The organism is Bradyrhizobium sp. SZCCHNRI3043, assembly GCF_032377735.1.
In the GTDB taxonomy this organism is placed as follows: domain Bacteria; phylum Pseudomonadota; class Alphaproteobacteria; order Rhizobiales; family Xanthobacteraceae; genus Bradyrhizobium.
The window spans coordinates 55,655-169,762 of the sequence record NZ_JAUHID010000003.1 but is presented as its reverse complement, the minus strand read 5'-3'; the positions used below and the strand labels follow the sequence as shown (position 1 = coordinate 169,762).

Genomic DNA, 114,108 nt, shown 5'->3' with positions numbered 1-114,108 from the left:
GCCGCAGCTTGCGCAGCCGCTCCATCTTCTCGCGCTCCGGATCGACGGGCGGCGGTGGCAGCTCGCGCTGGCGGGCTTCCTCGGCGGAGATCAGCAGACCCATGATGGCGCTTTCGCCGAGGGCCTTGCAGGCTTCGAGGCGGTGCAGACCTTCGATCAGGACAAAATGGTCCTTGTCGCGGCGGACGAGGATCGGCTCGCGCTGGCCGACCTCCAAAATGCTTTCGGCCAGCGCGTCGACCGCGTCCTGCTTCAGCGCCTTGCGCTTCCTGTCGGGGACGTGGATCTTGTCGATGGGGAAGCTTTCCGGTGCGGACACAGTCGAAACTCCGTCGTGGGCGCGCGCCGTCCAGCGCCAGGGTCGGAGGGGGCACGATCCCCCGATCCGCACGGCAGCGCGGAGCGGAGGCAGACCGGGCACGCGCGGCTACAATAGAGACATTCGCCATCTCGCCGCAAGGAGCGGGTGACGGGGCGGAATGTCTCCTGTCAGACGGCAAGGTGAATCATGCGACTGTGATGGGCGCCCCATCGGTCGCGCACGAAAGTCGCTTGCGCGTCAATTCATGCTGCTATGCTGCACCGCTCATACAGGAGGACGCCGCTCATGACGACACGCACGCTCGTTGCCGCGCTGGCCGGGATTGCCCTCGCGTTGCCCGCCGCTGCCCTCGCGCAGGAACCGCCGGTCGAGGAGCAGCTCGTCAATGCAATGAACAAGGTGTTCGGCGTGCACGCCGGCTTTCGCGCCAATCACGCCAAGGGCGTCGTGGTCGAGGGCAAGTTCAAGCCGTCGACCGAGGCGGCGACCTTGAGCAAGGCTTCGCTGTTCAGCGGTGGCGAGATTCCGGTGACGGTGCGGTTCTCGGACTCCACCGGCGTGCCGAACCTGCCGGACGGCTCCGGCGACGCCAATCCGCACGGCATGGCGGTGAAGTTTCATCTCGCCGACGGCAGCGACATGGACCTCGTGATCAACTCGCTGAAATTCTTCCCCGTCTCGACCGCTGCGGAGCTGCGCGATTTGTTCCTGGCGATCGCGGACTCCGGACCGAACGCGGCCAAGCCGACCAGGCTCGAGCAGTTCATCGCCAGCCATCCCTCGGTGCCGGCGGCGCTCGGTACCATCGCGACGCCGGACAGTCTTGCCGACGAGGCCTATTTCGGCGTCAACGCCTTCGTGCTCGTCAACAAGGCCGGCGAAAAGCAGGCGGTGCGCTGGCAGATGCTGCCGGAGAAGGTCGTGCATATCGACAAGGAGGACGCGGCGAAACGCGCGCCGGACTTCCTGATGGCCGAGCTGCCGGCGCGGCTGAAGCAGGGGCCGGTGACGTTCCGCTTCAAGGCGCAGCTCGCTGCGGCCGGCGACGACACCAAGGATCCGGCCAAGCCGTGGCCTGACGATCGCAAGCTGGTCGAGCTCGGCGTGCTGACGATCGACAAGGCGGTCGAAGACAGCGACGGGGCGCAGAAGAAGCTGCTGTTCCTGCCCGGCCAGCTCACCGACGGCGTCGAGGCGTCGGATGATCCGATGATCGACATCCGCAACGGCGCCTACGCCATCTCGTTCTCCCGGCGCAATCCGTGATGATGACGTGACGCGCGACGCGCGGTGCGGCGGATCAGGCTGCGCTGATCCGCCCGACGGGCCTCAGTCTGTCGTCGTGGCCGAGGCGAGCCCAGCCATGATGCTGCGCGCCGCGGGCGGCGCTTGTGCCGATGACCGGACGATTTGGCGGCGAGCTCAAATCCGTATTTCCGGTCGCGATCGGCCGTGACCTAGCTTCGTTCCATCCTGATCGCGATCCAGAACGAACGGGAATGGGGTGCATCTGCGCGGAGTGCAGGATCGGATCGATGGATACGGTCGGGCCTTCGAGCCCGGCGAGCGAGCAGGACACAACCGGCCGCAATTATGGATGCTTCGCGGCGCGCGATCCCGATGAGTTGCCGCAACGTTGACGAAGCCCGGCCTCATTCAGCGCGATTGCGACGGCATTCGCCGCTTTCTCTCCCGATCGATGACGTCGCACAAGCCGCGCGATAACGGCGAAACCAAGAGCAGGGGTTGTCGACACGCGTGGACAGCCGAGCGTCGGCGCGTCGAAGGCGGTGGCGGCCGTGTAGCCGATGTGCCGCCATGTTCGACGCGATGCAATCAGGGCGTGTTGTCGATGCGAAGGCCGACGATCGCGAGGTGCGAGCGATCAGGAAGCATGCCGTCGAGCGCGACGCCGACGCGCTGCGCATCCAGTGAGTTCGGTGCGCACATTCATCTACTAATGAACTCATGAGCCGCGGCGGCATCGCGCATTGCGCTGTTTGTCGCAATCGTGTCGCGCGCTGCTTCTTTTCGCCGGAATCCTGCATCTTGCGTGCAACAGTCAAAGCTGAACTTCGATCGCGTCGGCGTCGCGATCTGCATTCCTTCCGAATGACATTTTTCAATTCAGTTCGCGACACAATCTCACCCTCCTGATGCGGCCGCCGTTTGTTGCGGCACGTGTTCAGGAGTTGTGAGTTCGATGCGTCGCGTATTTGGCGTATGCCTTTGCCTATCTACTTTCGCAGGAAGTACGACATCGGTCTGGGCGACTGATCTCGCCCTGCCTCCCCCGCTCCCGCCGCCTGACGTCTTCGCCTACAGGTGGAGTGGCTGCCATGCCGGCGCGAACGCCGGGATGGCCTGGTCACGCCAGCAGCAGACGTGGACCCAGGTCGCCAATGCCGCCGCCGCGCCCGTTCAGCCTGTGCAGCAGCCGGTCGGCAATGCAAACAACCCGCCTGTGGTCAAGCCGCCTGTGGTCGCAAATCCAGCGCCAAACCCGCCGCCGCCGAACAACCCCGGCGGGAACAACGGCGGATGGAAGCCGCCGCCGCATAAGCCGCCGGGCAAGCCCCCGATCTGTGAGCGCAACGACAAGGGCTGGTGGCAGCCCGGCAAGCAGTATCATGGCGACAAGGATCACGACTGGCCGCACGACAAGCCGTCCTACAAGCCCGATCACGACGGTGGCCATCATTGGCCGCAGGTTGGATCGAAAGGCGGCGACAACAAGTCTTCCTGGCCGTCGGCGCCATCCAAGACCAAGGACGACAACTACAACGACGTCAAATATGGCAGCGGCTGGTTCGACAAGCCTCACGACGACGACCATGGCAAGTCGAGCGGCTGGTCGCAGCTCCATTCGAACGGTTACTCCGACAAATATACTTGGCTGCGACATGACCAGCAGAACGATCATGACAAGCCGGCCACCGGCTGGGGCGCGAAGAAGGACGACGGCTACGACAAGCCGCTTGGCTTCGGCTGGTCGAAGCAGCCGCTGAAGAGCGAACGTGACAGCTACGCCTGGCTGAAGCCGAATGACCGGAACGACGACAAGCATGGCGGCTACGGCTGGGGCGGCAAGCCGCACGACAATGATGACGGCAAGGGCGGCTATGGCGACAAGCAGCCCGACAAGGACCATTGGCAGCAGCAGCACGGCGGCAACTACAATCATGGCGGATGGCCGCATCATCCGGACAAGCCCTGGCCGCCGAAGAATCCCCCGCCGAACAATGGCGGCGGCCAGCCGAACCCGCCGCCGCAGGGCAACAATGGCAATCCGCCGGCGCAGAACCCGCCGGTGACCGGCGGCGGCAACGTGGCGCCGCTGCCCGTCGCGGCCGTGCAGATTCCGACCGCCGTCTCCAGCAATGGCAGCGACGTCGTCGGCGGCCTGCAGCTCGGTTGCGATTACCAGATGGACCGCTTCGTCGTCGGCATCCAGGCGATGGCCGATTTCGGCATCATCAACGCGTCGAGCCCGCTGGGGCCGGCGCTGACGATGAACACGCGGACCAGCAACCTCTACACCGCCACGGTGCGCGCAGGCTATCTGGTGACGCCTGAGATCCTGGCCTATGTGCGCGGTGGCGCGGCGTGGACGCGGACCAACGTTTCGGTCGTCAACACCGCCACCGGACAATCCGCCAGCGTGGCGTTCAACCGCAGCGGCTGGACGGTCGGCGCCGGCGTCGAGTGGATGTTCGCCCGCAACTGGTCGGCCTTCGCCGAATATGACTACGCCGATTTCGGCACCGCGACCGGCACGCTGCCGGGCGCCGCCGCGATCACAGGAGGACCGAACGTCGTCAGCCAGAAGACCCAGCTCCACACGGCGATGATCGGTGTCAACTACCGCTTCGAGATGCTGTCGCGCGGCGCCCGCTGAGGCCCGCGGCGGACGCCACGCCGCCGGTCACGCAACACGGCAAGGCCGCCTGGTTCGTCCAGGCGGCCTTTTCGGTTTTGTGGGCTGGTGCTCAGCTCGCGCGCACCGAGCTGAGGAACTTGCCGACGTCCTCCCTCAGGCGGCTACTGTCACGCGACAGGTGGGTGACCGATGACAGCTTGGTCAGCGTTCCTTGACGCCGGTCAAACCGCGGTGCTGTAGTTGCGCTAGTCTAGCAATAAGCCGTGCCAACGCGGGGAAAGCCGGGAGGAGGGACATGGGGCGTTCGCCCGGGAATGCCCATTCGGATCGCGTCCTGGAGGCCTTGGCCAAGGGGGATGCCAAGGCTGACGGCAGAGCCGATAGCCGAGCCGACCGAGGTGCGCCGGCGGTCTCGGCGCTGGCGGCATCATGGCGCCGCTCCGGCTATCTCCATGCGCTCGATCCCGCCACGCCGAAGCTGCCAGCCCGCCTGACGGCAGCCGAGATCGCGGACGCGCGCGCCCGGCTCGGGCGGCTGCTCGCGATCGCACAGGCGAGCCTCGACCGGCTGTTCCTGGCGGTTGGGGGCGTCGGCTGCTCGGTGCTGCTCGCCGATGCCGAGGGCACGGTGCTCGAGCGCCGCGGCGCCCGCGGGGACGACGCCACCTTCGAATCCTGGGGCCTGTGGACCGGCGCGGTGTGGAGCGAGCGGCACGAGGGCACCAATGCCATCGGCACCTGCCTGGTCGAGAAGCGGCCGCTGACCATCGACCGCGATCAGCACTACCTGTCACGCAACGCGCGGCTGTTCTGCACCACGGCGCCGATCTTCGACGAGCACGGCCAGCTCAAGGCCGCGCTCGACGTCTCGTCCTGTCGCGCCGATCTGACCGAGGGTTTCAGTCGGCTGATCGCGACCACCGTCGCGGATGCCGCGCGCCTGATCGAGGCGGAGAATTTCCGCCAGGCCTTTCCGCACGCCCGCATCGTGCTCACGCCGGACAGCGAGCGCGAGATCAACTCATTGCTGGCGGTCGATCGCAACGACCTCGTCGTCGGTGCCACACGGGCGGCGCGCCGTGCGCTCAACCTCTCTCCGTCCGCGCTGGCGCGTCCGGTGCCGGCCGGCGACCTGATCAAGGATGCAACCACCGGGGGCGACGACATTGACGCCGCCGAGCGTGCCGTTCTGAAGCGCGCGCTGGCGCGCGCCGGCGGCAACGTCTCGAAGGCGGCGAAGGAGCTCGACATGTCGCGCGCCACCCTGCACCGGAAGATGAAGCGGCTCGGGCTCGAGCGGTGAACGCGCCGCGGCTGTCGAATCGCAGCCAACATGTCGCAGAACTGCGACACTTCCTCGGACGCGCTCGTTGCGGCCTCTGGTCTGTCGCGCCTGTTTGATCGAGCCTCTCTCCAACGCCGTGTGCATCGGCGTGAATGGGAGAGAGAGATGACCAAGGTTGACGTCAATGCGGCGTTCAAGCCGCCTTTCGCTGCGCGTTACGACAACTTCATCGGCGGTGCCTGGAAGGCCCCCAACGCCGGCAAATATTTCGACAACATCTCGCCGATCACCGGCCAGCCGGTGTGCGAGATCGCGCGCTCCGATGCCTCCGACATCGAGGCAGCGCTCGACGCCGCACATGCCGCCAAGGACGGCTGGGCGCGCACCAGCGTCACCGAGCGCGCGATGGTCCTCAACCGGATCGCCGACCGCATGGAGGCCAATCTCGACAAGCTGGCGCTCGCCGAGACCTGGGACAACGGCAAGCCGATCCGCGAGACCACCGCCGCCGACATCCCGCTCGCCATCGATCACTTCCGCTATTTCGCCGGCGTGATCCGGGCCCAGGAAGGCTCGATCGCCGAGATCGACCACGACACCATCGCCTATCACTTCCATGAGCCGCTCGGCGTCGTCGGCCAGATCATTCCGTGGAATTTCCCGATCCTGATGGCGGCGTGGAAGCTCGCGCCCGCGCTCGCCGCGGGCAACTGCGTCGTGCTCAAGCCGGCCGAGCAGACCCCGGCCTCGATCCTCGTGCTGATGGAGATCGTCGGCGACCTGCTGCCGCCGGGCGTGCTCAACGTCGTCAACGGGTTCGGCTTAGAGGCGGGCAAGCCGCTGGCCTCCTCCAACCGCATCGCCAAGATCGCCTTCACCGGTGAGACCTCGACAGGGCGGCTGATCATGCAATACGCCTCGCAGAACCTGATCCCGGTCACGCTCGAGCTCGGCGGCAAGTCGCCCAACATCTTCTTCAAGGACGTCTGCGCCGAGGACGACGACTTTCTCGACAAGGCGATCGAGGGCTTCGTGATGTTCGCGCTCAACCAGGGCGAGGTCTGCACCTGCCCGAGCCGCGCGCTGATCCACGAATCGATCTATGAGCGCTTCATGGAGCGCGCGCTGCAGCGTGTCGGCGCGATCGTGCAGGGCAGCCCGCTCGATCCGGCGACCATGATCGGCGCGCAGGCCTCCGCCGAGCAGATGTCCAAGATCCTGTCCTACATCGACATCGGCAAGAACGAGGGCGCGCAGCTCCTGATCGGTGGCGAGCGCAACGTGCTCGGCGGCGATCTCGCCGGCGGCTACTACGTCAAGCCGACGGTGTTCAAGGGGCACAACAAGATGCGCGTGTTCCAGGAGGAGATCTTCGGCCCCGTGGTCTCGGTCACGACCTTCAAGACCGAGGACGAGGCGCTGGCGATCGCCAACGACACGCTCTACGGCCTCGGCGCCGGCGTGTGGAGCCGCGACGCCAACACCTGCTACCGCTTCGGCCGCAATATCCAGGCGGGGCGTGTCTGGACCAATTGCTATCACGCCTATCCGGCGCATGCGGCGTTCGGCGGCTACAAGCAGTCCGGCGTCGGTCGCGAGACCCACAAGGTGATGCTCGACCACTACCAGCAGACCAAGAACATGCTGGTCAGCTACAGCCCGAAGAAGCTCGGCTTCTTCTAGAGCTGGGGGCAGAGCCGGTCGGGCATGAGCGCCCCGACCGGCTTGCTCTTTTGACGGCATGTCAGCCGGTCGCCCGAAAGCGTCCGGCTGGCTCGCGATCTTCAGTCCAACTGCGCCAGCAGCGCATCGCGTGCCTCGGAAATGCGTCGATAAAGTTCATTGCTGCCGCCGGCGTCGGGATGCGCGGACTTGGCCAGCCGGCGGAACGCAGCTTTGATGTGTGTAGCCGTCAGCATACCCTGCAGGGGTAGCTCGAGGATTGCGCGAAAGGCGTCGTCGTTCTGGTCGCGCGCGAGCCGATCCCACAGGGCGCGACGCGCGGCCCGCGCCTCGATCCGCAACGCATCCTGATCCTCGCGCCAGCGTCGTTGCGACATCACGAGGCAGGAGCCGAAGACGATGCGGCCGTGGGTCTCCAATTCGTCGAGGCTGAACGGCCCGACGACGTCGTAGGGTGGCGCGAGCCGTGCGAGCCGTCCCGTTGCGCCGTCGGTGATGGAGCCGAGCCGGACCGTGTCGACGATCCCTATCGACCCATTCCAGATCACCCATTCGGCGGCGCTCGTCATGCTGCTGAACTCGTCGATACGGCCTCCCTCCGCAGCGCAGGGGAGTGCCCGGCGTTTGTTCCCATCTTCGATGGGCCGATCAAGCCGGCGACCGGGCCTGCTTGACAGGACCGACGTCGACCTGAATCTCGCCGCCTTCGACCTGCAGCGGGTAGCCGTGCAGCGCGTTGCGGACGAGATGCGTGACGCACTTGCCGTTCACGCCGTCGAAGCCCCATTGATGGTGCGGGCAGGTGATGGTCTTGCCGTCGAACGTCGCCTCGGTCAGCGGCACGTCGGCATGCGGGCAGCGGCCGCGATAGGCCTTCAGCTCGCCGCCGTGAGGCCAGAGCAGCAGCACGCTCTTCTTGCCGACCTGGTACAGGCCCATGCCGCCTTCGGTCATGGCGCTTGTCGGACAGACTGCGGTGAAAGCCATGGGATCGCCTGCTGATTGGTGCCGTCAGGCAGGCTCACGCAAATTCCGGACCAGCGAAAAGCAGCAACAAACAGCGGGTCGTTGTCGCAAACGCGACACGCCGGTGGACGGCGCGGACCTATTTGCGGCCGAGCGCGGCGAGGAATTCCGCTTGGGGAATGAACAGGCCCAGGGCGCGCACCAGGCCGCGGCCGAGATCGCACAGCAGGTCGCCCTTGCCGAGCAGGCGCTCGGCGCCGGGCTCGTCGAGCATTCACCGCATTGGCGACCTTGAGACGGACTTTCAAGGGCAGGTTCGTCGTTCCGGCCTTGATGCCGTCGCCGAGTTTGACGACGCCTGCGCCGTTCAGAACCTGATAGAGCGCGTCCAGCGGTTCGTTCCAAGAAGAACGCCGCCCGTGAGGGCGGCGTTGCCGGGAGGCTTGGTAGAAGCGAAGCGGCCGATTTCTACTCCTTGCGCTCGGAGGTCCAGCCCTTGTACTCGCCGACATTGTCGCGCGTGATCAGCTTGGACGGCAGCAGTTCGACGGTCGAGGCCGGCTTCTGGCCGTTGAGGATGTTGACGCCGATCTGCACGGCCCGGCGCGCCATGAAGAACGGGTCCTGCGAGGCCGAGGCCTGGATCTGCTGCGAGGCCGGATCCTTCAGCGCGGCTTCGATGTCCGGGGCGCCGTCGACCGCGGTGATGATGATGCCGGCGCGCTGCTGCTGACGCGCGGCGAGATCAGTGCCGATCGCCTGGGGATCGTTGATGGCGAAGATGGCGTCGATCTTCGGGAAGCGGGTGAGATAGCCCTGCGTCACCGTGAGGCCGCCCTCGCGCGAGCCCTTGCCGTCCTGGTCGCTGGAGAGAACCTTGATGCCGGGAGCCTTGGCGAACACGCTCTTGCAGCCGTTGACGCGGTCGATCACCGCCGACACCTGCGGCCCGTTCTCGATGATGACGTCGCCTTTGCCGCCGAGCTTGTCGACGATGTACTGGCACGAGATCTCGCCGGCCTGCACGTTGTTGGTCGTCACGGTGGCGTCGGCGCCCTCGGCCGCGGTGTCGACCGCGACGACGAGGATGCCGGCCGCCTGCGCCTTCTTGATGGCGGGGCCGATCGCCTTGGGATCTCCCGGGTTGAGCAGGATCATGTCGACGCCGGCGGCGATGAAATTGTCGATCTGGGTGACCTGCTTGCCGAGATCATATTCGAAGCCGACCGCGGTGATCTTGACGTTGGGATTGGTCTTCTTGGCCTCGAACTCGGCGCCCTTCGACAACGCGACGAAGAACGGGTTGCCGAGCGAGCCCAGCGACACGCCGATCGATTTCAGCTCCTTGGCCGATGACGGCGCGGAGCTCATCACGAGCGCCAGCGCGGCACCGGCTGATAACATCGACTTGACCATGTGTTTCCTCCCTGGTCCTTCCTGTTCGTCTACGCACGGCGGACCAGTGGCCGTGGAAGAATCCGTTGCGGCGGGCTCTGGTGATGCCCGCCATATTGTCTCAGGTGCGGGCCGAGCCCTGCAGCCGGTAGCGGTCGAGCGCGACGGCGCCGATGATCACGAGGCCCTTGATGACGTATTGCCAGATGTCGGACACGCCGACCAGGATGAGCCCGTTCGACAACACGGCGATGATGAGAGCGCCGACCAAGGTGCCCCAGATCGAACCGATGCCGCCGACGAAGGACGTGCCGCCGAGAATGACCGCGGTGATGGCGTCGAGCTCATAGGACTGGCCGAGTTGCAGGCCGTTCGCCGCATAGAGCCGCGCCGCCTGCATGCCGCCGCCGAGGCCCGCGAGCAGGCCGGACATGCCGTAGACGAAGATCAGCACGGCCCAGACCTTGATGCCGGCGAGCCGCGCCGCGCTTTCATTGCCGCCGACGGCATAGATGTGCACGCCGAGCACGGTCCGGCGCAGGATCAGCCAGGAGCCCAGGATCACCAGCAGCGCGATCACCGACAGCCAGGGGATCGAGACGGCGCCGGGGATGATCGTCAGCGAGGCGTTGCCGATGAAGGCGTAGGGAATCGACGGGTTGAACACGGTGGTGTCGCCACCCATCAGGCGGGCGAGACCGCGCACCGCCGTGAGCGAGCCGAGTGTCACGATGAAGGGCGGCAGCCGCAACAGCGCGATCAACGCGCCATTGATGACGCCGAAGGCGAGGCCCGTCAGCACCGCGGCCGGCAGCCACAGCGCGCCGAGATCGGGCATCTTCGACAGTGTCAGGCCGGCCATTGCAGCCGCGGCGAGGATCGAGCCGACCGACAAATCGATGCCGCCGGTCAGGATGACGAAGGTCATGCCGGCGGCGAGCACGGTATTCACCGCGGCCTGCTGCAGCACGATTCCGAGATTCTGTCCGGTGAAGAAGCGTCCTTCGGACAGCATATGGAAGCCGACGCAGAGGATGAGCAGCACCGGCAGCATGCCGGCGGCGCGGATCATCAGCCGCAGCCGCTGCTGCTTGTTGTCCGATGCCGCGAGGCTCGGTGCCGGCGCGGCCTTGATCTGCGCTGGCGCGGGCTTGACTTGAGCTTGGCTGTTGTCAGGCATCGACGTGCTCCGTCCCGGTGGCCAGCGCCATGATGTCTTCCTGGGTGATGGGTGATGTCGCGCTCTGCTGCAGGTCGCCGACCAGATGTCCCTCGCGCATCACCAGCACGCGGTCGCAGATGCCGAGAATCTCCGGCAGGTCGGACGAGATCACCAGGATTGCGGTGCCGGACTTGGCGAGATTGTCGATGATCGAGTAGATCTCGGACTTGGCGCCGACATCGACGCCGCGGGTCGGCTCGTCGAGGATCAGGACCTTCGGCGCGGTCGCGAGCAGGCGTGACAGCAGCACCTTCTGCTGATTGCCGCCCGACAGGCCGCCGACGGTGACGCCCGGATTGGGGGCGCGAATGCCCAGCGCGCTGAACGCCTCGTCGGCGCGTGCGCGCGCCTTGTCGCGGTCGAGAAGGCCGCCGAGCTTCGCGTCACGCCCGATCACGGCAAGGTTGATGTTGTCGGCGCAGGACATGTCGAGGAACAGCCCGAGCGCCTTCCTGTCCTCGGTCAGATAGGCGATGCCCGCATCGAGCGCATCGCGCGGCGTGTCGATGCTGACCTCCTCGCCGTCGAGCTCGATGTGTCCCGTCGTCTTCGGCGCAGCCCCGATGATGAGATGCGCGAGCTCGGTGCGCCCGGCGCCGATCAGCCCGGCGAGGCCGACGACCTCGCCGGCGTGAACGGTCAGCGAGCAGTTCTTGACGCGATGGCTGTCGCCGAGATCGACCGCTGTCAGAACGGGACGATCGCGCTTGGCGTGCGGGTCGTGGTCTTTCTTGTAGAATGACGACACGTCGCGACCGACCATCATGCGGACGATGCTGTCGGCGCGGATCTCCGGCTTGTCCAGCGACCCGACCAGCCGGCCATCGCGCAGCACGGTGACGCGGTCGCCGAGCGCATAGACCTCGTCCATGCGATGCGAGATGTAGATGATGGCGAGCCCTTCGGCGCGGAGCTGGCGGATCAGCGCGAACAGCTTCTCGCTTTCGCCGGCCGACAGCGAGGTGGTCGGCTCGTCCATGATCAGGATCTTGGATCGTGCATGCAGCGCGCGGGCGATCTCCACTAGCTGGCGCTGGCCCATCGACAACTCGGCCACCAAGGTGGAGGCTGTGAAATCGGCGCCGAGCCGGTCCAGGATCGGTCCAGCGCCCTCGCGCATGGTGCCGCGCGCGAGCAGGCCGCTCTGCGACAGCTCGCGGCCGAGATAGATGTTTTCGGCGACCGTCAGGTTCGGTGCCAGCGACAACTCCTGGTAGATGATCGAAATGCCGGCGTTGCGGCCGCCCATCGGCCCTTCGATGCGCACCGGCCGGCCCTCGATGCGGATCTCACCGCCGGGATCCGGGCGATAGGCGCCGGAGAGAATCTTCATCAGCGTGGATTTGCCGGCACCGTTTTCGCCCATCAGCGCATGGACTTCGCCAGCGTAGACGGTGAGGTCGACCTTGTGCAGGGCCTTGATGGTGAAGAATGACTTCGACACCCCGCGCATCTCGAGGATCGGACCGCTCATCGTGCCTCCCAATGCACGTCGTCTTGTCGTCCGCGGCTCGTTGATCGCTGGCGCGGGAAGCCATTAAACTAGAGGCTGTTGCCGAATACAATATGAAAGAGACGCCGCTGCAACACGTCGCGGCGACGGCAGCTCGGAGATGCGTTCAGCTCGGCCGACGATAGAGCTGTCGCCAGCGCGGCCGCCGCTCGGCATAGGCTGCCGACAGCGCGACGTCCGGAGCGAAGGTCCGCACGCGCGCCGGCGGCGTGCAGACCGCGCCGATGTCCTCGCCGGTGACGGCAAGACGTGCCAGCCGCGCCGCGCCGAAGGCGGCGCCGGTCTCGCCCTCGGCCAGCCGATGAACGGGAATGTCGAGGACATTCGCCAGGATCGCGAGCCAAAGGTCGGAGCGCGATCCGCCGCCGATCGCATCCGCCTCGGCAATCACAAGGCCGGTTTCCGTCAACGCGTCGCGGCAGTCGGCCAGGGCGAAGGCAACGCCCTCGAGCACCGCCTGAACGATGGCGTTGCGGTCGGTGGCATGGCTCAGGCCGTCGAGCAGGCCGCGGACATGGGGATCGTCATGCGGCGTCCGCTCGCCCGCAAGATAGGGCAGGAAGCTGACCGGCGATGGCATGGCGGGCCGGGTGCCCAGCGGCGCAAGCAGCTCGGTCTCGCTCGCGCCGAGCAGCCGCGCGACCCAGGCGAGGCATGAGGCCGCCGACAGCATCGCGCCGGCCTGCAGCCACATCGCTGGGATCGCATGACAGAAGGTGTGAACGACCCGCTCGGGATTGGCCGTGACGGTGTCGACCGGCGTGATCACGGCGCCGGACGTGCCGAGCGTGATGAACGTGGCGCCGGGCCGGATCGCGCCGATGCCGACGGCGCCGGCCGGGTTGTCGCCGGCGCCTCCCGCGATGGTTGGGCGCTTCGTCATGCCCCAGCGTTCCGCGAGGTCGCTGCGCAACCGACCTGCCGGCGCGCAGCCTTCGACCAGGCGCGGCATCTGCGCACGCGAAAGGTGCGTGGCGGAAAGGCCCTCGTCCGACCAGTCGCGCCTGGTGACATCGAGCCAGAGCGAGCCGGACGCATCGGACATGTCCTCGATCGCCTCGCCCGACAGCACCAGCCGGACATAGGCCTTCGGCTGCAGAACCAGCCGCGTGGCCGCGAAAATCTCCGGCTCGTGCGCCTCGATCCACATGAGCTTCGGCGCGGCGAAGCCGGGCATCGCCTTGTTGCCGGTGATCTTGCGCAAAGCGGGCCAGCGCTGTTCCAGCGCGACGCATTCGCGCTCCGACCGGCCATCGTTCCAGAGAATGCACGGCCGCAACGGATTCATGGCGGTATCGAGCAACACCGGGCCATGCATCTGGCCCGACAGGCCGATGGCTTCCACCGCCGCCACCGCGCCGGGATGATCGACCTTGAGCGCATCGAGCGTGGCGAACACCGCGGCGATCCATGCGGCGGGGTCCTGCTCGGCCCAGCCCGGTCGCGGCACGTCCATCGTCAAGGCGCGGCTGCGGCTCGTAACGACGCGCTGCGCAGCATCGACGATGATCGTCTTGACCGCGGATGTTCCAAGATCGATGCCGAGATACATGACGCCTCACGCCTGCGTGCGCAATGACGGATATGGAGTGGAGCGATACCAGACTCCTGATAGCCTTGTCATCCGAACGCGAGTCATCGCAGCGCGCCGAGGCGAGATCATTTTCAAGGAGTCGAGACATGGAGCCATCTGACCAACCAGCCGAACGGGCGTCGCGTCTCGTCGGACACTACGCGCTGGTGACGGGCGCAACGCAAGGCATCGGCCGCGCGATCGCGGTGCGGTTCGCCGAGGAGGGCGCGCATGTCGCGATCAATTTCGGCGGTCCGTCGCCGTCCGGCGACGAAACCCTGGCGCTGGTGCAGGCGGCCTCCGCCGCTCACGGTCACGGCGCACGTGATCATTTCGCCGTGAAGGCCGACATCGGCGTCGAGGCCGAGATCGCCGAGATGTTCGAGACGGTGCTGAGGCGGTGGCCCAGGCTCGACTGCCTGGTCAACAATGCCGGCTTCCAGCGGGAATCGCCCAGCGAGGCGCTCGACGTCGACACGTATCGCAAGATTCTCGAGGTCAATCTCAACGGCGCGGTGCTGTGCGCGCGCCATGCGCTGGCGCATTTCGTCGCGCGCGGCGGCGGCAACATCATCAATACGTCGAGCGTGCACCAGATCATTCCGAAGCCCGGCTATCTCGCTTATTCGATCAGCAAGAGCGCGATGGCGGGCCTCACGCGGACCCTGGCGCTCGAATTCGCCGGGCGCGGCATCCGCGTCAATTCGGTCGGGCCGGGCGCCGTCGACACGCCGATCAACGCGGCTTGGACCGGGGACCCGGCCAAGCGCGCGGCGGTCGAGTCCCACATTCCGATGGGGCGGGTGGCGAGCCCGGAAGAGATCGCCGGCGTGTTCGCCTTTCTCGCCTCGGCCGAGGCGAGCTACATCACCGGGCAGACGATCTATGCGTGCGGCGGCATTACGCTGTTCGGCGAATTCCGAGACAATTGGGCGAGCTGATCCGGCGCCAGCATCGGTCTTGCGCGCCGTGCGCTTGCCATCATTCGCATTGTCGTCGTCGTGGTGAGGTTCTCTTAAGCATCCGCCGCGCATGGCAGCCCTTCGCGGGTGCAGCGAGATTTCGTTAAGGCGTGGGTACGAGAGTGCGCGCGCCTGGCGAACTGGAATTGCGATGCATCGATTGGACCCGGACATTCGTCGCGATCTCGCGCATCTGCTGTACAGCTCGATGCCGCTGGTCGGGACGATCTCGGCCGCCGCCGTCGTGATCGGCAGCGTGATGGCCTGGGTTGCGCGCGATCCGGGCTACGCCGCGATCACGGTGATGCTGCTGGTGATCGGTGCCCTTCGTGTGATCAAGCTGCGGATGTTCGCCGCGCGCTTCGATCGGCTCGATCACGATGGCATCATTCGCTGGGAACGCCTCTACGGCCTCGGCGCCGCCGCCTTCGGTCTGGCCGTCGGTGCGTTGTCGGCACGCGCGTTTCAGATCGGCGACGGGCCCGGCATCTGGATGTGCTTCGGCCTGTCGATGGCCTTCTGCGTCGGCATCGTGTCGCGCGTCAGCCCATGGATCGTCATGACCTCCTCGGCGGTGCTGCTGATTCCGACCGTGGTGGCCTGCCTGATGCAGCCCGAGCCGGTGTACCGGATGGGCGCCGGCATGGTGGTGCTGTTCTGGATCACGCTGCGCGGCACGTCCTATCGACTCACGGCCGCCTTCACCGAGCGGATCACGGCGCAGCAGGCCTTGGCGCGGCAGGCGCTACGCGATTTCCTCACCGGCCTGCCGAACCGCGCCGCGTTCATCGCCGCACTCGGCCGTTGCGATCGCCCCGTCGCCATCATCGCGGTCGATCTCGACGGTTTCAAGCTCGTCAACGACCAGTTCGGCCATCAGGCCGGTGACGAGCTGCTGCGTCAGGTCGGCGCACGCCTGCAGGACTGTCTCGGGGACGCCGGCCTTGCGGCGCGGTTCGGCGGTGACGAATTCATGCTGCTGCTGCCTGCGGTGGGACGTGACGCCGCGCTCGTGCTGGCGCAAGCCGCGGTGACGGCACTGTCGCAACCGTTTGTCTTGACCGGAATGCGCGTTCAGATCAGTGCCAGCGCCGGCATTCTGGTTACCGATGATCGGCAGGCCGACACGGAGTCTCTGCTCGACCAGGCCGATCGCGCGCTCTATGCGGCCAAGCGCGCCGGCGGCCAGCGATGGTGCTGGGCTGACGAGCACATCGCCGTTGCCGTCACATGCACGGCAAGCAGCGAGGCGCCGACGCTGGCGCTCGCGGACTAGCAGCATGCCTGACCGTTCCATGCGGACGCTGGCAAGCTCGGACCGCGGCCGCTAGTGTGATCGGCAGAAGCCGACGAACGGCATGATGTCAGGAGGAGCGGCCGATGCGGAGCATCAGGATCGGCGCCGGAGCGGGCTATTCCGGCGACCGGATCGAGCCTGCGGTGGAGCTCGCGGCGAAGGGCGGCCTCGACTATCTCGTGTTCGAGTGCCTGGCGGAGCGCACGATCGCGCTGGCGCAGCAGGCGCGCATGAAGGATCCGGCCGCCGGCTATGATCCGCTGCTGGCGGCGCGCATGCAGGCCGTGCTGCCGATCTGCCGCGCCAACAACGTCCGTATCGTCACCAACATGGGTGCGGCCAATCCGGTCGCCGCGGCCGAAGCCACCCGCACCATCGCGCGCCGGCTTGGACTGGCGGGGCTGAAGATCGCGGCCGTGACCGGCGACGATGTTCTTGAGCCGTTGAAGACAGCGGATGTCGTGCTCGACACCGGCGACACGATCCGGGCCCTCGGCAATCGGGTCGTCTCGGCCAACGCCTATGTCGGGGCGGGCGCGATCGCGGAGGCGCTCGCGGCCGGCGCGGATGTCGTGATCACCGGGCGCGCCGCCGACCCGGCGCTGTTTCTCGGACCTCTGATCCACGAGTTCGGCTGGGCCCTGGATGATTGGGACCGGCTCGGGCAGGGCACCGTCGTCGGTCATCTGCTCGAATGCGCCGGGCAGATCACCGGCGGTTATTTCGCGGACCCCGGAGTGAAGGATGTTCCCGATCTCGCCCGGCTCGGCTTTCCGATCGGCGAGGTGCGCGAGGATGGCGAACTGATCGTGACCAAGGTCGCGGGCTCCGGCGGCTGCGTCACGCCGGCGACCGTGAAGGAGCAACTGCTCTATGAGATCCACGATCCCGAGCAATATTTCCAACCCGACGTCGTGGCGGATTTCTCGCAGGTGACCGTCGAGGAGCTTGGTCCGGACCGGGTCAGGGTGGTCGGCGGCCGCGGCCGGCCGAAGACGGGACTGTTGAAGACCTCGGTGGGCTATCTCGATAGCTATGTCGGCGAGGGGCAGATCTCCTATGCCGGCCCTGGCGCAGTCGCGCGTGGCCGCCTCGCGCTCGATATCGTCCGTGAGCGCCTCGCACTCATCGGCGTGGCGGTGAACGAGCTGCGCTGCGACCTGATTGGGATGAATGCGCTGCATGGCGACGATCGCGGACAAGTCGCCGAGCCCTACGAGGTGCGCGTTCGTGTCGCCGGGCGGACCGAGACGATGGCGGAGGCGGTCCGCATCGGCAACGAGGTCGAGACGCTCTACACCAATGGCCCGGCCGGCGGCGGCGGCGCCTGGAAATCGGCGCGCGAGGTGATCGCCGTCGTTTCCTGTCTCGTTCCCGAGGACGTGCCGCAGCTCTGCGTCGGCATGCTGGTGGCTTGAGCTTTCGAGGGCTTCACGGATCGCTCCCGGCAGCGCAAGCTGGTGGTCATGGTTGCGATGCCTGAGAACAGCGAGAATTCAGTCCATGTATGACGTCATTGTCGTCGGCGGCGGCTCGGCGGGAGCGGCCGTCGCTGCGCGCCTGTCGGAAGACTCCCAGACGCGGGTCCTGCTGCTGGAAGCCGGCGCCGACTGGCGCGCGGACGACGCGCCGTGGGAGATCGTGACGCCCAATCCGATTCCGATCATCCATGATCGCGCCTTCCAGGAGAAATGGCAGTGGCCGCAGCTGATGTCCCGCCGCGTCGCCGGGCAGGACATGCGCTTCTACTGGCGTGGCAAAGGGCTGGGCGGCAGCTCGATGATGAACGGCCAGATCGCGATCCGCGGTGTGGCCGATGCGTTCGACGAATGGGCGGCCAATGGCTGTACGGGATGGTCAGCCAAGGAGGTCATGCCGCTGTTCTCGGTGATCGAGGACGATCTCGCGCTTGGCGATCGCGAGGGGCACGGTCGCGGCGGCCCGCTTCCGGTCTACCGCGCACCGCCTGACAAGTGGGGCCCGATCGACCGCGGCTTGCGCGATGCTGCGCTGGCGAGCGGCTATCCCTGGTGCGACGATCTCAACGGGCCCGACGGCGAAGGCGTCGCCTGCTATCCGATCAACAGCCGCAACGGCCGTCGCATCTCCACCAACGAGGCCTATCTGGAGCCGGCGCGCGGCCGTTCGAACCTGGAGATCCGCGGCCGGGCCCTGGTCGAGCGGCTGCTGATCAGCGACTTCAAGGTCACCGGCGTGCGCGTCCATATCGACGGCGAGGGCGTCAAGGAGATCGCGGCGCGCGAGGTCGTCCTGTGCGCCGGCGCCATCCACAGCCCCGCGATCCTGCTGCGCTCGGGGATCGGCCCCGCGGCGGATCTGCAGGCGATGGGGCTTGCCGTCGTGCGCGATCTTCCCGTCGGCCGGCACTTCTTCGATCACCCGCTGTTCCGCACCACCATTCAGTTGCGTGAGGAGCTGCGTCCGACCGATCGCGATACGCGCCATACCAATTGCTGCGTCACTTACTCATCGGGCCTTGCCGGCGGCGGCAAGCGCGACATGATCCTGATCGCGTTCAATCACCGCGGCATCGGGATCCCCGGCGCGATCGGCGCCGGCCTGTTCAACGCCTTCTCACGGGGCACGCTCAAGCTCGCCTCGACTGATCCGAGCGTGGATCCGATCGTCGAGGAGAACATGCTGGCCGATCCGCGCGATATCGCGCGGATGCGTGACGCGGTGAAGCGGCTGGCGCTGATCACGGTGCAGCCGGCGCTGCGCGACATCGCCGACTGGATTCGCCTCGGCGATACGGAGCTCACGCTGCCGCAGGCGGCGGCGCTGCCCGATGCCGAGCTCGATGCGCTGCTGCGCCAGGTCACCGGCGACATCCAGCACGCCGCGGGGAGCTGCCGCATGAGCGGCTTCAACGATGACGATGGCGTGGTCAATCCGGATGGCACCGCGAAGGGGATCGCGGGGCTTCGCGTCGCCGACGCCTCGATCATGCCGTCCGACTGTCGCGCCAACACCCACTTGACGACGGTGGTGATCGGCGAGGCGATCGCGCGGATGATGCGAACGAGCCGATAGGCGCTACGCGATCGCGAAGCGAAGCCCGGCGCGGGCGCGCCCGCCGGAGATCGCGATCGGGGTGCCGTCGGCGCGCCAGCACGCGGCTCCCGTCAGCGTGCCGTCGTCGCCGAACGCGATCGCGTTCATGCCGCCGGCCACGACCGGCTCGCGCCGGATCTCGTGCCCGCGTGCGGCAAGCTCCGCCGCGACGGCTTCGGGAAACGCCGGCTCCAGCTCGAGCACGCCGCCCTGCGTCCACAGCCGCGGCGCCTCGACCGCCTCCTGCAGCGACATGCCATGGTCGATCAGGTTGACCAGCGCCTGGAAGGCCGAGGGAAAGATGCGCAAGCCGCCGGGCAGGCCGAGCGCATAGCGCAAGCGGCCGTCGCGCAGCGCCATCATCGGCGCCATCGAGGTGAAGACACGCTTGCCCGGCTGGATCGACAGCGCGCGGCCCGGATGCGGATCGAAATTGTACATGTAGTTGTTGGCGGTCATGCCGGTGCCCGGGATCTGCACGCAGGCGCCGAACAGGCCGTTGATGGTCTGGGTCGCCGCGACGACGTTGCCCTCGGCATCGGCGACCGTGACATGGGTGGTGTTGGCGGACTCCGTCGGCGCAAGGCCCGGGCCGAAACTTCGGGCCCGGCTCATGTCGATCTGCGCCCGCCGCTCCGCGGCATAGACCTTCGACGTCAGCCGCTCGACCGGCACGTCGACGAAAGCGGGATCGGCGGTGGCGACCGCGCGGTCGGCGAAGGCGATCTTCAGCGCTTCGGCGAGCAGATGCACGCCATCGGCCGAACCGAAGCCGAGCCCGCCGACGTCGAAGCCTTCGAGGATGTTCAGCATCTGCACGATATGCACGCCGCTGGAAGACGGCGGCGGCGGGCCGATGATCTCATGGCCGCGATAGAAGCCGCGGATCGGCGCGCGCTCGATCACGCGGTACGCGGCGAGATCCGCTGCATCGATCAAGCCGCCGTTCTCCGCCATGTAGCTGGCCAGCGCGGCACCGAGCGCTCCGCCGTAGAGTGCGGCAGGTCCTTCCTTTGCGATCAGCCGCAGCGAGGCGGCGTAGTCGGTCTGGATCACGCGCGTGCCGGGCCTGACCGGCGCGCCGCCGGGCAGGAACAGCGCGGCGAGATGCGGATCGCCCGCGAGGTCGTCCGCGACCAGCCGCACGCAGTCGTTGAGATAGGGGCTGGCGATGAAACCATGCTCGGCGAGCCGGATCGCCGGAGCCATCACCTCGGCCAGCGGCAGCCGGCCGTAGCGTGACAGCGCCTCGCACCATCCCTTCAGCGCGCCGGGCACGGCGACCGCCAGCGCGCCGATGACATTGCGGCGGCCGCGGGTCTCGCGCGCCAGCGCGATCTCGTCGGAGACCGGATCGTACATGCCGGGGTCAGCGCGCGACGGCGCGGTGCTCAGGCCGTCGAGCACGACGTGGCGGCCGTCGGCGAGGCGGATGTGCGACAGGCCGCCACCGAGAATTCCGACCATCATCGGCTCGACCACGGTGAGCGCAAACAGGGAAGCGACCGCGGCATCGATCGCATTGCCGTCGCGTATCAGCATCTCGGCGCCGGCGCTGGAGGCGAGCGGATGGTTGGTGACGACCATCCCGCGCGAGCCCGTCGCCGGCTGCTTCTCGCAGGTGAAGTCGGCGATGCGCCGTGTGGGCGAAGCCATTCGGGTCTCCTCTGTCGAACGGCGGATGCCGAGAGGTCGTTTTTCGCAATCCTGACCGATCCCTTGCGCAAGGGGAAGAGCGGCGCCCCAGTTCGACGAACTGATAAGTGCGTCACGCATGGCTCGGAGAGCATCGATCTCTCCCGCCGCGTTCTCATCGCCGCGCATCTGTGTTAGGCCTGCGCGCAGTTCCACTTTGCGAGCCCAGCTGATTCATGCCTCACTACGATCTGATCATTCGCGGCGGCCGCGTGCTCGACCCCGAAACGCAACTCGACGTCACCGCCGACGTCGCGATCAAGGATGGCGCGATTGCCGCCGTCGGCGACGTCACCGGAGCGGCGGATCAGGTCATCGATGCGGCCGGCCTTGCCGTCGTGCCCGGCTTCATCGATCTGCACGCGCACGGCCAGTCGCTCCCGGCGGACCGCATGCAGGCGTTCGACGGCGTCACCACGACGCTCGAGCTCGAGATCGGCGTCATGCCGGTGGCACGATGGTATGACGAGCAGGCGGCGATCGGCCGCCTTCTCAACTATGGCGCCGCTTCTGGCTGGGTGTTCGCGCGCATCGCGACGATGACGACGCAGCAGACCGCATCCAGCATCGCCGGCATGGGCGAGGCGATGCGCGACAAGCGCTGGGTCGAGGAGGTCGCGACTGCGGCCGAGACCGCGGAGATCGTCGAGCGCACCCGGCAGGGGCTGGAGCAGGGCGGCCTTGGCATCGCCTTCCCGAATGCGTATGCGCCCGGCACCGGCATGAAGGAGCTGTCGGAGCTGTGCAGCCTGGCTGCCAAGCAGAACGTGCCGACCTATACGCACATTGCCTACATGTCGAATGTCGATCCGCGCAGCTCGGTCGACGCCTATACGCGGCTGATCGGGCTTGCCGGCTCGACCGGTGCCCACATGCACATCTGCCATTTCAACAGCACCAGCCTGCAGGATGTCGAGCGCTGCGCCGAGCTGGTGCAGACCGCGCAGGCGCAGGGCCTCAAAGTCACGACTGAAGCCTATCCCTACGGGACCGGCTCGACGGTGGTCGGCGCCGGCTTCTTCGCCGATCCGGCGTTCTGCCAGCGCATGGGCACCGGCTATGACGCGATCGAGATGGTCGCCGAGCGTCATCGTCTCGGCAGCCGCGACGAATTGCTCGCGCGGCAGCAGGAAGATCCCGGCGCATTGGTGCTGATCCATTTCCTCGATGTCGCCGTCAACCAGCGCCACCGCGACCTGCTCGACGTCTCTGTGCTGTTTCCAGGGGGCGCCATCGCGTCGGACGCGATGCCGTGGATCCTGTCCAACGGCACGGACTACACCGGCGACGCCTGGCCGTTGCCGGACGACGCAGTGTCGCATCCGCGCTCATCGGCGACGTTTACCAAATTCCTGCGCGAATGGGTGCTGGACCGCAAGGCGGTGCCGCTGATGGAGGGCCTCGCCAAGTGCACGCTGATCCCGGCCCGGATTCTGGAACCATCGACGCCCGCGATGCGAAAGAAGGGACGGCTGCAGGCCGGCTGCGACGCCGACATCGCGGTGCTCGATCTCGCCAGCCTGCGCGACCGCGCCGACTTCCTCAACATGAACCGGCCGTCCGAGGGCGTGCGGCATCTGCTCGTCAATGGCCGCGCCGTCATCGCAAATGGTGATCTTGTTCGCGATGTCAGGCCGGGACAGGCGGTGCGCCGTCCGGTCCTGTCATGATCGTCCCGGTCCTGCTGGTTGCCGGATCGCTCGGCGCCGGCAAGACGACCCTGCTCAATCATCTGCTCGCCAACCCGGACGGGCGGCGCATCGCCGCCATCGTCAACGACTTCGGCACGGTCGACATCGACGCCCAACTGCTCGGCACTGTGACGGAGGAGGTGATCAGCCTGAAGAACGGCTGCATCTGCTGCTCGCTGCAGGGCGACCTGCTGCGCACGCTGTCGTCGGTCATCAAGCGCGATCCGGCCCCGGATGCGATTGCGATCGAGACCTCGGGCATTTCCGATCCGGCCGAGATCATTCGCAACCTGATGGATCCCGTGATCTTCAAGGTCGCGCCGCTCGAGACCGTGGTCACGCTGGTCGATCCGCAGCGGCTGCGCGACGATCCTGAGATCGAGCACGACGCGCTGTGGCGCTCGCAGCTGCGCGCCGCCGATTTCGTGCTGCTGACCAAGGCCGATCTGCTCGACCGCGCCGCCCTCGACGAGGTTGGCGCCGTCGTGGGCCGCACCAAGCCGCAATCGGCGATCTTCGAGATCGCCCATGGCATCGTCGCGCCGGACCTGCTGTTCAGCCGCGACATTCGAGCGCCGCGAGAGCTGCCCAAGCAGGTGCCGACGATGTCGCAACCTTTCGTAACCCTCACCTGGACCTCCCGTGCTCCGCTGTCGCTGGCCCGCTTTCAGCAGGTGATCGGAAAGCTCGCGCCGCGCACGCTGCGCATCAAGGGCATCCTGCTGTTCACCGACCATCCGGGACAGCCGATCCTGTTTCAGTCGGTGGCGACGCGCGGCACGTTGGCGCCATCGCCAGTGCCGCCCGCGGACGGCCTCACGGCCCAGCTCGTGCTGATCGGACGCGAAGGTGAGCTCGACGCCGCCGAGATCGACGCACTGCTGCGCGAGATGGTCGTCGTTTGAGATCGAAGGGCGCGGGTCAGCTCGCCTGCCGCAATGCGCCGTCGGCGGCTTCGGCCCAGGTGCAGCAGCCGCCCCCGGCGCGCTTGGCGGCGTAGAGCGCGCTGTCGACCTCGCGCAGCACCTCGTCCATGGCCTCGTCCGTGAGCGGCCGGTCGTTCACCAGCAGGCCGGCGCTGGCGCCGATCACCACGGGTATGTCGGACAGCAGGAACGGCATCGATAGCGAGCGGACCGCCTCGCGCGCGAGCCCCAGCGCCTCGTCGCGTCCGTTCGCGCCGCGCGCGACCGGCCTCAGCAGCATGAACTCGTCACCGCCGAAGCGCGCGGCGAGGCCGCCCGGGCCGACACAGCTCGACAGCCGGGTCGCGACTTGCCGCAACAGCTCGTCGCCCGCGTGGTGCCCGTGGCGGTCGTTGACAGGTTTGAAACCGTCGAGGTCGATGGCAATGATCGCGATGGTCCCGACCGCGCGTTCAAGCGCGGCCAGGAAGGCGGCGCGGTTCGGCAGGCCGGTCAGGAAATCATGGTTGGCCTGGCGGGCCAGTGCGTGCTTGGCCTCGAGCCGTTCGATGAAAGCGGTGCTGAGATGACGCGATGCCTCGCGGATCGAAAACCAGAACAGCACCAGCAGAACGGCGCCGAGCTGATAGGGCAGCTCGGGGCGCATCAATCCGGCGATCAGCGTCGGGGCGAGCAGCACGGCGGTGGTCGTCAGCACGACCCACGGGCGGATCGCCGCGCGGGACACCATGCCGACGCAATAGGACATCGACAGGCCGAAGGCGATCCATGCGCCCGGAGCATCGTTGAGCTGGAACGCGCGGAAGGTGAGAGCGCCAAGTGCAAGGCCGAAGGCGGCGGCGCCCGCGGCGTAGACCTTCTCCCAGAGGATCACGTCGCGATCGGACAGGCGCCCCGCATATTGCTTGTAGCGCAGCAGGCTGACGACGCGACCGATGGCGTTGACGATGATCGCGAACGAGATCGCAATGTAGCCGGGATCGTCGTGCAGGACCGCAAGCGTGACAGAGCCGGTGATGGCGGCCGCATTGATCGACATGACCTGCGGCAGAGAGGTGTACAGGAGATCGACGAGCTCGCGCCGGATCGCCGGGTTCGGATGGATGAATCTGGAAAGCAGCCCGTGTCCCATGGGGACACCATGCGACACCTTTCCTAACAGTTGATGGGCTTGAACGATTCGCGCGACGAAGGTTCGAAGTTACCTTAAATCTTCGTCAATCCGTCAATCGCTCAAGGCGCGCGGCTGGGATCGGTGGTCGGATAGATCGGCGTCGCCGTCGACATTCGCGAGGGCATCGGCGCCGCCGCCGCCACTTTCGGCGCCTCGGCCTTCGGCGTTTCCGCCTTGATGTCGGATTTGGGCGGCTCGAGCTTCAGCGGCCGCAGCGGCTGACGCTTCGCCATCGCGTCGAGCACGGCGCGGTTGGTCTTCTCGATGCGCTTTGCGGCCGCGACGTCGGCAAAGGCGCGGTCGAACTTGCGCATGCGATAGAACACGATGCCGCGGTCGATATAGGCCTCGTGGTAACGGGGGTCGAGCTGGATCGCGGCGTCGAGATCGGCCAGCGCCGCCGCGAAATCGCCCTTCTGGAACGCGGCCATGCCGCGATCGTGACGGGCCTGGGCCTCGCTCGACGCCGTGCCGCCGGCGAGCATTGCATCTGCCGTGCATGGGGCGGTCGCGCCCGCCGCGCAGGGCGCACGCTCCTGCTCGGCCGAATAGACCACGTCCACCTTGCTGACCCGCAACGGCAGCGGCTCGGCGGGAGCGGAGGCATTGCTGCTCGACGCATTGCCGTTGCCGACCGTCGTGCCGGCAGCCGGGTCGCTGCCGGGATTCGCGGCCGCGTCGCTGGCCGTCGCCGCGTCAGTGAGGCTATCGATCGGCCTGGCGGGAACCTGGTTCGGCTTTACCTTGTTGGTCGCAACCACGATCGGCTCGAGCGGCGCGACGGATGCCGAGGACATGTGGGTGAATAGGAGGTAGCCCGTCAGCGCCAAGGCGGACGCGCCGGCCAGCGCCATCACGCCGGACGCGACTTTGTGCACCTTGGCGACGACGGCGAGCTTGGAATCCTGCCGATGCTCGTCCTGCGCGGCGCCGAGCAGCCGGTCATAGGCCGTGCGCTGCTCCTTGTCGCCAAGAATGTCGTTGGCGCGGATGATCTGTCGAAACCGCAGCGCGGCGTCCGGATCGCCGGGATTGACGTCGGGGTGGCTCTCTTTGACCGCTTTGCGGAAGGCCACCCGGATATCGTCAGCGTCATCGTCCGGAAGAGCTCCGAGTAAATCGTAAAGCGTCTTCATCGTCGTTCTCGCTGCAGGCTTCCCTCGTCTCCGATCGAAATTCCTACGGCGAATTTACGCTGGAGCACTCGTACTAACTGTTTCCGCTTGGCATGATGGTTGGTCAATCCGGCGGAAAAATGACTGAAAATGGCGAAGTTCGTAGCCATTTTTGCCGTGTTTGAGCCATCGCGCTCGTCCTTCCTCGTCATGGTGCGCGCAATCTCAGATTGAATCGCTGCTCTCTAGTCGCCTCCGCCGCCGGACCTTCCTCTATGGTGAAGAGAAAGTTTGAAGCCGGATTTAACGGGAGCTGATTGGCAGGTCAGTTATTTGCGACAACATGCGATTGCCGCAGCAGTGTGGCACCGCCGCTCACCCGCCCGCGCGAGCCAGGTTCCGTCAGGGCGGACGCCGTTTTTGGAAACGCTCCGTGCAGCGGAAGCCGCCCGCGATCAGGCGCCTGCTTGCGGAACCAGCGGCGCGGCCGCTATACCGGCCGCATGACTGAACTTCATGGTGTCTTTCCCTACCTGGCCTCGCCGATCGGCGCGGATGGCACGATCCGTACGGAGGTGCTGGGGCGTCTGTGCGACGACCTGATCCATGCCGGTGTGCACGGCCTGACGCCGCTCGGCTCCACCGGTGAGTTCGCCTATCTCGATCGCGCCCAGCGCATGGCCGTCGTGGAGACGACCATCGATGCGGCCCAGGGCCGCGTTCCCGTGATCGCAGGCGTGGCCTCGACGGCGATCGCTGACGCGGTGGCGCAGGCCAAGGCTTACCAGAAGCGCGGCGCAACCGGAATCCTGGCGGTGCTCGAAGCCTACTTCCCGGTCAACGACGCCGGCATCGAGGCGTATTTCCGGGCGATTGCCGATGCCGTCGACGTTCCCATCGTCATCTACACCAATCCCCAGTTCCAGCGCTCGGACCTGTCGCTCGATGTCATCGCGCGCCTCGCCGAGCATCCGCGCATCAACTACATCAAGGACGCGTCCACCAACACCGGCCGACTGTTGTCGATCATCACTCGCTGCGGCGACGCCATCAAGGTGTTCGCTGCGTCCTCGCACATTCCGGCGGCGGTGATGCTGATCGGCGGCAAGGGCTGGATGGCCGGGCCGGCCTGCATCATCCCGCGCCAGAGCGTCGAACTCTACAATCTCTGCAAGGCGTCCCGCTGGGACGATGCGATGCTGCTGCAGAAGAAGCTGTGGCGCGTCAATGAGGCCTTCGCCCGCTTCAACCTCGCGGCCTGCATCAAGGCCGGCCTGTCGATCCAGGGTTACGACGTCGGCGATCCCGTGCCGCCCCAGGCCCCGCTCACGCTCGAGCAGCGCAAGGTCGTCGAAGAGGTCCTCAGCAGCCTGGGGTAATGCCAGGATCCTTACTGCCGTCATGGCCGTGCCGACCCGGCCATCCATGCCAAGCGGAAACGAAGTCGTGGATGCCCGGGTCTAGCCCGGGCATGACAGTGTGGTATGCCGCACCAGCACAATCACGGCTTGGCCAGCGGAACTGCGATCCGCTAAAACGCATGCAATTGCATTTGAACTGACCAAGGACTGACGAATGAACATTCTTCCCAACAATATGCGGTTTGGTGCGGGGCAGCCCGTCAAGCGTCTGGAGGATCAGCGGCTGCTGACCGGGAAGGGACAGTTCATCGACGACAAGGCGGAGGACGGCGCGCTCTGGCTCTACGTGCTGCGCTCGCCGCATGCCTATGCGAAGATCGTGTCGATCGATGCCGCCGCCGCGCGGGAGATCGCCGGCGTGCAGGCGATCTACACCGGCGCGGACCTCGTCGCCGACGATGTCGGCACCATTCCGACATTGGCGATCTTCAAGCGTCCCGACGGCAAGCCGATGACGGTGCCGCCACGCCGGCTGCTGGCGCACGAGGTCGTCCGTTTCACGGGCGAAGCAGTCGCGGCCGTGGTCGCGACCTCGCGCACGATCGCGCAGGAGGCGGCGGAAGCGATCGCCGTCGACTACGAGGTGCTGCAGGCGGTCACCGATCCGGTCAAGGCGCTCGAGCCGGGTGCGCCCGTCGTCTGGGCCGAGGCGCCGGACAATATCGTTGCCGCGATGAGCTATGGCGATGCCGCCAAGGTGGAGGAGGCCTTCTCCAGCGCTGCGCACAAAGTGTCGCTCGACATCACGAGCCAGCGCCTGGTGCCCTCGGCGATGGAGCCGCGCTCGACCATTGCCGAGATCGAGAAGAAGACCGGTCGGCTGTTGCTCCATGTGCAGTCGCAGACGCCGGCCTCGACCCGTGACGTCCTTGCGGAAGCCGTGCTGAAGCGGCCGAAGGAGAGCGTGCGCGTGCTGGTCGGCGACATCGGCGGCGGCTTCGGCCAGAAGACCAACCTCTATCCGGAGGACGGCATCGTCGCCTATGCCGCGACCAAGCTGGCCAAGAAGATCCGCTGGCGCGCCGAGCGCACCGACGAGTTCGTCGGCGGCACCCATGGCCGCGACCTCACCTCGACGGCCGAGTTCGCTTTGGACGCCAAGGGCAGGGTGCTGGCCTATCGGGTGCGTTCGATCGGCGCCACCGGCGCCTATTCGTCGGGCGCAGCCAACATCATCCCGCTGGTGCTCGGGCCGTTCGTGCAGACCGGAGTCTATGACCTGCCGCTGGTGCATTTCGAGGTCAAGACCGTGATGACGCATACGGCGCCGGTCGGCGCCTATCGCGGTGCCGGACGCCCCGAGGCGGTGTTCATCGTCGAGCGCCTGTTCGACACGGCCGCGCGCCAGATCGGGATCGATCCGCGTGCGATCCGCAAGGCGAACTATATCAAGCCGGCGCAGCTGCCCTACACCAACGCGGTCGGACAGGTCTATGATTCCGGCGCCTTCGCCCACATGCTGGAGCGCGCGTCCAAGCTTGCCGATTGGGACGGCTTCAACGCGCGCAAGCGCGAGGCGAAGAAGCGTGGCATGCTCTACGGCCGCGGCCTGACCAGCTATATCGAATGGACCGGCGGCCGCGCCCACACCGAGAAGGTGTCGCTGCACGCGACCTCCGAGGGCCGCGTCATCCTGCATTCCGGCACCATGGCGATGGGGCAGGGGCTGCAGACCACCTACACCCAGATGATCTCCGATACGCTCGGCATTCCCCTGGACAAGATCGACGTCGTGCAGGGCGACACCGATCTCGCCACCGGCTTCGGCAGCGTCGGCTCGCGCTCGCTGTTCGTCGGCGGCACCGCCGTGGCGGTGTCGTCAAACGATCTCATTACCAAGGCGCGCGAGAAGGCGTCGAACCTGCTGGAGACCGCGGTCGAGGACATCGAATATCGCGATGGCGTCCTGACGGTCGTTGGCACCGATCGCCGCATCAGCCTGTTCGAGATCGCCGGCAAGGAGAGGCAGGCCAAGCTCTCGGTCGACAGCGAGGGCGAGGTCGACGGTCCGAGCTGGCCGAACGGCACGCACGTCTGCGAGGTCGAGATCGATCCGGAGACCGGCATCAGCCGCGTGGTACGCTACACCACGGTCGACGACGTCGGCGTCGCGGTCAATCCGATGCTGGTCGCCGGCCAGATCCATGGCGGCGTCGCCCAAGGCATCGGCCAGGCGCTGTACGAGAACGTCGCCTATGATGCCGACGGCCAGCTCCTGACCGCGACCTATCAGGACTACTGCATCCCGCGCGCCGACGACGTGCCGCCGATCGTGGTCACCCTCGACGATTCTGCGCCGTGCCGCACCAACCCGCTGGGCGCCAAGGGCTGCGGCGAGTCCGGTGCGATCGGCGGTCCGCCCTGCGTCACCAACGGCGTGATGGACGCGCTGTTCGAGTTGGGCATCACCAACCTGCAGACGCCGCTGACGCCGGAGAAGGTGTGGCAGGCGATCTCCGAGGCGAAGGCGGCAAAGGCCAAAGCGTCGGCCTGAGCGAGCGCGCGGGACGCTCCCGCGTCGGACGTGCTCCTGTTGCGTCGCTCAACGCGCCGATCTGCGCCGAGCTGTTCGGTGACGAGGGCGGCGAGGGTTACGCCCGCATCTGGTCGCGCCCCTGCATGCGCAGCGCAGCGGCGACTGATCTCGCTGCGTCATAGCCCGCCATTCCGGGGCAGCCCGTCAGGGCTGAATCCGGAATCTCGAGATTTTCGGTGCAATTGCGCCCTGAGGGGACGATGCTGTCGGATCGCCCCGCCGAGCCCGGCAAGACAACGATCTCATGCGAATCGTCGGGGCGCCGCGACCGCGAGCGACGATGATTGACCCAGATCAAGGTCGCCGACTTGCACTCGCCTCTAGATTGTATCCAACACAACGAGGAGCGCGACCATGCGGCGGTGTGCGGACGTGATGCGCGGGGCGATGGCTTTGGCAATGGTCGCGTTTGGATCATCTCTGGCGGACGCGTGTTCGCGCGTCCTCTGGGCCGATAATGGTCAGGCCGTTGTCACCGGGCGCAACATGGATTGGCCCGAAGACATGCGCACCGATCTCTGGGCCTTCCCGCGCGGCCTTGCGCGCAAAGGCGAGAGCGGCGACGACAACGAACTGAGCTGGACGTCGAAATACGGCAGCGTCGGCGGGGCGGTTTATAATCTGGCGATCGCCGACGGCATGAATGAAAAAGGTCTTGTCGCCAACCTGCTGTGGCTCTCCGAGAGCGATTACGGAAAGCGCGATCTCAAGCGCCCCGGCCTCGCGCTGTCGCTATGGGCGCAATACAACCTCGACAACTTTGCCACCGTTGCCGAGGCCGTGGCCGACATCGAAACCGGTCGCTATCAACTCATCACCGCCGGCATGCCCGGATACGCGACGGCGACCGTGCATCTGTCGCTTTCGGACGCGACGGGCGATTCGGCGATCATCGAAATCGTCGATAGCGGCAAGGTGCGCGTTCATCACGACCGCCGCTATCTGGTCATGACGAACTCGCCGCCCTTCCCCGAGCAGCTCGCCAATCTGAAGAAATACCACGTCTTTGGCGGCACCGAAGCGCTGCCGGGGACGAGCGAAGCGGCCGACCGCTTCGTCCGCGCCGCCTATTACATCCAGAACCAGACCAAGCCGTCGGACACCCGCCAGACCGTGGCCCGCATGTTGTCGGTCATGCGCAACGTGGCGCAGCCTTTCGTGCGGCCAGACCCGAAGCGACCGGAGGCGTCGCATACGATCTGGCGGGCCGTCGCCGACTCGACCGACCGGCTCTATTTCTTCGAATCGACGCTCAGCCCGAACATCGTCTGGGTCAACTTGCCGCTCATCGACCTTTCCGTCGGCGCTCCGATCCGCAAGCTCGACCTGTCCGGGGCGGACAGAGATCTGGTCGGCGAGGTGAGCAGCCAGTTCAAGCCGGCCGCGCCGCTGGAATTCAAGAAAGGCGGCTCCTGACGGGGCGGAACCCTGAGGACAGATACAACGTCATCCTTATATCTGCGTTGTGGCGCTCGCACGCCGCGCGACATGATGCCGGGCGCTCGCCGTGCAGCCCTGCCACCGCACCGGGCCGGAAGCGCCGCGCCGTTTGTTAAGGACGGATTGTGGTGCATTGCAGCACTGAGGCTATGCGCCGGCGATGCTGTCGCACCAGAGTATTCCTGCCACATCAGCAACCTCCTGCTTTGGTCATGCCATGATCACGCACGAAATCGGCCCGGATGCCGACCGCAAGGTAAGGATCTCTCCGGTCAACTCGCACAATGAGTGGGATCCACTCGAGGAAGTGATTGTCGGAAGGCTCGAAGGCGCGACGATCCCATCCGCCCATCCGGTCGTCGCCTGTAACATTCCGGGAATGGCTGCACGGGCGCAAGCGCTGCTCGGGGGCTTCCGCTATCCAAGGATGTTGATTGAACCGGCTCAGCGCGAGCTCGATGGCTTTATTGCGCTGTTGCAATCGCTTGGCGTGGTGGTCACCCGACCGGAACCGGTTGATTTCAAGAAGCGCTTCAGCACGCCCGAATGGTCTTCGCGCGGCTTCTGCAACTCCTGCCCGCGCGATAGCATGCTCGTGATCGGAGACGAAATTATTGAAACGCCCATGGCGTGGCCCAGCCGCTATTTCGAGACCCATTCCTTTCGTCCGGTCCTGAAGGACTATTTCCGTCGCGGCGCCCGCTGGACTGCCGCGCCACGGCCGCAACTCACGGACGAACTGTATAACGCCGATTTCAGACGGCCCGAAGAAGGTGAGCCGATGTCATATATTCTGACTGAATTCGAACCGGTGTTCGACGCTGCCGATTTCGTTCGCTGCGGGCGCGATCTGTTTGTAACCCTCAGCAATGTCACCAATGCATCCGGCATCGAATGGCTGCGCCGCCATCTCGGCGACGGCTATCGCATCCACGAGATCGAGAGCCGCTGTCGTAGCCCGATGCACATCGACACGACCATTTTGCCGCTGGGGCCGGGCAGGCTTCTGATCAATCCCGAATACATCGACGTCAGCCGCCTCCCGGACATACTGAAGAAATGGGACATTCTCGTCGCTCCCGAGCCTGATCCGATCACCGATCGCATGCTCAATATCACGTCGCTATGCGGAAAATGGCTCAACATGAATGTACTGATGGTGGACGAAAAGCGCATCATCGTTGATCCGCATCATGTGCGAACGATGCGTGCGATCGAGCAATGGGGTTTCGAGCCGATCCCCTGCGAATTCCTGCATTACGCCGCATTTGGCGGCGCATTCCATTGCGCGACACTCGACATCAGGCGGCGCGGGGCGCTCGAGAGCTATTTTTGAGGATTGGCACGCCTATCCGGACTCGAGGCGCAGTCCGACGATGCCAAGTACAATGAGACCAATCGAGGCGAGCCGGGTCGCGGTCGTCGGCTCGTCGAACAGATAGATTCCGAAGAGAGTGGCGACGGCGATGCTCGCGCCGGTCCACGCGGCGTAGGCCGTGCCCATCGGGATCGTCTTCATGGCGAGGCCAAGACAACCGACGCTGGCGCCCATAAAACCCACGGTGACCAGGATCGACGGCAGGCGCGAGAGACCTTCGGAATATTTGAGAGCGATCAGCCAACCCACCTCGCAAAGGCTGCCAATGAATAAGATCACCCAGGCCATGAGAGGTTCTCCCAAAAGATGGGCTTAACGATCCTCGACGGAGTTCGTGTCAGAATTCCACGGTCTCGCTATTCTGCCAACTCGTTTCGTCAAGCCCTTACACTTTGCAAGTGCACGCTGGAAGGCTACGGAAAAGCCGGCTTGTCGGATCACCCTGGGTAAGCGGTTCAAGAGCCAACAAATATGAGTCGATCATCAATTGAGAGCTGCCTGGGCACCTGATGGAGATTTCGTCTACGGCCGCCGTGGTGATCGAACAGCACGGCATGTCGGCTCATGGCCCGAAGCGAAAGTGCTGGAGCGCGCCCGACATTTCCGGAACTGGGGTCAGATCGGCTGTGCCACCCGCCTGCCGGCCACAGCCGCCCTTGGTCCGAAGTTGACATCCAAAATAGTAGGCTCCGGTAGAATCTACTTCGCTCTTACGACCCCGCCGCAAATCCCCCAGCCTCGAAAAAGACTGGTTGCTCGCGGTCGGCCAATCGGGATGGTGAGCCTTCGCAGGACCGCGCAGAAGTGCGGCTCGATCCCTCTTGCGGTGGTGGCCTGACGGTGGACAAGGGTGGGGAGTCGGGCGATTCAGCGATGAGCAGACGACGTAATGTCACCCCCCGGGCGTCCAGTCAGCGCGAGAGGCCGTATCGTTTGGGCATCATCACTGGAAAGCAATGAGTTGAGAAGAGAACTAGGGTTTAGTTTCCCATTTCAAACAAAACTCAATGTCGTCCCATCCGATACACGCCTTATGTTCATCCCAATTGACACAGATCTTCTTTTTTCCAAAACTTACACAGTATTTTCCCGATGCCTTTGCCAAGGATGGCTCGACATATATTGTCTTTCCATCGATCTCGGTTCGCACCAAAATGGTTTTGCCTTTTTTGTCCGTTACTGTTGTTTTGTCTTGACTGAGAAACAGATCTTCATCGGTCATGGTTCTTTCTCCTAAATTGCGCGCTGCCACTTGCGTCCCGGTTCGATGTCAAGCGGTCAACTCAATATAAAACCGACCAGCACCCGTTAGCTTGGCGCGAACTTGAATTCAGTAATTCTTACACCTAGAAGTAGAAATTATCTCAGAATACTACGTATTGATTTCGATCAAAGTCGGTCGGTCCGTCTACGACGAAAACACCCAAGCTAAAGCTGCCGGGAATGCTGGCAAGCCAGGATGTCCGCCCCAACGGTCGCGACCGGGGGCGGCTGAGTCGGGCAAAACGCGCGAAGATTTGTGCCGGTCCGATCGTACGGGAGTGCCGTAGGGGACGAAAAATCATGGGCGCGCAAAAACTCATTTCGCCAGCCGTTTCAACGCGCAAGGGCTGGTGAGGCCGTAGTCCCGAAATTTTCCTCTTTCTTTTTCTCAGAAATCATGGATGATGCGCCCATCCCGCCTCGACGAGAGGGGCGTTGCGCGCGATCGTCACGACACGCGAGGCGGGGATGCGATGGACGTTTTTGCGGCGTGAGACGAACGCGGCGAGGGCGGACGTGAAGTCGTGTGGTTCTGGCATCCCGACGCTGATGCTAAGTTGCTTGGGTGATGATCCGAGCGACGACGGTGGCCAAAAAGCCCGGTGCACCGAGAAGAGCACGATATAAGCGTTAAAACCGTCGCGCAGGGAAGGCCGGGATGTCTCGGCCGAACCTGTGGTTCCTGCCCCGTGCATTTTGTTCGCACGGGGGCCATGGGGGCGGCGAGCTCCCGGCCTTCCCTGCGCCCTCTCGATCTTCGAAAGGGCATGTCGATCGCAAGCCTCGGGCGTGATCCGCCGCGGGACGACGACGTCATGTCCGCTGCTGTTTGAGATGTGAATCTGGACGTGGATCGACTGCCGTCGACCGATCGACCGGCAGCTCCAGTCGCACACTGAAGTCGCCTGCCACTCCGCTGAACCGCAGCCGGCCGCCATGGGCCTGCGCGACCTCGCTCGCAATGGCGAGGCCGAGGCCTGAGCCGTGGGAGCCGTCGCCCTTCTGGAAGGGAGATAGCAATCGCTGCTGCGCCTCGGCGGCGATGCCGGGGCCGTCATCCCAGACGATGATCGCGACATGGCTCGCCTTGCTTTCCACCGTCACCATCAACCGCATCTTTGCACCATGCGCCAGCGCGTTGTGAATGAGATTGGCGAGTGCCTCGCGCAGGCTGATGGCATCGACGGCGATGACGGCATCGTCTTCTGCTGGCACGAAGCTGACGGAGACCTCGCGGTCGAGCGACAGCGGCACGCTCTGCGATAGCACCGACTTGGCCAGCGCGTTGATGTCGGTCGCGGCGAAGCGCGGCGCCTGGGCGCGGTGCTGGATCATGGCGTGATCGAGCAGTTGGCTGGTGAGGCGGGCGAGATCCGCGATGCGACTGCGCAGCCTGTCGAGCGCCTTCGGGTCCTTGGTCTGATCGCTCAGCAGCTCGACCTCGGCATCGATCGCAGCCAGCGGCGTGCGCAGCTGGTGGGTGGCGTCGGCGATGAAGCGCTGCATCAGCGCGATGCGTTCGGCGAGGCGCTGCATGAAGCCGTCGATCGCGCCGACCAGCGCGCGCACCTCGCGCGGCGGCGTGATCGCGATCGGGCTGAGATCGTCCGGCCGGCGCTTGACGATCTCGGCCTCGATCCGCGTCAGCGGCGCGAACACCAGCCGCAGGCATAGCGCAGTCGCCACCAGCGCCAGCACGCTCATCGCGGCGATGAGGCCGATCGCCTTCGAGGCAAGATCCCAGGTCAGCGCGTCGCGGGCGCGCAGGGTCTGCGCCAGCACGATCTGGCTCCAGCCGTCTCCGGGCGCGCCGTCGAGCTTGCGCGCTACCGCGGCGATGCGCACGGCCTGGTCGCGATAGATGCCGTCGCGCAGCACGACGCCCTCGCGCAGCGCCCTGGCGGGCGCGGTGACGGCGAGATCGTCATAGCCGGCGACGACGACGCCGCGCGGATCGGTGACGCGATAGAACACGAGGTCATAGGCCGACAACGTCGCAAACGCTGCCGCCGGCGGATCCAGCGTCACGACGCCACCCTGCATGTAGATGTTCTCGGCGATCTGCACGGCGCCGCCGGCGAGCAGCTTGTCATAGGCGTCGCGCGCGGCGGTGGCGGCATATTGCCAGGCGGCGAGGCTCAGCACGACGGCACCGACGGCCAGGATCGCGCCGATCGCGATCAGCAGCCGCGCGCGCAGCGAGGTCCTGAGGTCACGAAGCGTGGAGCTGATAGCCAAGGCCGCGCTCGGTCTTGATTTCGACTGTTGTCGCCGCCAGCTTGCGCCGCAGCCGGGCGACGAACTGCTCGATCGCGTTCGGGCTCGGGTCCTGGTCGAAGCTGAACAACTGCTCGACCAGCTCCTCTTTGGCGACGTAACGCCCAGGGCGTGCGGCGAGGATTTCCAGCACGGTCAGCTCGCGCCGCGTCAGGTCCAGCGGCTGGCCGGCGACGCTGGCGGTGCGCCCGGCGCGGTCGATCACCAGCGGCCCCAGGGTCAGCAGATTGTCGGACTGGCCGGCGGCCCGGCGCAGCAGCGCCCGCGCCCGCGCCTCCAGCTCGCGATAGTCGAACGGCTTGATCAGGTAGTCGTCGGCGCCGAGGTCGAGCGCGCCGATGCGGTCGTCCACCGCCGAGCGCGCGGTCAGCACCAGCACCGGCGTGCGCAGGCCGCGCTTGCGCAGGTGCTTGAGCACGGCAAAGCCGTCCATGTTCGGCAGCATCACGTCGAGCACGATCAGGTCATAGGTCTGCACCTCGATCAGCTCGCTCGCGGTGCGGCCGTCCTTTTCCCAGTCGACGGCGTAGCCGATCCGCTCGAACCGGCTGGTCACGGCGGCGCCGATCTCGGGCGTGTCTTCCACCAGCAGGATGCGCACGGTCTCGTTGTCCGCCTCGGAGTCAGGTTCGCGTCAGTCTCCTCCTCTATCACCTCGGATAAGGGCGCCGAAGTGCACCAAGCGAAATTTCGCACTGCAATATAACGGAGGGGAGGACGCATGACCGTCCATCAATCGCCATCTCAGTTCGAGCCGCTGCTCTCCGTCGAGGGCGTGACGCTCCAGTACAAGACGCCGGACACCTTGGTCACGGCGACCTACCGCGTCGATTTCAAGGTCTTCGATTCCGACCGCTTCGTGCTGCTGGGGCCCTCCGGCTGCGGCAAATCCACCCTTCTGAAGGCGATCGGCGGCTACCTGAAGCCGACCGAGGGACGTATCCGCCTCAAGGGACACGACGTCAGCGAGCCCGGCCCGGACCGCATGATGGTATTCCAGGAGTTCGACCAGCTGCTCCCGTGGAAGACGGTGCGCGAGAACGTCGTGTTCGCGCTGACCGCCAGCGGCCGGCTCGGCACGGCGGAAGCCAACGAGCGCGCCAAGTCCTATATCGACAAGGTCGGCCTCACCAAGTTCATCGACTCCTATCCGCATATGCTCTCCGGCGGCATGAAGCAGCGTGTCGCGATCGCCAGGGGCATGGCGATGGAGCCGGACGTGCTCTTGATGGACGAGCCGTTCGCCGCCTTGGACGCGCTGACCCGGCGCAAGATGCAGGACGAGCTGCTGCAGCTCTGGCAGGACACCCGCTTCACCGTGCTGTTCGTCACGCATTCGATCGAGGAGGCGATCAAGATCGGCTCGCGCATCCTGCTGCTGTCGCCGCATCCCGGCCGTGTCCGCGCCGAGCTCAACAGCGTGCCGCCGGGCACGATGGGCTCGCCCGAACAGGTCGCGCTCGAAGGGCGCATCAACGACATGCTGTTCGGCCATCACTGAGACACGAGGAGAGCATCATGAGCGAGACGATGGCGCTGCGCCCCGAAATCGTCAATGCAGACACGCCCCTCGGCGACGTCAAGGTCGAGGCCAGCCTGTCCTGGCTGGAACGCATCTACCACGTCGGTGCGGTCCGCAAGGCCATCATCCTGGTGGCACTCGCCGCGCTGTGGCAGGCCTATGGCCTGTGGCTCGGCAATCCCCTGTTGTTTCCGACCTTCACCGACACGCTCTCAGCCTTCTTCGAGAACATCGGCAACGGCATCATCCCTGCGCGCACCCTCGTGTCGCTGGAGACGCTGCTGATCGGCTACGGCATCGGCATCGCGCTGGCGGCCGTGCTGACCACGATCGCGATCGGCTCGCGGATCGGCGCCGACATGCTGGAGGCGCTGACCTCGATGTTCAATCCGCTGCCGGCGATCGCATTGCTGCCGCTGGCGCTGATCTGGTTCGGCCTCGGCAAGGGCAGCATCATCTTCGTGCTGGTGCATTCGGTGTTGTGGGCGATCGCGCTCAACACCCATTCCGGCTTCCGCTCGGTGTCGAACACCTTGCGCATGGTCGGCCTGAACTACGGCCTGCGCGGGTTGAAGCTGGTGCGCTTCATCCTGATCCCGGCTGCATTTCCGGCCATCCTCACCGGCCTGAAGGTGGGCTGGGCCTTCGCCTGGCGCACCCTGATCGCGGCCGAGCTGGTGTTCGGCGTGTCCTCGGGTTCCGGCGGCCTCGGCTGGTTCATCTTCGAGAACCGCAACCAGTTGGAGACGGCCAACGTCTTCGCCGGCCTGTTCACCGTGATCTTCATCGGCCTCGTCGTCGAGAACCTCGTGTTCGCGACCATCGAGCGCAAGACGGTGCGGCGCTGGGGCATGCAGCACTGATTTTCGAGTTATAAGCACAACAACAAGGAAGGGAGACGACCATGTCCTGGAGCAAATCACTCACGGCCGCCGCGCTCGGCCTCACCGCGCTGCTCGGCGCCACCGGCGCTTCGCAGGCCGAGGTCAAGGAGATCAGGCTCTCCAAGGGCTACGGCATCCTCTATCTGCCGCTGATCGTGATGGAGGATCAGAAGCTGATGGAGAAGCAGGCGGAGAAGGCCGGGCTCGGTCCGTTCAAGGTGAACTGGCAGATGCTCGACGGCGGCAACATCATCAACGACGCGATGATGGCCGGCTCGCTCGACATCGCCGGCACCGGCGCGCCCGGCTTCATCACGCTGTGGGCCAAGGCCAAGGGCATTCCGGCGGTCGAGGTGGTCGGCGTCAGCGGCCTCTCTTCGACCTCGCTGTGGATGAACACCAACAATCCTGAGATCAAGTCGCTGAAGGATTTCAAGCCGAGCGACAAGATTGCCCTGCCGGGCATCAAGACCTCGCTGTCGGCGGTCATGCTGCAGATGATGGCGGCGCAGGAGTTCGGCAAGGAGAACTACGCCAAGCTCGATCCGATGACCGTCGGCCTGCCGCATCCGGAGGCGCTGGCGGCGCTCACCTCGGGCAAGACCGAGATCACGGCGCATTTCACCTCGCCGCCGTTCTCCTACATCGAGCTGAAGGATTCGAAGATTCGCCGCGTTGCCAATTCCGCCGACGTGCTCGGACGGATGACGATGGACGTGGTGTTCGCGCCCAAGCGCTTCGTCGACGCTAATCCCAAGGTCGTGCAGGCGTTCCTCGACGCGCTCGACGAGGCCTGCACGCTGATCGCCAACGACAAGGCTGCCGCGGCCGAGATCTATGCCCGCACCGCCAAGGTGAAGACCACCAAGGAGGACGTGCTGGAGATGCTGCAGGACAAGGACACCTGGTTCTCGTCGACGCCAGAGGGCGTGCTGAAGATCGCCGAGTTCATGCACGGCGTCGGCTCGATCAAGGTCAAGCCGGCGAGCTGGCAGGACATGTTCGTGACCCAGCTACGCGACCGCAAGGGCAGTTGAGCGAGACCCGTCACGGCCTGCGCGGCCAATGACTGGCATCCGCGAGGTCGCCCGGGAACTCTCCCGAACCCACGCTCCGGCCGCCGAGACTTATGTCCGGCGGCCGCCGGCCGTCATTGCGCCGCTGCCCAAGCTGTGCTCTGACGAGGCGGCACAACCGGGAGAAGGGGGACGCGCGATGCGGAAATTGCTGACCGTGCTGGCGGCGCTGATGACGCTGAGCCTGACCAATTGCGGCTACAATGCCATCCAGACCAATGACGAGCAGGTCAAGGCGGCTTGGTCCGAGGTCGTCAACCAGTATCAACGCCGCGCCGACCTCGTGCCCAACCTGGTCAACAGCGTGAAGGGCTTTGCCCAGCAGGAGAAGGACGTGCTGCTCGGCGTCACCAACGCCCGCGCCAAGGTCGGCAGCGTCCAGGCCACGCCCGACGTCGTCAACGATCCCGCTGCGCTGCAGAAGTTCCAGGCCGCGCAGAGCGAACTGACCGGCGCGCTGTCGCGGCTCCTGGTTGTCACTGAGAATTATCCGCAGCTGAAATCGGACGCGCTGTTCCGCGACCTGATGTCACAGCTCGAAGGCACCGAGAACCGCATCACGGTGGCGCGCAACCGCTTCATCAAGGCGGTCCAGGAATACAACGTCGGCATCCGCACGTTCCCGAATAACCTGACCGCAATGATGTTCGGCTACAAGGAGAAGGCCAACTTCACGGTCGAGAACGAACGCGAGATCTCGGTGGCGCCGAAGGTCGATTTCAACGCGCCGTCGCCTGCGCCCTCGAAATAGCCGGAGCAGGGAATCGTGCGCGCGCTGCCGGTCCTCAAGGCGCTGCTTGCGACGCTGCTCGTCTGCTTCGCCACGATGGTGCTGGCCGACGTCGCGGTGCCGCAGCTCACCGGCCGCGTCGTCGACCAGACCGGCACGCTGTCCTCCTCGGACATCGCAGGCCTCGCGCAGAAGCTGAAGGACCTGGAAACCCGCAAGGGCAGCCAGGTCGCGGTGCTGATCGTGCCGACGACGCAGCCCGAGACCATCGAGCAGTTTTCGCTCCGCGTCGCCGAGACCTGGAAGATCGGGCGCAAGAAGGTCGACGACGGCGCGCTGCTGGTGATCGCCAAGAACGACCGCAAGCTGCGCATCGAGGTCGGCTACGGCCTCGAAGGCAGCCTCACCGACGTCACCGCGCGGCGCATCATCGACGAGGTCATCACGCCGAAATTTCGCAGCGGTGATTTCGCCGGCGGCATCGACGCCGGCGTCGACCGCATCATCGGCGTGATCAATGGCGAGACCCTGCCGGTGCCGCAGCCCCAGGCCTCGCACGGCACGGATCTCGACATCGACTCGATCTCCTCCTTCGCGCCGGTGGCGCTGTTTGGTGCGCTGGTGATCGGCGGCATCCTGCGGACCTTGCTCGGACGACTGATCGGATCGCTCGCGACTGGCGGCGCCATGGGCGTGATCGCCTGGCTGCTGGTGGGATCGGCGGGGCTGGCGGCACTGTCGGCCATCGCCGGCTTCGTCATCGCTTTCATTGCCGACAGTTTCGCCGGGATGAATACGCCGGGCAGCGGCCGCCGCGGCGGCTGGTCGAGCGGATCGTCGTCGGGCGGTTGGAGCAGCGGCAGCTCGAGCGATAGCGGCAGCTTTTCCGGCGGTGGCGGCAGCTTCGGCGGCGGCGGCGCCTCGGGCAGCTGGTAAGGACGGGACGCGCGACCATGGGCATCAAGCGGATCGGCAGGCATCTCCTGCATCGTCCCTGGCAGATGAAGCGTATCTTCACGCCGGACGTGCTCGCGCGCATCGAGCAGGCGATCAAGGATGGCGAGCGCACCCATGCCGGCCAGCTTCGCTTCGTCGTCGAGGGCGCGCTCGACGGTCGGCCGCTATGGCGCGACCAACCGCCGCGCGAGCGCGCGCTGGACCTGTTCTCGCACCTGCGGATCTGGGACACCGCGCACAACAACGGCGTCCTGATCTATCTCCTGCTCGCCGATCGCGACGTCGAGATCATCGCCGACCGCGGCATCCACGACCGTGTCGGCGCGGCGGGTTGGGAGGCGATCTGCCGGGCGATGGAGGCGGAGTTTCGCCAGGGCCACTTCGAGCAGGGCGTCATGCAAGGCATCTCCGCCGTCTCACGCGAGCTCGCCAGGCACTATCCGCCGCACGCCGGCGATCCAAATGAGCTGCCCGACGCGCCAGTGGTGCTGTAGCGATCCATTCCGCGGCACACGTCTCGCTCAACCCGACTTGAAATTGGCGGGGCACGATTCCAACCCCGTCATTGCGAGCGCAGCGAAGCAATCCAGACCGTCTCTGCGGAGGGATTCTGGATTGCTTCGCTGCGCCGCTGCGCTCGCAATGGCGCGGACGGAGCCGTGTTTGCCATTCACGTCGTCGTCGCAGAAGCGCCGTACCGCTTCGCCATCGCCCCCGCCATCTCCGTCATCTTCGCCCGCAACTCGGGCGGATCGAGCACTTCGACCTCCGGCCCGAAGCGCAGCAGCTCGCCAACCGCATGCCATAGTGTTGTTCCGGTCGGGATCGTCGCGATGCGCCAGCCATCGGCATCGGCTTCGTCGGCCAGGCGCGTGCGGGCGCGCACATAGGGCTGACTCAGCGCCTCTAGCAGCCGCACGCCGAGCGGTGACAGCCGCACCGTTGCGAGCTTCGGATGCAGCTCCGCTTCCAGCCGCTCGGTCGCAGCCCGCCAATAGGCGGCGAGATCGAAGTCGGCGGGCCGCGCGAAGGTCTCCACTGTGACGGTGCAATCGAGCACGCGCGCCACGCGATAGGTGCGCACGCTGCGCTCGACTTGCCCGGCGAGATACCAATTGCCGCCCTTGAGCACGAGGCCGAGCGGCCCGACGCGGCGGCGCTTCTCGGCACGCCAGGTCTGATAGCGGACGTCGACCATGACGTCGCGGAGCAGGGCGTCGGCAATGGCGCGCAGATGCGTCGGCTCCTCGGACTCGCCGAACCAGCCAGGCGCGTCGAGGTGGAAGCGCGCCTGCATGCGGCCGGCATTGGCGCGCAGGCTTTGCGGCAGGGCCGCCACCAGCTTGGTCTGCGCCGCGCTCATCGCACCATCGAGCCCGAGCGCGGCGGCGGGGCCCGGCAGGCCCGCCATGAACAGTGCGTCGGTTTCCGTCGGCGACAGCCCGTTCAGCCGCACGCGATAGCCGTCGAGCAGGCGGAATCCGCCTTCGGCGCCGCGCTCGGCATAGACCGGGATGCCCGCCGCGGCGAGCGCGTCGATGTCGCGATAGATCGTGCGCACCGAAACCTCGCAGGCGTCTGCGAGTTCGGGCGCCGTGACCTGTCCCTTGGCCTGCAAGGTGGTGAGGATGGAGAGCAGCCGGCTCGCGCGCATGCCCTTCTTTAAACATACCTGACACACCTTGTCAGGTATGGTGTGCGATAAGCCCGCACCGCAGCCGGCAATGGGAGGACACCATCATGACCGCCGACGACAAGATCACGCTGTATTACTCGCCGCAGACCCGCGCCGCCGGCACCCGCGTCCTGCTCGAGGAGCTGGGTGCGCCCTACGATCTGCATGTCCTCAACATGAAGGCGGGCGAGCAGCGCAAGCCGGAGTTCTTGGCCGTCAATCCGCTCGGCAAGGTGCCGACGATCGGACATCGCGGCCAGATCGTGACCGAGCAGGTCGCGATCTTCATCTATCTCGCTGATCTGTTTCCGCAAGCGGGGCTGACGCCGGCGCTCGACGATGCCATGCGCGGGCCCTATCTGCGCTGGGTCGCCTATTACGGTGCGTCGTTCGAGCCCGCCGTGATCGACCATTTCATGAAGCGCGAACCGGCCCCGATCACGCAGTCGCCCTATGCCGACTACGATACGATGCTGGGCGCGCTGGAGCAGCAGCTCGCCAAGGGGCCGTATCTCCTCGGCGAGCGCATGACCGCCGCCGACGTGCTGTGGGGCGTCGCCTTCAACTGGACCATGATGTTCGGCGTCGTGCCGCGCAAGGACGTGTTCGTGCGCTATGCCGAGCGCATCACCCAGCGTCCGGCGTTCCAGCGCGTCACCGCCGCGGATGCCGAGATGGCGGCCCAGCACGCGGCCGCCGCCGGCGTCTGAGCGCCAGCATCGACGCAATCGAGCGAGGTCCCGCCGGCAACGGGACCTCGCTGATGTGATTGCACGTTGTCCGGCAGGCGCAGCTCGCCAAATGCCGGGCTTCCCGCGGTGGCGCCGCTAGTTCAGGCTGATCCCCGTGAGCGGCGTGCCGTCGACGCCGTTGTTGCTGATCGCGTTGTTCTTGAAGGACGAGACGGAGCCGCCGCCGGTCTGGACGACGCCGTTGGCGTTGCCCTGGATGACGGAATTTCCCAACGTCACGATGGCGCCGCTGCCGCTCGCCAGAACGCCGGTGTTGTTGAACTCGGAGGTCAGCCGGTCGAGAAACACGCCCATCCCCGGCTTTCCGGCCGGGACCGTGGCGGATATCCCGGCATTGGCATTTTCGATGGCCTTCGTGTTCGAGACGAGCACGCTGATCGCGCTGCTCGAATTCGCGGTCGAGACCGTGACGCCGAACGCGGACGCCTTGAGCGAGGAGTCTGCGATCACCACCTGTGCCGCACCGATCGGCGCGACCGAGATCGCGCTTTGCGAGAAGTTCTCGAAGGTACAGTTCTCGACGACGAGCTTTCGGCCGGCCAGGAAATTGACGCCATTGAGGCCGAGGGTCGTGCCGGCGCCGTTGATGCTCAGATTGCGCAGGATGATGACGTCGTTGGCGCCGGCATTCACGTTGATGCCGTTGGTCGCCGACGCCAGGATCGAGGCCATGGTCCCCCCGCCGTCGATCGTGATCGATTTGGTGATCGTGACGGCGCCGTAGCCGCCGGGATCGAGCACGTCGATCTCACCGCCGGCGGCGGTCTTCGAGATCGCACCGGCGAAGGTCTTGCAGGGCGCCGTGCGGCTGCACGGGTTGACGTCGTCGCCGACGCCGGACACCCAGGTCCGCGTCGCCTGCGCGTGAGCCCCTGGCGAGGCAAGGATCAAAAGTGCGGCGCACAAAAATCCGATCGAAGAAATGAGCTTTCGCATGAGCGCTCCCCTTGAAATGCTGGAAATGAAAAAATAACCCGAACGCAGAGTATTAGTCTACGAAAGCAACCAGAGCGTTCATCGAAAACGGCGAGGGAGACGGCACATTTGCGATCGAGAACCGGCGCCCAGCCGAAACGCGGTGAGAATTCATGACGACGCCGGCAAAGCAGCTCATAGTTTGCTCGCCTTCGCCCCTCCTGCCAATTGAGTGTACATTGTCCTGTGATTTGGCGCAGGCGCCTTGGAAGATCGCTCTGCGCATGATCAACGTCTTTTTTTAAGAGCGACGTGAGTAAAAATGTTTGAAGTATTCGGCGCCGCCCCTCTGGCGGAGTGGATCGAAACTCGTTCTGCGAGATAAGTCTTTTTCGGGAGAAGTCGCGTGATTGAAAGGGTCTGGGTGAGTGACTGCTTCATGGACTCTTCCAATATTTCGAAATTCAATCTGAACCCGGATGACCAGGGCAAGGATTACTGGCAAGATACCGAATATCGGGAAGAACTGGACCGTCTGGACAAGCTCATGCGCAAGCACGAGGACGGTGAAACGTTGACGGAAGATGAGCGTCCGAAGCGGGCCTACCCGAGGTACAAGGATCGGCGTATTGGAAAGTTGTCCGATTTCTTTCGGGTCAATGCCTTCATCGTTGTCTCTTCCGATTTTGCCGAAGTGCTTGGGAGATTCGACCTTGGAAAGGGCGGCCTGTCCAACATAGAGCTCTATCAGGGCAATCGCGTCGAACTGGTGCCGGGGGCCTGGTATTTCCTAAATCTCGGATGTCAGAAGCAGACCTTTCGTTCCGGGCGATCAACCGGCGGTTTCGTTCAGCCGGACTTGTGGCCCAAGGGCAAACTGATGGTTAGCTTGCCCAAAGACAACCAAATTGCGGTCGCTGCGGCAGCTCTGGAAGGTTGTGACCTCTGGACCGACCCGAGCCTTGCGGGTGCGCTGTTTCTGAGCGGGCGGCTCGAGGCTGCGCTGAAGGCCGCCAAGCTGACCCGCAACGTGCGGCGAGCACGGTGCATGATCGTCAATGAAGATTGAGGAGCGCAATGGGCTGAAGCCAAATACCTCGGCATCTCTCGCAAGGGAGTTAAGGTGACAGTCCTGGACCGCAAACTTAGTTCGTGGATGCAGAGGCTTGTTAATCATCGATCACGCGCTGGGACAGCGGAACGACCGGTGGAGGCTCGGGGGCGGCCAGGAAGTTGAGGTGCTCCGCAAAGCTGCCTCTCCGATCGACGTCCATCTTCAGCCCGATACGCCCCGCCAACCTGTGGCGCCCGGTGGCGAACCAGCGAAAAACCTCGTAGAATATCGGGCAGTGGCTCTCATATCCAAAATGAGGGATCCCCACGAGACACGGTTGACCGAACCCCATTTCTTCATGATCACGCCTGGTGCCGTCGCCGTGTGAGACATTCCATCTGATGTCGGCGTTCTTCGACACCACAAGATCGCCAGCGAAGATCGAGATGTCGTGGACGATGCTGATGCCGTGATATGGACCGGTCCACGCCGGCTCGTAGTCATGAATGGCTGAAATGACTTCGCCGTCGCTCGGCAACAGGTGTCCGCCATATCTGAATATCCAGCTGTCGAGTGTCGGCAGAAATCGGGTCCGATAGCGTCAGCTCGATCGAGAATGACCTCAGATAATCCGCCAATGCTTTAAGGCGGCTTTGCTTCTGCGCGAGAAAATAATCGGTTTGTCCTGATTTTGGCGTCTGACAGAACCGCCTCGCTGTCGTGAAATGGAGGCGAATAGATGGGATAGTCGGAAAGTGCACGCCGGGCTTTCCGATGATCGATCATGTTCGCAATGAAGCGTATGCTTCCTTGTCCAATCAGATGCCGCGAGCCAGGTAGCAAGGAATTCCGGCGCCGTGTTGAACGCACCGGGTTGTATCAACCGCCTTGCTCTCCGCCCCACACGACGGGCAACTCCCGCATCCCTCTCATGCGCCCACTGCCCGTCGAGCCAGTTTGTCGCACGTTGGCGGCCTTGTAGCGTCGGGCAAATCACGACGATGATCCCGGCCATCCCGCCTGCGATGAAGAGGGACGTTTCGGCCGATCGTCACGAGGCGTAGCAGCGGGGAGCGGTGGCCGTATCGGGCTTGGGGCTCTGCGCGAGCGGGCCGGCGAGCAGGCGAGGTACGGACGGTCAAGTCGTAGGGTCCTGGCATCCCGATGCCGATGCCAAGTTCGCATGCAGGCTTCGCCTCGTGCGGATGACGGTGACCAGAAAGCCCGGCGCACCGGGGAGACTACGAAGCAGCCGTAACACCATCGCGCAGGGAAGGCCCGGTCGCTCCGGCTGAACCTGTGGTTCCTGCCCCATGCAATCTTTCCGCACGGGTGCCACGGGTGCCAGTCGGCACCCGGCCTTCCCTGCGCCCTCCGACTAATGAGGAGGGAATGATCGTCAAAGCTGGGGCGCAATCGCGCCGCGAGAGCGGCTCCGTTCGACTCCGCGTCGACCGCGCTGCGCCGCGGGCCGATCGAGCCTGCTGCCACCGGGCGATGCCGCCCAGAGCTGAATATTCGGGCACCGCCCGCCACATCTGCTCCACTTTGTCGGCGCAAATCCGCCCAGTATGATTCCCTAAAACTCAGGTAAGCCTTCCAAAAGTAAGATTTTGGCAATCAATCGAACGCTAACTAAGGTTACCAAGTGCTCAACGTCATGCGGAGACTCTGAACGTGAGCGACCAAAAGCCCGAACGGGCCAGCCTTGGCGTGGCCGATACGACTGGCATGGCCAGTGCGAGTGTCGACCTGATGCCGAAGACATCCGCGTTCCCCGATGCAGTCGACCTGGCCGTGCCTTCGATCGCGACCGTCGCCCCGCCCATGATCGCGCCGGATCACGAAGCGCCTGCGGCTGACCGTCCGGGCATCGACCCCAAGGCGGCGATCGTGGAAGCGGTGACCGCGCCCGAGCCGCAGGCCGAGGCCAACAAGTCTGAGATCAAGACCGAGATGACGGCCGACACCGAGATCGGGACGATCAGCGTCAAGCCGGTCAAGCCCGAACAGGTCAAGGTCGAAGCCCTTACGGCCGAGCCGGAAAAGATCGAGCCCGCCAAGATCCAAGCGGCGAAGCCGGAGCGAGCCAAACCAGAGCCCGCGCGGCTCGACCTGGTCAAGTCCGACAAGGGCAAATCCGACAAGGTCAAGCCCGAGCTGACCAAGGCCCAGGCGGCGGGGGGCAACCTTGCGGCGACGGGCAAAGTCGAAGCCGCAGCGAGCTCGAGTGCTGCGAAATCTCCCTCGACGATCCTGGATCTGATCAGGACGGAGCCGGTCAAGTCGGAGCCGATCAAGACGGCTGCGGCCGGTGAGCTCCTCAAGGTCGAGACACCGAAGCTGTCGATGCTCGCGGCCAATGCGCCGAAAGTCGGCCCGATGGCGGCGGCTGCGCCGAAGCCGGAGACGGCCATCAAGCCGGACGCGCCGATCAAGTCCGTGGCTGCCACCAAGACGGAAGCCGTCGTCCGGCCAGAGCCGGCTGCCAAGTCGGAGACTGTTGCCAGGCCCGAGACTGTCGCCAAGTCGGAGGCCAAGTCGGAGCCCGTTGCCAAGCAGGCATCCGCGGCCAAACCCGAGGTGTCCGCGACGCGCCCGGTCACGCCAGTCCAGGCGGATGCCGGACCGGCGACCAGGGCGGGTGCTTTTGCCGCGGTCGACAAGGCCGCGGCCTGGGCCAAAGCGAAGTTCAAGACCGAGCCCTTCAAGTTCGATGCAACGTCCAAGTCGGCGTCCGCTGCCGCAACGGCGGCCAGCGCGACCGCTGCCGGAGCGGCGCTGCCGCCTCCGCAGCCGGGCCAGGCCCCGCGGCCGCATGGCGTGAACGGCAGGCTCGGCCTTCCGGCCATGGCCGCGATCCTGCTGCTGTCGATGATTGTCGGCGGCGTTGCCGGTGGTCTGGTCACGGCCAAGTTCGTCACGCGCTCCGGCGGCGGCGACGTGGCCGATGCGGCGGCAGGCGAGGCTGCAGACGCCACGCTTGGCGCGACCGTGGCGCGGATCGACAATGATGTCGCCGCGCTGAAGGCGAGCCTCGACCAGACCAATCAGACCAGCCTCGTCGAGCTCAACAAATCCGCCGAGCGTCTCGACCGGCTCGAGAAGATCCTGGGTGACCTGTCGACGAAATCGTCGGCCAAGCCGAGCGAGCTGCAGCGTCTGAGCGAGGCCGTGGACCGGCTGCGCGCCGCGCAGGCGTCCGCGACCGCGCAGGCCCCCGCGCGAGACAGCGCCGCGTCCGTGCCGCAGGCGGTGGGCGCGATCAATGCGGCGGCGCCGCCCGCGGGCGTGGCGAGCCGGGCCGACGCGGCCAGGACCACCGAGGCAGCCAGGACCGAAGCAGCAAGGGCAGAGGCGAGCCGGGCCGAGCCGGCGAGGGCGGAGACCGCTCACCCCGAGCCGAGCCGCACGGAGGCCACCAAGCCCAAGGTCGTCGAGGGCTGGGTGCTGCGCGACGTCGGTCGTGGCGGCGCGCTGATCGAGGGCCGCGGTGGCCTCTACGAGGTCTATGCCGGCGACCCCGTGCCGGGCCTCGGCAAGGTCGACGCGATCCGCAAGCAGGACGGCCGCTGGGTGGTCGTCACCACCAAGGGGCTTGTCGTCGCACGCTGACGGACCATCTGTTTTTGGAGACGAATCTGGACGAGGCGCCTCACCGCGACGTGAGGCGCCTCGTCGCACAATTGTCCGAAGCCGCCCGCCTTTCGGCTATCTTCGAGGACTAGCAGGCCCTCAATTGCATGTTCGTGGAAGCGAGGAGGCGCGTCTTGCGACTGTCGGTATTCGGCCTTGTCATGCTGTGCTGCGGCCAGCTCGCTCATGCGGACGAGAGCGCGCCGATCGAGCGCGGCGCCGCCATCCTCGAGCCGTTCGCGCTGCGTGAGCTCGACAACGGCGCGTTCGGCCTTGGGAAGATGCTTGCGCGCGCGAGCGATGCGCCGCTGACCGACGCGGCATTGTTTGCGCTGCCGTCGATGATTCCCGTGCGCAAGGCGCTCGACGCGGAGTTCGACCGCTATGTCGACAAGCACAAGACCACGCTGCCGAACGAGAGCATTGGCGTCGGCACGTCCTACGCGTTCCAGCTGTTCGACCGCACCATGCTCGATTCGTCCGATGCCCGCTTCGTGCTGGCCGGCGTCGTCAATCGCATGGATCGCGCCTTCGTCGATCCCGACCATTGCGGCGAGGTGCGGCTGCTGTACCGCCTGACGCGGACCACGCCGCCCGAGGCCAAAGATGGCGAGGTCGCCTCGCCGCGGCTGCCGATGACGCTCAACATCGTGCTCAAGGCGCGCAGCGATGCGGAGGCCAAGAACAATTCGCCGAGCTGTGCCGAGATCGCCAAGCGCTGGCTGGCGACGTCCGATCTGCAACTGACCGGGCCGGAGCTTGCCGCGAAGCTGACGGCGCCGGACGGCCCGCTGGCGCTGATCAGGCCCGAGAACATCCACCGCATCGAGACCAACCTGCAGATCGCGCATGCGCCGAAATCGGCGATCCGCGATTTCCGCACCGACTACATGATGAAGGTGTTCGACTATCAGGCCGCGAGCGGGACGTTCGAGGAGGCGGTGCTGGAGGATCAGGTCGATCGCGACCGGCTGCTGGCGGATGCCGCTCTGGCGCGCGAGTTCAAGGCCTGGCTGCTCGACCCGGTCCATCTCGGCGAGCTCGACCGCGGCACCGCGGTGATCCCCGAGCAGTTCCTGGCCAAGGTTGCGGTGGCGCCGACCCCGGTCGGATTCGTCAATTCCGATCTGCTGCCGGCCTACGGGCTGGTGCAGGGGAGCGCGGCCGGGCAGGGCGCGGTGTTCACCGAGGCCGATGTGGTCGGTGCGCTGGAGAAGGCGGCCGCGCAGGGCATCGTGCTGCAGAACATCCGGTCGGTCGCGGGCTTCGAGCGCCGCCTCAACGATTCGAGCTGCGGCGGCTGCCATCAGACCCGCGGCATCGGCGGCTTTCACTTTCCCGGCGTCGACTGGATGACGGAGAAGCCGTCCAACACCGTCGTGGTGCCGGGCTCGCCGCACTTCTTCGGCGACCAGGTCCGCCGGCGCGACATCCTCAACGCCTTTGCCGAGGGGCGGACTCCGGATTTCTCGCGCGGCTTCGCCAGCCGCCCGCAATTGCGCGGCAGCGATGAGCTCGCCGGCACGGTCTACAACGACGGCTGGGGCGGGCATTGCTACGCGAGCCACGCCGCGGCCGCGGACAATGACAAGAGCTTCTCGACCTGGACCTGCGCCGCGAACCTGTCCTGTCAGACCGGCCCGGCGACGCGGTTCGGCATGTGCTTCATCGCGACCCGCTAGCTCAGGCCACCGCGCCGCGCGCGCGCAGGTCGCGGATGGTCTCGTCGTCGAAGCCGGCGCTGCGCAGGATCTCGTCGCTGTGTTGGCCTATGCCGGGCGGCTTGCGCGGGGTGACCTTGCGCTGGCCGTCGATGAAGATCGGGCTGTTGACCGTCAGCATGGTGTCGTTCTCGAACGGCACCAGCACCTCGTTCTCGATCATCTGCCTGTCGTTTGGAATGTCGTCGAGAATGCCGACCACCCCGAACACGAGCCCGCTGCCGTCGAGGATCCGGCGCCATTCGGCCAGCGGCCTGGTCGCGAACACCGCGTCGAACTCGTGGATCAGCTCGACCGAGCGGGCGTGGCGATCGGCCTTGGTGACGAAGCGCGGATCATCGATCAGCTCCTCCCGGCCGAGGCAGCGGGCGAGGATCGGCCACTGCTTCTCCTCATTGAGGAGCGACAGCATGATCCAGCGGCCGTCCTGGCACTTGTAATGATTGGCGACCGCGTTCAGCGCGCGTTCGCGTGGCCGCCGCTCGACGAAGGTCGCGCCGCAAAGCTTGGCCTGAGCAAGCACGGAGGCCGCCCAGACCCCGTTCGCCATCAGGTTGGAGGCGACATGGCAGCCCTTGCCGGTCTTCTCGCGCTGGTAAAGCGCCGTGACGATCGCTCCATAGAACGCCATCGCGCAGGGGTGGTCGCCCATCCCGGCGACGGAGCGGGCGGGTGTCGTGCTCTCGTCGGCGCGGACCAGGTCCATCAGTCCGGAGCGCGCCCAATAGGCATTGCTGTCGAAGCCGGGTTTGTCGGCTTCCTCGCCCTTCTCGCCATACCCGGTGAACGACGCATAGATCAGCCGCGGATTGAGCGGCGCCAGCTTTTCGTGGGTGAGGCCGAGCTTGGCGCGGACCGACGGCGGGAAGTTGGTGATGAAGACATCGGCTTCACTCACCAGCCGCTGCAGCACGGCTTGAGCTTCGGATTTCGAAAGATCGAGCGCGAGGCTGCGCTTGTTGCGGGCTTCGAGATACCACGCGTAGTTATGCTCGCTGCGCGGATAGCCCGGCAGGTTCGGCAGGTTGCGGTAGGGATCGCCGGCACCGGGCGGCTCGATCTTGATGACGTCAGCGCCGAAATCGGAAAGAACGGTGGCGGCTGCAGGGGCCGCGATGAAGCTCGCGCAGTCCAGCACCTTCAGGCCATGGAAAATGCCCTTGTCGTCCATGATGCGTCGCTCCCGTCGCTTGTTTCCGCGCGCTGGAATTCTGCTGACGGCGCGGTTCGAGGCGCATTTGACCCAGGTCGGGCGAGCGAGGCAATGGCGGGGAGGGAGCCGAAACTACAAACAAACGTAAAGATGTGATCAGGAGCGGGCACCGCTCCTGTCTATTTCGACGTGTCGACAATCATGCTGGCTTGGTGAGGGAAACGATCGCGCCGAAAAGCCGCGAGGCGGAATGGCGCGCCAATTGGTCCACTACACTTTCAGGTTCTCGGCCGAACTCCTGCCGCGGTTGGCGATCTCGTCGTACTCGATCGTCTGGCCCTCGTTGAGGGTCGTCAGCCCGGCCTTCTGCACTGCGGAGATGTGAACGAAAATGTCCTTGCCCCCGGCCGCGGGCTGGATGAAGCCATAGCCCTTGGTCGGGTTGAACCACTTGACCGTACCTTTAGCCATACGTCGCCTCCGCGGGACCAATCCGAGTACGAGCCGGCGGTCCCCGCAAACCGTCAGGCCCGGAATTCAAGACTACTGCGGTTGCGACAGGCGTGATAGCGCAAACCGCGGGCGGTTTTGGCCCGAAATGATCGATATCGTGGCGGCTTTGCGGCTTTTGACCGTAGCGCCACCGTTCCGCCAGTCACCGCGGACCCGCTGCAACCGTTCTCGGTATGACAGCGCAGGCTGCAAACAGGTTCAACGCAACGCGTCATGCCGCGGCCCCTTCGTCCGAGAGCATAGCGAGTTCGGCGGCATCCATGGCCGTCCTGACGCGCATCGGCTCGGCGCGGCCGCGAATCTCGACCTCGCGTTGCGGCAGCATGTCGGAGGCGAGTCGCGCCCGCGCGTAGACCTCGTCCGAGATGATCACCTGGCAGCCGAGGATCTTCGTCATGTCCTGCAGTCGTGATGCGACGTTGACGGCGTCGCCCAGCGCGGTGAACACCATGTGGTCGCGATAGCCGATCTCGCCGACGATCACCTCGCCGCCGTGAATGCCGATGCCGAAGCGGATCGGCTCATGCAGATCATGGCTGAGGAACGCGTTCAGCTCGGCGATGTTGGCCGCGATGTCACGCGCTGCCTGGATTGCCTGGCCGCAGGCGACATGTGAATCGGCGGCTAGTCCGAACAGCGCGAGCATACCGTCGCCGACGAACTGATTGGGCTGCCCGCCATTCGCCAGCACGGCCTGGGAGACGGCGCTGAGGAAGCGGTTGACGATGAACACCACGTCGAACGGCAGCCGTTTCTCAGCGAGGCCGGTCGATCCGCGCATGTCGACGAACAGGCTGACGAGGTAGCGCTCCTGCCCGATTCCGGCACGCGAGCTGCCGCGCTCGCCGGGTGTCGGGTTCGGCATGAACAGTTGAAAGAATGAGAGATCGTCAGTGGGGCGCAACTGACAGGCCAGCCTGACCGACGGGTCCGCCGCGCCGATCTGCGCGAGCACGAAGGCCTCGCGAGGCGAGGGGGGCGGCAGCGCGCCGGGATCTCCGATCACCCTGATGCGGCAGGTCGAGCAGCGCGCGCGGCCGCCGCACATGCTGGCATGCGGTACGTTGTTGCGCAGACTGGCCTCGAGCACGGACAAACCCTTTGGCACCCGGATGGAGCGGCCATTGTTGTAGGACAGCGTGACCATGCCGCCACGTCGCTCATGGACTGCTCGCACGCCGCGCGCGGCGAGCGCCAAGCCGATCAGGCCGCCATAGCCGACCAGAAAGCCGTTCATGATGGTCTCCAGCACCGCCTGTTCAGATGGCGTGCCGGTCTGCTTCAATGAAAGATTTTCGGCACGCCACTGCGGTGTTGCGTTGGCGGCGATGACGTCTCGACCTCCACGGTAGAAGCCGAGCAGCGCCAGCGCCGGGAGCAGCACGGCGCAGGCGAGCAGCCACGGCGCCGCGCGCTTGTAGAACGGCTTGAGCCGCAGCCAGAAGTGCAGCCCGATGCAGCCATGCGCCCATGACGTCAGCAGGGCTGCCGACATCAACCAGATCCGCCAGGACGGGCCGGTCCAATACGAGTACAAAACCTGCGGGTACAGCTTCTCCTGTCCGTACAGGGTCTGTCCGATGCGGACGCCGGCGATGTGGCTGAAGATCAGCGCCGGAATGCTCAGGCCGAGCAGCAGTTGCAGCGGCTCCATCGTGCTGCGGCTGAATTGCCGGCGCTGATAAAGCGCCCACACGCCGAGCCCGCCATGGGTAAGAGCGGCCGCATAGAACAGCACGGCGATCGGAAGAAACTGCCAGAACGCCACATGATAGGACACGCCCTCGGCGAGCGCCTGCAGCGAGATGTTGCCGAGCGCATGGTTGAGAAAATGACTGAGCAGGTAGCTGAAGAGTATGAAGCCGCAGATCAGCCGCACCTGCCGCACACCGATGCCGCGACAGGCGGACTGCAAACGATGGTAAATCGAAATGGTCATGTGGTCCGTATGATCTGGAGCGGCAATGCTAGAGATTTATTCCCTGTTGTCCTAGAGGGCTGGTGACGGCGGTCATCCGGCGGCGCGAGCTGTGCGCGGGAACGTTGACTCGCCCGGCGGAGTCGGGGAAAAGCACCGCGTGACGGCCATTTCCCCAGGCATCGACAGCCCAGAGTCTCGGTCCATGCGCGCTGCGTGGCTGATGGCTGCGGCCGTGATCGCGAGCATGACGATCATCCGCATCGTCTATGCCGGGACGCTCGATCTGCGCACCGACGAGGCCTATTACTGGACCTGGTCGAAGGAGCTGCAGCTCTGCTTCCTCGATCATCCGCCCATGATCGCCTGGTTCATCCGGCTGGGCACTGCCCTGTTCGGCGATACCAATCTCGGTGTTCGCTTTGCCGGCATCCTCGCGATGGGGGTGACGCAGCTCCTGCTCGCCGACATCGTTCGCCGTACCACTCACGATATGCGGGCCGTGATCCTCGCGGTGCTGCTGCCCGAGGCGGCGCTCTACTATGGCCTGCTGATGGCCAAGGTGGCGCCGGATGTCGCGGCGATCCCGTTTGCGCTCGCGATGATCTGGGCGCTGGTTCGCCTCGCCGAGAGCGACGATGGCCGCTGGTGGCTCGCCGCCGGACTGTTCGGTGGACTGGCGCTGTTGTCCAAATTCACGGTGGTCATGCTGCTGCCGGGCGTGGCGGCGTTCCTGCTCGTTCCGGCCTGGCGCAGCCGTTGGCTTCTCAGTCCCTATCCATGGTGCGGGGCGCTGATCGCGCTCGCCGTGTTCTCGCCGGTGCTGATCTGGAACGTTCAGCACGACTGGGCCTCGTTCCGCTTCCAGTTCGTTCGCGCCACGGCGCCGCATGATTTTTCGTTGCGGACGCTGGGCGATTACATCGGACTGCAATTCGGACAGGTCGGCTTCGTCCTGCTGCCGGTCACGCTGTCGGCGCTGACGCTCACGGCCTGGCGCGGCTGTCGCACGCGTGAGCCGGTCGCGATTCTGCTGTCGACGGCGGTGCTGGTGCCGTTCCTCTACTTCCTCTGGAAGTCGCTCACTTTGCGGATCGGTGACACCTGGCCGATGTTCATGTGGCCGATCGGGTTTGCGGCGGTCGCGATCAACATCGTCAAGATGCCGCAGGACGGCGCGCCCGCCTGGTTCGTCCGATCGACGATGCGCTGGGCGCGCATCGCCGTCGTCAGCGGCATTGCCATGGTGGTCCTGATCTTCCTCTACTACGTCGCAGCGCCCTGGAATTTCCTCGGACGAGCCGATCCGATCGGCGCCGAGGCGGGCTATCAGCAGGTTGCGGCGCGCGTTGAGCAGGAACTGGCAAACACCGGCGCCACCTGGATCGCAACCTCCGACTACCGCACCTACGCAATGATGCGGTGGTTCTTCAGAGGCCGCGTGCCGGTGGTCCAGATCAACGAGCGTGCCCGCTTCATCGGCTTCCGTGATCCCGGCATGGACCTGATCGCAGGACATGCCGGCCTCTATGTCGTGCGCGAGCCGGACAATGCCGGCCCGCTGCTGGCGGACACGACCGCGCACCGCGAGCCGCTCGGACATGTCGAGCGGAGCTGGCGCGGCCACGTCATGGACACTTACGCGTTCGGCAAGCTGACGGGCTGGACGCCGGAGCTGGCGCCGCCACCGGACTCGCCATTGTACCCATGGCGCTGGCTCGCCGGTGACCCCGATCACACGCCGCGGGCCTGAGCTTCATGCCTGGTCCTCCTGCTTGCGCAGGAGATCCTTGGCGAGATCCGCCAGCGCCGGCCGCGGCAGCGCGGCGAACGGCATCGGCCGCGTCACGTCGATGGCCGCGAGGCCGAGCCGCGCCGTGAGCAGTCCGTTGAGCACGCCCTCGCCGAGCCGCTGCGACAGTTTGGCCGCGATGCCATGCCCCAGCACCTGCTGGATCAGGCTGTCGCTCGCGGCCATGCCGCCGGTGATGGCGAGATGCGCGACGACGTGGCGCAACAGGCTGATCATGCCGAGCGCGCCGGGACGGCCGCCATAGAGCCGCGCCAGCTGACGGATCATCCGCAAGCTTGCCACGAAGACGAACAGCACGTCGATCAGCGCGCGCGGGCTCACGGCCGTGACCACGGAAACCCGTTGCGCCGCGACCGACACCAGCCGCCGTGCCTCGATGTCGAGCGGCGCCATCAGCTCGCGCTCGGCGAGCTTGATCATGTCACCGCCGTCGATGATGTCGTCGGCGTGGCCGGCAAGCGCGGCACGCGGACGCGCCAGCCGGGGATTGGCATGTGCGATCCGCAGCAGCTCGGCGACCACCTCGCGGCTCTCGGCGCGATCGTCGGACAGCAGCACCGCGGCCGCGCGCTGATGCAGCTTCTCGATGGTGGCGAGACGCACCAGCCCGTAGGTCTCACGGGCAACGACGGCCGCCAATGCAATCGCGGCTGCGGCCGCGAACCCCGCGCCGACATAGCCGAGGGCTTCGCTGCGGGCGAACAGATCCTCGATCAGTCTGACGACGCCGAGGCCGAGTCCGAGCAGGACGAGGCCGGCGACCGAGCCCCAAAAAAGTGCGCCCCAGCCGAAGCTGCGCCGCGCCGGCAGTATGGTCTCGACCGGCACCGGCAATTGCGCCGGATCGGCCTCCGGCGTGATCTGGATGGTGCCGCGGCCCGGCCGGGTGGCCTCTTCGGCATCGACCACGACGACGTCGGGATCGTCGAGCCGGAAGGTCTGGGGACGACGTGGCTTGGCGCGTTCGCTCATTGCAGCCGGTCTCCGATCAGGAACTGAAGGGCGCGGTCCATGCGGATATGGGGCAAAGCGGGCTCGGCGCCAGCATCTGGGGTCAGCAAAGGCGGGCGGAAGCGAAGAAAGCGGAAATCGGTCCCGTCGGCGGCGGCGCTCGACAGGCCGCGATAGGCGCCCCCCTTGAACAGCTCCTCGGCGTCGGCTGGCAGCTCGCCCGGAAAAGTGGCGACCTCGGTGTTGCCGTCGAAGATCTCGCCATTGGCGCTTTCGCCGGCCGCCGGCGTGCCGAGCAGCGAGGGGAGCTTGTCGCGGCCGCGGGCGACCAGCGCCTCGCGCGTCGCCCTGACCGCGGCCAGCGCCACGACGTCGATCGCAGCGCCTGTGCTCTCGGCGCGCGCGACGGCACGGTTGACGGCACGCCGCAGCACCGCTTCGAGCCGGTCGTGGCTGGTGTGATGCAGATGGTCGGCCTTGGTCGCCGCGAACAGGATGCGGTCGATGCGCGGCCGGAACAGCGCCGTCAGCATGTTTCCGCGCCCGACGCGGAAGCAATCGAGAATGCCGGTCAGCGCGGCTTCGAGATCATGCAGCGCCTCGGGGCCGGCATTGAACGCCGCCAGCGCGTCGACCAGCACGATCTGGCGGTCGAGCCGGGCGAAGTGGTCGCGGAAGAACGGCCGCACCACGATGTCCTTGTAGGACTCGTAGCGCCGCGCCATCATCGCCCACAGCGATCCGCTCGGCGGCTGGCCCTCGGCCGGCACGTCGAGGGGCGCGAAGGTGAGCGCCGGCGAGCCCGCGAGATTGCCCGGCATCAGGAAGCGGCCGGGCGGCAGCAGGCTCATGGCGAAGCGCTCGTCGCGGCAGGCGCGCAGATATTCGGTGAACAGGCGCGCCGCCTCCAGGGTCGCCGGCTCGTCCTCCAGGCCTTCGGGGGCGAGCGTCGCCAGATGCGCGTGCCAGTCCTTGGCGACATGCGCGCGCGGCTCGCTGCGCGACAGCGCGAGGCTTTCTTGCGCCCACTGCTCATAGCTCTTGTTCAGTAGCGGCAGGTCGAGCAGCCATTCGCCGGGATAGTCGACGATGTCGAGCGTGAGCGTCCGCTCGGCGCCGTTGGCGCGCTGGAATTCGATCACCAGCCTGAGCTCGCTGATGTCGACGGTCGAACTCGGCCAGCGCCGCTCGGCGACCAGCGCCCGCAAATGACTCTCATAGGCAAAGCGCGGCACGCCGTCGTCGGGTTGCGGCGTCAGATAGGCGCGGGCGATGCGGCCCGATGCCAAGGCCTCGAACACCGGCATGCGCCCGCCGCGAACGAGGTCATGGATCAGCGCGGTGATGAACACGGTCTTGCCGGCCCGTGACAGCCCGGTGACGCCGAGGCGGATGGTCGGGTTGAGGAAGCTCTCGCCATAATCGAGCAGGGCACGGGCCGAGAGCCGCGCTTCCTCGACGAGTTCGGAAAAGGTCACCATGGGAGGAGGGGGAATTCGCAGTTGAAAAGGGCGTGAGCGATTTTTGACAGGTGGCGATGCAAAACGCCGGATTCAAGCTCACAATTCCGGCCCGTTTCCGGATAGAACCAGACTTTGAACGGAACGTTGACCACTGGAAACCATAATCCTTCCGGCACAATTGTCCCGGAAAACCGGCACCAGGTTCTGACATGACCGTATTTCAACTGAAGCAGTTCGCCTCGACCTCCGTCCATGCCGCCACCGGCGCGATGCGCTGGAACTACGACAAGGTCGAGATGATCGCGGACGGCGTCGTCCACGTCGTCGGCATCGCCGCCGGGCTGGTCGCCGCAACCGTGCTCGTCGTGCTGACCTCGATCTATGCCAGCGCCGTCGACATTGTGGTGGTGTCGATCTACGTCGCGGGGCTGCTCTCGATGCTGACGCTGTCGGCAACCTATAATCTGTGGCCGGTGTCGCCGACCAAATGGGTGCTGCGCCGCTTCGACCACTCCGCCATCTACGTCCTGATCGCAGCCACCTATACGCCGTTCATCGCCGCCCTGAAGGATACGGTATTCTCGGCCGCGCTGCTGCTCGGGGTCTGGGGCGTCGCCATCTTCGGCATCGTGCTGAAGCTGCGTTGGCCCGGGCGCTTCGATGCGCTCTCGATCGGCCTGTATCTCGCGCTCGGCTGGAGCGGCGTGATGATGTACGACCGGGTGATCTCGGTGATGCCGGCCTCGGTCCTGGCCTGCGTGCTCACCGGCGGCATCCTCTACAGCCTCGGCGTCATCTTCCACTCGTGGCGGCGCTTGCGCTTCCAGAACGCGATCTGGCATGGTTTCGTGTTGCTGGGCGCCGGCTTTCATTATACCGCGGTGCTCGATCTGGTCTTGACCTAGAAAATTCCACGAGGAGGGCTTTGCATGCAGGTGACCGGCAAGATTGTTGTGGTCACCGGCGGAGCCCGCGGCATCGGCAAGGCGCTGTGCGAGGCCTTTGCGAAGGCCGGTGCCGCCAAGGTGATCGTGGCCGATCTCGACGAAGCCGGAGCCAAGGCCGTCGCTGATGGCATCGGCGGCGCAGCCTTCAGATGCGACGTCTCCCAGGAAGCCGACATCCGGCACGTGATCGAGGAGACCGAGCGGCAGTTCGGACCCATTGCGCTGTTCTGCTCCAATGCCGGCATCGGCGGCGGCTTCGACCCGTTGTCGGTGAATGCCGGCGGCACCTCCGACGAGCCGTGGGCGCGCAGTTGGGCCATCCACGTGATGGCTCATGTCTATGCGGCGCGGCATCTGATCCCGCGCTACAAGGCGCGCGGCGGCGGCTATTTCCTCAACACGATCTCGGCGGCCGGCCTGTTGTCGCAGGTCGGCAGCGCGCCTTACTCCACCACCAAGCATGCCGCGGTGGGATTTGCCGAGAACCTCGCGATCTCGCACAAGGCTGACAACATCAAGGTCTCGATCCTGTGTCCGCAGGGCGTCGACACCGACATGCTGCGCGCGATCCCGAAGGGCCCGCAATCCGGCGACGGCGATCTGACGCCGGAGCAGGTCGCGCAGGACGTGCTGAAGGGCCTTGCCGAGGAGAGCTTCCTGATCCTGCCGCATCCGCAGGTGCTCGGCTACATGCGCAAGAAGACCGAGAACTACGACCGCTGGCTCGGCGGCATGGCCAAGATCCAGGCGAAGATGCGCGAGGAATTTAAGTAGGTCCAAGGGGAGAGGGCGCATTCACTTGCACCGCGCATAAGCTTGCGAATTCTAAGCGTGTAGGGTGGGCAAAGGCGCGCGGGCGATACTGTGTGCATCATGCCGCGCTCCCTCGCGCGCCGTGCCCACCATTTGCTCCGCGTGCGGAGATCGACGGTGGGCACGCGACCGCCCTGCGGGCGGCTGCTTTGCCCACCCTACGGCAGTGTCGCTCAGGCTCGCCCGATTCACATCTCAAACAGCTTCTGACACGACCTTACGGCCTCGCGGCGGATCACGCCCGAGTGGTTCGGTCGACACGACCCTCCAACACATGGGAGGGCGCAGGGAATGCCGGGTGAAGGCCTCACCCATGGCCCGCCTGCAGCAAAAAATGCAGGCGGCAGGTACCACAGGTGCAGCCGATCACCGGCATTCCCTGCGCGATGGTCTTCACGCTTATACGCAGTCTCCCTGGTGCGCCGGGCTGTTGGCCACCATTGTCCGCGCGGCGCATCAGCGCCATCGCGAACGTAACACCAGCATCGGGGTGTCAGGACGCTGCGACTTCACGTCCGCGGCCACGCCGTTCGTCCGCGTAGCAAGCTACGCTGCAGCATGGCCACGGCCATCGCATCCCGCCTCGCGTGTCGTGACGATCGCGCGCAACGCCCCTCCGTGGTGAGGCGGGATGCGCGGAAAGATCGTCCTGATTTGCCCGACGACGCAAGGCCGCATGCTGCGGCATTTCAACACGACGGGCAGTTTCGTCATGGTGCGTATGCGCAATCTGCCCGTCGGGCGCGCTCATGGCTCCGACGGCTGCATGTCCTGCTCTGCCGCGCGCCAGGCTTCGAGCGCGCGGGCGTACAGCAACAGGCCCTCGCACACCGTGCGCTGCTCGGCTTTCGACAGCGACGACAGGGCGCCGCGAACCTGCTGGCGGCCGAAGGCGTGCAGCGTGCCGAGCGTCTTCCGTCCCTTCGCGGTGAGGCAGAGCGGCTTGATGCGGGCGTCGCCGGAATCGATTGTCTCCTGCAACTCGCCGCTGTCGATCAGCTTGCGGACCATGCGGCTGATGCTGGATTTCTCGAGATGCAGGATCGTGCCGAGCTGCATCGCTGTCAGCGGGCCGCGCAGGCCGATCTCCAGGATGGTGTGGACCGCCGACGGCGGAAGGTCGGTGGCGGCCAGCGTCGATTCCATGAAGCCGAGCTCGCGCACCATCAGGCGCGAGGCGGCGCGGATGTCGTCGACGAGCGTGAGATCGGGATCCGGCATCTTGACTCCTGCCATATAGTTGTATCATACAACAAATAGCCGATGCAACGTGGCATCGACGACGCCATATCGCCGGAGGGTCGGAGATGGGTGATACGCAGCTCACGGCCGAGGCACGCTTGACCGCGGCGTCGCGCATGCAGGGGCAGGTCTGCCTCGTCACCGGGGGCGGCTCCGGCATCGGCCGCGCCGCCGCCTTGAAGCTCGCCGCCGACGGCGCGGAGGCGGTCGTCGTCGCCGGGCGGCGCGAGGCCGAGCTGGCCGATACGGCGGCACGATGCCGGGCGCTCGGGGCCGAGGCCCTCGCGGTGAAAGCCGACGTCACGCGCGAGGACGATGTGGCGAGCCTGGTACAGGCAGTGCTGGAGCGCTACGGCCGGTTGGATGCGGCCTTCAACAATGCCGGTGTCCAGGAGCGCCGGGCGCCGATCGAGCAGCAGGGCAACGGCGTCTATGCGGACGTGTTCGACGCCAATGTGCGCTCGGTTTTTCTGTGCCTGCGCGCGCAGTTGCCGATCATGTATGCGCGCGGCCGGGGACGCATCGTGATCAACGCCTCCGTCAGCGGCGTGCGCAATCCGAATGCGGGGCTTGCGCTCTATTCGGCCTCGAAAGCGGCCGTCATTTCGCTGACGCGATCGGCCGCGATGGAGGCGGCACCGCGCGGCGTCCGGATCAACGCGATTGCGCCCGGACGTGTCGTCACCGACATGATGCTGCGCGCCGGTGTCGGCGACGTCGCGACCGTCGCCGCCGGCCTGCCGCTGCGCCGGATGGGGCAGCCTGAGGACATCGCCGAGGCCGTGCTGTGGTTGTTGTCGGACGCGTCGTCCTACGTCGTCGGCCACGTTCTGGTGGCCGATGGCGGCTTCTTGGCTTCCTGAACGGCGGCAACGGCGCAAGACCCGCGATCGCCGAAGCCGGTCTCGGCCGAATGATCGTCGAAACGACATCATGCCGAAGTCCGAATTTCGCCGACTTTGGCGAAGCCCGCGCAACGATTGTCCTCATTTGAACTAATTAGTGCTGTCTGCGAACGCGGAGATGCGGCGGCGCCGCTTCGCGGCGGTTCATTGCGAACACCTCTCAATCTCGCCTGAAATCGTCCCAGCTCGGCAAAACTTCCGCCGACGTTTGCCGGCTATCTGCAAGGCAAGGGGAGCTCGTCGCGAGCATGCGCTGCGTAGTCGTTGCGGCGGCGCCCCGACCTGACGTCGTCGCGTGATATTGGCATACTCTCCGGCATTGCTTTGCAGGCTCATTCACGACAAAAGACCGGCGCGTTCGCGGTGCGGACCAAGCGGCTCATGGTGACGCGATCCCACCGCGGGGTCACGCTCGCGCTCGTCGAGGTGCTGCTCTTGACCGTGATGGTGGTGGATGCCGCGTCCGGACAGCAGACCATCAAGGCCAAGCCGACGGACGTCGTCCCGGGACGCGCCGATCGGCTGTTCTTCCGTCACGTGACGGCGCGCAGCATCTACTACAACGTTCCGCGGATCACCAACGACAGCCGGACGCTGATGATGCGCCAGGACCCGCGTGGCGTGAGCGCATTGTTGCGTCCGGTGCGGGAGGCCGGCGCGCCGTCGCTGGCCGCGCCGGGCAGGCCCGGCGCGTCGGTCGGCAGCTTCGGATTCTCCGCGTTTCAGCCCGCCCGTGGTGCGCGCGTGGCCACGGCCGAGCCGGCGCGAGACGCTCAACGCGCCGCGCCGCAACCGGCCGCACGGCAGATCGCGGCAAAGCCCGCGGCAGCCGCCGGGGCGCCGCCGGCCAAGCCGGACGAGACCGTGGCAGCCGCCCAGCCCGCGGCCGTGCTGCGCAACCGCGACGTTCTTCCGGATCGCAATCTGAACACGGTGAAGCCGCAGCCGGTGACCGCCGATGCGAAGCCCTACGATCCGACGGGGATGACGGTCGGGTCGTTCCTGGTGAAGCCGGCCGTCGAGATCCTGGCCGGCTATGACACCAATCCCACCCGGCGCAACGGCGGGCAGGGCTCACCGGTCGCGATCGTGGCGACGGAGGTCGCGGTCCGCTCGCAATGGGAGCGGCATCAGCTCAACGCCGATTTCCGCGGTGCCTATACCGAGGACACCAACGTCCGCTCCATCAGCCATCCGACCTTCGAGGCGCGCGCGCAAGGGCGCTACGACGTCACCGAGGGCACGGCCGTCACCGGCGAGGCGCGTTTCGTCAACGACGCCTTGACGCTTCCGGGCGCGCTCAAGCTGCCGCGGGCCACCAGCTTCGGCGGCAGCGCCGGCGTGCTGCAGAAGATCGGTCCGACCGAGATCGCGTTCAAGGGATCGGCGGACCGGGTCGTCTTCAACGATGCTGTCATCACGGCCAACGTGCCGCTGCGGACGCAGGACCGCAACTACACCCAGCCGGGCGCGCAGGTCCGCGTCACCTATGTGCTGACGCCGAACATCTCGCCGTTCGTCGACATGAGCTTCGATCGGCGCAACCACGATCTGCAGGTCGACTTCAACGGCCAGCGCCGCGATTCCAGCGGCATCACCGCGCGTGGCGGCGCCGTCGTCAATATGGGATCGCTGACCGGCGAAGCCTCGGTCGGCTATCTCACGCGCCGCATGGACTCGCCGCTGATGCCGAACGTCAGCGGCGTGATCGCGGATGCGACGCTCGCATGGGCCGCGACCGACACCACGACCTTCGTGCTGGTGGCGCGCTCGCAGGCCTCGGAGACGCCGGCGATGAACGTCTCGGGCATCCTGTCCCGCGACGTGATCCTGCAGATGGATCATCAGTTCGAGCCGTGGCTGATCGGAACGCTGCGCGGCGGCTACGGCCAGGATCAGTTCGTCGGCATCGGCCGCGTCGACCAGCGCATGTTCGTCGCCGCCGGCGGCACCTACAAGATGAACCGCAACGTTCAGTTGAAGAGCGAGGTCCGCACCGAATGGACCCGCTCCAACATCGCGCTCAACAATTTCATGGCGGTGGTCGGCGTCGTCGGCGTGCGTGTCCAGTACTGAGCGTGTGATGGGGGCCGTTTGGCTGACCGTCGTCGCCAACATCACCGCCGACCCGCAGGGCTATTGCAGATGGCCTTCCCATGGCGGCGCGCTCCGGGCCTCATGGTTCTCAGGGCGATGCAGAGCATCGCCTGAACGCGCCGAAGAGCGGCGCTCCTTACCATGAGGTCTGGCTCCGATACCGGCGCTCGAAGGATGGCCGCGACATGATCGCTCGGTCGCGCACAAAAAAAGCCCCGCAGGGGGGCGGGGCTCAAGGCATGGCATGCCGGGCGGTGGGGGGGACCGGGGCGCGTCTCACGCGGCGGGGTGAGGTCAGGTCGCCGACGCGTGCGCCGTCCCCGATCGGTTCGGCATGTGGCTGGTGATGGTCTTGTTGTTATGAGCGGGTCCGCGCTGCCGGTCGGCGACGCGGACCGCAATCGCGTTACTGCTCGAGCGCGGCCAGCGCAGCGTTGCCGATCTGCTGCGCCTCGGCCCAGGCGGCCTGGGTCGCCTGCTGAGCGGCGGTGTAGCCGGCCTGGATCTGCTGTTGAGCCGCCGCGCGCAGCGCCCCCTCCTGCTGCTCGCCGGTTTCGCGCGCCTGGGTCAGGGCCTGGTTGTCGGCGTTCAGCGTCGCATTGGCCTGGTTGAAGGCGTTGGCGGTGGTCTGCGCCTTGGCCTGGGCCGCCGCCAGCGCGGCCTGGTTGGCCGCATTGTTGGCACGCTCGAGGACCTCGGCGGCCTCCTGCGCATCCTGCTTGGCCTGCTGTGCCGCCTGACGCGCCTGTTCCAGGGCCTGCCGGTCGGCGTTCACCTTCTGCTCGGCCGCTTCCACCGTCGCATCGATCGTGCCGATCTTCTGGTTCAGCGCGGCCTCGACCGTCTTCTGGTTCTGGGTCGCAGCCGCCTGCGCGGCCTGGGTCTTCTGCTGGGCGACCGCGCGGGCCTGCTCGCCGGTCTTCAACGCCGCCTGCAGCGCGGCCTGCTCGGCGGCTTCCTGGGCCGCCTGGTTCTGCTGGTTGTTGTTATTGTTGTTGTTGCCGCCGTTGCCGGCCGCCGCTCCGCCATTGTTGGCATTGCCGCCATTGTTGGCGTTGCCACCATTGTTGGCGTTTCCGGCGGCCTGGCCGGCCTGCTGGGCCGCCTTCGCGGCGGCCTCGGCGGTCTCGCGCGCCGTGTCCTTGGCGGCGTTGGCGGCTTCCTTGGCCTCGTTGGAGACGTCGATGTCCTTGTCGAGCTTCTGGAAGGCGCTCTGCAGCGCGGCCGAGGCGGCCGTCAGCTTCGCGGCATTCGCCGTCGCCGCCGCCTGGTTGGCCGCGGTTGGGTTCTTCTCGGCCTGCTCCTGGGCCTCGATCGCGGCGCCTCGTGCGTTCTGCTCGGCCTGACGCGCGACATCGATCGCCTTGCGGTCGGCGGCGACCTGCGCCTCGGCGGCGGCGGCGGTCTGCGCGGCGGCCGCGGCCGCCGCGTTGGCCTTGGCGACGGCATCGGTGCTGCTCGACGCCGCGGCAGCCGCCTTGGCCGGGGTTGCTGCGGCGGCAGGCGTGGCGGTGGCCTTTGCGAGGGCGACAGTGGTGGTTGCCGTCGCTGCGGCAGCCGCGGCCGGCTTGGCAGCGCTCGTGCTCGTGCCCGTGGTGGTCGCGGTTGCAGTCTTGGCCGTGCCGGTCGTCGTCGTTGCCGCGGTGGCGGCCGCGGCGGGCTTGGCTGTGCTGGCCGCCGTAGTGGTGGCCGCGACGGGCTTGGCCGCGGTGCTGGCCGTCGCAACCGTGGCCGTCGGGGTTGCGGCGGCGGTCTTGGCTGCCGTGCTCGCTGCGGTGGCGGCTGCCGTTGCTGCGGCCGTGGTGGCCGCCTTGGCGGCGGCGCTGGTCGCGGCCTTTGCGGCGGCGTTGGCGGCGGCCTTTGAAGCGGCGTCGGCTGCGGCCTTGGTTGCAGCCTTTGCAGCGGCGTTAGCTGCCGCCTTTGCAGCGGCATCGCTCGCCGCCTTCGCCGCAGCCTTGGCAGCGGCGTCCTGCGCCGCCTTGGCAGCGGCAGCGGCCGCGGCCTTCGCCGCCGCATCCTGCGCCGCCTTCGCGGCGGCGTTGGTGGTGGCCGAAGTGGCAAGGGCGGTGGTCATGGCCTGCGCATTGGCCTGATGCGGCAGCGCCATCATCGTCAGGGCGGTCATCAGGGCCAGCACGCTGACATGGCGATAGAGATCGGTCCTCGACGCTGCGGTTTGAAGGTTCTTCTTGTCCGCCATCAGCTCAACTCCCTTGGTACGCTGGATTGGATGATGGAACCTTTTGAAAATGATTTTGGCTTGCAGCATGGTCGGACCTTGCAAGCAGCAAGGCGTCCGCCTGCAAGCTGACGGCAGGATTTCGCGATGTTTGCGGCGAGCCGGCCGCGACGAGATGGCGCAGGGGAACAGAAAGCTTTTGAAACAAGCGGTTGCCGGCGGTACGCCGGTTGCACGGTTGCGGCGGGCCGATGAGCATTTCGCGGCGAGCCATGCTGCCGCCATTGAAGATGCGACGCATTGTCGCATATGTCATGATTGACAAGTCGTCCGCTGTGCGAACGTCGGATCAGCCCTTCCGGGCGTAGAGCAGCGGGACCGCGGCGTCGACCATCACCTCGACGAGGCTCGTGCCGGCATGTGCGAGGGCTCGCGTCAGCGCACTGGCGAGCTCGGCGGCATTGCTCACGCGCACTGCATCGCAGCCCATGCCTTCCGCGAGCTTGACGAAATCGAGGCCGGGCAGCTCGAGCCCGGGCACGTTGCGCACCTGCATGACCTGGCTGAACGAGCGCATCGCGCCATAGCCGGAATTGTTGATGACGACGACCGTCAGCGGCAGCCTGCGCTGCGTGGCGGTCCACAGCGCCTGCAGCGAATACATCGCCGAGCCGTCGCCGATCAGGCACACCGTGCGGCCCGCGGTGCGCCCCAGCGCCATACCGACCGCCGCCGGCAGGCTGTAGCCGAGCCCGCCGCTCGCCATCGTGTAGAACGAATCCGCGCCGGGCATCGGCATGTACTTGTGCATCACCGGCCGATGCGAGGGGATCTCCTCGACCACGGCGCTGCCCGCCGGAAGCGCCTGCGCCAGCGTATGCAGGAGATAGTCGACCGGGATCGGATCGGCCGGCTCCGGCGCGGCCGGCAGCACGCGGCCCTTCGGCGCCGCGCGCCTGGTCTCCGGCAGCAACTCCAGCAACAGCTCCAGCGCCGGCCGCATGGTGGCAATGATGCTGGTGCCGATCGGCGGCACGGCGGCGCCTTCGGCATCGTCGGTGACCTGATAGAGCGTGGTGGCGCCGTCGAAGATCGCGGCATGGCCCTCGACATGGAAGGTGAACACCGGGGCGCCGAACACGACGACGAGGTCGTGTGGCTTCAGGGCGTCGGACAATTGTCCGGGCGAGGCGTGCAGAAAGCCCTGGAATTGCGGATGGCGCTCGGGAAACGAGCAGCGCGCCGAGAACGGGCTGACCCAGACCGCGGCCTTGGCCTTCTCGGCGACCTCGACCATCAGATCGACGCAGCCGGCGCGGTCGATGCCGGGGCCGACCACGAGTGCGGGATTCTTCGCGGCGGCAAGTGCGCTCACTAGTTCGTCCATGGCGGCGCGATCGGGGCCGAGCTCGCGGCTCACCTTGCGCGCGGTGATCGGTTGCGCCGGATGCATCCAGTCGTCGATCGGGATCGAGACGAAGGTCGGCCCGCAGGGCGGCTGCATCGCGGTGTAGTAGGCGCGGGCGATCGCGCCCGGCACGTCCTCGGGCCGCGCCGGCTCGACGCTGTATTTGACGTAAGGGCGCGGGAATTCGGACGGGCGTTCGGCATAGAGGAACGCCTGTAGAGGCAGGATCGAGCGCGCCTGCTGACCGGCGGTGATCACCAGCGGCGTCTGGTTGCGATGCGCGGTGTAGATGTTGCCGAGCGCGTTGCCGACGCCGGCCGCCGAATGCAGATTGACGAAGCCGGCATTGCGCGTCGCCTGGGCATAGCCGTCGGCCATGCCGACCACCGAGGCCTCCTGCAGGCCGAGCACGTAGTCGATGTCGTCGGGCCAGTCGCTGAGGAAGGGCAGCTCGGTCGAGCCGGGATTGCCGAAGACTTTTTTGATGCCGAACGCGCGCAGCAGTTCGAAGGTGGCCTGCTTGACGGTGACGGGCTTGGTTGTTGTTCCTGTGGTTTTTGGCACGGCGTTTCCTCGAATGACCGTCATTGCGAGGAGCGAAGCGACGAAGCAATCCAGAGTCGCGGGTGGAACTCTGGATTGCGTCGCTTCGCTCGCATTGACGAGACCGACTTCACCAATTCGCGGTGCCCTTCATCGTCGGCTGGCGCTCGGCGTTGGCGGTCCACAGCTCCAGGCCGGCATCGACGGGGTTGGCGTTGACCGAGAACTCGCTGCCCTCGAACAGCGGCTGTACGCCTCGATAGGCGAACTTCGCCGGCGGCTTGCCCTTCAGCCGGGCGGCGAACTCGACCAGCAGCGCGGCCTGCAGCGGGCCGTGGAAGATCAGTCCGGGATAGCCTTCGACCCTGGTGACGTAGTCGCGGTCGTAATGGATGCGATGGCCGTTGAAGGTCAGGGCGGAATAGCGAAACAGCAGCACGGCATCGGAGACACGAGTCTCGCTGTGCTGCGCGACCGGCGGAGGCGGCGGCGCTTTTGCCGGCGCAGCCTGCGCCCCGCCCATGTCGCGATAGACGATGTCCTGGCGCTCGCGGATCGCGACACCGCGCGGCGTGGTCACGACGTGCTCGACGGCGACGAAGCAGAGCTGGCCGGTCGAACCGCTCTTCAGGGTGACGTCTGAGATCGTCGAGACGCGGGTGGCGACATCGCCGACGCGCAAGGGATCGATGAACTGCACCTCGCCGCCCGCCCACATGCGGCGCGGCAAGGGTACCGGCGGCAGGAAGCCGCCGCGGGTGGGATGGCCGTCGGGGCCGAGCTGATCGTGCGGAAACACGGGCTGGCCCAGGCACCAATGCACCGTGTAGGGCGCGATGTCGCCGGTCGTCGGCTCGCCGATGTCCTGGAACAGCGTCGCGCGCAGGCCCTTGGTGAGCTGCGCGGTGACGATGTCGGTCGCCTCGGCGCTGCGGCCGACCCATTGCCGGAGATGGTCGAGATCGAGCGTGTCCGTCATGATCATCCCTTGCGCTGATGAGGCGAAGCGGCCTCGCCGATCGCGGGCACGGCGCCGTAATGCCTGTCCTCGCCGACCACGATCGCCGCCGGCGCGGGATAGCTGACGACGCCGTTCGGCGTGTTCACCTCGATGCGCCGCAGATGCGGATGGACCGCGAGATCTGCCATGCTGTTGACCTCGGCGAAGGCGATGTCGGCCGCGGCGAGCTTGCCCAGCAGCTCATCGCGCGACAGCGCCGCGAAGCGCTCCGCGACGATGCCGTCGGTCAGCGCACGGTTGCGCACGCGTTCGACCATGTTGGCGAAGCGCGGATCGTCGGGCAGCCCGGGCTGGTCCAGCACCTTGGCGCACAGCGTCTTCCACTCGCGCTCGCTCTGGATCGAGATCAGGATGTCCTTGCCGTCCTTCGAGGTGAACACGCCATAGGGCGCAATCGAGGGATGGGCGAGGCCGATGCGCTTCGGCGCGTTGCCGGCTTCCGCGTTGAGCAGCGGCACGGTGAGCCAGTCGGCCATCACGTCGAACATCGAGATCCTGATATCGGCGCCCTCATTGGTGCGGCCGCGCCTGATCAGCGCCTCCAGGATCGCGGCATGCGCCGTCGCGCCGGTCGCGACGTCGACGATCGACATGCCGACGCGCGAGGGACCGTCGGGGCCGCCGGTGATCGAGGCGAGCCCGCTCTCCGCCTGGATCAGCAGGTCATAGGCCTTGCGGTCGGCATAGGGACCGGAGTCGCCGTAGCCGGTGATGGTGCAGCAGATCAGCTTCGGATAGTCCTGGCGCAGCCGCTCGCGGGCGAAGCCCATTCTGTCCATCGAGCCGGGCTTGAGGTTCTGCAAGAGAACGTCGGCGCCGGCGATCAGCTTCTCCAGCTCGGCGCGACCTTCCGGTTTTGAAAGGTCGACGACGACGGAGTCCTTGCCGCGGTTGAGCCAGACGAAGTAGCTGCTCTGGCCCTTGGCGGCCGCGTCATAGCCTCGGGCGAAATCGCCCTCGGGCCGCTCGATCTTGATGACATGGGCGCCGGCATCGGCGAGGCGCGACGAGCAGAACGGTGCGGCCACCGCCTGCTCGACGGCGACGACAATGATCCCTTCAAGCGGCAGCATGGCAGGACCTCAATACGACCTGGGCATGCCGAGCACGTGCTCGGCGACGTAGGACAGGATGAGGTTGGTCGAGATCGGCGCCACCTGATACAGCCGCGTCTCGCGGAATTTGCGCTCCACGTCGTATTCCTCGGCGAAGCCGAAGCCGCCATGGGTCTGGATGCAGGCATTGGCCGCCTCGAACGACGCGTCGGCGGCGAGCATCTTGGCCATATTGGCCTCGGCGCCGCAGTCGAGCCCGGCCTCGTATTTGCGGGTCGCTTCCTTGACCATCAGCTCGGCGGCGCGCATCGACGCATAGGCCTTGGCGATCGGGAACTGGATGCCCTGGTTCTGGCCGATCGGGCGGCCGAACACGACGCGCTCCTTGGCATAGGCGGTGGCCTTGGCGATGAACCATTTGGCATCGCCGACGCATTCGGCCGCGATCAGGATGCGCTCGGCGTTCATGCCGGAGAGGATGTAGCGGAAGCCCTTGCCTTCCTCGCCGATCAGGTTCTCCGCCGGCACCCGCATGTCGGTGAAGAAGACTTCCGTCGTGGCGTGGTTCATCATGGTCCGGATGGGGCGGATGGCGAGCCCGGCCTTCTTGGCCTCGCGCATGTCGACGATGAAGACGGAGAGACCGTCGGTGCGCTTCTGCGCCTGGTCCTTCGGCGTGGTGCGCGCCAGCAGGATCATCAGGTCGGAATATTCGGCGCGGCTGGTCCAGATCTTCTGGCCGTTGACGACGTAGCTGTCGCCGTCGCGCCTGGCGAAGGTCTTCAGCGACGATGTGTCGGTGCCCGAGGTCGGCTCGGTGACGCCGAACGCCTGCAGCCGCAATTCGCCGCTCGCGACTTTTGGCAGCCACTTGGCCTTCTGCTCGGCATTGCCATGACGCAGCACCGTGCCCATCGTGTACATCTGGGCATGGCAGCCGCCGCCATTGCAGCCGGCGCGCTGGATCTCCTCGAGGATCGCCGCCGCGGCCGACAGCTTCAATCCGGCGCCGCCATATTCCTCGGGGATCAGCACGGAGAGATAGCCGGCCTGTGTCAGCGCATCCACGAAGGCGGACGGATAGGCCATCTCGCGATCGAGCTTGCGCCAATATTCACCGGGGAACTGGGCGCAGAGCTTTGCCACCGCGTCGCGGATGTCGGCGTAGTCGTCGGGCTGATGCTGTTCTGTCATGCGCTGCTCCGCCGACCGTGATCGCGCGGCCTCGCGGTCTCCCTATGCTTGTTCGTCATAGCCTATGACGAAGCATGCCAGCCTTGGCAAGCAGGGAATGACCACGCCGCGCGCGTCCGGCCCCGCCCCAGCGGCATGGCGCTTGCGCCCGCGTTCGCGTTCTAGCTGACGGGAAATCCGAGATGGCCGCGAAAACGGGTCTTCAGGAAAACACCGTCGCGCGGCGGCAAAGCGCGGTCGACATGATCGGTCGAGATCGCCACGCGGGCGAAATGCGGCCCCGCGCGATCATGCAGCTTCGGACGGAAGGCTTCGAGCGCGGCATGCGTTTCGATCGTGCTCACCGAGGGAAAGCCGGCGCCCGCGGCGATCAGCTCCAGCTTCGCGCCGAGCCCCGAATGGCTCATCTGCATGCCGGTCTCGCCGAAATGGGCGTTGTCGAGCACGACGACCGAGAGGTTCTTCGGCTGCTTCGCCGCCGAGGTCGCGAGGCTGCCGAGCCCCATCAGTTGCTCGCCGTCGCCGGTGATGACGACGACCGGGCGCGATGGCTGCGCCAGTGCGAGACCCAGGCCGATCATGGCCGCGCCGCCCATCGCGCCCCAGAGATAGAAGTTCGCGTCGTGATCGCCCGCGGCGAACACGTCGTAGGACGATGAGCCGAGGCCGCTGACGACCAGCAGGTCGCCACGGTCCTGCAGCAGCGCCTTGACGGCGGTGCGGCGGTCGAGCAGTGCTCCCATCACTTCGTCTCCGTCCACTTCTTGGCGCCGATCATGCGCTGGGAGATCAGCACCGCGATCGGCTGATCGCTGTCGAACGCGAGCCTCGCTGCAGCGGCCGCCATCTCGCCGGCGTCCTCGGGACGTTCCAGCCGGAACACCGTGACTCCCATGATCTCGAAGGCCGCCTGCGTCGACTTGCCCATCGGCACCTGCCACGGATTGAACTCGGCCCATTCGCCGCGCATCGTCACGAAGCTGAGGAACGGGAAGCGGCAGCTCGCCAGCAGCGACAGCATGTTGACGCAATTGCCGACCCCGCTCGACTGCATCAGGAGCACTGCGCGCTGGCCGCCGAGCCAGGCGCCGGCGGAGAGCGCGATACCTTCCTCCTCGGTGGTGAGGACCGTGGTGGCGATCGCGGGATCGTCATGGGCGAGGCGGATCAGGCGGGAATGGCCGGCGTCGGGGACGTAGCAGAGCTGCCGGACGTCAGCCGCCTTCAGCGCCTCGTAGATGGCGAGCGGCCAGTCGGTGGTGGGCGTGTCGGAAGCGGCCATGGCGTCCTGAGGTTATGGCGTCCTGAGGTTCATGAGCACCGATGGTGCAGCGGATGATTTAGCCAGAAACGACCGTCGAAGCCCATTGAATCTCGTTCACCCCGCATGCCGGATTCTCATAGGCAGCCGAGGGCCTCGTGGTTCGGCTGGGGAAGCCTCATGCGGCCGACCACGCGATCGTCATGTGGAGTGGCGGGAGTAACAGGAACTCACCCCGGGATCCGCACCGGCAGCGATTCATAGCCGCGGACGAAGCTGGAATAGACCCGCTTCGGCTCGCCGACGACCTCGATACGGTCGAAGCGCTTGAGGATCTCCTGCCAGACGATGCGCAGCTGCAACTCGGCGAGCCGCATGCCGACGCAGCGGTGGATGCCGAAGCCGAATGAGAGATGGATGCGCGGCCGCTTGCGGTCGATGATGAAGGCGTCCGGATTCTCGATCACCTCCCCGTCGCGGTTGCCCGAGACGTACCACATCACGACGCGGTCGCCCTTCTTGATCGTCTTCCCGCCGAGCTCGGTATCGACCAGCGCGGTGCGGCGCATGTGGGCGAGCGGCGTCTGCCAGCGGATCACCTCAGGCACCATGGTCTCGATCAGCGCCGGATTGTCGCGCAGCTTCTGATACTCGGCCGGGTTCTCGTTCAGCGCCAGCACCGAGGCCGTCATGGTGTTGCGCGTGGTGTCGTTGCCGCCGACGATGAGCAGGATCAGATTGCCCATCAGATTGTCCGGCGTCATGTGCCGCGTCGCCTCGCTATGCGCCATCATCGAGATCAGGTCGCGGCCGGGCTCGGCCTGGCGCGCCTTCCACATCCGGCCGAAGGTCTCGGCGCATTCGCCGAGTTCGCGGCGGCGCTCCTCCTCCGACGAGACGATGCCGCTTTTGGGCAGCGCGGTCGAGACGTCGGACCAGCGCGTCAGCTTGCGGCGTTCCTCGAACGGGAAATCGAACAGGGTCGCCAGCATCTGCGTGGTCAGCTCGATCGAGACCTTCTCGACCCAGTTGAAGGTCTCGTTGCGCGGCAGCGAATCCAACACCTTGGCCGAGCGCTCGCGGATCAGCACCGCCATCTGGTCGAGATGGTCGGGCGTGAACATCGGCGATACCGTCTTGCGCTGCTCGCCATGAACAGGCTCATCCATCGCGATGAAGCTCGGCCATTCGTATCCGGGCGGCACGTCTCGGATCATGATCCCGCCATTGCTGACGTCCGAGGAGAAGATCGCGTGGTTGGTGTCAACATGCATGATGTCGTGATAGCGCGTCACCGACCAATAGGGCTCGATTGGCGCCTTGGTGCAGTAGTGCACCGGCGCCTCCTTGCGCAGCCGCTCGAACCACGGCCAGATCGTGTCGTTCTGGAACAGCCGTGGTGCGCCAGGATGGAAGTCCTCGATCGGGGTGGAATAGGCCTCGAGGCGCGCGTCGCGCAGCAGATCTGCTTTATCGGAGCGAAGCGCGGCCTGGGCGGTCATGGGGGGCGTCCTTTGCTAAACAGTCGCTCGACAATCGAGACAAGTCATAAGTCTGCTCGCCTGTCGTCGCGAGCAGGACGCGTAGGGTGGGCAAAGCGAAGCGTGCCCACCGCGTTTCGCGCCAATCGAAAGATGGTGGGCACAGCGTTCGCGCGATGCGCGACCGCCTTTGCCCACCCTACGGGACCGTTCGTGTCGGACCCGATTCGTCTTCAATACAACTTAAGCCGCAATCCGCACCGGCAATGTCTCATATCCCTTCACGAAGCTCGAATAGACCCGCTTCGGCTCGTCCATCACGTCGATATGATCGAATCGCTTCAGGATTTCCTCCCAGATGATCTTGAGTTGCAATTCGGCCAATCGCAAGCCGACGCAGCGGTGGATGCCGAAGCCGAACGACAGATGCTGGCGCGGCCTGACGCGGTCGATGATGAAGTCGTAGGGACGCTCGATGGCGGCCTCGTCGCGGTTGCCCGAGACATACCACATCACGACCTTGTCGCCTTTCTTGATCTGCTTGCCGCGGAACTCGATGTCGGAAAGCGCGGTGCGGCGCATGTGGGCGAGCGGGGTCTGCCAGCGGATGACCTCGGGGACGAAGGCGTCGATCAGCGCGGGGTTATCCTTGAGCTTGCGGTACTGATCCGGGTTCTGGCTGAGCGCATAGATGCTGCCGGACATGGTGTTGCGCGTGGTGTCGTTGCCGCCGACGATCAGGAGCACGAGATTGCCGAGGAAGTTCTTCGGGTCCATGTTCCGCGTCGCCTCGCTGTGGGCCATCATCGACAGCAGGTCGCTCTTCGGCGGCTGGTTGACGCGCTCCTGCCAGAGCCGCGCGAAATAGCGGGCGCAGTCCATCAGCTCGGCCTGCCGTTCGTCCTCGGTCGCGACAAGCCCATCGGGGCCGGGGATCGTGGTCGCGATATCCGACCAGCGCGTCAGCTTGCGGCGGTCTTCCCAGGGGAAGTCGAACAGCACCGCCAGCATCTGCGTCGTCAGCTCGATCGAGACGCGATCGACCCAGTCGAACACCTCGCCGACAGGCAGATTGTCCAGGCATTCGGCGGAGCGCTTGCGGATGTTGATCGCGAGCTCGTCGAGATGTGTCGGCGTGAACATCGGCGCCACGGTCTTGCGCTGCGCGGCATGGCGCGGCGGATCCATCGCGATGAAGCTCTCACGGCGCAGGTCGGGGTCGACGTCGCGAATGGTGATGCCGCCGAGCGCGGACGCCGAGGAGAACACCGCGTGGTTGGTCTCGATCTCCATGATGTCGTCGTAGCGGGTGATCGACCAGTAGGGGCCGAACATGGACTCCTTGCAGTAGTGCACCGGATCCTCGCGACGCAGCCGGTCGAAATAGGGCCAGTGCGTGTCGGTACGGAACAACTCCGGATGACCGGGGTCGAATTCGGCGAGCGGCAACGATGCGGCGCGACTGGCGGCCGCGTCGTTGACGCGCTCGCCTGCTGCGGCGTGTCGCTGTGCCTCGGCCGTCGTGGTGGTCCCGTGCATGGACGTCTCCCTGATGGCCGGATTCTAGCTGTCCGGCGATGTCGGGCGCGATTACATCCTGCCCGGGAGCGCGGGGCAAGCGCGGAGTTTGGGCCGCCGGGCCGGTCTTGCGTCGCAACGCTGGTATTTGTCCGGACGTCGGGCGTGACAAGCGCCACGTCACGGAATATGGCTTTGAGCGATTGTTGCAAAGCAGAAGACTAGCAGGAGGCCGCCCCATGATCGCCAACGCGCAGCGCATGTTCAATTTCGATCTCGGCGAGACCGCGGACGCGATCCGCGAGACGGTGGCGAGCTTTTCGCAGGAGCAGATCGCGCCGCGCGCCGCCGAGATCGACCGCTCCAACCAGTTTCCGCGCGACCTCTGGCCCCGCATCGGCGAGCTCGGCCTGCACGGCATCACGGTCGAGGAGGAATATGGCGGGGCGGGTCTCGGCTATCTCGAGCACTGCATCGCCATGGAGGAGATCTCGCGCGCCTCGGCCTCGGTCGGCCTGTCCTACGGCGCCCACTCCAATCTCTGCGTCAACCAGATCCGCCGCAACGGCAACGAGGCGCAGAAGCGCAAATATCTGCCCAAGCTGATCTCGGGCGAGCATGTCGGGTCGCTCGCGATGTCCGAGCCGCAGGCCGGCTCCGACGTGGTGTCGATGAAGACGCGCGCCGACAAAAAGGGTGATCGCTTCGTCCTCAACGGCAACAAGATGTGGATCACCAACGGTCCGATCGCGGAAACGCTGGTGGTCTACGCCAAGACCGATCCGCAGGGCGGTCCGCGCGGCATCACCGCCTTCATCATCGAGAAGGGGATGAAGGGCTTCTCGACCGCGCAGAAGCTCGACAAGCTCGGCATGCGCGGCTCGGACACCTGCGAGCTGGTGTTCGAGGATTGCGAGGTGCCGGAGGAGAACGTGCTGGGGCAGGTCGGCCGCGGCGTCAACGTGCTGATGAGTGGCCTCGACTACGAGCGCGCGGTGCTCGCCGCAGGTCCGCTCGGCATCATGCAGGCCTGCATGGACGCTGTGCTGCCTTACGTGCATGAGCGCAAGCAGTTCGGCCAGCCGATCGGCACCTTCCAGCTCGTGCAGGGCAAGGTCGCGGACATGTACACGACGATGAACGCCGCGCGCGCCTATGTCTATGCGGTGGCCAAGGCCTGCGATCGCGGCGAGACCACGCGCGAGGACGCGGCGGGCGCGATTCTGTTCGCCGCCGAAAAGGCGACGCAATGTGCGCTCGATGCGATCCAGCTGCTCGGCGGCAACGGCTACATCAACGACTATGCGACCGGGCGGCTGCTGCGCGACGCCAAGCTCTACGAGATCGGCGCCGGCACCAGCGAGATCCGGCGCATGCTGATCGGGCGGGAATTGTTCGACAAGACATCTTGAGGTGCCGACCACGCGGTTGGCGCATGCGGGACATGCGTTCGCCAACCGGCCGGATGCAGATATTTTAGTCATCCTCGTCGAGGCCGGTGTTTTTTTCCGGCCGACTTGCGTAGAAAATACGTCGAACCTCGGAGTCGTCCCGGCGACGAACAATCGAGGTATATTGTAGATCTTTTGCGTGTGTCGGAGGCCCTGAGCCGTGAACCAGATGAGTTACGTTCCGGAGCAGCTGCCGCCGCTTCCGCCTCTCACCGCCACCTTCTCAGGTGCGCGTGGCGAGTTCTTCCGGCTGGTCAGCCGCGGGGCGGCCATCGAACTGATCACACTGGGCTTCTACCGGTTCTGGCTCGCGACCGACATCCGCCGGCATCTCTGGGTCAACACGGCTGTCGACGGTGATGCCGCAGAATATACCGGGCGCGGCAAGGAGCTCCTGATCGGCTTCCTGTTCGCGATGGCGATCCTGGTCCCGATCTATCTCGCCTATTTCCTCATCGGCGTCGAGGCCGAGCGCTACCAGGGCTTCGCCAGCGTGCCGCTGGTGATCGCCTTCTACGCCTTCGGCCAGTTCGCCATCTTCCGCGCGCGCCGCTACCGGCTGACGCGCACGGTCTGGCGCGGCATTCGGTTCTGGATGACGGGTTCGGGCTGGGCCTATGCCGGGCGCGCCATGCTGTGGACCTTGTTGACGGTGGTCACGCTCGGGCTGGCCTGGCCGTGGCGCGCCGCCGCGCTCGAGCGCTACAAGATGCGACATTCGCACTATGGCGATCTCAGCGGCGACTTCGAGGGACGCGGCTGGGAGTTCTTCAAGCGCGCCTGGTATCTGTGGGTCATCGCGCCGTTTGCGCTCGTGCTGTTTCCGTTGTTTCCGTTCGTCTATGCGCAGTTCAAAGCGATCGAGTGGCGCTGGTGGCTGTCGGGCATTCGCTTCGGCGGCGTGCGTCTGGAATCGGACCTGCCCGGCAATGCGTTCTATGGTCTCTATTGGAAGGTGATCGGCTGGTGGTTTCTGCTGTCGATCGCCTCCAGCGCCTATTTCGGCGGTGTCGCCGCGCTGATGCTCAGATTGCTGGGGCCGGGGAGTGACGGCCGGCCTCAGGCGCAGGCGCTGTCCGACAACGTGCCGATGCTGGTGCTGGTCGGATTGGGCTACATCGCCTGGATCCTGGCGCTCAACGTCGTGATGCGGCTCTATCTGGTGCGCGACATGTGGGCGACCGTGCTGCAGTCGGTTCAAGTGCATGGCATCGAGGCCATGGCCAATGTCGCCGCCAGGGGCGATCTGGCCAGCGCGCTCGGCGAAGGATTTGCCGATGGACTCGACGTCGCCGGATTCTGATCCCGGGCAGGTGGCCGCTGCTGCGCCGGCCGCCGCCACGCCGGTCGAGCCGGCCGCTCCGCTCGGCGGCCCTGCGGTCTATTTCGACGGCCTGTCCAACCGGCGGCAGACGGTCACGATCGGCTTCGCCAATCAGCTCGTGATGCGCAGCGCCGACAATTTCGTCTCCTGGCCCTATGCCGACATCCGCCGCGTCGACGGCCCGAGCGGCACGCTGCGCGTGAGCTGCCTGTCGGCATCGCCGCTGGCACGGCTGGAGATCCGCGACGCGGCGTTGTCGGCCGAGCTGATCGCGCGCTGCAGCCATATCGACCAGAACAGGATGACCCGCGGCGCCATCGCGCGCATCGTCGGCTGGTCGCTGGCCGCCGTCGCCTCGATCGTCGCCGTCGTGCTGGTGGTGATTCCGTTCGCATCCGATCGGCTGACGCCCCTGGTGCCGCCGACCATGGAGCGGCATCTCGGCGAGGCCGCCGTGGTGCAGATCCAGACCGTGTTCGGCGACAAGCTTTGCAGCGAAGCGGCCGGGCAGGCCGCGTTCGCCAAGCTGGTCACGGCGCTGCGCCGCCCCGCCGGCCTCGACGACAGCATCGCGTCGCAGGTGCTGGACACGCCGATCCCCAACGCCTTCGCGCTGCCGGGCGGGCAATTCTTCCTGTTCAGGGGGCTGCTCGACAAGGCCAATGACCCCGACGAGGTCGCCGGCGTGCTGGCGCATGAGCTCGGCCACCTCAAGCACCGCGACAACCTGCGGCAGCTGATCCACAATGGCGGCAGCTCGTTCCTGATCGGCCTGCTGTTCGGCGACGTCACCGGCGCGGGCGCGGCGATCTTCGCCTCGCGGGCCATGATCAACGCGTCCTATTCGCGCGAGGCGGAGGCGGCGGCGGACGGTTTCGCGATCGACGTGATGCACAAGCTCGGACGGCCGACGCGCCCGATGGGCGAATTGCTGTTTCGCATCACCGGCAAGGAGGACGGCAAGCGCCCGTCGCTGTGGGCCAGCCATCCGCTCAGCGAGGACCGTCTCGCCCGCATGCGCGCCGAGGACCGGCCGCCGAGCGGCCCGCCGCTGCTGAGTGCGGAGGAGTGGCGGGCGCTGAAGGGAATTTGCAAGTAGCCGCCGGCGATCCGGCGCCTCACGCACGGCTGGTCGGGACGATCGACCCTCTCTCATCCGTCATTGCGAGCGCTGCGCGCAGCGAAGCAATCCAGATGTCCTCGGCGGCAAGATTCTGGATTGCTTCGCTGCGCTCGCATTGACGGGGTGAGAGCGGTGCGCGTCTGCTTCGACGCGGGTTGAGCGACGGCACTGCTGGTGAGATGGCAGCGCCGACACCTATTCCGCCAGATTGTTCGTCTTCTTCACCCAGGCGCGGACATCCGTCAGCACGTCCGGCAGCACCGCCTTGACCTCGGCGAGCGTCATGCCGGCCTTGACGCGCGGGTCGTAGAGCAGATTGAGGATGTACTGGTCGTAGACGTCGAAATAGCCCATCGAGACGTTGTCGTTGAACATGGTCCAAGGCACGCTCGAAGTGTCGTTGATCGGCCCGAGCGACTGCAGGAGCTCCTCATAGGCGCAGTCGAGAAAGACGAAATCGCCGTTGTCGACGGTGAGGATGACGTCGGAATGCTCGATCTCGAACGCCTCGTTCTTGCGGAAGCCGGACAGGCATTGCGGATCCAGCGAGGTCTTGATCTCGCGCGCGCGCTCGCTGCCATAGGCCTGGCTGATGGTGTGGTAGAGATCGCGGTCGCGCACCAGCTTGACGCGGACATTGGCTTCGCCGTCGGCGTCGGTCATCGCAATGTCGAGGTTGCGGATGCGCGCGGCGATGTCGCTGACGACCTTGGCGAGCTGCGCCTTGCGATCGGCGCGGCGGCCATCGGCGAACACCCGCACCGGTGCGCTGTACTTCCGGATGCGGTCGACCCGGCCCGCCAGGTGATACTCGGCGCCGAACGCGGTCTTGAAGAAGCCGTCGGTGATCTCGGCGTCGGTGAAGCTCTTCTTCTCGATGCGCTGGCGGGCGGCGATCGCCGGAATTTCGGTGGTCGACGCCGGCAGCGGGACCATCACGGTCACAAGCGCAGCCAGCGCGGCCGCCGCCGCGCTCCGCAGGGAGCGCCAGGAGCACGGATGCTCGTGGCGAGGATGCGCGCTGTGACATTGCCTCATCGTCGTGGTCGAGTGCGGCTCTCAGTTCTTGACGATCACGGTCGTGCCAACCGAGACGCGGTCGTAGAGGTCGGCGACGTCGTCATTGGTCATGCGGAAGCAGCCCGACGATACCGCCTGGCCGATCGTCTCGGGCTCGTTCGAGCCGTGGATTCGGTACAGCGTTGAACCGAGATACATTGCGCGCGCGCCGAGCGGGTTCTCGATGCCGCCGGCCATGTGGCGCGGCAGGTCGGGCCGGCGCCGCAGCATCTGCGACGGCGGGGTCCAGGCCGGCCATTCCTTCTTGGCGGTGATGCGGTGCACGCCGCTCCAGCGGAATCCGTCACGGCCGACGCCGATGCCGTAGCGCAGCGCCTGGCCGCCCGGCAGGACCAGATAGAGCCGGCGCTCGCTGGTGCTCACGACGATGGTGCCTGGCGCATACTGGCTCTGGAACATCACGGTCTGGCGCGGAATCGGGCTGACACCGCTCTGATAGAAGTTCGGCCCGCCGCCGAAGAGGTCCCTGGTGTCGAACATTTCCGCCCGCGCCATCCCGGCGCTTGCCACCGACGCGACCGCAGCAATTCCCAAAGCCAAACAGCGCTTCATTTCCGTCCCCTGGCAAACATCAAATTCCGTTCGCAGACAGGCCATAAACGGTTGCACTTCGCAACCCACGGCGGCGTGAGGCCGGTATGTGGCGACGGTCCGTGACCCAAATCCCACGGACAATCGCGCGCGTCCTGGACCAACATCCTGTTAGCCAAGCCCGCGCATGAGCACCGTGGCGATGGCAGCAATGCGGCCAGCCCCTTTGACGCCGCGGGCGAACAATGATTGATCTGCCCAACATTGCAAATAGCGCGCGGAATCAGCAGGAGAACATGATGAACGGTGCGGAAAGCCTGGTACGGACCCTGGTCGCAGGGGGCGTTGACGTCTGCTTTACCAATCCGGGCACCTCCGAAATGCACTTCGTCGCCGCGCTCGACCGCGTCGAGGGCATGCGCTGCGTGCTCGGCCTGTTCGAGGGCGTGGTGACCGGCGCCGCCGACGGCTATTTCCGCATGAAGGGCACGCCGGCCTCGACGCTTCTCCATCTCGGCCCCGGCCTCGCCAACGGCCTTGCCAATTTGCACAACGCCAAGAAGGCCCGCTCGGGCATCGTCAACATCGTCGGCCAGCACGCCACCTACCACATCGGCTTCAACGCGCCGCTGACCTCGGACATCGAAGGCCTGGCGCGGCCGATGTCGGACTGGGTGCGGACCTCGCCGAGCGCCAAGGCCGTGGCCGCCGACGGCGCCGCCGCGATCGCCGCCGCCAAGAGCGCGCCGCCGCAGATCGCCACCCTGATCCTGCCCGCCGACACCGCCTGGAACGAGGCCGACGGCATTGCCCAGGTTCCGGGAGAGGCGCAGCGCCCGAGCTATTCGGCTGATGCGGTCGAGAAGGCCGCCAAGATCCTGCACGCCCACGGCCCCGAGACGCTGGTGCTGATGACCGCGGGCGCGCTGACCGAGCAGGCGCTGACCTTCGCCCAGCAGATCGCCGGCAAGACCGGCTGCCGCGTGATGGGGCAGACCTATCACCCGCGCATGGCGCGCGGCGCCGGACGGTTCTCGATCGACCGCATCCCCTACGTGATCGAGCAGGCGCTGCCGATCCTGAAGAACTACAAGCATATCGTGCTGGTCGAGGCCAACGACCCCGTCGCCTTCTTCGCCTATCCGAACAAGCCGAGCATGCTCAAGGCCGAGGGCACCGAGGTGCACCGCATGACCGCCTGGGGCGAGAACTCGGCCGCCGCCCTCGAGGCGCTCGCCGGCCATCTCGGCGCCAAGGCCGCCGACGTCAAGCCGCAGCCGCTCGCCGAGCTGATCAAGCCCACCGGCGGGCTGAACCACACCACCATCGCCCAGGCGATCGCCTATGCGATCCCCGAGAATGCGATCGTGGTCGACGAATCCATCACCACGGGCCGCGGCTTCTTCCCGCCGACGGCGGCCGCCAAGCCGCATGACTGGCTGCAGAACATGGGCGGCTCGATCGGCTTCTCGACCCCGGTCGCGACCGGCGCCGCGGTGGCCTGCCCGGACCGCAAGGTCATGTGCCTCGTGGGCGACGGCAGCGCGATGTACACGATCCAGTCGCTGTGGACCCAGGCGCGCGAGAACCTCAACGTCGTCACGGTGGTGTTCGCCAACAGGATCTACCAGATCCTGCGCGGCGAGTTCGACGGCGTCGGCGCCGGCGAGCCGGGCCAGCGCGCCCAGGACATGCTCAAGATCGACCGTCCGACGCTCGACTTCGTCGCCATGGCGAAGGGCATGGGCGTCCCCGGCCGCGCCGTCACCTCGGCCGACGAGTTCAATGCCGCGCTGGCCGAGGCGAACGCCGAATATGGTCCGCGCCTGATCGAAGTGCAGATGTAAATCCGCAACGCTGGCGGCCGCAAAACGGCCGCGGGCCGAGGGAAGGCGCATCGCCTCATTTATGGGGTTGGCGACTCACGCCGATCGCGTGTTGATGGTGAGGTGTCCTTCTCTCCTGTATCTGAACGGCATGCACAGTGAATTGAACCGGCTGATCTCTGCGCTGCAGGAGTTCTATGCGCGCGAGCGCTTCATCCTCGACCGTGATCTCGGCGAGCGCGCCTTGACGCATCGGCTGGCGGTGCATCTCGAACGCAACTTCCTGGGGTGGGACGTCGATTGCGATTACAATCGGCTCGGCGACCGCGCCATGCTGCTGCCGCGTGGCACCATCGTCTCGACCGACGATGAGCTGGGAAAATCGGTCTACCCGGACATCGTCGTGCACAAGCGTGCCGTGCCCGACAATCTGCTGGCGATCGAGGTCCGCAAGGCCGGCAACCACCAGCCGCTGGCGCATGACCGCCACAAGCTGATGGCGCTGACCGATCCGCATCTGTGGTTCGCCTATTGGATCGGCGTGCTGGTGATTCTCGACCGCCGCAGCGTGATCACGCCGGAGGTCTATGTCGGCGCCCGGATCGATCCGGTATTGTCGGCCTGGTTCGCGGGGCGATTGCAGCAGATGGGACTCGCCGCCGGCTGAGACATCTCGCAGAAGAGGTGCGCGATCGCCGGTCGACGCGAATGAACAAGGGCCGCCCCTGAGAGGAGCGGCCCGATCTCGTCGCGCATGTGGAGCCTGCGGACAGGCGCGCCCACGCCTTACTTCGACATGGCGTCGCCGGACGACTTCTTCGCCGACTTCTTCTTCGTCTTGCTCATCTTCATGTCGTCGCCCCCGCCCATGGCGTCGCCGCTCTTCGCCGACTGGCCGGTGGTCGTCATCGGCTTCTCGGTGGACTGGGCAAGAGCGGCCGACGAGACGAACGCGAGGGCGGCGGTGGCGATGATCAGTTTACGCATGCGGAAAACCTCCGAGGGTTGGAAACGCGCCGGACCATAGGCGAATTCGAGCGCGGCGTTCTGACGCAGGAATCAGGAAAACGTGAGAGTTCCGCCCCGCAAAAGCCGCCTTGCGCCGTCCGCGCGGAGGTAGCAGGTGCATTCTGTGACTGATGTGCTGGATGCAGGGCGCCCATGCGGGGACGAGCGAGGTCAAAATGGCCGGGTGCGGAGATCCAATTGCCTCGATGCACATTCGATGCGTAGCCGCGGCCGTTGCTGCGACGTCGGCCTCTGGTCCAAATGGAATAGCTTCGGGCTTCATGGGGAAGAACAGAATGTCGAACAACCTGAGCGCGGTCCGCTCTTCCGATCTTCCGAGGAGATCGAGACGCTCGCGCGCGATGCAGTCGCCGACGCTCGGGCGGAGCGTCGCGAGCAGGCGTTGCAGAAGCTCGCGCCGTTGCGGAAGGCGCAGACCTGTCAGCGCGAAGCGGCCATGGCGCTGCTGTGGATGATCGATCATATCTGCCTGCCGCCGGACGTCGCGGCCGGGATTCTCATGGAGATCGCGCGATCTCACGACGAGGACGCCGACATTCTCGCCAGGGAAGCAGCTCGGACTACCGGTCGACATCGGCCGCTTCAGCCTGCCGGAATGTGAACTCGGCCAATGCAAGGTCAAGCTCGCCGAGCGTCCGCTGGCGGTGCCCCGATCGTCATCATGCGATGGCGGTATGGGCCCCGGATGGACGGTCGTAAACACGGAACGGATGCGCAAATTCAGAGGTCAATGGTGGGCGCACAAGGGATCGAACCTTGGACCTCTCCCGTGTGAAGGGAACGCTCTCCCGCTGAGCTATGCGCCCGGATCCTGGTGGCTGCCGGCCGTGGGGCCGTAAGAGGCAGCTGCCGAAGCAGTCCGTCGGAGCCCGCGATTTACGAAGCGCGGGCAGGGGGTGTCAAGGATTTGCGGCGCCGCTGGCGAGGAAAACTGCCGGGGTGCGGTGGCCCGTCCTCGATAGGGGCCGAAACCGGCCCTCTCGCGGGCCGGCCTCCATACTGAAGCGAGGGGCAAGATATCCGCCGCACTCGGCGCCGATCCGGCGGCCTCAGGCCCCGAGCTGCCGTGCTCGCGAGGCATGAGACTGCAGCGCGCGGATGCGGTCGGCCAGGGTGCCGCCTTGCGGACCGCCTGCGCCGGCTGCAGCGGCCGGAGCCGCGGCGACGCCATTGGCGTTGGCCGGCTTGGCGGGGGCCGGCTCGGCGGCCAGCATGGCTTCGATGGTCGAGTTCGGACCCTCGATCTGCATCGCGAGCTTGGCGACCTCGGCGGCGATGTCGTTGATGCGCTCACGCAAGAGCGCGTTCTCCATCCGCTCCTGGGCCCAGGTGCTCTCGGCCTGCTGCTGGATCGCGTTCATCTCGCGCTGCAGCTTGGTGCGCTCGTCGCGGGCGGCCTGCAATTGCTCTTCGAGGGCGGCCTTCTCGGATTTGAGCCGCTCAAATGCGGCCGACTTGCCGCTGCCGAAGCCGGCCAGCTCCTCTCGCAGCTCCTTCAAGGCGCGGTCGGCGGCCACGTTGGCCTCGCGCAACTGGTTGTTCTCGAAATCACGTTCGGCAAGCAGCTTGCCCTGGGTCGACAGCCGGCCCTCGAGGTCGGCAACGCGCGTCGCCAGCATCTCGGCTTCCTTGACCTGAACGATCAGCTGGCGGTCGAGCTCGGTGACGCGCTGGCTGAGATTCTCGACCCGCGCGCGGGCGTCGTTGAGCGCCTTGGTCGCGGTGTCGGATTCGTCGCGCTCCAGCGCGAGCCGCGTCTGGGTGGCGGAGAATTCCTTCTCGGCGTCGGCCACGCGGCTGCGCAGCTCCTCGACCTGGGTCCTGACCGACACCAGCTCGACCTGGCGGCTGTCCGCCAGCAGCGCCTTGTCGTTGAGCTCGGTGCTCAGCCGGACCAGCTCGGTCTGCTTCTCCTTCAGCGCCTGCTCGGCGGCGCGCAGCGCCTCGGTCTTGGCGGCGAACTCCTCTTCCGTGGCGCGGAGCTGGTCCTTGAGCGCCTTCTCGCGCGCCTCCAGCGCGAAGATCACCGCGTTCTTCTCGCCGAGCTCGATCTTCATGCGGTTGATGGCGTCGGTCTTCTTGCCGAGGTCGGCGAGCTGGCCGGTGGCCTTGTTCTTGAGCGCGTCGACGCTCATCTCCAGCCGCCGCGCCGACATCGCGAACTCCGCGCGCAGCTGGTCCTTGTCGGCCTGGATCTCGGCCATCGACAGCGGCGTCGCCGCCTCGAGCCGGCGCGTCGTCAGCCGCACCGCACGATTGTGCACCAGCGGCACGATCATCAGCGCACAGAGCATGGCGATCAGAAAACCGATCGCAAAATACATGATCGGCTCGACCATGACGCACAACTCCCGGTCCAAAATGATTAACGGAATCACAATGCACGGCGGGCTGATTCAACGCCAGCCCAATGCCGTGTTAACCTTGATCCGTCGCGGGAGAACGTGTCCTAGCGGTACCAGCCGGCGGCCTCAGAACGGGTTCCAGGTCGCACTTGGGGTGAACTTGAGGTAGCCGACATTGGCGCCGAGCCGCAGGCCGATCCCGGACCGGATCGGCACCAGCACGATGTTGTTGGCGGTCAGCGCCGTCATGCCGAAGCCGCCGACGATATAGGCCGAGCCATCGATGCCGACGAAGCGCTGATAGATCGCGCTGGTGGCCGGCAGATTGTAGACCAGCGTCATGGTGCGGGCGCCGTCGCCGCCCCAGTCGAAGCCGAGCGAGGGGCCCTGCCAGTAGACGCGGAGGTCGCCGGCGTTCTTGGTGTAGAGCGTGCCCTCGCCGTAACGGAGACCGGCGACGAAAGCACCGGCGCCTTCCTCGCCCAGGATATAGCCGTTCGGCAGGCCCCATTGGCTGACGGCGCGCTCGATCACCGAGGCGAGGCCGCGCGAGACGTTGCCGAAGAAGCGGTGGCCGGCATTGACGAGCTCGTCCGGATTGAAGCTGTCCGGGCTCGGCGCAGGGCGCGGCGGCGGTGCGGGCTGCTGATACGGCGGCGCAGCCTGGTAGGGCGGCGCAGCAGGCGGGGGCGCCTGCTGCGCGGCGACCGACGCGGTCATGGCCAGCACGGCCGCTAACGTCGCGGCGGCAAGGCGTGATGCGAAACTCATCGATGGAAATCCCCTGCTATCGGCTGCCCGAGCCTCGCCTTAACCTGACGCCAACCCCATCGGGCGATTGTCGGGCGAGGGGCGATGCCCCTGCGACTCCCATGTTATCGGCACCAACTATGACCGCACAACGGCAACAACCGAACCAGACCGGATCAAAGTCGCTGTTTCGCCTTGTAATTGCCGCTATCGCGCTCGCTGCGCTGCTGCTGCCGGTCGGCGCGCCGGCGGCCACGACGCAGCGCATCATCTCCGACCGCTTCAGCGGGCTGGCGATCGACGGCTTCGACCCTGTTTCCTATTTCGTGGATGGCAAGGCCCTGCTGGGACTGGCGGATTTCGAGGCGTCCCAGGGTGGGGTGGTCTGGCGGTTTCGCAACGAGGGCAATCGCGCCTCCTTCCTGGCCCATCCGGAGGTCTACGGCCCGCAATTCGGCGGCTACGACCCGACCGATGTGGCTCGCGGCGTGACGGTGGCCGGCAACCCGCGCTTCTTCGTCGTGGTCGAGGAACGGCTGTTCCTGTTCAACCGCGAGGAAAGCCGCGACGCCTTCGCGGCCGACCCGAGCCGCTATCTGCCGCGGGCGGAAGCTCGTTGGCCGGCGCTCGAGGAGGATCTGCCGCAGTAGGGCGGCAGGGCTGTCTCAAACCTTCACCGCAGCCGGGTCACCCCAGGCGATGAAGGACGGCACGATGAAGCCGTCGGGGCGCTCGCCATAGCGCAACGGCGCGCCGGTCTCGCTGGTGACGGTGCCGCCGGCGGCTGCGACCACGGCATGGCCTGCCGCCACGTCCCATTCCGAGGTCGGGCCGAGCCGCGGATAGATGTCGGCCAGACCTTCGGCGAGCCGCCCGAACTTCACGGCCGAGCCGAGCGGCAGGCGCACCGCGCCCGGACGTGCCGCAATGAAGGCTTCGGTGCGGGCATCGCCATGCGACCGGCTGACCGCGGCGACCCATGCCGCGCCCTGCGGCGGCATCGGCCGGGTGCGGATCGGCTCGGCGGCCGCCAAACCCGCCTCCGTGAACGACAGCCGCTCGGCGCCACGGCCGACCAGACCGCGCCAGATCTGGCCGATGGCCGGCGCGCAGACGATGCCGAGCAGCGGGCTGCCGCCGGTGACCAGCGCCAGATTGACCGTGAACTCGCCGCGCCCAGCGACGAACTCCTTGGTGCCGTCGAGCGGATCGATCAGGAAGAAGCTGCCATTGAACGGTCCTGCGCTCGCCCCGACCCGCTCCTCCGACAGCGCGGGAATCGCGGGCGCCAGCCGTGCCAGCCCTTCGGCAATGACCCTGTCGGCGGCAAGATCGGCCTCGGTGACCGGCGAGCCGTCGGATTTGTCGGTGACAGCCATGGCGCGGCGGTTGACGGCGAGGATCGCGTAGGCCGCGTCGACGACGAGCTCCGTCAGGGGCGTCATCAGCGCGGCGGCGGCCTCGACCTCGACGGTTCCTGCAGTCGGTGCCGTCGTCATTGCGCGGTGCTCCTTCCGGCCGTTCCGTACGCAGCTTGCATCATCGTATCCTTGTTCTGGCGCCGGCGCATCCGGGTACGGCCGTTCGCACGTTCATTGAGCTGCGGCTGCCGGGAAAACCGCTACGTACTTTCCCGTGTCCCGCCCTCAGTCCGGTGGCGGTCCATGCTTTCGCAGTGTATCAAGCGTTAACGCAAGCATGATTCGCCCAGGTTCGCGGATTTCAGGAACATCGAATGTCCGGCACGTCCTCTCCCGAGATCGCCAATCCGATTCCCGCTCCCGATACGCTCGAACTTGCCGCTCTGCTCTGCTCGAAGGTCTGCCACGACCTGATTAGTCCGGTCGGCGCCATCGTCAATGGGCTCGAGGTGCTCGACGACAATCCGAAGCCGGAGGATCGCGACTTCGCGCTGGAGCTGATCCGCAAGAGCGCCAAGACGGCGTCGGCGCGGCTGCAGTTCTGCCGCCTCGCCTTTGGTGCGGCCGGCTCTGCGGGCGCGCAGATCGATCTCGGCGACGCCCAGACCATGGCGCGCGGCCACATCGAGGACGCCAAGACCTCGATCACCTGGAATCTGCCGCGGCTGCTGTTGCCCAAGAACCGGGTCAAGCTGCTGCTCAACATGATGGTGGTGGCGCAGCAGACGATCCCGCGCGGCGGTATGCTGACCGTCGACCCGATCGGCGACGGCGAGTCCATGAGCTTCCGCGTCGCCGCCACCGGGCTCAATGCCCGGCTGCCGCAGAACATCGTCAATCTGCTTGGCGGCGAATTGCAATCGACCATCGATGCCCACGCGGTGCAGCCCTACTACACCCGTCTGCTCGCCGATGCCTGCGGCCTCAAGGTGACGCTCACCGCCGACGGCAACGCGATGGTCGTGCAGGCGGCCTGATCTGGCAGACGTCCTGCCGCGTCAGTCCTGCGACCTCGTGTCGTGGGACAGACGCAACAATCCATTCACCATGGTTAATCAAGCCTTGCCGATGGGTCCGAATTTGTCCGGATGCATCTTATCTCTTTGTTGAGTCCGTTCATTTGCGCTTACTCAACTAATATTAAACGCTTTGCACCGAAACTGGCCACGGTTTGAAGGGCGCGTCATGTCGCGTTCCGTTGCGTGCGAAGGCCAGTTTCATGGATGACCTGTTGCGTGAGTTTCTGACGGAGACCAGCGAGAGCCTGGACACCGTCGATAATCAATTGGTGCGGTTCGAGCAGGAGCCGAACAACGCCAAGATCCTCGATAACATCTTCCGGCTGGTGCACACGATCAAGGGGACCTGCGGCTTCCTCGGCCTGCCGCGGCTCGAAGCGCTGGCGCATGCCGCCGAGACCCTGATGGGCAAGTTCCGCGACGGCATGCCGGTCACCGGCGAGGCCGTGACGCTGATCCTCACCACCATCGACCGCATCAAGGACATCCTCGGACAGCTCGAGGCCAACGAGGCCGAGCCCGAGGGCGAGGACCGCGACCTCATCAGCGAGCTCGAAGCCATGGTCGAGCGCGGCATGGCGGCAATGGCCGCGTTGGCGGAGCCGATCGCGATGGCCGGCGAGACCGCGCCACCGCTTGCGCCTGCAGCGCCGGCCGCGCCCGCGGTCACGCACGGCTCGCTGATCGACCAGACGCTGGAGCGTCCGCTGCGTCCGGGCGAAGTGTCGCTCGACGAGCTCGAGCGGGCCTTCCGCGAGACCGCGATCGAGTTGCCGCCCGCGCATGAGAAGGCGCCTGAGCCCAAAGCCGCTGCCCCGGCGACGGTCGCCAAGGCCGGGCCTGCCAAGGCGGAAGCAGAGGCCAAGGCCGAGGCGCCGAAGAAGGCGGCGCGCGCCAAGGCCAATGCCGATGGCGAGGTGCACGAGAACGACAAGGTCGCCAACCAGTCGATCCGCGTCAACGTCGACACGCTCGAACATCTGATGACGATGGTCTCGGAGCTGGTGCTGACGCGCAACCAGCTGCTCGAGATCGCCCGCCGCAACGAGGACACCGAGTTCAAGGTGCCGCTGCAGCGGCTGTCCAACGTCACCGCCGAGCTGCAGGAGGGCGTCATGAAGACGCGCATGCAGCCGATCGGCAATGCCTGGCAGAAGCTGCCGCGCATCGTCCGCGACCTCGCCACCGAACTCGGCAAGCAGATCGAGCTCGAGATGCACGGCGCCGACACCGAGCTCGACCGCCAGGTGCTCGACCTGATCAAGGACCCGCTCACCCACATGGTGCGCAACTCCGCCGATCATGGTCTCGAGACGATGGCCGAGCGCGCCGCGGCCGGCAAGGCCGAGCAGGGCACGATCCGGCTGTCCGCCTATCATGAAGGCGGCCATATCATCATCTGCATCGCCGACAACGGCCGCGGCCTCAACACCGAGCGCATCAAGGCCAAGGCCTTGGCGAACGGCCTCGTCACCGAGGCCGAGCTCGAGAAGATGACGGAAGCGCAGATCCACAAGTTCATCTTCGAGCCGGGCTTCTCGACCGCGGCCGCCGTTACCTCGGTCTCGGGCCGCGGCGTCGGCATGGACGTGGTGCGCACCAACATCGACCAGATCGGCGGCACCATCGACATCAAGTCGGTGCTCGGCGAGGGCACCTCGGTCACCATCAAGATCCCGCTGACGCTCGCGATCGTCTCGGCGCTGATCGTCGAAGCCGGCGGCGACCGCTTCGCGATCCCGCAATTGTCGGTCGTCGAGCTGGTGCGCGCGCGCGCCAACTCCGAGCACCGCATCGAGCGCATCAAGGACACCGCGGTGCTGCGCTTGCGCAACAAGCTGCTGCCGCTGATGCATCTGAAGAAGCTCTTGAAGATCGACGACGGCTCGTCGACCGATCCGGAGAACGGCTTCATCGTGGTGACGCAGGTCGGCAACCAGACCTTCGGCATCGTGGTCGACTGCGTGTTCCACACCGAGGAAATCGTGGTCAAGCCGATGTCGACCAAGCTGCGTCACATCGACATGTTCTCGGGCAACACCATCCTGGGCGACGGCGCCGTGATCATGATCATCGATCCGAACGGCATTGCGAAAGCGCTCGGCGCCGCCGGCTCGGCCTCGCAGGCGGTGTCGGACGAGCACGCCGCGCATCACGCGATCGGCGGCGAGCAGCTCACCTCGCTCTTGGTGTTCCGCGCCGGCACGGCGCAGCCCAAGGCGGTGCCGCTGGCGCTGGTCACGCGCCTGGAGGAGATCGCGGCCGACAAGATCGAGATCTCCAACGGCCGCTACATGGTGCAGTACCGCGACCAGCTGATGCCCTTGGTGCAGATGGAAGGCGTGTCGGTGCAGACGTCAGGCTCGCAGCCGATCCTGGTGTTCGCCGACGAGACCCGGGCGATGGGCCTCGTGGTCGACGAGATCATCGACATCGTCGAGGAGCGGCTCAACATCCAGGTCTCCGGCGCCAAGGACGGCATCCTCGGCTCGGCGGTGATCAAGGGCCAGGCGACGGAAGTGATCGACGTCGGCCACTTCCTGCCGATGGCGTTCGCCGACTGGTTCATCCGCAAGGAGATGGCGACCGAGTCGCAGACGCAGTCGGTGCTCTTGGTCGACGACTCGCCGTTCTTCCGCAACATGCTGGCGCCGGTGTTGAAGTCGGCCGGCTACAAGGTGCGCACGGCGGCGTCGGCGATCGAGGGCCTCGCCACGCTGCGTTCCGGGCACAGCTTCGACATCGTCGTCACCGACATCGAGATGCCGGAGATGAACGGCTTCGAGTTTACCGAGGCGATCCGCGCCGACCAGAACCTGAACCAGATGCCGGTCATCGCGGTGTCGTCGCTGGTGTCGCCGGCGGCGATCGAGCGCGGCCGCCAGGCCGGGCTCTACGACTACATCGCCAAGTTCGACCGGCCCGGCCTGATCGCGGCGCTGAAGGAACAGATCGAGGAACGGGCGCGCGCCGAAGCCAACCGGCGGGCCGCGTGACAGCAAGCGGACAGGAGTAGCGTGCGATGAGCAGCAAGATCGAAACCACCGAAGGCGCCGCCGTCGAATACGTCACTGCGATGATCGGCGGTCAGCTCTTCGGCCTGCCCATCTCCCGGGTGCAGGACGTGTTCATGCCGGAGCGGGTGACGCGGGTGCCGCTGTCGTCGGCGGAGATCGCCGGCGTCCTCAATCTGCGCGGCCGCATCGTGACCGTCGTCGACATGCGGGCGCGGCTCGGCCTCGCCCGCGCCGAGGACGGCAAGCCGCCGATGGCGGTCGGTGTCGATCTGCGTGGCGAGTCCTATGGTCTCCTGATCGATCAGATCGGCGAGGTGCTGCGGCTGCCCGAGGAGAGCCGGGAGGAGAACCCGGTCAATCTCGACCCGCGCATGGCGAAGCTCGCCGGCGGCGTGCACCGCCTCGACGGTCAGCTGATGGTCATCCTCGATGTCGATCGCGTGCTCGAGCTCGCAGCAGACAAGATGGCGGCCTGAACACTGCAATTTGAGGGCGGCGGCGCATCAGGCGTCGTTGCATTGGATCCTGACCTCGTGAGGCTGATATGAGAACGTGTCTGGTAGTTGACGATTCCAGCGTCATTCGAAAGGTGGCGCGACGCATTCTGGAAGGTCTGGATTTCCAGATCGTGGAAGCGGAGGACGGCGAGCAGGCTCTGGAGATCTGCAAGCGGGGCCTTCCCGATGCGGTGTTGCTCGACTGGAACATGCCCGTCATGGACGGCTATGAGTTTCTCGGCAATCTCCGGCGCATGCCCGGCGGCGACGCGCCGAAGGTGGTGTTCTGCACGACCGAGAACGATGTCGCGCACATCGCGCGCGCGCTGCACGCCGGCGCCAACGAGTACATCATGAAGCCCTTCGACAAGGACATCGTGACCGCGAAGTTTCAGGAAGTCGGGCTGATCTGATCTCCGTTGCGTGCGGCGGTCCCGTGGTCGTCCGGGCTTGCCGTCACCCCGTGCCTCTGTCCTGTTGGTGAACTATGAGCGTCGCGTTGGCCAGTTCTTCGATCCCGAGTTCGATCAGGCAGGAACCTCTCCGGGTGATGGTCGTGGACGACTCCGTCGTCATCCGCGGCATGATCTCGCGTTGGATCGCGTCTGAGCCCGACATGGTCGTGGCGGCGTCGCTGCGCACCGGCCTGGAAGCCGTGAACCAGATCGATCGCGTCAATCCCGACGTCGCCGTGCTCGACATCGAGATGCCCGAGCTCGACGGCATTGCCGCCCTGCCGAAGCTGCTTGCCAAGAAGAAGAACCTCGCCGTCATCATGGCGTCGACGCTGACCCGCCGCAACGCGGAGATCAGCTTCAAGGCGCTGTCGCTCGGCGCGGCCGACTACATCCCGAAGCCCGAGAGCACGCGCGAGGCCTCGGCGGCCGACAATTTCCACTACGATTTGATTCAGAAGATCCGCAATCTTGGCGCCAAGGCGCGCCGCGCCGCTCCTGCTCCGCATGCGCCGGCCGCATCGCCGATCGTTCCGCAAGTCCAAGGGCTCCGGCCTGTGCTTGCATCGCGGCCGATGGTCGCCCCCGTGGCGCCCGCCGTGCCGACCCAGCTGGCGCGCCGCTCCTTCAGCACGCAGATGCCGAAGGTGCTGCTCATCGGATCGTCGACCGGCGGCCCGCAGGCGCTGATGTCGCTGGTGACCGAGCTCGGTCCCGTGATCGACCGCTTTCCGGTGCTGATCACCCAGCATATGCCGCCGACCTTCACCACCATCCTCGCCGAGCATCTGGCGCGCTCGAGCCGCCGACCGGCCCACGAGGCCGTCGACGGTGAGGTGGTGAGGCCGGGTCAGATCTACCTTGCCCCCGGCGGCCGCCACATGCGTGTGGCGCGCCATGGCGCCGATGTGGTGATCGCGCTCGACAACGGTCCTCCGATCAATTTCTGCAAGCCCGCCGTCGATCCCTTGTTCATGTCGGCGATCGAGGTCTGGCAGGGCTCGACCCTGGCCGTGATCCTGACGGGCATGGGTTCCGACGGCATGCGCGGCGGCAAGGACATCGTCGCCGCCGGTGGCAGCGTGATCGCGCAGGACGAGGCGACCAGCGTGGTCTGGGGCATGCCGGGCTCAGCCGCCAATGCCGGCATCTGCGCGGCCGTCCTTCCCTTAAACCAGATCGGACCGAAGCTGGTCCGTCTGTTTGCTGGAGACCGTTCGTGACACCCCTGGACTATGAGTTCTTGCGTAAGGTCCTGAAGGATCGCTCCGGCCTCGATCTGTCGGCCGACAAGCAGTACCTGGTCGAAAGCCGGTTGCTGCCGCTGGCCCGCCGCGCCAACCTGCCGGGCATCCCGGAGCTGGTGCAGAAGATCAGGAGCGGCGCGGAGCAGCTTACGACCCAGGTGGTCGAGGCGATGACCACCAACGAGACGTTCTTCTTCCGCGACAAGATTCCGTTCGATCATCTCCGTGAGGGCATCCTGCCGGCGCTGATCCAGTCGCGCGCCAATCGTCGTTCCCTGCGCATCTGGTCGGCCGCCTGCTCGACCGGACAGGAGCCGTATTCGATCGCGATGTGCCTGCGCGAATTCGGTCCCGCTCTGGCGGGCTGGCGCATCGAGATCATTGCCACCGACCTGTCGCAGGAGGTGCTGGAGAAATCGAAGGCCGGCCTCTACAGCCAGTTCGAGGTGCAGCGCGGATTGCCGATCCAGCTGCTGGTGAAATATTTCACGCAGCTCGGCGAGCTCTGGCAGCTCAGCGCCGACATCCGCGGCATGGTCCAGCATCGCCAGCTCAATCTGCTGCAGGACTTCTCGCATCTCGGCAAGTTCGACATCATCTTCTGCCGCAACGTGCTGATCTATTTCGACCAGGAGACCAAGGCCTCGATCTTCGAGCGGATGGCCAAGGTGATGGAGCCGGACGGCACGCTGTTGCTGGGAGCCGCCGAATCGGTCGTCGGCATCACCGACGCGTTCAGGCCCAACCAGGAGCGGCGGGGTCTGTACCAGATCAATCCGGTGCGCAGTCCGCGCGGTGGCGCTGCGCTGCTGCCCGGCCTCAAGGTGGTCGCGGCTCGCTGACGTTTGCGCTGAGCGCGGAGACATCGTCGGAACATCGGCCGGCGTCGGCCGTGCGGCCGGACTGACCGGTGTGTGATGAAGGTCGGGCTCCGGTCGGTGCTTCCTCGTCCTCGCCGTATCGGTCCTCACGTCGAGCGCTGAACTCAGGCCCGTCGGCACCACACGTCGTAGTCCCTCTCCGTCGCCTCGCGTGCGGCGCGGGAAGCTCTGCGCAGCCAGCCCGAACCGCGTTTCCTGAGATCCGCCGCGATGGTGCTGCTGACGCGACCGTCAGCCGCATGGACGGAGGCGAGCTCCGCGCCCATGCCGCGTAGAAGGACGAGCTTGAGGTCGGCGCCGGCCTCCTTGCCGAGGTCGATCTTGCGCGCATCGGCCGACAATCGCCGAACGACGTAGTCCCCCTCGTCGGTCCGGTAAACGCGGAGGAATGGATCGGGCGCGCGATGGGCTCCATTCGAGAGTTCAATGAACCTGTGCTGAGGCGCCGGCTTCCGTTGCGGCTTGTCCTTCGCCCAGGTCCAGGCCGAAGGGACCAACGCCTTCGCTTCGCGCACGACGCGGCCGCCGCGCCATGTTGCGACGACGACGAAGCGTGGACGTCCCAGGCTGCCGCCGCCGGCGGCGCGGCGGAAGAATCTCGGCGTCTCGCCCGTCCCGGGAAGGCTGCCGAGGAGCAACTTATGGACGGCGGAAGGAATTGCATCCGCCGGCGTCAATCCGTCGATCTCGTCCCAGAATTTTCGCCGGCACTGATCCGAGCATTTGACGTAGGAGCGGATCCACATCTCATGGTCGTCGAGCAGCGCCGGCCCTGGCCTTTGAAGTCCGTGGCGATAGCCTTCCAGGATCGCGTCTGCCGCATCGCGGTTGCCGATCTCCATTTTCGGCGCGAGCTCGACGCTGGTCGTGAGTCGGACCAGATCGAGGACGTAGGGCATCACCGCGGCCTCGTCGAAATCATTGACGCCCCACACCCAGCGCCCGTCGGCGTCGCGCCACGTGCCGAAATTCTCCAGATGGATGTCGCCGACGCAGAGCGCAGCTGGTGCGTCGGTGAGCTCGGGGCTGGTCTCGGCGATGCGCCGCGCCCAGCGGTAGTACGTCGCCCGCAGGAAGATGAAGGGGCTCTTTCGCATCCGCTCGTGCTTGGTGAGGAGGTCGTCCTCGACCACTGCGCATTGGCTGCGAAGCCAGGCCTCGTAGGCCGCGGTATCTTCGATGATGGACACGCGATGCCTCCGGATGTGCCGGGCCCGAGCGAAGCCTTATGAGTTGCGTTGATGCCGAACGAACGTGGTCTCGCCCATCGCGCGCAGCGCGCGCTTGTCGAACGGCTTGTCGAACGGCTTGGCGAGCCGGGGCAGGCCGCGGATATCCGGCGGAAACAGCGTCGCATCGTCATGGCCCGAGGTAATGACGATCTTCAGATCGAGCGCGATCAGGCCCTCGTCCTCGGCGACCAGGATCCGCAGGCCTTCGAGTTCGGTATTGTCCGTCGCCATGCCTCATCCCGACTATGCGCGCCGATCCGGCAGGGAATTCCCCTCGGTCCTATCTAGTGCTCCGGAACCGCGTGTCGAGGCGCTTTCGCTGGCTGTCGTCAAGATCCTACAGGATTGCATGCGGCAAAAAGCGCGAGCGGTTGCCGGTGATCGGGCTCGTGTCCTCGCGGATCGACAGGCCGCATGGCTCGTGGTCGACGAGCCAGCTGCCGATCACCGGGAACGCGCCGCCGAAATCCGGCAGCGGCGCCACCGCCTGGCGGATGTAGCCCTCGGCGCCGTAGGGCCCGTCCTGCACGGAGACGGCGACGCCGTCGGACACCAGGCTGACATTGGCGCCCTCGCGCGAGTAGATCGGCTTGCGCACGAAGCTCGAGCCGAGGCTGGCGGCCTTCGGATCGTCCTCGAAATAGGCCGGCAGCAGGTTCGGATGGCCTTCGTGCATCTGCCAGAGCAGCGGCAGGATGCCCTTGTTGGACAGGATGGCCTTCCACGGCGGCTCGATCCATTGCGTCGGCGCTTGCGCGAGCTTGGCGCCGAACTCATCGCGGAACATCCATTCCCAGGGATAGAGCTTGAAGGCGAGCGCGATGTCGCCGTCGTCGAGATCGACGAAGCCGCCGCCGATCTCGCGCCAGCCGATGTCGGCGACATCAAGGATGGTTGTCGACAGGCCCGCTTGGGCTGCCGTGTCGGCCAGATAGGCCAGGGTCGCGGCGTCCTCGGCGTTGCCGGTGAGCCCGGCCAGATGCACGCGGCGCTGCCTGCCGAGGGCGCGCCAGCGCTCGATCAGGCGCTCATGGATCGAGTTGTACTGGTCCGCACGCCCCGGCAGGATGCGACGTTCGATCGCCTGCTCGAGCCAGGTCCATTGGAACACCGCAGCCTCGAAGATCGATGTCGGCGTATCGGCATTGTATTCGAGCAGCTTCGCCGGCGCGCGGCCGCCGTGATAGCTGAGGTCGAACCGTCCGTAGAGGCTGCCGTCCCTTCGCTTCCAGCTCTCCGCCAGCAGCGGCCAGATCGCCTGCGGGATCTTCAGGCGGCGGAGCAGCGCCTCGTCGCCGATGACGCGTGCGACCAGCGCGAGGCACATCTGCTCGATCTCGGCCGTCGGCTCCTCGATGCCGAGCTCGATCTCGGCGATCGTGAACGCGTAGTAGGCGCGCTCGTCCCAATAGCGCTCGCCGTCGAGTTCGTAGAAGGCGAATCCGCATCGTGCCGCCGTCTCGCGCCAGTCGTCACGTTCGGGGCAGGGGATGCGCTGCATCGGTGTCAGCCCCAGGTAACACCAACCATGCCGTGCCCGTGGCAACCGGGCGCAGCATCGCCGAAGCCGCCATCGATGATGCGGCCATGACCGCGTCCGCGCGGTCCCGGCGCCGTCCCGCGTCGGCGACCACGCGATCGCTTGTTCGCAAAATGTTGCGAGGCGGCGGCGGACACCGCAGCCTTGATCGTCGCCGGCACCACCAGGTGCGGACGTTGCATCGGATCGCTTCCGATGAGTCGGTAGGCCAGTTTTTTATGATTTTGAGTCTGTGTCAAAGATCCGAATCCAAGGAAACATCACAAACGCGGTGTTTTCACGGCGCCGACGCGACGAAAATCAGCCGCCGCCTCCGAAGCCGTGTCCGAACGAGCCGAAGCCGCCGCGCGAGACATGCGCGGAGGACGCCTCGGCGACATGGCTCGAGCCGCTGCTTCTGGAATCGCTGTCGCCGCTGGAAAATCCCCAGCGACCGGAGCCGCTGCCGCCGCTCGAGCGGCGCGTCGTGCAGTCGCTCGTCTGCGGCTGGCCGGCCATCGTCGGCGTCTCGGTGCCCTGCTGCGGGCAGCTCTGCTGCCGCGGCATCAGCGCATAGGCGGTGCCGCCGACCGCGAGCGTGCCCATCAGCAGCAGCGCGACGTGGCCGGAGCGCTTCACCGGCGGTGTCGCGGGCGGGGGCGGCATCGGCCGGCGCTTGCCGAATTCGCGGCGTTGCTTGGACATGGTCAGATGATCATCGAGGCGGCGTTGAGTGCGCCGGCGGAGAGCGACGCGAGGCCGAGCCAGATTGCGGAGGCCAGCTCGCCGGCGACGATGCGCTGGGCGAGATCCGGCACCGGGATGCGGACGAGGTAATAGACGATCACCTGGACGATCAGCGCGACCAGCGCCCAGATCAGGCAGTCAAGCACGTTGGCGGAATGGGCGATGGCGCTGACCAGTGGCAGGGTGAAGCCGAGCAGGCTGAGACCGAGCGAGATCGCAGCCGACGGATGGTTGTCCCGGATCAGCTGGAATTCATTGTAGGGCGTGACGCGGGTGTAGATGAACAGGTAGGCCGTCACCGCGACCAGCGCGGTACAGAAGTACACCAGAAAGGCCGGCAGGCCGGCGAGCGATTGCAGGATCATGGATCAGGCCCGACGCGTGGAAGCTCTCATCTGTCGCGATGCCAGCATGCCCGGTTCGACGTGAACAAAGTCTATCCGCCTTTCGCCGGATCCAGCCTGGCCTGGTCCAGCATCTGCAGCACGGAATCGCCCGTTTTGCGGGTGTGCTCGGAGAGCGCCTGCGCGAAGCCGGATGCGTCCCGCGCCCGCAGCAGCGCCATGAACGCTTCGTGCTCGCCGATCGACTCGTCCCAGCGCCGCGCGTCGTAATTGGCGACCGCCCGCGCGCGGAACACGCTCGCATGCAGGGTGCTCCACATGTTGAGCAGCACGGCGTTGCCGGCGAGCTTGGTGATCTCGGCATGGATCTGCTGGTTGAGCCGGAAATAGGCGGCGCGCTCGGCGGCGCGATGCAGCGCCACCAGCTCGGCATGCATGGCGTCGAGCCTGGCGAGGTCGTCCGCCGTCGCACGCGCGGCCGCGGCGCGGCCCGCGGTGGCATCGAGCGACACCATCACGTCGAAGATCTCGGCGATCTCGCGGGCGTCGATCGGCGTCACCACGGGCGTGCGATGCGGCCGCAGCTCGATCAGGCCCTCGGCGGCGAGGATCTTGAAGGCCTCGCGCAGCGGCGTGCGCGAGACGCCGAAGGTCTCGCACAGCATGCGCTCGGGCAAGGCAGCGCCGGCGGCGAGCTCGCCGTCCACGATCATCTCGCGCACCCTGGCGACGAGCTGATCGTGCAGCGACAGCCGATCGAGCGGCCGCTTGGAGTGGTCGGACGACAGCTTCAGCCGCGCCGGCTTGAAGCGCGTCTTCAGTCTGGGCCGGGGTGCCGGTGGGGTCATGTCGGGCGCGGCTGCTCCGCTGCGAGATGCCTGAAATTCGGGCGATGCGCCCGCGGATCAGGCAGGTTCTCCAAGTTTGATATGCTATTTCATACTGATTTTGTTATATAAAATCAACATTGCATATCGCATCCAGTTGGCATGTCGTTTGCTGATGAGAGGACAAGCCGTGACAATCCCGTGGATCGACCTGCCCTGGAGATGGATGTGAAACGTTTCGTGCTGCCCATGCTCGCCCTGCTCGCGCTCGCGCTGCCCTCGCTCAGCTTCGCCGACGACGCCGCCAAGATCAAACTCGGCTACGCCAAATGCGCGCATTGCACGCCGATGTCGCTGACGCCGCAATTCGCGGAGGGCGTCGCGATCGACGCCGTCGGCTTCAACACCGGCACTGATGCGCTGACCGCGCTGGTGTCGAAGAACATCGACGTCGCGCAAGTCACTTATCTGCATTACGCCATCGCGCTCGACAAAGGCTTCGATGTCGTCGCCATCTCTGGCCAGGTCAATGGCGGCTCGGCGATCCTGCTCGGCAACGATCTTGAGATCGCGCCGGGCGACTGGGCCGCGCTGAAGGCGCTGATCGCCAAATACAAGACCGACGGCAAGCCGTTCCGCGTCGCCGCCTCGCGCGGCAATGCGCAGGACATCCACATGCGCGGTGCCTTCGCCAAGCAGGGCATCGACATCAACAAGGACGTGCAGTTCATCAACATCCCGAACCCCTCGGATCATCTGCAGGCGCTGCGCCGCGGCGAGGTCGAACTGATCTGCACCGTCGAGCCGTTCGCGACCCAGATCATGCAGGCCAAGGCGGCGAAGTTCTTCGGCTTCCCCTATGACCAGGCCGCCGGCAAGCTGACCAATCTGATCCTGACCCGCTCCGACGTCATCGCATCCAACCCGAAGGCGCTGGAGGGCGTGGTGCGTGCGGTCGTGAAGGTCGATGCGCACATCGCGGCCGACAAGCCGGCGCTGATCGAGGTGATCTCCAAGATCACTGGCCTGGACAAGGCGATCGCCACCGGCGCGGTCGAGAATCTCGATCCCGATCCGAAGATGTACCGCGCTTCCGCGCTCGCCATCGCCACGATGATGCGCGACCTCAAATACATCAACTCGGACGTCACGGCCGCGGTCGAGAAGAATCTCGACTACCGCTTCCTGGAAGCGGCGACCGGCAAGCCGAAGACCGAGCTCGGCTACTGAGATGGCCGCGCTCGCCCAGCTCAGGAAGCTCGACCGCACCATCGTGCCCGTGCTGGTGCTCGCGGGCTGGGAGGCGTTCTCGCGCTCCGGCGCGCTGCCGGCGGCGCTGCTGCCCGCGCCGTCGACGGTGCTGTGGGCGTGGGCGGACTGGCTGGTCGGCACCGACGGCAACACCCAGACCTACAGCGCGCATTGGCTCGCCGACATGCTGGCGAGCCTGTCGCGCGTCGCGGCGGGCTTTGCCATCGCCACTTTGCTCGGCGTCGGCCTCGGGGTCGCGATCGGCTGGTCGCGCAAGACCGAGATCGTGATCGAGCCGACCTTGCAGATGCTCAGGCCGATCCCGCCGGTGTCGTGGATCCCGCTCGCCATCATCTGGTTCGGCATCGCCAACAAGCCGGCGATCTTCCTGGTGTTTCTCGGCGCCTTCTTTCCGATCCTGCTCAACACCATCCACGGCGTGAAGACCTGCGACCGCAATCTCATTCGCGCCGGCGCCATGGTCGGCGGCAGCGAGCGCAAGCTGTTGCGCTACATCGTCGTGCCCGCGGCGATGCCGAGCATCTTTGCCGGGCTTCGCATCGGCATCGGCTCGGCCTGGATGCTCACCGTGACGGCCGAGATGGTCGCGGTGAAGAGCGGGCTCGGCTACGTGCTGTGGGATTCCTACTACTTCCTGCGTTACGATCTGGTGCTGGCGGCGATGGCGAGCATCGGCCTGCTCGGCTTCTGCAGCGATCTCGCCATTCGCTTCGTGATGGCGCGCGTGCTGCACTGGCAGCGCAACACCACCTTGGGCGGCGGGGAATGAGCATGGTCGCGATCGAGATCGCCAGCATCTCCAAGATCTTCACCGACAGGAAGCGCAACGCCGAGGTGACGGCGCTCGCCGACATCAGCCTCAGCATCGCGCGCAACGAGTTCGTCTGCCTGCTCGGCCCGTCCGGCTGCGGCAAGTCGACCCTTCTCAACATGATCGCCGGATTCGAGCAGCCGAGCGCGGGCCGCATCGCCGTCGACGGCGAGACGGTGACGGCGCCCGGCGCCGACCGCGGCGTCGTGTTCCAGCACGCCAATCTGATGCCGTGGCTGCCGGTGTGGGAGAACGTCGCCTTTCATCTGCTGCTAGGCGGCGGCCAGAAGGCCGAGCGCCGCGCGCGGGCGCAGGTCTATATCGACATGGTCGGGCTCACCGGCTTCGAGAACCACTATCCGTCGGAGCTGTCGGGCGGCATGAACCAGCGCGTCGGCATTGCGCGGGCGCTGCTGATGAATCCTCAAGTGATTCTGATGGACGAGCCGTTCGGCGCGCTCGACGAGCAGACCCGCATGGACATGCAGACCGAGCTTGTCAGGATCTGGCAGCAGCACCAGGGTACGATCGTGTTCGTCACCCACGGCATCGACGAGGCGCTGACGCTCGGCACCCATGTCGCGGTGATGAGCGCACGTCCCGGCCGCATCGTCGAGATCATCCCGATCGACCTGCCGCGGCCACGGGACATCACCAGCCCGCAGTTCAATGCGCTGAAGCGCCACATCCTGGCGCTGCTGCGCGGCGAGCGGGCGGAGCAGGGGGAGCGGGTGTGAGGATGGCCCGATTGCTCCCGCACAAACGATGCATGTTGAAGCCGAGACAGCTCGATATGCGCAGTGCGCCCCCTCTCCCGCTTGCGGGGGAGGGCTGGGGTGGGGGCGCTCCACGGCACGCTGCCCGTGAGGAGAGAGTTTCCCCACCCGGATCGCATCTGCGATGCGATCCGACCTCCCCCGCAATCGGGAGAGGTCTTCCCGCCGACCACCTCCAACTGCCCGCGCCGAGAGAGGCAAACCACCAATGACCAAACGCACTCTCCTCGGCATGCTGACGCCGTCGTCGAACACCGCGCTGGAGCCGATCACCTCGGCCATGGTCGCCGGCCTGCCGAACGTGTCAGCGCATTTCTCGCGCTTCAGGGTCACCGAGATCGCGTTGTCGACCGACGCGCTGGCGCAGTTCGACACATCGAACATCCTGCGCGCGGCAGAATTGCTCGCGCATGCCAAGGTCGACGTCATCGGCTGGAACGGCACCTCCTCGGGCTGGCTCGGCTTCGAGGCCGACGTCAAGCTGTGCGAGCAGATCACCGCGGCGACCGGCATTCCCGCGACCACCTCGATGCTGGCGCTGAACGAGATTCTGACGAGATCCGGCGTGAAGCGGCTCGGCTATGTCACACCCTATCGCGACGACGTGCAGGCGCGGATCATCGCCAACTACGAGACGCTCGGCATCGGTTGCGGCGGCGACCGCCATCTCGGCCTGCAGGACAATTTCTCCTTCGCCGAGGTCACCGAGGCGCAGCTCGAGCGCATGATCCGCGAGGTCGCGGCCGAGAAACCCGATGCGATCGCCGTCGTCTGCACCAACCTGCGCGCCGCGCCGCTGGTCGACAGGATGGAGCAGGAGACGGGCATTCCAATTCTCGACACCATCGCCACCGTGGTATGGAAGAGCCTGAAGGTCGCCGGCGTCGATCCGGCCGCCGTGACCGGCTGGGGCTCGCTGTTCAAGAACTTCGCCTGAGAAGGACGTCACATGGCTGCATTCGACACCGTCATCCGCAACGGCACCGTCGCCACCGCGAGCGATACGTTCAAGGCCGATGTCGCCATCAAGAGCGGCCGCATCGTCGCGATCGGCGAGGCCATCACCGATGCCGACGAGATCGTCGATGCCACGGGCCTGCTGGTGCTGCCGGGCGGCATCGACAGCCACGTCCATATCAGCCAGCCCTCCGGCCCCGGCATCGTCATGGCCGATGATTTCGAGAGCGCGACGCGCGCCGCGGCGTTCGGCGGCAACACCTTCGTGATGCCGTATTGCCTGCAGGAGAAGGGCCAGCCGCTGCGCGCGGCGCTGAAGGACTATCACGCCCTCGCCGACAACACCTGCTACGTCGACCACTCCTTCCACCTCATCATCGCCGATCCCACCGACGCGGTGCTCGGCCAGGAGCTGCCGTCGCTGGTCGCCGACGGCTATTCGTCGCTGAAGATCTTCATGACCTATGAGGGCCTCGCGCTCAGCGACTACGAGATTTTGGGCGTGCTGCAGGTCGCGCGCGAACGCGGGGCCTTGGTGCAGATCCACGCCGAGAACTACGACGCCATCCGCTTCCTCACCGACCGCCTGGAGCGCGCCGGCAACATCGCGCCGTATTATCACGGCAAGTCGCGGCCGATTCCGGTCGAGCGCGAGGCGACCCATCGCGCGATCTCGCTGGCCGAGCTGATCGACGTGCCGATCGTCATCGTCCACGTCTCCAACCGCGAGGCGATGGAGGAGATCCGCCGCGCGCAGGCGCGCGGCCTGAAGATCCACGGCGAGACCTGCCCGCAATATCTGGTGCTGACCGAAGAGGACATGCAGGGCCTCAACATGGAAGGCGCCAAATATGTCTGCTCGCCGCCGCCGCGTGACAAGGCCAGCCAGGAGGCGTGCTGGGAGGGCCTGCAGCAGGGCGTGTTCTCGCTGTTCTCGTCGGATCACTGCCCGTTCCGCTATGACGACGAGGCCGGCAAGCTGACGCCGAAGGGCCGCACCAGCTTTCGCTGGGTGCCGAACGGCATCCCCGGCGTCGAGACGCGGCTGCCGATCCTGTTCTCCGAAGGCGTCAACAAGGGCCGCATCACCCTGAACCAGTTCGTCGCCTTCACCGCCACCAACCACGCCAAGACGTATGGGCTGAGGGCTAAGGGCTCCATCGCGATCGGCTACGATGCCGACGTCGCGCTGTGGGACCCGACCAAGACGGCCAAGATCAGCCAGTCCGGCCTGCACCACGGCTCCGACTACACGCCCTATGAAGGCATCGAGATCACCGGCTGGCCGGTCGCGACGATGCTGCGCGGAAAATTCGTCGTGCGCGACGGCCAGCTGGTCGGCGCCAAGGGCGACGGCCGCTACGTTACGCGCGGCAAGCCAAGCGCAGTGGCCTGAGTGGCCTAAGCACGCTCTTCCCATCCGTCATTGCGAGCGCAGCGGCGCAGCGAAGCAATCCAAACTCGAGCTCGCGACTCTGGATTGCGTCGTCGCTTCGCCCTTCGCAATGACGGCCAATTGCGATATCGCTCCTGTGAACAACCGTCAGACAAGGAGTGCCGCTAGGTCCGCGGCTCTTCCGAGACCCTGAGATCATGATGCGGGTCCGCGGGATCGCATCATGATCTCGTCTCTTTGCTCGAAGCTGATCGTGGGTGAACGATCGTTCCAGTCCTCAGCGGACTGGAAGCGGGTTCAATAGGCCGTCCATCCGCCGTCCGTCGCGTAGAACGCGCCGGTCAGGTTCGACGCCTCGGGCGACAGCAGGAACAGTATCTCCGCGACTAGCTCCTACATGGCGTCTGCGCGTACGGTGCCGCCAGCGCGACCGGCCAGACTCATGGGCCCACCGTTACACAACGGCCGAGATGATGGTTTTGTGCAGTCGAGCAGCGTCACCGAGATCGCTGTCGGTCAATGCAAGGACAGCTAGTTTTCGTGGACGTGAAAGCCCGGTGCGCGGAACGCTCCGGGCTCATCACGTGGTCGCAAGAAACGACTAATGATGCACCCGCAGGGTCCCGTCCGCGTTGTAGTCACTCTTGGGATTGTAGCCGGAATCGCGGTGCGTTCTACGATGTAGGGCAGCGTTGCTGCCGCTTACGTCCGGAGTTCCGCTATCAACCCGCAGGGTCCCGTCTGCATTGTAGTCACTCTTCGGCCTGTAGCCGGAATCGCGATGCGTTTTTGCATGTAGGTCAGCGTTGCTGCCGCTCAGGCCCGGAGTTCCGGGATTGACCTGCATATTTCCATATTGGTCGCGATCACTTTTGCTCGCCCCGACCTGCTGAGCCGCACTGGCTTTTGCATGAGTACCTTTTGCATGATGAGTACGATGTCCGGCCAAGGCCGCAGATGTAGAGACGGCGAGAATAACAAGACCAACAGCAATGCTTCTAGCCATAGTGAACTCCTCACGTTGAAGGACCATTGATGACGGATACGCCGTCAATGGTAGCCTGCCACGAAAATTGCTGACCATCTTTGATGCAACTCAAGGTACCAAAAGCGGGTGCGACGTCACGGTCCGCACGACTTTTGGCATCATTTCTTCGGCTTTGGCGCGGTGACCGGCGGAGCCGATGTCGCTCCGCAACATGCCACTGAGGACGGGTTTGACCGATGCCTTCACCGTACCGCTATCGACTTCGACTTGCGAAACGCCGGTCGTCATGTCGACCAGAAGCCGATCGCCGCTCAGCACGTTCTGGCAACTGGTCGACACCACCCCGCCGAGCGTGGTGATCGGAATTGGGACCGAGCTCTGCGCCGCATGGGCATCGCAGGTGACTTGCGCGAAGCCGCTCATGGCAGATCGCCGATCCGAAACAGGAGCGTTCGACAGGGTCTCGATCGGGAACGCAAGCCTTGGCGGTGGCCGCTCGAACGCCTGAAAGAAATACGGTTTCTGTTTATCGAAATTCTATTTTGTTTTTCCGAAAATTGTGCTTTACTGCGCGCCGTCCCGCCCCAACGAGGGGACGCTTCGCGGTCGTCACGGACGTCGGGTGTGGGATGCCGCTGTGGGGTCGCAGCATGGCTTGGCCGTGCCGACGAACGATCCCCGGCGCACGGTGAAGTCGCGTGGTCCTGGCCTCCCGGTGCTGAGGTCAAGCTTGTGGGCGTTGCTGATGAGCTGCCCGCGGGTGATGGGGGCAAGACAGCCGGTCCCCAGGGAGATCGCGTATAATTCGTAAAGCCATCGCGCAGGGAGGCCGGGTGTTTCGGCCAGACCTGTGGTGACTGCCGCCTGCTTATCTTTTGCAGGCGGGCCACGGGCGCGGCCAGCGCCCGGCCTTCCCTGCGCCCTCAGTGAGAGGAGGGCGGTGAGATGGATGCATAGCTCGGGCGCTGGGCGCCGCGAGATCGCGAAAGCTTGGGATGACGGAAGGTTTGAAGCGCGGGGCGTGGATCGCGGTCGAGGCTCTATCGAGCTTTGTGCTCGCATTGCTGGAAGGCGAGGGCGGTCGTGTTTGGGGAGTTCGGGGTTTGAGGCGCGTAGGCGCGGCAGAAGCGGTGGGCTCCCCTCCCCCTTGCGGGGAGGGGTTGGGGGTGGGGGTTTCTTGCTCCGAACGAAGTTTGTGGCGCATGCAGGCACGAGCGGGGTGTGCGCTGATAGGGATGACTAATCAGCTGTCGGTGGGGTGGCTTCCATGAAGTCCATTTCCGTGGACCCCCACCCCCGACCCCTCCCCGCAAGGGGGAGGGGAGCGCACTGATCGGGTCGCGAGAGTTTGGGTCGAGCGCCCCCAAGGCTCCGAGCAAACAAGCACCGGCCCCACAGCAATCACACCCCCACAAACAAAAACCCCGCCATTTGCGGCGGGGCCCAGTCTGGGAGGGGCAAGCCGGTGAGGCCTGCCGGAGTACCCAGTGAAAGATCAGGCAGGGATGCGCTCGTCCATGTCGTGCGGCTCGCGCAGCACGTAGCCGCGGCCCCAGACAGTCTCGATGAAGTTGCGGCCTTCGGAGGCGTTGGCGAGCTTCTTGCGCAGCTTGCAGATGAAGACGTCGATGATCTTCAGCTCGGGCTCGTCCATGCCGCCGTAGAGATGGTTGAGGAACATCTCCTTGGTGAGCGTGGTGCCCTTGCGGAGCGAGAGCAGCTCCAGCATCTGGTATTCCTTGCCGGTCAGGTGCACGCGCTGGCCGCCGACCTCCACCGTCTTGGTGTCCAGGTTGACGACGAGGTCGCCGGTCTGGATGACCGACTGGGCGTGGCCCTTGGAACGGCGGACGATCGCGTGGATGCGGGCGATCAGCTCGTCCTTGTGGAACGGCTTGGTCATGTAGTCGTCGGCGCCGAAGCCGAGACCCTTGACCTTGTCCTCGATCCCGGCGAGGCCGGAGAGGATCAGGATCGGCGTCTTGATCTTCGAGACGCGCAGCTGCTTGAGCACGTCGTAACCGGACATGTCGGGCAGATTGAGGTCGAGAAGGATGATGTCGTAATCGTACAACTTGCCGAGGTCGACGCCTTCTTCGCCAAGGTCAGTCGTGTAGACGTTGAAGCTCTCAGACTTCAACATCAGCTCGATCGACTGCGCGACGGCGCTGTCATCCTCAATCAGCAAAACGCGCATGCCAGTTCCCCATAGTCGCCGCTCCGGGCGTCAGGTCGGCCGCCATCGCGGCACTCAAAACGCCTTTGAACAACTGATTCGGATCCTGACGAGAGATGGTTAACAAATCCTGATTCCCCTCCGCAAGCTCTATCCGTGCAATTTTTATCGAATCGCCGTAAGGTGTTGCGATAAGGCAGTTTTTCTTAGCCGTCCTCGTTCAAGCTCCATGTTAAGAGATGGACCTAACCGACTCTCAGATCTCACCGCTTTTTGAAGGCGGCAAAGCGAAGCACGTCAGTCACTCCAGACCATGACGTAATGATTAATGATGCGAGTAAACACAGAGTTAAGCCGACGACGCGAATCTGCCCCTACTTAAGGTTTTCGCAATGAAGGCTCTGGCGCAATGAACTTTCTCTCGCGATGAAGGTGCTTTGGCAATGAAGGCCCTGGCCGAGCAGATCAGCGACATCGACGCCGTGAACACCTATGGGCGTGTCGTCGGCGTGAAGGGACTCATGGTGGAGATCGCCGGGCCGATTCATGCGATGTCGGTCGGCGCGCGCATCGTGATCGAGACCGGCAATAATTACATCCCTGCCGAAGTAATCGGTTTCTCCGGCAAGAATGCCGTGGTGATGCCGTTCGCCGGGCTGGAGGGCGTGCGCCGCGGCTGCCGCGCCGTGATCGCCAATGCGGCCAACCAGGTGCGGCCGTCGCCGGCCTGGCTCGGCCGCGTCATCAATGCGATGGGCGAGCCGATCGACGGCAAGGGGCCGCTGCCGCAGGGCGCCTCGCCAGTTCCTTATCGGAACAATCCGCCGCCGGCGCATTCGCGCAGGCGCGTCGGCTCGCCGCTCGATCTCGGCGTCCGCGCATTGAACACCTTTCTCACCTGTTGCCGCGGCCAGCGGCTCGGCATCTTCGCCGGCTCGGGCGTCGGCAAATCCGTGCTACTGTCGATGCTGGCGCGCAACGTCGATGCGGCGGTGTCGGTGATCGGACTGATCGGCGAGCGCGGCCGCGAGGTGCAGGAGTTCCTGCAGGACGATCTCGGCGATGAGGGTCTCGCGCGCTCGGTCGTCGTGGTCGCGACCTCCGACGAGCCGGCGCTGATGCGAAGGCAGGCGGCGTATCTGACGCTCGCGATCTCCGAATATTTCCGCGACGAGGGCAAGGATGTCCTTTGTCTAATGGACTCTGTGACGCGCTTTGCGATGGCGCAGCGCGAGATCGGGCTGTCGGCTGGCGAGCCGCCGACTGCCAAGGGCTACACGCCCACCGTGTTCACCGAGCTGCCGAAACTGCTGGAGAGGGCGGGGCCGGGCAGCGGCGACGGCACCATCACTGGGATTTTCACGGTGCTGGTCGATGGCGACGATCACAACGAGCCGGTGGCGGATGCGGTGCGCGGCATTCTCGACGGCCACGTCGTGATGCAGCGTTCGATCGCCGAACGCGGCCGCTATCCGGCGATCAACGTCCTCAAATCCGTGTCGCGGACGATGCCGAAATCGGCCGACCCCGTATTCTTGCCGACCATCATGCGGGCGCGCCAAGTGATGGCGACCTACGCCGACATGGAGGAGCTGATCCGGCTCGGCGCCTACCGCGCCGGTTCCAGTCCGGAGGTCGACGAGGCGATCCGGCTGCACGAGCCGTTGGAGGCGTTCCTGCGCCAGCGCAAGGACGAGGTCTCGACGTTGCAAAGCGGGTATCGGGAACTGGAACAGATCCTGGGGCGCTTGGAAACGGAAAGCTAACTTTGTCGGGTAATCATCCCCTCCATGTAACGAGCCTAGTCGGCGAGCCCAGGGAGGGCGGCCGGCCCTGTCCCGCGCCGTACACGGGACTTCTGGGGAGTATGAGTCGATGAAGTCGCGCGAAACGCTGATCCGTCTGAAGAAGTTTCAGGTGGATGAGAAACGCCGCCGGGTGACGCAGATCGAGGGCATGATCGCTGACTTCCAGCGCATGTCGGCCGAGCTCGAGCGGGAGATCCAGACCGAGCAGGAGCGGGCCGGCATCAACGACCCGACCCATTTTGCCTATCCGACCTACGCCAAGGCCGCGATCCAGCGCCGGGAAAACCTGACGCGCTCGGCCGACGAGCTGCGCACCCAGCTCGAGGACGCCAAGGCCGCGTTGTCCGAGGCGTTCGAGGAGATGAAGAAGGTCGAACTGCTCGACGAGCGTGACCAGGCCCGCGAAAAGGCCGAGGAGAGCGCCCGCGAGCAGGCCGACATGGACTCTATCGGTCTGATGCGCGCCCGGCTCGGCGTCATCGCCTGAGCCTGTCGCCGTCGCGCTGTCGCTTTCGAAAACCCGGGCCGCGAGGTCCGGGTTTTTCGTCGCGCCCGCCCCGGTGGAGAGTTGCCCAGGACTTGTGCTACGGGAGGACGTAGGCTCGAACGAGGGAGTGGGGCGATTTTCGGGGACGCCAAATGCTGACGCCGGCAGAGCTGGTCTGGTTGCTTGCCGCTGTTGCCAAGGGGGACGAGGCCGCCTTCGAGCGCCTCTACGCGGCGACGCGCGCGAAACTCTATGGCGTCGTGCTCCGTATCTTGCACCGACAGGACCTCGCCGAGGAGGTCGTCCAGGAAACCTATGTGAAGGTCTGGAACAACGCTGCACAGTTCAACCCGGCCGTTTCTTCCCCGATCACCTGGATGGCCGCCATCGCCCGCAACCGCGCCATCGACCTGGTGCGCAAGCGCGGTGAGTTGTCTTTGGAGGATGAGCCCTCCGCGCTCGAGGTTGCGGCCGAGACGCCGGATCCGCTGGCGCGGCGCGAGATGTCGGAGGAGCTCAAGCGTCTTTTGGAATGTGTCGGCCAGCTCGAGCCCGACCGCCAGAAGCTCGTGCTGCTTGCCTACTATAACGGCTGGAGCCGCGAGCAATTGGCGACCAAGTTCGAGGCGCCGGTGAACACGGTGAAGACCTGGTTGCGGCGGAGCATGATGGACATCCGCCAATGCCTCGGTCTCGGATGAGGTGCCGTTCGAGCCGGCGAGAGACCTTGTAGGACGTGACCTGGACCTGTGATGGCGTATAGCGAAGACCATATCGCGCTGGCGGCGGAATATGCGCTCGGGACGCTCGACGCCGCCGAACGGGCGCAGGTCGAGACCATGATGGCGGTCGACAAGGATTTTGTCGCGCTGGTCCAGGCGTGGGAATTTCGTCTCGGTCCGCTCAACCAGATGGTCGGGCTGGTCGAGCCGCGCCCCGAGCTGTGGGAGCGCATCAAGGCCGAGATCGCGCGGTTGCGCGCGTTCGCCGAGAGCGCGCCGCCGGCTGAACCGGTGGCGGTGGCCGAGGCTCCAGTCTTTGCTGTTCATCCTGACCCTGCGCCTCCCGAGGGTTCGCCTGTCGCGGCGGAAGCCCTGCCGATCGAAGCGGCTTCGGTCGAGGCGCCCGAGCCTGAGGTCGCGGCCGTCGCCGCGATGCGCAGCGCGTCTGCAGCGCATGAGATCGCGAATGACGATGCGAATGTGGTGCGGCTCTCGTCCAAGGTCCGGCAGTTGCGCGCGGTTGCCAACAGCATGACCGCGCTCGCGGCCGTGCTGCTCGCGCTGGTCGGTGTCCAGGTTTACCGCCCCGATCTCTTGCCGCAGCCATTGCGGCCGAAGCCGCGGATCCAGACTGTGGAGGTCAAGGTGCCGGTCGCGCAACCCTCCGCCCAGTTCGTTGCCCTCCTGCAGAAGGACGCGGCGTCGCCGGCGTTCATCTTGACCGTCGATGCTGCCAGCAAAAGCTACACCGTGCGCCGGGTCGGCGCTGCGCCGGAGCCGGGCAAGAGCTTCGAGCTGTGGCTCGTGTCCGACAAGCTGCAGAAGCCGCGCTCGCTCGGCGTGATCGGTGGCAGCGACTTCACCAGCCGTCCCGTTCTCTCGTCCTACGACGCCGACACCGTGAGTCGCGCGACCTACGCCGTCACGGTCGAGCCCGAGGGCGGGTCGCCGACCGGGCAGGCGACCGGGCCGATCGTGTTTACCGGCAAGCTGATCGAGACGGTGCCGCCGGCGCGGTGATTCAGGGCCCAAAAAAGAAAACGCCCGTGGGGAGCGGGCGTTTTCAGTAGTCGACTTGGGGTTGGGTCTACTACATATCCACGCGGCCAGTTGGGGGGCTGTGAGAACCGCGTGAATTCGGGAAATTCCTGTCAGCGAACCAGCGACGTCTCCGAACTCGTCACCACGACCGGCTTGCCGGCCTTGAGGACCTTTGCCGTCTGCGCGTAGTTCGGCTCCGCGTTGAGACGGGCGGAGATGCCGAAGCCGGCCACTGCGATGCCAGCCACGAGCGCCACCACCACGATCTTGAGGTGGGTGGTCCGATCCGCGCTGTAAATCGAGTGGTTCATGGAAGCCTCCTGCCGTCTTCCGTCCTTCGCTGATTCGTGTGAGCCGGGGGCTTTCCGGTTCATCGTCTCGCGTGAACTAACGTAGGAAACCTCAATTCTGTTTCGTAGACCACATCACAAGTGTGTGATAAGGCGTGATGCTTCGCGATCGAAAGTCGATGAAACATACATTTATATAGCTATATCAATAACTTGACTTGTTGTTCGGTGTG

General features: G+C 66.0%; 102 protein-coding genes and 1 tRNA gene (1 of these 103 running past the window's edge). 51 read left to right on the top strand and 52 right to left on the bottom strand.

Going from position 1 to position 114,108, the window contains the following annotated elements; all coding sequences use genetic code 11:
- Positions 1–319, bottom strand: the 5' portion of a protein-coding gene (locus tag QX124_RS09555) for a ParB N-terminal domain-containing protein (protein WP_315775402.1). It extends 209 nt beyond the left edge of the window; the window shows 319 of its 528 coding nt (coding positions 1–319); the start codon lies at positions 317–319; the stop codon falls past the left edge of the window.
- Positions 320–607: 288 nt separating this feature from the next.
- Here QX124_RS09555 and QX124_RS09550 point away from each other — a divergent pair, with 288 nt between their 5' ends.
- The 4 genes from QX124_RS09550 (at position 608) to adh (ending at position 7,170) form a co-directional block, all read left to right on the top strand.
- Entirely contained in the window at positions 608–1,588 is a 981-nt protein-coding gene (locus tag QX124_RS09550) for a catalase family peroxidase (protein WP_315797014.1), read from the top strand.
- A 1,093-nt stretch (positions 1,589–2,681) separates the two neighbouring features.
- A complete protein-coding gene (locus QX124_RS09545; protein WP_315797013.1) occupies positions 2,682–4,220 on the top strand; it encodes an outer membrane protein in 1,539 nt (512 codons plus the stop codon).
- Positions 4,221–4,497: 277 nt separating this feature from the next.
- Positions 4,498–5,505, top strand: coding sequence for a helix-turn-helix domain-containing protein (locus tag QX124_RS09540; protein WP_315797012.1), 1,008 nt, complete (start codon positions 4,498–4,500; stop codon positions 5,503–5,505).
- A 147-nt stretch (positions 5,506–5,652) separates the two neighbouring features.
- Complete coding sequence (adh, locus tag QX124_RS09535; protein WP_315771753.1) at positions 5,653–7,170, top strand: aldehyde dehydrogenase; 1,518 nt, start codon at positions 5,653–5,655, stop codon at positions 7,168–7,170.
- A 101-nt stretch (positions 7,171–7,271) separates the two neighbouring features.
- Here the strand turns inward: adh and QX124_RS09530 are convergent, their stop codons facing one another.
- From QX124_RS09530 to xylB, 7 genes are all read right to left on the bottom strand, one after another.
- A complete protein-coding gene (locus QX124_RS09530) occupies positions 7,272–7,739 on the bottom strand; it encodes a J domain-containing protein (RefSeq protein WP_315797011.1) in 468 nt (155 codons plus the stop codon).
- A 79-nt stretch (positions 7,740–7,818) separates the two neighbouring features.
- On the bottom strand, positions 7,819–8,157 hold the full coding sequence (locus QX124_RS09525; RefSeq protein WP_315734353.1) for a Rieske 2Fe-2S domain-containing protein: 339 nt from the start codon (positions 8,155–8,157) through the stop codon (positions 7,819–7,821).
- A gap of 118 nt (positions 8,158–8,275) precedes the next feature.
- Positions 8,276–8,410 (bottom strand): hypothetical protein, encoded by a 135-nt coding sequence (locus QX124_RS09520; protein WP_315797010.1) that lies wholly within the window; start codon positions 8,408–8,410, stop codon positions 8,276–8,278.
- Between the two features lie 194 nt (positions 8,411–8,604).
- The gene (locus QX124_RS09515; RefSeq protein ID WP_315797009.1) at positions 8,605–9,552 is read right to left on the bottom strand and encodes an ABC transporter substrate-binding protein; all 948 of its coding nucleotides are present in this window, start codon (positions 9,550–9,552) and stop codon (positions 8,605–8,607) included.
- A gap of 100 nt (positions 9,553–9,652) precedes the next feature.
- Complete coding sequence (locus QX124_RS09510) at positions 9,653–10,711, bottom strand: ABC transporter permease subunit (RefSeq protein WP_315797008.1); 1,059 nt, start codon at positions 10,709–10,711, stop codon at positions 9,653–9,655.
- Positions 10,704–12,227, bottom strand: coding sequence for a sugar ABC transporter ATP-binding protein (locus tag QX124_RS09505; protein ID WP_315797007.1), 1,524 nt, complete (start codon positions 12,225–12,227; stop codon positions 10,704–10,706). The genes QX124_RS09510 and QX124_RS09505 overlap by 8 nt, the downstream gene beginning before the upstream one ends.
- Positions 12,228–12,372: 145 nt before the next feature.
- Positions 12,373–13,818 carry a xylulokinase gene (xylB, locus tag QX124_RS09500; RefSeq protein ID WP_315797006.1) on the bottom strand — a complete coding sequence of 482 codons (1,446 nt, stop codon included), beginning with the start codon at positions 13,816–13,818 and terminating at the stop codon, positions 12,373–12,375.
- Positions 13,819–13,946: 128 nt separating this feature from the next.
- On the opposite strand from xylB, the gene QX124_RS09495 reads away from it, so the two are divergent.
- From QX124_RS09495 to QX124_RS09480, 4 genes are all read left to right on the top strand, one after another.
- Positions 13,947–14,780, top strand: coding sequence for an SDR family oxidoreductase (locus QX124_RS09495; RefSeq protein ID WP_315797005.1), 834 nt, complete (start codon positions 13,947–13,949; stop codon positions 14,778–14,780).
- Positions 14,781–14,952: 172 nt separating this feature from the next.
- Positions 14,953–16,077: a GGDEF domain-containing protein gene (locus QX124_RS09490; RefSeq protein ID WP_315797004.1), complete on the top strand. Its 1,125-nt coding sequence runs from the start codon at positions 14,953–14,955 to the stop codon at positions 16,075–16,077.
- Between the two features lie 104 nt (positions 16,078–16,181).
- A complete protein-coding gene (locus QX124_RS09485; protein ID WP_315797003.1) occupies positions 16,182–17,516 on the top strand; it encodes an acyclic terpene utilization AtuA family protein in 1,335 nt (444 codons plus the stop codon).
- A gap of 85 nt (positions 17,517–17,601) precedes the next feature.
- Positions 17,602–19,152 (top strand): GMC family oxidoreductase, encoded by a 1,551-nt coding sequence (locus QX124_RS09480; RefSeq protein ID WP_315797002.1) that lies wholly within the window; start codon positions 17,602–17,604, stop codon positions 19,150–19,152.
- A 3-nt stretch (positions 19,153–19,155) separates the two neighbouring features.
- Here QX124_RS09480 and ggt read toward each other — a convergent pair whose 3' ends face one another.
- Positions 19,156–20,829 (bottom strand): gamma-glutamyltransferase, encoded by a 1,674-nt coding sequence (ggt, locus tag QX124_RS09475; protein WP_315797001.1) that lies wholly within the window; start codon positions 20,827–20,829, stop codon positions 19,156–19,158.
- A gap of 215 nt (positions 20,830–21,044) precedes the next feature.
- On the opposite strand from ggt, the gene QX124_RS09470 reads away from it, so the two are divergent.
- Together QX124_RS09470 and QX124_RS09465 are read left to right on the top strand one after the other, a co-directional pair.
- Positions 21,045–22,538 (top strand): amidohydrolase family protein, encoded by a 1,494-nt coding sequence (locus QX124_RS09470; RefSeq protein WP_315734328.1) that lies wholly within the window; start codon positions 21,045–21,047, stop codon positions 22,536–22,538.
- Positions 22,535–23,464, top strand: coding sequence for a GTP-binding protein (locus tag QX124_RS09465; RefSeq protein WP_315797000.1), 930 nt, complete (start codon positions 22,535–22,537; stop codon positions 23,462–23,464). Before QX124_RS09470 ends, QX124_RS09465 begins: the two co-directional genes overlap by 4 nt.
- A 16-nt stretch (positions 23,465–23,480) precedes the next feature.
- Here the strand turns inward: QX124_RS09465 and QX124_RS09460 are convergent, their stop codons facing one another.
- Entirely contained in the window at positions 23,481–24,617 is a 1,137-nt protein-coding gene (locus tag QX124_RS09460) for a GGDEF domain-containing protein (RefSeq protein WP_315734324.1), read from the bottom strand.
- 101 nt (positions 24,618–24,718) lie between these two features.
- Positions 24,719–25,795, bottom strand: a complete 1,077-nt coding sequence (locus tag QX124_RS09455; RefSeq protein WP_315734322.1) for a J domain-containing protein — start codon at positions 25,793–25,795, stop codon at positions 24,719–24,721.
- A 482-nt stretch (positions 25,796–26,277) separates the two neighbouring features.
- Between QX124_RS09455 and QX124_RS09450 the strand changes: the two genes are divergently transcribed.
- The 4 genes from QX124_RS09450 (at position 26,278) to QX124_RS09435 (ending at position 32,507) form a co-directional block, all read left to right on the top strand.
- Positions 26,278–27,153: a dihydrodipicolinate synthase family protein gene (locus QX124_RS09450; RefSeq protein WP_315796999.1), complete on the top strand. Its 876-nt coding sequence runs from the start codon at positions 26,278–26,280 to the stop codon at positions 27,151–27,153.
- A 196-nt stretch (positions 27,154–27,349) separates the two neighbouring features.
- A complete protein-coding gene (locus QX124_RS09445; RefSeq protein ID WP_315796998.1) occupies positions 27,350–29,689 on the top strand; it encodes a xanthine dehydrogenase family protein molybdopterin-binding subunit in 2,340 nt (779 codons plus the stop codon).
- Between the two features lie 396 nt (positions 29,690–30,085).
- Complete coding sequence (locus QX124_RS09440; protein ID WP_315796997.1) at positions 30,086–31,147, top strand: linear amide C-N hydrolase; 1,062 nt, start codon at positions 30,086–30,088, stop codon at positions 31,145–31,147.
- Between the two features lie 241 nt (positions 31,148–31,388).
- Positions 31,389–32,507: an amidinotransferase gene (locus tag QX124_RS09435; RefSeq protein WP_315796996.1), complete on the top strand. Its 1,119-nt coding sequence runs from the start codon at positions 31,389–31,391 to the stop codon at positions 32,505–32,507.
- A 12-nt stretch (positions 32,508–32,519) separates the two neighbouring features.
- On the opposite strand, the gene QX124_RS09430 is transcribed toward QX124_RS09435, so the two are convergent.
- The 4 genes from QX124_RS09430 to QX124_RS09415 form a co-directional block, all read right to left on the bottom strand.
- Positions 32,520–32,837 carry a multidrug efflux SMR transporter gene (locus tag QX124_RS09430; RefSeq protein ID WP_315783524.1) on the bottom strand — a complete coding sequence of 106 codons (318 nt, stop codon included), beginning with the start codon at positions 32,835–32,837 and terminating at the stop codon, positions 32,520–32,522.
- Between the two features lie 685 nt (positions 32,838–33,522).
- Positions 33,523–33,771, bottom strand: coding sequence for a hypothetical protein (locus tag QX124_RS09425; protein WP_315796995.1), 249 nt, complete (start codon positions 33,769–33,771; stop codon positions 33,523–33,525).
- A gap of 854 nt (positions 33,772–34,625) precedes the next feature.
- The gene (locus QX124_RS09420; RefSeq protein ID WP_315796994.1) at positions 34,626–36,050 is read right to left on the bottom strand and encodes a sensor histidine kinase; all 1,425 of its coding nucleotides are present in this window, start codon (positions 36,048–36,050) and stop codon (positions 34,626–34,628) included.
- Entirely contained in the window at positions 36,025–36,690 is a 666-nt protein-coding gene (locus QX124_RS09415; protein ID WP_315775382.1) for a response regulator transcription factor, read from the bottom strand. Before QX124_RS09415 ends, QX124_RS09420 begins: the two co-directional genes overlap by 26 nt.
- Before the next feature lie 120 nt (positions 36,691–36,810).
- Here QX124_RS09415 and QX124_RS09410 point away from each other — a divergent pair, with 120 nt between their 5' ends.
- The 6 genes from QX124_RS09410 (at position 36,811) to QX124_RS09385 (ending at position 41,752) form a co-directional block, all read left to right on the top strand.
- Positions 36,811–37,590 (top strand): ABC transporter ATP-binding protein, encoded by a 780-nt coding sequence (locus tag QX124_RS09410; RefSeq protein ID WP_315796993.1) that lies wholly within the window; start codon positions 36,811–36,813, stop codon positions 37,588–37,590.
- Positions 37,591–37,607: 17 nt separating this feature from the next.
- On the top strand, positions 37,608–38,474 hold the full coding sequence (locus QX124_RS09405; protein ID WP_315796992.1) for an ABC transporter permease: 867 nt from the start codon (positions 37,608–37,610) through the stop codon (positions 38,472–38,474).
- A gap of 41 nt (positions 38,475–38,515) precedes the next feature.
- Complete coding sequence (locus tag QX124_RS09400; RefSeq protein ID WP_315734303.1) at positions 38,516–39,532, top strand: ABC transporter substrate-binding protein; 1,017 nt, start codon at positions 38,516–38,518, stop codon at positions 39,530–39,532.
- 178 nt (positions 39,533–39,710) lie between these two features.
- Positions 39,711–40,322: a LemA family protein gene (locus QX124_RS09395; RefSeq protein WP_315759634.1), complete on the top strand. Its 612-nt coding sequence runs from the start codon at positions 39,711–39,713 to the stop codon at positions 40,320–40,322.
- 15 nt (positions 40,323–40,337) lie between these two features.
- On the top strand, positions 40,338–41,237 hold the full coding sequence (locus QX124_RS09390) for a YgcG family protein (protein ID WP_315796991.1): 900 nt from the start codon (positions 40,338–40,340) through the stop codon (positions 41,235–41,237).
- 17 nt (positions 41,238–41,254) lie between these two features.
- Positions 41,255–41,752: a TPM domain-containing protein gene (locus QX124_RS09385; RefSeq protein WP_315796990.1), complete on the top strand. Its 498-nt coding sequence runs from the start codon at positions 41,255–41,257 to the stop codon at positions 41,750–41,752.
- Positions 41,753–41,928: 176 nt separating this feature from the next.
- On the opposite strand, the gene QX124_RS09380 is transcribed toward QX124_RS09385, so the two are convergent.
- Complete coding sequence (locus tag QX124_RS09380; protein WP_315796989.1) at positions 41,929–42,912, bottom strand: YafY family protein; 984 nt, start codon at positions 42,910–42,912, stop codon at positions 41,929–41,931.
- 86 nt (positions 42,913–42,998) lie between these two features.
- On the opposite strand from QX124_RS09380, the gene QX124_RS09375 reads away from it, so the two are divergent.
- The gene (locus tag QX124_RS09375; RefSeq protein WP_315796988.1) at positions 42,999–43,643 is read left to right on the top strand and encodes a glutathione S-transferase family protein; all 645 of its coding nucleotides are present in this window, start codon (positions 42,999–43,001) and stop codon (positions 43,641–43,643) included.
- Positions 43,644–43,760: 117 nt separating this feature from the next.
- Here QX124_RS09375 and QX124_RS09370 read toward each other — a convergent pair whose 3' ends face one another.
- Positions 43,761–44,621, bottom strand: coding sequence for a right-handed parallel beta-helix repeat-containing protein (locus QX124_RS09370; RefSeq protein ID WP_315796987.1), 861 nt, complete (start codon positions 44,619–44,621; stop codon positions 43,761–43,763).
- Positions 44,622–45,006: 385 nt separating this feature from the next.
- On the opposite strand from QX124_RS09370, the gene QX124_RS09365 reads away from it, so the two are divergent.
- The gene (locus QX124_RS09365) at positions 45,007–45,669 is read left to right on the top strand and encodes a hypothetical protein (protein WP_315796986.1); all 663 of its coding nucleotides are present in this window, start codon (positions 45,007–45,009) and stop codon (positions 45,667–45,669) included.
- Positions 45,670–45,769: 100 nt separating this feature from the next.
- Here QX124_RS09365 and QX124_RS09360 read toward each other — a convergent pair whose 3' ends face one another.
- Positions 45,770–46,192 (bottom strand): hypothetical protein, encoded by a 423-nt coding sequence (locus QX124_RS09360; RefSeq protein ID WP_315796985.1) that lies wholly within the window; start codon positions 46,190–46,192, stop codon positions 45,770–45,772.
- Positions 46,193–47,331: 1,139 nt separating this feature from the next.
- Here QX124_RS09360 and QX124_RS09355 point away from each other — a divergent pair.
- Both QX124_RS09355 and QX124_RS09350 read left to right on the top strand, forming a co-directional pair.
- A complete protein-coding gene (locus QX124_RS09355) occupies positions 47,332–49,269 on the top strand; it encodes a hypothetical protein (RefSeq protein WP_315796984.1) in 1,938 nt (645 codons plus the stop codon).
- 128 nt (positions 49,270–49,397) lie between these two features.
- The gene (locus tag QX124_RS09350) at positions 49,398–50,972 is read left to right on the top strand and encodes a hypothetical protein (RefSeq protein WP_409997679.1); all 1,575 of its coding nucleotides are present in this window, start codon (positions 49,398–49,400) and stop codon (positions 50,970–50,972) included.
- 1 nt (position 50,973) lies between these two features.
- Here QX124_RS09350 and QX124_RS09345 read toward each other — a convergent pair whose 3' ends face one another.
- The 3 genes from QX124_RS09345 to QX124_RS09335 form a co-directional block, all read right to left on the bottom strand.
- Positions 50,974–52,182, bottom strand: coding sequence for a CoA transferase (locus QX124_RS09345; RefSeq protein WP_315775373.1), 1,209 nt, complete (start codon positions 52,180–52,182; stop codon positions 50,974–50,976).
- Between the two features lie 252 nt (positions 52,183–52,434).
- Positions 52,435–52,635, bottom strand: coding sequence for a cold-shock protein (locus tag QX124_RS09340; protein WP_315734280.1), 201 nt, complete (start codon positions 52,633–52,635; stop codon positions 52,435–52,437).
- 253 nt (positions 52,636–52,888) lie between these two features.
- The gene (locus tag QX124_RS09335) at positions 52,889–54,616 is read right to left on the bottom strand and encodes an adenylate/guanylate cyclase domain-containing protein (protein WP_315734278.1); all 1,728 of its coding nucleotides are present in this window, start codon (positions 54,614–54,616) and stop codon (positions 52,889–52,891) included.
- Positions 54,617–54,800: 184 nt separating this feature from the next.
- Between QX124_RS09335 and QX124_RS09330 the strand changes: the two genes are divergently transcribed.
- Positions 54,801–56,348 carry a glycosyltransferase family 39 protein gene (locus QX124_RS09330; RefSeq protein WP_315796983.1) on the top strand — a complete coding sequence of 516 codons (1,548 nt, stop codon included), beginning with the start codon at positions 54,801–54,803 and terminating at the stop codon, positions 56,346–56,348.
- Between the two features lie 3 nt (positions 56,349–56,351).
- On the opposite strand, the gene QX124_RS09325 is transcribed toward QX124_RS09330, so the two are convergent.
- Together QX124_RS09325 and QX124_RS09320 are read right to left on the bottom strand one after the other, a co-directional pair.
- The gene (locus tag QX124_RS09325; protein WP_315796982.1) at positions 56,352–57,380 is read right to left on the bottom strand and encodes a TIGR01620 family protein; all 1,029 of its coding nucleotides are present in this window, start codon (positions 57,378–57,380) and stop codon (positions 56,352–56,354) included.
- Positions 57,377–58,840: a YcjX family protein gene (locus QX124_RS09320; protein ID WP_315796981.1), complete on the bottom strand. Its 1,464-nt coding sequence runs from the start codon at positions 58,838–58,840 to the stop codon at positions 57,377–57,379. Before QX124_RS09320 ends, QX124_RS09325 begins: the two co-directional genes overlap by 4 nt.
- A gap of 191 nt (positions 58,841–59,031) precedes the next feature.
- Here QX124_RS09320 and trhA point away from each other — a divergent pair, with 191 nt between their 5' ends.
- Positions 59,032–59,727, top strand: coding sequence for a PAQR family membrane homeostasis protein TrhA (gene trhA, locus QX124_RS09315; RefSeq protein ID WP_315759485.1), 696 nt, complete (start codon positions 59,032–59,034; stop codon positions 59,725–59,727).
- 24 nt (positions 59,728–59,751) lie between these two features.
- Positions 59,752–60,543: an SDR family oxidoreductase gene (locus QX124_RS09310; RefSeq protein ID WP_315734269.1), complete on the top strand. Its 792-nt coding sequence runs from the start codon at positions 59,752–59,754 to the stop codon at positions 60,541–60,543.
- Positions 60,544–61,329: 786 nt separating this feature from the next.
- Here the strand turns inward: QX124_RS09310 and QX124_RS09305 are convergent.
- Positions 61,330–61,803 (bottom strand): MarR family winged helix-turn-helix transcriptional regulator, encoded by a 474-nt coding sequence (locus tag QX124_RS09305; protein WP_315734268.1) that lies wholly within the window; start codon positions 61,801–61,803, stop codon positions 61,330–61,332.
- 86 nt (positions 61,804–61,889) lie between these two features.
- Here QX124_RS09305 and QX124_RS09300 point away from each other — a divergent pair, with 86 nt between their 5' ends.
- On the top strand, positions 61,890–62,687 hold the full coding sequence (locus QX124_RS09300; RefSeq protein ID WP_315796980.1) for an SDR family NAD(P)-dependent oxidoreductase: 798 nt from the start codon (positions 61,890–61,892) through the stop codon (positions 62,685–62,687).
- A gap of 423 nt (positions 62,688–63,110) precedes the next feature.
- Positions 63,111–64,805, top strand: a complete 1,695-nt coding sequence (locus tag QX124_RS09295; protein WP_315796979.1) for an outer membrane beta-barrel protein — start codon at positions 63,111–63,113, stop codon at positions 64,803–64,805.
- A 427-nt stretch (positions 64,806–65,232) separates the two neighbouring features.
- Here the strand turns inward: QX124_RS09295 and QX124_RS09290 are convergent, their stop codons facing one another.
- The 10 genes from QX124_RS09290 to QX124_RS09245 form a co-directional block, all read right to left on the bottom strand.
- Positions 65,233–67,026: a hypothetical protein gene (locus tag QX124_RS09290; RefSeq protein WP_315796978.1), complete on the bottom strand. Its 1,794-nt coding sequence runs from the start codon at positions 67,024–67,026 to the stop codon at positions 65,233–65,235.
- Positions 67,027–67,030: 4 nt separating this feature from the next.
- A complete protein-coding gene (locus QX124_RS09285; protein ID WP_315796977.1) occupies positions 67,031–67,321 on the bottom strand; it encodes a hypothetical protein in 291 nt (96 codons plus the stop codon).
- 33 nt (positions 67,322–67,354) lie between these two features.
- A complete protein-coding gene (mdlC, locus tag QX124_RS09280; protein ID WP_409997678.1) occupies positions 67,355–69,001 on the bottom strand; it encodes a benzoylformate decarboxylase in 1,647 nt (548 codons plus the stop codon).
- An 85-nt stretch (positions 69,002–69,086) separates the two neighbouring features.
- Complete coding sequence (locus tag QX124_RS09275) at positions 69,087–69,935, bottom strand: MaoC family dehydratase N-terminal domain-containing protein (RefSeq protein WP_315796975.1); 849 nt, start codon at positions 69,933–69,935, stop codon at positions 69,087–69,089.
- A gap of 2 nt (positions 69,936–69,937) precedes the next feature.
- On the bottom strand, positions 69,938–71,050 hold the full coding sequence (locus QX124_RS09270) for a CaiB/BaiF CoA-transferase family protein (protein WP_315796974.1): 1,113 nt from the start codon (positions 71,048–71,050) through the stop codon (positions 69,938–69,940).
- 9 nt (positions 71,051–71,059) lie between these two features.
- Complete coding sequence (locus tag QX124_RS09265) at positions 71,060–72,226, bottom strand: acyl-CoA dehydrogenase family protein (protein ID WP_315796973.1); 1,167 nt, start codon at positions 72,224–72,226, stop codon at positions 71,060–71,062.
- A 161-nt stretch (positions 72,227–72,387) separates the two neighbouring features.
- Entirely contained in the window at positions 72,388–72,969 is a 582-nt protein-coding gene (locus QX124_RS09260; protein WP_315796972.1) for a thiamine pyrophosphate-dependent enzyme, read from the bottom strand.
- On the bottom strand, positions 72,969–73,508 hold the full coding sequence (locus QX124_RS09255; protein ID WP_315796971.1) for a thiamine pyrophosphate-binding protein: 540 nt from the start codon (positions 73,506–73,508) through the stop codon (positions 72,969–72,971). The genes QX124_RS09260 and QX124_RS09255 overlap by 1 nt, the downstream gene beginning before the upstream one ends.
- Positions 73,509–73,717: 209 nt before the next feature.
- Positions 73,718–74,989 carry a cytochrome P450 gene (locus QX124_RS09250; protein WP_315775359.1) on the bottom strand — a complete coding sequence of 424 codons (1,272 nt, stop codon included), beginning with the start codon at positions 74,987–74,989 and terminating at the stop codon, positions 73,718–73,720.
- Positions 74,990–75,211: 222 nt separating this feature from the next.
- The gene (locus QX124_RS09245) at positions 75,212–76,507 is read right to left on the bottom strand and encodes a cytochrome P450 (protein ID WP_315796970.1); all 1,296 of its coding nucleotides are present in this window, start codon (positions 76,505–76,507) and stop codon (positions 75,212–75,214) included.
- Between the two features lie 218 nt (positions 76,508–76,725).
- Here QX124_RS09245 and QX124_RS09240 point away from each other — a divergent pair, with 218 nt between their 5' ends.
- The 3 genes from QX124_RS09240 to QX124_RS09230 all read left to right on the top strand — a co-directional run bounded on the left by QX124_RS09240 (position 76,726) and on the right by QX124_RS09230 (position 80,360).
- A complete protein-coding gene (locus QX124_RS09240) occupies positions 76,726–77,898 on the top strand; it encodes an isovaleryl-CoA dehydrogenase (protein WP_315734243.1) in 1,173 nt (390 codons plus the stop codon).
- A 208-nt stretch (positions 77,899–78,106) separates the two neighbouring features.
- Complete coding sequence (locus QX124_RS09235) at positions 78,107–79,240, top strand: DUF898 family protein (protein WP_315786064.1); 1,134 nt, start codon at positions 78,107–78,109, stop codon at positions 79,238–79,240.
- Positions 79,215–80,360 carry a M48 family metallopeptidase gene (locus tag QX124_RS09230; protein WP_315796969.1) on the top strand — a complete coding sequence of 382 codons (1,146 nt, stop codon included), beginning with the start codon at positions 79,215–79,217 and terminating at the stop codon, positions 80,358–80,360. Before QX124_RS09235 ends, QX124_RS09230 begins: the two co-directional genes overlap by 26 nt.
- A 219-nt stretch (positions 80,361–80,579) precedes the next feature.
- Here QX124_RS09230 and QX124_RS09225 read toward each other — a convergent pair whose 3' ends face one another.
- Positions 80,580–81,320, bottom strand: a complete 741-nt coding sequence (locus QX124_RS09225; protein ID WP_315797158.1) for a DUF2927 domain-containing protein — start codon at positions 81,318–81,320, stop codon at positions 80,580–80,582.
- A gap of 123 nt (positions 81,321–81,443) precedes the next feature.
- Positions 81,444–82,016 (bottom strand): L,D-transpeptidase, encoded by a 573-nt coding sequence (locus QX124_RS09220; RefSeq protein ID WP_315775356.1) that lies wholly within the window; start codon positions 82,014–82,016, stop codon positions 81,444–81,446.
- A gap of 278 nt (positions 82,017–82,294) precedes the next feature.
- Between QX124_RS09220 and QX124_RS09215 the strand changes: the two genes are divergently transcribed.
- Both QX124_RS09215 and QX124_RS09210 read left to right on the top strand, forming a co-directional pair.
- A complete protein-coding gene (locus QX124_RS09215; protein ID WP_315796968.1) occupies positions 82,295–83,842 on the top strand; it encodes an acetolactate synthase large subunit in 1,548 nt (515 codons plus the stop codon).
- Positions 83,843–83,972: 130 nt separating this feature from the next.
- Positions 83,973–84,488, top strand: coding sequence for a hypothetical protein (locus QX124_RS09210; protein ID WP_315713998.1), 516 nt, complete (start codon positions 83,973–83,975; stop codon positions 84,486–84,488).
- 119 nt (positions 84,489–84,607) lie between these two features.
- Here the strand turns inward: QX124_RS09210 and QX124_RS09205 are convergent, their stop codons facing one another.
- Complete coding sequence (locus QX124_RS09205; protein ID WP_315734232.1) at positions 84,608–84,808, bottom strand: hypothetical protein; 201 nt, start codon at positions 84,806–84,808, stop codon at positions 84,608–84,610.
- A 238-nt stretch (positions 84,809–85,046) separates the two neighbouring features.
- On the opposite strand from QX124_RS09205, the gene QX124_RS09200 reads away from it, so the two are divergent.
- Positions 85,047–85,451, top strand: a complete 405-nt coding sequence (locus QX124_RS09200) for a hypothetical protein (protein WP_315796967.1) — start codon at positions 85,047–85,049, stop codon at positions 85,449–85,451.
- 130 nt (positions 85,452–85,581) lie between these two features.
- Here the strand turns inward: QX124_RS09200 and QX124_RS09195 are convergent.
- The 3 genes from QX124_RS09195 to QX124_RS09185 form a co-directional block, all read right to left on the bottom strand.
- Positions 85,582–85,656 (bottom strand) — tRNA-Val (locus tag QX124_RS09195).
- Between the two features lie 243 nt (positions 85,657–85,899).
- A complete protein-coding gene (locus tag QX124_RS09190) occupies positions 85,900–87,189 on the bottom strand; it encodes a hypothetical protein (RefSeq protein ID WP_315796966.1) in 1,290 nt (429 codons plus the stop codon).
- A 132-nt stretch (positions 87,190–87,321) separates the two neighbouring features.
- On the bottom strand, positions 87,322–87,966 hold the full coding sequence (locus QX124_RS09185; RefSeq protein WP_315771790.1) for a DUF1134 domain-containing protein: 645 nt from the start codon (positions 87,964–87,966) through the stop codon (positions 87,322–87,324).
- Positions 87,967–88,085: 119 nt separating this feature from the next.
- On the opposite strand from QX124_RS09185, the gene QX124_RS09180 reads away from it, so the two are divergent.
- Complete coding sequence (locus tag QX124_RS09180; RefSeq protein ID WP_315796965.1) at positions 88,086–88,595, top strand: YHS domain-containing (seleno)protein; 510 nt, start codon at positions 88,086–88,088, stop codon at positions 88,593–88,595.
- A 15-nt stretch (positions 88,596–88,610) separates the two neighbouring features.
- Here the strand turns inward: QX124_RS09180 and cysQ are convergent, their stop codons facing one another.
- Positions 88,611–89,444, bottom strand: coding sequence for a 3'(2'),5'-bisphosphate nucleotidase CysQ (gene cysQ, locus QX124_RS09175; RefSeq protein ID WP_315796964.1), 834 nt, complete (start codon positions 89,442–89,444; stop codon positions 88,611–88,613).
- 236 nt (positions 89,445–89,680) lie between these two features.
- On the opposite strand from cysQ, the gene chpT reads away from it, so the two are divergent.
- From chpT to QX124_RS09145, 6 genes are all read left to right on the top strand, one after another.
- Positions 89,681–90,343, top strand: a complete 663-nt coding sequence (gene chpT, locus QX124_RS09170; protein ID WP_315734106.1) for a histidine phosphotransferase ChpT — start codon at positions 89,681–89,683, stop codon at positions 90,341–90,343.
- A 242-nt stretch (positions 90,344–90,585) separates the two neighbouring features.
- Positions 90,586–93,381 (top strand): hybrid sensor histidine kinase/response regulator, encoded by a 2,796-nt coding sequence (locus tag QX124_RS09165; protein ID WP_315796963.1) that lies wholly within the window; start codon positions 90,586–90,588, stop codon positions 93,379–93,381.
- A gap of 26 nt (positions 93,382–93,407) precedes the next feature.
- Complete coding sequence (locus QX124_RS09160) at positions 93,408–93,878, top strand: chemotaxis protein CheW (RefSeq protein WP_172114528.1); 471 nt, start codon at positions 93,408–93,410, stop codon at positions 93,876–93,878.
- Positions 93,879–93,946: 68 nt separating this feature from the next.
- Positions 93,947–94,312 (top strand): PleD family two-component system response regulator, encoded by a 366-nt coding sequence (locus QX124_RS09155; protein WP_006613312.1) that lies wholly within the window; start codon positions 93,947–93,949, stop codon positions 94,310–94,312.
- Positions 94,313–94,386: 74 nt separating this feature from the next.
- A complete protein-coding gene (locus QX124_RS09150; protein ID WP_315734101.1) occupies positions 94,387–95,577 on the top strand; it encodes a chemotaxis response regulator protein-glutamate methylesterase in 1,191 nt (396 codons plus the stop codon).
- Positions 95,574–96,443, top strand: coding sequence for a protein-glutamate O-methyltransferase CheR (locus QX124_RS09145; RefSeq protein WP_315734099.1), 870 nt, complete (start codon positions 95,574–95,576; stop codon positions 96,441–96,443). The genes QX124_RS09150 and QX124_RS09145 overlap by 4 nt, the downstream gene beginning before the upstream one ends.
- Before the next feature lie 143 nt (positions 96,444–96,586).
- Here the strand turns inward: QX124_RS09145 and QX124_RS09140 are convergent, their stop codons facing one another.
- The 7 genes from QX124_RS09140 to QX124_RS09110 all read right to left on the bottom strand — a co-directional run bounded on the left by QX124_RS09140 (position 96,587) and on the right by QX124_RS09110 (position 101,172).
- A complete protein-coding gene (locus QX124_RS09140) occupies positions 96,587–97,672 on the bottom strand; it encodes a DUF2252 family protein (protein WP_315734097.1) in 1,086 nt (361 codons plus the stop codon).
- A 36-nt stretch (positions 97,673–97,708) separates the two neighbouring features.
- A complete protein-coding gene (locus QX124_RS09135) occupies positions 97,709–97,945 on the bottom strand; it encodes a hypothetical protein (protein WP_315734095.1) in 237 nt (78 codons plus the stop codon).
- Positions 97,946–98,051: 106 nt separating this feature from the next.
- Entirely contained in the window at positions 98,052–99,215 is a 1,164-nt protein-coding gene (locus QX124_RS09130; protein ID WP_315796962.1) for a glutathionylspermidine synthase family protein, read from the bottom strand.
- 5 nt (positions 99,216–99,220) lie between these two features.
- The gene (locus QX124_RS09125) at positions 99,221–99,493 is read right to left on the bottom strand and encodes a hypothetical protein (RefSeq protein ID WP_315775345.1); all 273 of its coding nucleotides are present in this window, start codon (positions 99,491–99,493) and stop codon (positions 99,221–99,223) included.
- A 61-nt stretch (positions 99,494–99,554) separates the two neighbouring features.
- Complete coding sequence (locus tag QX124_RS09120) at positions 99,555–99,938, bottom strand: hypothetical protein (protein WP_315796961.1); 384 nt, start codon at positions 99,936–99,938, stop codon at positions 99,555–99,557.
- Between the two features lie 2 nt (positions 99,939–99,940).
- Positions 99,941–100,345 (bottom strand): DUF350 domain-containing protein, encoded by a 405-nt coding sequence (locus QX124_RS09115; RefSeq protein WP_315771802.1) that lies wholly within the window; start codon positions 100,343–100,345, stop codon positions 99,941–99,943.
- A gap of 71 nt (positions 100,346–100,416) precedes the next feature.
- Complete coding sequence (locus QX124_RS09110; RefSeq protein WP_315796960.1) at positions 100,417–101,172, bottom strand: GntR family transcriptional regulator; 756 nt, start codon at positions 101,170–101,172, stop codon at positions 100,417–100,419.
- Between the two features lie 201 nt (positions 101,173–101,373).
- Here QX124_RS09110 and QX124_RS09105 point away from each other — a divergent pair, with 201 nt between their 5' ends.
- The 5 genes from QX124_RS09105 to hydA all read left to right on the top strand — a co-directional run bounded on the left by QX124_RS09105 (position 101,374) and on the right by hydA (position 106,363).
- A complete protein-coding gene (locus QX124_RS09105) occupies positions 101,374–102,381 on the top strand; it encodes an ABC transporter substrate-binding protein (RefSeq protein ID WP_315797157.1) in 1,008 nt (335 codons plus the stop codon).
- Between the two features lies 1 nt (position 102,382).
- Positions 102,383–103,192: an ABC transporter permease gene (locus QX124_RS09100; RefSeq protein ID WP_315734084.1), complete on the top strand. Its 810-nt coding sequence runs from the start codon at positions 102,383–102,385 to the stop codon at positions 103,190–103,192.
- A 2-nt stretch (positions 103,193–103,194) separates the two neighbouring features.
- Positions 103,195–103,971, top strand: a complete 777-nt coding sequence (locus tag QX124_RS09095; protein ID WP_315797156.1) for an ABC transporter ATP-binding protein — start codon at positions 103,195–103,197, stop codon at positions 103,969–103,971.
- Between the two features lie 247 nt (positions 103,972–104,218).
- Positions 104,219–104,947, top strand: a complete 729-nt coding sequence (locus tag QX124_RS09090; RefSeq protein ID WP_315796959.1) for an aspartate/glutamate racemase family protein — start codon at positions 104,219–104,221, stop codon at positions 104,945–104,947.
- 12 nt (positions 104,948–104,959) lie between these two features.
- Positions 104,960–106,363 (top strand): dihydropyrimidinase, encoded by a 1,404-nt coding sequence (gene hydA / locus QX124_RS09085; RefSeq protein ID WP_315796958.1) that lies wholly within the window; start codon positions 104,960–104,962, stop codon positions 106,361–106,363.
- Positions 106,364–106,964: 601 nt separating this feature from the next.
- Here the strand turns inward: hydA and QX124_RS09080 are convergent.
- The 3 genes from QX124_RS09080 to ctrA form a co-directional block, all read right to left on the bottom strand.
- Complete coding sequence (locus QX124_RS09080) at positions 106,965–107,369, bottom strand: hypothetical protein (protein WP_315796957.1); 405 nt, start codon at positions 107,367–107,369, stop codon at positions 106,965–106,967.
- Positions 107,370–107,459: 90 nt separating this feature from the next.
- Positions 107,460–107,774 (bottom strand): hypothetical protein, encoded by a 315-nt coding sequence (locus QX124_RS09075; RefSeq protein ID WP_315797167.1) that lies wholly within the window; start codon positions 107,772–107,774, stop codon positions 107,460–107,462.
- 1,072 nt (positions 107,775–108,846) lie between these two features.
- The gene (ctrA, locus tag QX124_RS09070; RefSeq protein ID WP_012046382.1) at positions 108,847–109,548 is read right to left on the bottom strand and encodes a response regulator transcription factor CtrA; all 702 of its coding nucleotides are present in this window, start codon (positions 109,546–109,548) and stop codon (positions 108,847–108,849) included.
- Positions 109,549–109,970: 422 nt separating this feature from the next.
- On the opposite strand from ctrA, the gene fliI reads away from it, so the two are divergent.
- The 4 genes from fliI (at position 109,971) to QX124_RS09050 (ending at position 113,564) form a co-directional block, all read left to right on the top strand.
- Entirely contained in the window at positions 109,971–111,293 is a 1,323-nt protein-coding gene (gene fliI, locus QX124_RS09065) for a flagellar protein export ATPase FliI (protein WP_315734073.1), read from the top strand.
- A gap of 109 nt (positions 111,294–111,402) precedes the next feature.
- The gene (gene fliJ / locus QX124_RS09060) at positions 111,403–111,822 is read left to right on the top strand and encodes a flagellar export protein FliJ (RefSeq protein WP_315714036.1); all 420 of its coding nucleotides are present in this window, start codon (positions 111,403–111,405) and stop codon (positions 111,820–111,822) included.
- Positions 111,823–111,974: 152 nt separating this feature from the next.
- Complete coding sequence (locus tag QX124_RS09055; protein WP_315714037.1) at positions 111,975–112,523, top strand: sigma-70 family RNA polymerase sigma factor; 549 nt, start codon at positions 111,975–111,977, stop codon at positions 112,521–112,523.
- Positions 112,524–112,574: 51 nt separating this feature from the next.
- On the top strand, positions 112,575–113,564 hold the full coding sequence (locus QX124_RS09050) for an anti-sigma factor domain-containing protein (protein WP_315796956.1): 990 nt from the start codon (positions 112,575–112,577) through the stop codon (positions 113,562–113,564).
- 131 nt (positions 113,565–113,695) lie between these two features.
- Here QX124_RS09050 and QX124_RS09045 read toward each other — a convergent pair whose 3' ends face one another.
- Entirely contained in the window at positions 113,696–113,896 is a 201-nt protein-coding gene (locus QX124_RS09045; protein ID WP_315734069.1) for a hypothetical protein, read from the bottom strand.
- Positions 113,897–114,108 lie beyond the last annotated feature (212 nt).

Bases quoted from the DNA above. Each gene is read 5' to 3' on its own strand.
- QX124_RS09435 (WP_315796996.1), top strand. From the start codon at position 31,389: ATGATCACGCACGAAATCGGCCCGGATGCCGACCGCAAGGTAAGGATC.
- QX124_RS09345 (WP_315775373.1), bottom strand. From the start codon at position 52,182: ATGGACGACAAGGGCATTTTCCATGGCCTGAAGGTGCTGGACTGCGCG.
- QX124_RS09130 (WP_315796962.1), bottom strand. From the start codon at position 99,215: ATGCAGCGCATCCCCTGCCCCGAACGTGACGACTGGCGCGAGACGGCG.
- QX124_RS09325 (WP_315796982.1), bottom strand. From the start codon at position 57,380: ATGAGCGAACGCGCCAAGCCACGTCGTCCCCAGACCTTCCGGCTCGAC.
- QX124_RS09385 (WP_315796990.1), top strand. From the start codon at position 41,255: ATGGGCATCAAGCGGATCGGCAGGCATCTCCTGCATCGTCCCTGGCAG.
- QX124_RS09255 (WP_315796971.1), bottom strand. From the start codon at position 73,508: ATGGCCGCTTCCGACACGCCCACCACCGACTGGCCGCTCGCCATCTAC.
- QX124_RS09405 (WP_315796992.1), top strand. From the start codon at position 37,608: ATGAGCGAGACGATGGCGCTGCGCCCCGAAATCGTCAATGCAGACACG.
- QX124_RS09215 (WP_315796968.1), top strand. From the start codon at position 82,295: ATGAACGGTGCGGAAAGCCTGGTACGGACCCTGGTCGCAGGGGGCGTT.
- QX124_RS09515 (WP_315797009.1), bottom strand. From the start codon at position 9,552: ATGGTCAAGTCGATGTTATCAGCCGGTGCCGCGCTGGCGCTCGTGATG.
- QX124_RS09400 (WP_315734303.1), top strand. From the start codon at position 38,516: ATGTCCTGGAGCAAATCACTCACGGCCGCCGCGCTCGGCCTCACCGCG.
- QX124_RS09110 (WP_315796960.1), bottom strand. From the start codon at position 101,172: ATGACCCCACCGGCACCCCGGCCCAGACTGAAGACGCGCTTCAAGCCG.
- chpT (WP_315734106.1), top strand. From the start codon at position 89,681: ATGTCCGGCACGTCCTCTCCCGAGATCGCCAATCCGATTCCCGCTCCC.
- ctrA (WP_012046382.1), bottom strand. From the start codon at position 109,548: ATGCGCGTTTTGCTGATTGAGGATGACAGCGCCGTCGCGCAGTCGATC.
- QX124_RS09265 (WP_315796973.1), bottom strand. From the start codon at position 72,226: ATGACAGAACAGCATCAGCCCGACGACTACGCCGACATCCGCGACGCG.
- QX124_RS09465 (WP_315797000.1), top strand. From the start codon at position 22,535: ATGATCGTCCCGGTCCTGCTGGTTGCCGGATCGCTCGGCGCCGGCAAG.
- QX124_RS09520 (WP_315797010.1), bottom strand. From the start codon at position 8,410: ATGCTCGACGAGCCCGGCGCCGAGCGCCTGCTCGGCAAGGGCGACCTG.
- QX124_RS09480 (WP_315797002.1), top strand. From the start codon at position 17,602: ATGTATGACGTCATTGTCGTCGGCGGCGGCTCGGCGGGAGCGGCCGTC.
- QX124_RS09545 (WP_315797013.1), top strand. From the start codon at position 2,682: ATGGCCTGGTCACGCCAGCAGCAGACGTGGACCCAGGTCGCCAATGCC.
- QX124_RS09120 (WP_315796961.1), bottom strand. From the start codon at position 99,938: ATGTCCAAGCAACGCCGCGAATTCGGCAAGCGCCGGCCGATGCCGCCC.
- QX124_RS09330 (WP_315796983.1), top strand. From the start codon at position 54,801: ATGCGCGCTGCGTGGCTGATGGCTGCGGCCGTGATCGCGAGCATGACG.
- QX124_RS09530 (WP_315797011.1), bottom strand. From the start codon at position 7,739: ATGACGAGCGCCGCCGAATGGGTGATCTGGAATGGGTCGATAGGGATC.
- QX124_RS09445 (WP_315796998.1), top strand. From the start codon at position 27,350: ATGAACATTCTTCCCAACAATATGCGGTTTGGTGCGGGGCAGCCCGTC.
- QX124_RS09395 (WP_315759634.1), top strand. From the start codon at position 39,711: ATGCGGAAATTGCTGACCGTGCTGGCGGCGCTGATGACGCTGAGCCTG.
- QX124_RS09490 (WP_315797004.1), top strand. From the start codon at position 14,953: ATGCATCGATTGGACCCGGACATTCGTCGCGATCTCGCGCATCTGCTG.
- QX124_RS09525 (WP_315734353.1), bottom strand. From the start codon at position 8,157: ATGGCTTTCACCGCAGTCTGTCCGACAAGCGCCATGACCGAAGGCGGC.
- QX124_RS09050 (WP_315796956.1), top strand. From the start codon at position 112,575: ATGGCGTATAGCGAAGACCATATCGCGCTGGCGGCGGAATATGCGCTC.
- trhA (WP_315759485.1), top strand. From the start codon at position 59,032: ATGACCGTATTTCAACTGAAGCAGTTCGCCTCGACCTCCGTCCATGCC.
- QX124_RS09550 (WP_315797014.1), top strand. From the start codon at position 608: ATGACGACACGCACGCTCGTTGCCGCGCTGGCCGGGATTGCCCTCGCG.
- QX124_RS09450 (WP_315796999.1), top strand. From the start codon at position 26,278: ATGACTGAACTTCATGGTGTCTTTCCCTACCTGGCCTCGCCGATCGGC.
- QX124_RS09335 (WP_315734278.1), bottom strand. From the start codon at position 54,616: ATGACCATTTCGATTTACCATCGTTTGCAGTCCGCCTGTCGCGGCATC.
- QX124_RS09100 (WP_315734084.1), top strand. From the start codon at position 102,383: ATGGCCGCGCTCGCCCAGCTCAGGAAGCTCGACCGCACCATCGTGCCC.
- QX124_RS09235 (WP_315786064.1), top strand. From the start codon at position 78,107: ATGAGTTACGTTCCGGAGCAGCTGCCGCCGCTTCCGCCTCTCACCGCC.
- QX124_RS09340 (WP_315734280.1), bottom strand. From the start codon at position 52,635: ATGGCTAAAGGTACGGTCAAGTGGTTCAACCCGACCAAGGGCTATGGC.
- QX124_RS09105 (WP_315797157.1), top strand. From the start codon at position 101,374: ATGGATGTGAAACGTTTCGTGCTGCCCATGCTCGCCCTGCTCGCGCTC.
- QX124_RS09430 (WP_315783524.1), bottom strand. From the start codon at position 32,837: ATGGCCTGGGTGATCTTATTCATTGGCAGCCTTTGCGAGGTGGGTTGG.
- QX124_RS09230 (WP_315796969.1), top strand. From the start codon at position 79,215: ATGGACTCGACGTCGCCGGATTCTGATCCCGGGCAGGTGGCCGCTGCT.
- QX124_RS09205 (WP_315734232.1), bottom strand. From the start codon at position 84,808: ATGCGTAAACTGATCATCGCCACCGCCGCCCTCGCGTTCGTCTCGTCG.
- QX124_RS09240 (WP_315734243.1), top strand. From the start codon at position 76,726: ATGATCGCCAACGCGCAGCGCATGTTCAATTTCGATCTCGGCGAGACC.
- QX124_RS09455 (WP_315734322.1), bottom strand. From the start codon at position 25,795: ATGAAGACGCTTTACGATTTACTCGGAGCTCTTCCGGACGATGACGCT.
- QX124_RS09135 (WP_315734095.1), bottom strand. From the start codon at position 97,945: ATGGCGACGGACAATACCGAACTCGAAGGCCTGCGGATCCTGGTCGCC.
- fliI (WP_315734073.1), top strand. From the start codon at position 109,971: ATGAAGGCCCTGGCCGAGCAGATCAGCGACATCGACGCCGTGAACACC.
- QX124_RS09290 (WP_315796978.1), bottom strand. From the start codon at position 67,026: ATGGCGGACAAGAAGAACCTTCAAACCGCAGCGTCGAGGACCGATCTC.
- QX124_RS09320 (WP_315796981.1), bottom strand. From the start codon at position 58,840: ATGGTGACCTTTTCCGAACTCGTCGAGGAAGCGCGGCTCTCGGCCCGT.
- QX124_RS09200 (WP_315796967.1), top strand. From the start codon at position 85,047: ATGCGTAGCCGCGGCCGTTGCTGCGACGTCGGCCTCTGGTCCAAATGG.
- QX124_RS09305 (WP_315734268.1), bottom strand. From the start codon at position 61,803: ATGCCGGATCCCGATCTCACGCTCGTCGACGACATCCGCGCCGCCTCG.
- QX124_RS09080 (WP_315796957.1), bottom strand. From the start codon at position 107,369: ATGGCTAGAAGCATTGCTGTTGGTCTTGTTATTCTCGCCGTCTCTACA.
- QX124_RS09190 (WP_315796966.1), bottom strand. From the start codon at position 87,189: ATGGTCGAGCCGATCATGTATTTTGCGATCGGTTTTCTGATCGCCATG.
- fliJ (WP_315714036.1), top strand. From the start codon at position 111,403: ATGAAGTCGCGCGAAACGCTGATCCGTCTGAAGAAGTTTCAGGTGGAT.
- QX124_RS09055 (WP_315714037.1), top strand. From the start codon at position 111,975: ATGCTGACGCCGGCAGAGCTGGTCTGGTTGCTTGCCGCTGTTGCCAAG.
- QX124_RS09425 (WP_315796995.1), bottom strand. From the start codon at position 33,771: ATGACCGATGAAGATCTGTTTCTCAGTCAAGACAAAACAACAGTAACG.
- QX124_RS09270 (WP_315796974.1), bottom strand. From the start codon at position 71,050: ATGCTGCCGCTTGAAGGGATCATTGTCGTCGCCGTCGAGCAGGCGGTG.
- QX124_RS09370 (WP_315796987.1), bottom strand. From the start codon at position 44,621: ATGCGAAAGCTCATTTCTTCGATCGGATTTTTGTGCGCCGCACTTTTG.
- QX124_RS09440 (WP_315796997.1), top strand. From the start codon at position 30,086: ATGCGGCGGTGTGCGGACGTGATGCGCGGGGCGATGGCTTTGGCAATG.
- mdlC (WP_409997678.1), bottom strand. From the start codon at position 69,001: ATGACGGTCATTCGAGGAAACGCCGTGCCAAAAACCACAGGAACAACA.
- QX124_RS09045 (WP_315734069.1), bottom strand. From the start codon at position 113,896: ATGAACCACTCGATTTACAGCGCGGATCGGACCACCCACCTCAAGATC.
- QX124_RS09180 (WP_315796965.1), top strand. From the start codon at position 88,086: ATGACCGCACAACGGCAACAACCGAACCAGACCGGATCAAAGTCGCTG.
- QX124_RS09275 (WP_315796975.1), bottom strand. From the start codon at position 69,935: ATGACGGACACGCTCGATCTCGACCATCTCCGGCAATGGGTCGGCCGC.
- QX124_RS09220 (WP_315775356.1), bottom strand. From the start codon at position 82,016: ATGAAGCGCTGTTTGGCTTTGGGAATTGCTGCGGTCGCGTCGGTGGCA.
- QX124_RS09260 (WP_315796972.1), bottom strand. From the start codon at position 72,969: ATGGGAGCACTGCTCGACCGCCGCACCGCCGTCAAGGCGCTGCTGCAG.
- QX124_RS09295 (WP_315796979.1), top strand. From the start codon at position 63,111: ATGGTGACGCGATCCCACCGCGGGGTCACGCTCGCGCTCGTCGAGGTG.
- QX124_RS09075 (WP_315797167.1), bottom strand. From the start codon at position 107,774: ATGAGCGGCTTCGCGCAAGTCACCTGCGATGCCCATGCGGCGCAGAGC.
- QX124_RS09350 (WP_409997679.1), top strand. From the start codon at position 49,398: ATGTTCGTGGAAGCGAGGAGGCGCGTCTTGCGACTGTCGGTATTCGGC.
- QX124_RS09225 (WP_315797158.1), bottom strand. From the start codon at position 81,320: ATGGTCCCGCTGCCGGCGTCGACCACCGAAATTCCGGCGATCGCCGCC.
- QX124_RS09185 (WP_315771790.1), bottom strand. From the start codon at position 87,966: ATGAGTTTCGCATCACGCCTTGCCGCCGCGACGTTAGCGGCCGTGCTG.
- QX124_RS09285 (WP_315796977.1), bottom strand. From the start codon at position 67,321: ATGACATATGCGACAATGCGTCGCATCTTCAATGGCGGCAGCATGGCT.
- QX124_RS09505 (WP_315797007.1), bottom strand. From the start codon at position 12,227: ATGAGCGGTCCGATCCTCGAGATGCGCGGGGTGTCGAAGTCATTCTTC.
- xylB (WP_315797006.1), bottom strand. From the start codon at position 13,818: ATGTATCTCGGCATCGATCTTGGAACATCCGCGGTCAAGACGATCATC.
- QX124_RS09380 (WP_315796989.1), bottom strand. From the start codon at position 42,912: ATGCGCGCGAGCCGGCTGCTCTCCATCCTCACCACCTTGCAGGCCAAG.
- QX124_RS09470 (WP_315734328.1), top strand. From the start codon at position 21,045: ATGCCTCACTACGATCTGATCATTCGCGGCGGCCGCGTGCTCGACCCC.
- QX124_RS09310 (WP_315734269.1), top strand. From the start codon at position 59,752: ATGCAGGTGACCGGCAAGATTGTTGTGGTCACCGGCGGAGCCCGCGGC.
- QX124_RS09245 (WP_315796970.1), bottom strand. From the start codon at position 76,507: ATGCACGGGACCACCACGACGGCCGAGGCACAGCGACACGCCGCAGCA.
- QX124_RS09375 (WP_315796988.1), top strand. From the start codon at position 42,999: ATGACCGCCGACGACAAGATCACGCTGTATTACTCGCCGCAGACCCGC.
- QX124_RS09155 (WP_006613312.1), top strand. From the start codon at position 93,947: ATGAGAACGTGTCTGGTAGTTGACGATTCCAGCGTCATTCGAAAGGTG.
- QX124_RS09410 (WP_315796993.1), top strand. From the start codon at position 36,811: ATGACCGTCCATCAATCGCCATCTCAGTTCGAGCCGCTGCTCTCCGTC.
- cysQ (WP_315796964.1), bottom strand. From the start codon at position 89,444: ATGACGACGGCACCGACTGCAGGAACCGTCGAGGTCGAGGCCGCCGCC.
- QX124_RS09165 (WP_315796963.1), top strand. From the start codon at position 90,586: ATGGATGACCTGTTGCGTGAGTTTCTGACGGAGACCAGCGAGAGCCTG.
- QX124_RS09160 (WP_172114528.1), top strand. From the start codon at position 93,408: ATGAGCAGCAAGATCGAAACCACCGAAGGCGCCGCCGTCGAATACGTC.
- adh (WP_315771753.1), top strand. From the start codon at position 5,653: ATGACCAAGGTTGACGTCAATGCGGCGTTCAAGCCGCCTTTCGCTGCG.
- QX124_RS09150 (WP_315734101.1), top strand. From the start codon at position 94,387: ATGAGCGTCGCGTTGGCCAGTTCTTCGATCCCGAGTTCGATCAGGCAG.
- ggt (WP_315797001.1), bottom strand. From the start codon at position 20,829: ATGGCTTCGCCCACACGGCGCATCGCCGACTTCACCTGCGAGAAGCAG.
- QX124_RS09090 (WP_315796959.1), top strand. From the start codon at position 104,219: ATGACCAAACGCACTCTCCTCGGCATGCTGACGCCGTCGTCGAACACC.
- QX124_RS09095 (WP_315797156.1), top strand. From the start codon at position 103,195: ATGGTCGCGATCGAGATCGCCAGCATCTCCAAGATCTTCACCGACAGG.
- QX124_RS09210 (WP_315713998.1), top strand. From the start codon at position 83,973: ATGCACAGTGAATTGAACCGGCTGATCTCTGCGCTGCAGGAGTTCTAT.
- QX124_RS09300 (WP_315796980.1), top strand. From the start codon at position 61,890: ATGGGTGATACGCAGCTCACGGCCGAGGCACGCTTGACCGCGGCGTCG.
- QX124_RS09510 (WP_315797008.1), bottom strand. From the start codon at position 10,711: ATGCCTGACAACAGCCAAGCTCAAGTCAAGCCCGCGCCAGCGCAGATC.
- QX124_RS09250 (WP_315775359.1), bottom strand. From the start codon at position 74,989: ATGACCGCCCAGGCCGCGCTTCGCTCCGATAAAGCAGATCTGCTGCGC.
- QX124_RS09460 (WP_315734324.1), bottom strand. From the start codon at position 24,617: ATGGGACACGGGCTGCTTTCCAGATTCATCCATCCGAACCCGGCGATC.
- QX124_RS09495 (WP_315797005.1), top strand. From the start codon at position 13,947: ATGGAGCCATCTGACCAACCAGCCGAACGGGCGTCGCGTCTCGTCGGA.
- QX124_RS09485 (WP_315797003.1), top strand. From the start codon at position 16,182: ATGCGGAGCATCAGGATCGGCGCCGGAGCGGGCTATTCCGGCGACCGG.
- hydA (WP_315796958.1), top strand. From the start codon at position 104,960: ATGGCTGCATTCGACACCGTCATCCGCAACGGCACCGTCGCCACCGCG.
- QX124_RS09540 (WP_315797012.1), top strand. From the start codon at position 4,498: ATGGGGCGTTCGCCCGGGAATGCCCATTCGGATCGCGTCCTGGAGGCC.
- QX124_RS09115 (WP_315771802.1), bottom strand. From the start codon at position 100,345: ATGATCCTGCAATCGCTCGCCGGCCTGCCGGCCTTTCTGGTGTACTTC.